Source organism: Sphingobium aromaticiconvertens, from assembly GCF_037154075.1.
In the GTDB taxonomy this organism is placed as follows: Bacteria; Pseudomonadota; Alphaproteobacteria; order Sphingomonadales; family Sphingomonadaceae; genus Sphingobium; species Sphingobium aromaticiconvertens.
Map to the genome: position 1 here is coordinate 281,221 of NZ_JBANRJ010000001.1, position 110,748 is coordinate 391,968.

Sequence of the window (110,748 nt, forward strand, 5' to 3'; positions counted from 1 at the left end):
GTGACTGAATTGTTCGTCCTGCGCGAAGGGCGCGTGATGAGTTTCGTCATCATGCCCGATGGAAGCCGACAGATATTGCGCGTTTATTTTCCGGGCGATTTCATCGGGTCGGCCAGCACCGCGTACAACAAGGCCCCTGAATCGCTGGTTGCGCTGGAGGATTCGGTCGTCTGCCCGTTCGACAAGCACGCGCTGCGCCGCCTGCTGGAGGAACAGCCACGCGTCGCGGCCCTGTTGTTCATATTGTCCAACACCGAACGGGTGGCGCTGACCGATCGCCTGGCCTCGCTGGGGCGTACATCGGCAAAGGCGCGGGTTGCCTCGTTCCTGCTCGATATTTTCGACCGGTTGCGCGTCACCGACGACGATATCAGCGACAGTTTCGACCTGAAATTGACGCAGGAGGAGATTGGCGACGCGATCGGCCTTACTTCCGTCCACGTCAACCGGATGATCCGGCAGATGGAGCAGGACGGGCTTATCAGCCGCTCGAACGGTCGCGTCACGTTGCACGACATCGCGCGACTGGAAACGATCGGTCATTATACCAATCGGCACAAGAATCTGGACCTGGACTGGTTGCCCGCGATGCCGTGACGCGCGATGCGGAGAGTGGGACATAACCCGCTACGCCAGCAATTCGACGTCCCAATAGAGCCAGTCACGCCAGCTTTCGTGCAGATAGCCCGGCGGGAAAGCGCGGCCATGTTCCTGAAGCTGCCAGGTCGTCGGGCGGATCGGCTGAACATGCAGCCGCATCCCCGCTTCCTTTGGCGTGCGCCCCCCTTTTTTCAGGTTGCAGGGACTGCATGCGGTCGCGACATTTTCCCAGGTCGTGCGCCCGCCAGCGCGGCGTGGCACCACATGGTCAAAGGTCAGATCATGCGCCGTGCCGCAATATTGGCAGGAAAATTTATCGCGCAGGAACAGGTTGAACCGGGTGAAGGCGGGATGCTCGGACGGCTTCACATATTGTTTGAGCGCGATGACCGAGGGGATTTTCATCTGGAAGCTGGGACTGTGCACCTCCCGCTCATAGCTGGAGACGATGTCCACCCGTTCCAGGAACACCGCCTTGATGGCGGTCTGCCAGGGCCACAGGCTCAACGGATAATAGCTGAGCGGCGTATAGTCGGCGTTCAGTACAAGTGCCGGACAGTTTTCCGGGTGTCGTATCAGGTCGGGATGGTACATAGATTTGCTCTACCCCCTTTGCCGCCGCCGCTGATTGACCAGCAAGGTGACAAGAGCATGACAGCATTAACGAATATCACCCGTCAACCTCTATTCGACAGCTAGAGCCTGTATGACTCCTCACCCCCTGCCACAGCATATGGTGACGCGCTTTGCTCCCAGCCCCACCGGCCGGCTGCATGTCGGCCATGGCTGGTCCGCGCTGATGGCCATGGACATGGCACGTGCGGACAGTGGCGCCTTTCGTCTGCGGATCGAGGATATAGACGGCACCCGCAGCCGACCTGAGCATGTCGAAGCCATTATCGAGGATCTGCGCTGGCTGGGCATAGGCTGGGATGGAGATGTCGTCTTTCAGTCACAGCGTCTGGGCGACTATGAAGCGGCTCTCGACCGACTGAAGGCCATGGATCTTGCCTATCCCTGTTTCTGCACCCGCGCCGACATTGCCGCCAGCGCCACCGCGCCGCATGGGAGCGAGGGACCGGTCTATCCGGGGACGTGCAGGGGACTTCGCGCCGATGAGCGCGAGCGGCGGATGACGCGCGAACCCCATGCCTGGCGCATCGACATGGGCAGGGCGGTTTCGATGGCCGGGCCATTGTCATGGCAGGATGCCGATCACGGGACTGTCTCCGCCAACCCGCTGCTGGCGGGCGACGTGGTCCTCGCCCGCAAGGATGCGCCGACCAGCTACCACCTCGCCTGTACGCTGGACGACGCGGCGATGGGCGTCACCCATGTTCTGCGCGGCGAAGACCTGCGCGCCGCGACCCATATCCATCGGCTGCTTCAGGCACTGCTCGACCTGTCTTCGCCCCTCTACCGCCATCATCCGCTGCTGGTGGGGCCGGATGGGCGGCGGCTGGCGAAGCGGGACGGATCAATCGCGCTTGCTGATCTGCGCGCGCAGGGGATCGCGCCGACGCAGTTGGCCGATGACCTTCGGGCCAGGCGCTTTCCGGTTGGCATCAGGCTAGCGCAGGCCTAGAATGCAGCCATGAACACCTTCCTTGTCATAATCCTTGTCCTTGCCATGGCGGCAACCCTGTTCTCGCTGATCCGGGGTATCATCAGCTTTCTCCAGACGACAAAGGAGGAACTGAACTCCCCTGACAAGGGGCCGAGCGCGTCGAGCCTCAAGCAGAACAAGATGATGTTCAACCGCATCTTCTTTCAGGCGGCAGCCGTGTTGATCGTCGCGCTGATCCTGCTGATGAACGGTGGCAGTCAGTAAGTTGGTCAAGCTCAACAAGATTTACACCCGCACCGGCGACGACGGCACCACCGGGCTGGTTGATGGATCGCGCACGCCCAAACACGCCCCCCGGATGCAGGCCGTGGGTGACGTGGACGAAGCGAACAGCGCCATCGGCATGGCCATCGCCGCGATAGGGGAGACGACCGAGGCCGCATGGCTCCAGACCATTCAGAACGACCTGTTCGATCTTGGCGCGGACCTGGCGACGCCAATCCCCGATGGCGCGGACGAACCGTGGGCGCTGCGAATCGTCCCGCCGCAGGTAGCACGGCTGGAGCAGCAGATCGACACGGTGAACGAGGATCTCGCTCCGCTCGACAGCTTCATCCTGCCCGGCGGCTCGCCCGCTGCGGCGGCCCTGCACCTTGCCCGCGCGATCGTTCGCCGGGCAGAGCGCAGCGCGACCGCCGCCGCGACACAGGTGCCTCTCAACCCTCAGGCACTTGCCTATCTCAACCGCCTGTCCGACCTGTTGTTCGTCCTCACCCGCCGCTTGAACGGCAATGGCGCGAACGACATAAAATGGGTGCCCGGCGCGTCGCGCTGATCCGTATCAACACTATTTTGGTGACAGAGCGGGATAGATTCTCGCACTCATGCGCTTGATCCTTTCGAGAACGGCACAACCGTATCGGGAAAGAGCATGAATGCCAGCCAGACACCATCGCTGCACCAACAGCTTGTCCCGCAATATGAATCGATCCGCGGACTAAGCAAGGCGCTCGCCGCGCAGCTCAGCGACGCGGACGCGACGGTCCAATCCATGCCCGACGCCTCGCCCGCAAAATGGCACCTTGCTCATAGCAGTTGGTTTTTTGAAACCTTCGTCCTGCGCGATCATGTCGAATATTACACGTTGTTCGATCCGCGTTTCGCCTATCTGTTCAACAGCTATTATGAGGCGGAGGGCGCACGCCATGCCCGCCCGATGCGCGGGATGCTGACGCGCCCCTCGCTGGACGATGTGCTGGCCTATCGCGCCCATGTCGATACGGCGATGGTGCGGGCCATCCCCATGCTGGCAGACGAGGCACGAGCGCTGATGTCGCTGGGCCTGCACCATGAGCAGCAGCATCAGGAATTGATGCTGACCGACATGCTCCACCTCTTCGCCCAAAACCCGCTTTTCCCGGCGATGTTTGGCGCCCCCAACTCGATGCCCGCCCTCCAGCCGGGGCCGCTCCGCTGGATAGAGGGGCGCAATGGCATCGTGGAGATCGGCGCTGACGCCGGGCACGGTTTCGCCTTCGATTGCGAAGGGCCGCGCCACCGCACCCTGCTCCATCCCCATGCGCTCGCCAATCGCCCGATCACCAATGCCGAATGGATCAGCTTCATCGAGGATGGCGGCTACACCGATGCGCGTCACTGGCTGTCGGACGGCTGGGCCTGGGTGCGGGCGGAGGGGATAGAAGCACCGCTCTACTGGCAGAAAGGCGAGAACGGCTGGACCCGCTTTGGCCATGACGGCCGCCAGCCCGTCAATCCCGCCGCGCCCGTCACCCATATCAGCCTGTATGAAGCCGATGCCTATGCCAGTTGGGCAGGCGCGCGCCTTCCAACCGAAGCAGAATGGGAAAGCGGGGCGCTGAACATCTCGCCTACCAGCGGCAACCAACTCGACGATGCCACCTGCCCGCGGCCCCACGCCTGCGAACAGGGCGAAGGGCTGGTACAGATGTTCGGGGACGTGTGGGAATGGACCGGCAGCGCCTATCGCCCCTATCCCGGCTTTGTGGCAGCGCCGGGCGGAGTCGGCGAATATAATGGCAAGTTCATGTCTGGCCAGTTCGTGCTGAAGGGCGGCAGTTGCGCCACCCCGCGCGGCCATGTGCGTGCCAGCTATCGCAACTATTTCTACCCCCACCAGCGCTGGCAGTTCACTGGGCTGCGGCTGGCAAAGGATCTATAGGCCCATGCTATTGACGCAAGACCTCGCCCTCACCGTCAATCCCGCCTTCCGCCGGGACATGCTGGCGGGTTTCTCGCGCCATCCCAAAGCGACACCGCCCATCTGGTTTTACGACCATCGCGGATCGCAACTGTTCGAGGCGATCACCGACCTGCCCGAATATTATCCGACCCGCACCGAAACCGCGCTGCTTGCCAGTCATGGTGCCGATTTCGCCCGTGCCATCGGTCCAGGACGCGCGGTGGTCGAGTTCGGCGCGGGCAGCGCGCGCAAAACACCACATCTACTGCGCGCGATTCAGCCCGCCGCCTATGTGCCGATCGACATTAGCGGCGACTTTCTGCACGCGAGCAGCGCGGGGCTGGCCGCCGCTTTTCCCGGCATGCCGGTGCTGCCGGTCGTTGCAGATTTCACGCACCCGGTCGCCCTGCCCCCGGCGATCGCGGCCATGCCAAAGCTCGGCTTTTTTCCCGGATCGACCATCGGTAATCTGGAGCCGCACGCAGCCGTCGATCTGCTGCGCGCCATGCGCGGCTCACTCGGGACAGAAGCGATGCTGCTGATCGGCATGGACAGGGTCAAGGATGTCGACCGGCTGATCGCCGCCTATGACGATGCCGCCGGCGTGACAGCCGCCTTCAACCTCAACCTCCTCCACCGCATCAATCGCGAATTGGAGGGCGACCTGCCTGTCGAGGCCTTTGTCCATCGCGCCCGCTGGAATGACGCTGCGGCGCGGATCGAGATGCATCTGGAAGCGCAGGAGGCCATGCGCTTCCATGTCGCCGCCACACCCTTCGCCATGACGCGGGGGGAAACGATCCACACGGAATGCAGCCATAAATATGACGGCCGCGACAGCCGCCTGTTGCTGCGCGCGGCAGGTTGGGAGCCGGTGGAGGAATGGCGCGACGATGAAGACCTGTTCTCGCTGATCCTCGCGCGGGCCTGATAACGAACGCAACGCCCTTGACCGCCAGGCCCGATCGGATCGACATGGCGGTCATGTCCATGCCCCACACCACACCCCGACGTCCCATCGACCAGGTGGAGGCTGGGCGCTCCTTCTTCGCCGAGCTTGATCTGGACGTCAGCCATTTCGCGGCGATGTGGCACAGCCTGAAAGTCGGGCAGTTGCTGGAAACGGATCTCAACCGGATCAGCGGCGCGCATGGGTTAAGCATCGCAGACTTTCACCTGCTGGGCGCGCTGATGATCGACGCGCCCGCACCGCTGCGCGCGACCGACCTTGCGCTGGCGCTGACCGTTTCCAACGCCGTGCTGACCGGGCGGATCGCCAACCTTGAACGAAAGGGTCTGGTGACGCGCGCGCCCAGTGCCACCGACCGCCGCGCGATGATGGTGCATCTGACCGATGCCGGGGCGGACAAGGTGAAGGTCGTCGGCGCGGCACTGGAGCAGGAGGGGCGCTTCATCTGCCACTATCATCGCCTGCCGGAAGAAGATCAGCAGGCGCTCGCGCGCATCATGGGGGAATTACACACCCTGCTCGACCGCGACTTCCTGCCCGTGACGCGGCCCAAGCCTTAAGGGGGTTAAACACTCCTGCCTTTGGGTCGGCAGCACCGCACGATACCATCATGGTCGCATCAGAGGATCATGACATGCCCCAGAATATCAACGCCCTGTTCGAACCGCTCCGCATCAAGTCGATGTCCCTTGCGAACCGGATCGTCATGGCGCCCATGACCCGATCCTTCGCGCCTGGCGGCATGGTCGGCGAACCCCATGTCGATTATTACCGGCTCCGCGCTGAAGGCGGCGTTGGCCTGATCCTGTCGGAAGGCACAGTGATCGATCGCCCGGCCTCTCGCAATGAGCCGGACGTACCCTTTTTCCATGGCCCGGCACTGGCCGGGTGGAAACGGGTGGTCGATGCCGTTCATGCCGCAGGCGGAGCGATGGCCCCGCAACTGTGGCACACGGGATCGGTCGAAAGCAAAACCACCCGATGGTCGCCTGACGTCCCCGTCGAAAGCCCGTCCGGGCTGATCGGTCCGGGCGAGCCGCGCGGTGAAGCAATGAGCGAGGAGGCGATTGCCGACACCGTCGCCGCCTTTGCCCGCGCCGCTGCCGATGCCCAGTGGCTGGGTTTTGATTCGATCGAGGTGCATGGCGCGCATGGCTATCTGGTCGACCAGTTTTTCTGGTCCGGCACCAACCTGCGAACCGATCGCTATGGCGGCCCGACGCTGGAGGAACGCTCACGCTTTGCAGCCGAGGTGATCGCCGCCATCCGCGCGGCCGTCGGTCCCGACTATCCGCTCATCCTGCGGGTCAGCCAGTGGAAGCAGCAGGATTACCGCGCGCGCCTTGCCGAAACGCCCGACGCGATGGAGCGCTGGCTGGCACCACTGGTCGAAGCAGGCGTCGATATATTGCACTGTTCGCAGCGCCGCTTCTGGACGCCGGAATTTCCGGAACGGGATGGCGAGGACGGCCTCAACTTCGCTGGCTGGGCCAAGAAGCTGACTGGCGCCACCACGATCAGCGTCGGATCGGTCGGCCTCTCGGGCGATTTCATCAATGTCTTTGCAGGCGAACGCTCGGAGCCGACCGGCATTGAGGGGCTGATCGATCGCATGGAGCGGGACGAATTCGACCTGATCGCGGTGGGCCGCGCCCTCATCGTCGATCCCGACTGGGCGATGAAGGTCCGGTCAGGCCGGATCGACGCGCTGACGCCGTTCGAAACGCAGGCGCTCGCCGACTTCCGCTAAAGCGCTAACGGCCCAGCCCCCGCACCAGCGCGCGGGTGCGGAGCGCGCTGAAACCGCGATCCCATCTCAGTCCACCACCTGCGCCGACCAGGTGGTGATCCAGTGCCAGGAGCCACGGCACTCCCCCATGGCCCGCGCCTCCACCAGACGAAAGCGCGTGCCGTCCCAGACATAGGCCTCACTGCCGCCGCAATCGCCCAGCCCCCGGCCCTTGGCATAGCTTTCCAGCCGCGAGGCTTCGGGCGCGAATCTGGCGTTGACGAGCATGGGTTTCGCCGAATCTTCGCTCCAGCCCGGCTGGAAATCGAAGACGGCGTTGCGAAAAATGCGACGGCCCGGAACGCCCGTGGCGATCAGCGGGACCGACGTGACATTATAGGCACCCGCGCCACATGACACCACCACCAGCGTTTGGGTTCGGCTCAGGGAATAGAGTTCAGGCACCGGCCCGTCGCGCATCTCATCGGCGCATCCGGTCTGGACACCAACGGCAGTCAGTTCCTCACGCCACAACGCCGCCGGTGCAGGACCGACAGGAATGAGCATACGCTTGATCGCGGGTGCGACGGGCGCGGGCCGGACGGCGGTGGGATCTAGTTTCCCCTTCGCGACCAGCGCAGTGGTCGTGCCCGCACGCCCCTGCCGCGCATCCATATAGCGCAGCGCCGCCGCCGATCCGGCCAGCGAGGGGCGGCCGATCACCCGCTTGCCCGCGCGCACTTCCATCACCCCGCCGCGCGCCATAGCCATCGCCAGCGCCGCCACCTGCGGCCCGCGCAACTCAGCCGTCGCCCCGTCACTGGTGGCGCCAGCCAGCTTTCGACCATCGATCAGGATGCTGATGGCGGCGCGGCCATGACGTTCATCATGGTCGATCCACATCTCCGCCTCAGCGTCCGGCCCAGCGTTACGGGCTATGCCCAGCGATACCGGACTATCCGGCCAGTCCGCGCCTTCCGGCAGCAGCGCCACCGCCTCGCACCGGTTGCGATTGTCGCAGCCGATGGTCCAGTCCTTGTAGCTTTCCAGACTGCCCGGTTTCGGCGCTGTGGGAGCACTCGTCGCGCCACCATATCCCGCCATGCTGCCCAGAAAAAGCGCCGCAATCCATAGATATTTCATGTCGATACCCCGCCCTTAACTATAACGGGAAGGAGGATGGAACGGTAGAGTCTATCAGCTTCCACTCGTCACGATTGTCACAGGCTGAGCATCATCCCCGCCAGCGCCGCGCTCATCAGGTTCGCCAGACTCCCTGCCACCAGCGCCTTAAGGCCCAGCCGGGCGATCATGGGTCGCTGGTTGGGCGCCAGACTGCCCGTGACCGCCATCTGGATCGCGATCGAGCTGAAATTGGCGAAGCCGCACAATGCGAACGTGACGACGGCAATCGTCGCGGGCGACAATTGCCCCTGTACCTGACCCAGCGCGATATAGGCGACGAACTCGTTGAGCACGACCTTGGTCCCGAACAGTCCGCCCGCAATCTGCGCCTCTCCCCATGGGATATTGAGCAGGTACATGACGGGCGAAAAGACATAGCCCAGCAATTGCTGGAAACTGAGCGTCGGGTAGCCGAACCAGCCGCCAATCCCGGCAAGGATGCCGTTGGCCAGCGCGACCAGCGCGACAAAGGCCAGCACCATGGCGCCAACCGCCACTGCCAGCTTCACGCCGGTCTGCGCGCCCTGTGCGGCGGCCATGATGATATTGGCGGGCCGTTCCTCATCATGGATGGCGGGCGGCATCGGTTCGCCCGGCGTCCCTTCGGGCAACAGCGCGGCTGGTCCCTGACCGCTGATCCGCGTCTCAGCCAGCCGGACCTCCCGGCCTGACTCATCCCCCAGCGGCAATTCGCCCTGCGGCGTCACTTCGTCCGGCATCATGATCTTCGCCATCAGCAAGCCGCCGGGCGCGGCCATGAAGCTGGCGGCCAGCAGATAGTCGATCTTGATCCCCATCGACGCATAGGCCGCCAATATGGTGCCCGCCACGCCCGCCATGCCCGACGTCATCACCGTGAACAGTTGCGGCGGCGTAAGGCCCGCCAGATAGGGACGAATGACCAGCGGGCTTTCGCTCTGCCCCACGAAGATATTGGCGGCGGCGCATAGCGATTCCACCTTCGACACGCCCGTCACCTTGCCGATCGCCCCGCCGACCCAGCGCACCACCAACTGCATGATCCCCAGATAATAGAGGATCGACACCAGGCTGGCGAAGAAGATGATCACCGGCAGCGCCGCGATGGCGAAGCTCGCGCCGCCAATTTCAGGCTTTGCCAGCGGGCCGAAGATGAAGTCGGTGCCCGCCTGGGCATAGCTGAGCAGGTTCGCCACCCCGTGCGACATGCCCGCGATCACGGCCCGCCCCGCAGGAACATAGAGAACCAGCAACGCGATCCCCGCCTGCAACGCAAAGGCCGCCCCCACCACACGCGGTCGAATGGCGCGACGGTTGGACGAGAGGGCGAAAGCGATGGCGAGAATGAGCAATATGCCAGCAAGGCCGATAACAAAGGGCATGAAGGGCTTTCGAGAAGGGAGGCAAACCGGGCAACTATACAGTCCTGACGCGCCTTCGCCAGCGTCTTTGCGCGCGTAGCCGGCCGCTGAAAGGTAGCCGTCATCGCGCTGCGAATCACGCGCAGCGCAGCGTTACCGCGACTGTGATCATCCCAATCACTGGAGAGAATAGTATAGATAATGGTGGGCGATGACGGGCTCGAACCGCCGACATTCTCGGTGTAAACGAGACGCTCTACCAACTGAGCTAATCGCCCTTCAGAGCCGTTGCCTGTGCTGAATCGCGCAGGCGGCCCATCCGTGCCCGCCTATCTAGGGCAATCGCCGGTCTCGTCAAGCATCTACGCGTCCGGCATTCGCACGTCAGGCACCGGCCACACCATTTAGCAGCCTGCGTCCCGCAACAAACCAACGGTTCAGGGCATCGGCCGTCTCGTCCGCCAGCGCGATGAACACGCGGCGACCATCATGCGGGTCCGCGCGCCGGTCCACCAGCCCCTGATCAGTCAGCGTCTTGATCCACCGTAGCGCCGTGGTCGGCGGTACAGCAGCGGCGATGCACAGGCTGGACACCGACACCCGCGCCCCGTCGAGTCGCGCCGCCAACAGGTCGAGCAACATATCCCAGGCGGGGTCGGCGAACAGGTCGGCAGGCAGGAAGTCGGCCCGCATTCGCCGCGCGCGCAGCAAATCGCGAACCTGCGCCGCCGTCACAGCCTCTTTGTCATGGCCGGAAGATTGTGCCGAACCCGCCCCCAGCGGACTTAGTGCAGGCATGCCGATATAGTCGCTGGGATGATCCGATACATGCCCGCCAGACAAGGACGCGAACGGCGCAGCGGGCGCGGGCATGGCAAGCCTGTGCCCCGCCGTCAGCGCGTCCAGCGTCCGGGCCAGCCGGCCGACCTCTTCGCTCAGGCGCTGGAGCCGTGTTCCTTCACTCTCGCGGCTGATGTCGTTCAGCGTCGGCTCGACCCGCTCACCCGACCGTACCGTCACCAGCGCGGCTGACAGATCGGTGGCATCGGGCTGACACAAGAGTTGCACATGCCCACTACGGGTCAGCGCATAGGCCATGTCCAGACTGTCCAGCGCCGACACGACCACCAGATGCATCTCACCCATCGCCGCAATGGTGTCGAGCTGGACCAACAGCCGTTCCAGCGATGGGTCGGGCGCCACGCAAACCAGCAGGGCCACGTCGCAACCGATCTGCATTTCGAGCCGCGCTGCTCCCTCCGCCAGCGGCACCACCGCCTGGAGGCGCAGTCCGGCCGCGTCAGCCAGCGCTGCAAACCCGTCCCAGCCACCCGCGTCGGCGATCACCAGCAGGCCGGGTCGGATGTCCTTCGTGGCATAGGGAATATCATGGGGATTGGCTGCGCCGTGCTGGTCCATGGGTCGATGCTCCTGTGCCGTATTTGTTCTTTGTTGCCCTAACCCCGCAGGGGGTGAGCGTCGCCGCTTCTTTCCTCCGCAACGGATGCAGAGTGGATCAATATCGTTTCCTATACGTCACGACTGGATCTTTCCCGCCATTGTCGCTCCGCAATGGTGGTCGATATGGACAGAAATCGCTGGCGGTGACCGCTGCGATTCAATTTTCTCCAAAACGGATGTTATTCCCCGACCATTCAAACAGCCGTCCGGCGCGCGAAATCGATGTAAAGCTGCCGCACACGCATCGCGACCGGTCCCGGCGCGCCCGCACCGATCGGCTGACCGTCGATCCGCACCACCGACTGACACAGGGTCGACGCGCTGGTGATGAACGCCTCCTGCGCCGCCAGCGCTTCCGATACGGTGAAGGGGCGGCGAACCAGCGTCATCCCGCTCTCCTCTGCCAAGGCGCCCAGCGCCGCCCCGGTACAACCCGCCAGCACGGCTTGTGAATAGGGTCGCGTCACAATGCCCTGGTCCGTGACGATGAAGGCCGTGGACGACGCGCCCTCCGTGACGAAGCCATCCTCGACCATCCATGCCTCCTGCGCGCCAGCCTCTTTCGCGACGCGCTTCGCCATCGCCTGCGCCAGCAGGCCCACGCTTTTGATGTCCCGTCGCGCCCAGCGCAGATCGGGCATGGTAGCGACGGCGATCCCCTCACGCACCGCTGGCGTATCCAGAAAGGCCCTGGGCTGGACGAACATCACCAATGTCGGCGCCAGGTCGGCAGGCGCCAGGAAATCGCGCGTCTCGGCGGCCCCACGCGTCAACTGGAGATATACCAACCCTTCCACCATCGCATTGCGATGCACCAATTCCTTCTGCGCCGCCTCGACCTCCGCCAGCGACAGGGGCAATGGGATGTCGAGGGCACTCGCCGATCGCTCCAGCCGGGCGAGGTGCGACGCGCTGTCGATCAACCGCCCCTCAATCACGGCGGCGACTTCATAGATGCCGTCCGCGAACAGAAAACCCCGATCGAGCACCGAAACGCGGGCCTCCGCCAGCGGCAGATAGCTGCCGTTGAGATAAGCAATCGACATATGGTCTGAACGTCCCCCAATGATGCGCGTGACTATAGTGGCCCGCCTTAGGCAGCCTTGCCCTTCAGCGCCTTTTGCCGCCGCCGCTGGACCGAAGAGCCGATCCCCAGCGCCTCGCGATATTTGGCGACGGTGCGCCGCGCAATATCGAAACCGCGCCCGCGCAACATATCGACCAGCGTGTCGTCGGACAGGATCGCCTGCGCGTCCTCCGCCCCGATCAGCGCCTTGATGTGACTCTTGACCGCCTCGGCCGACACAGCCTCACCCCCGTCCGACGACTGAATGCCGCTGGTGAAGAAATATTTGAGTTCATACAGACCGCGGGGGCAGGACAGATATTTATTCGACGTCACGCGGCTGACCGTCGATTCATGCATCTCGATTGCGTCGGCGACTGCGCGCAACGTAAGCGGCCTGAGGTACGCGACGCCCTTGCGGAAAAAATCCTCCTGTTGCCGCACAATCTCGGTCGCGACCTTGATGATGGTGCGCTGTCGCTGATCCAGCGCCTTGACCAGCCAGTTGGCGTTGGTCAGGCAGTCCGCCAACCAGGCTTTCGACGCCTTGTCCTGCGCGCCGCCCGCCAGTTCGACATAATAGTTCCGGTTCACCAGCACCCGTGGCAGCGTCGCACTGTTGAGTTCGATCGACCAGCCCGCACCGGCCGGTGCAACGAACAGGTCCGGGACTACCGATGCCGTGCGCTCACTCGAAAAGCGCAGACCGGGCTTGGGATCATAGGCCCGCAGTTCGCGGATCATCTCAGCCAGATCCTCTTCATCCACGCCGCAGATACGGCGTAGCTGGGGCAGTGCGCCCTTGGCCAATATGTCGAGATTCTTGAGCAACGCCTGCATACAGGGATCGTATCGGTCAGCCTCTTTCGCCTGAAGCGCCAGGCATTCGGCCAGTGTCCGCGCACCCACACCGACCGGATCGAAGCCATGGATGACGTCCAGCACCCGCTCCACCTGCGCCAGCGCTATGGACAGTTGATAGGCGGTCTGGAGCAGGTCTGCCTCCAGATAGCCCGCCGCGTCGATCTGGCCGATCAACTGCGTGGCGATCAACAGGTCTGTCCCGGAGAGCGCGGCGCGGGCCTGATCCATCAGATGTTCGTAAAGACCGGGTTCCGGATTGGCGAAACTGTCGAAGTCCGGCGCCTCGCCCGATCCTCCGCCGATCTCGCCCAGTCCGCCGCCACTGCCGCCGGCCATGCGATCAGCCGGACCATCGTCGATGAACGTTTCCGCACCATGATCGACGTCCAGCGGCGAATCGGCCGCGCCCAACCCCTGCGCGATCAGGCTGTCCGCTTCCCCCACATCGCCCGACAGCGTCGGCGTCTCAACCACGCGATCAATGCCATCACCTTCACCGGACCCGTCACTTCCCGGAGGCGGTGTGTCGAGCAGGGGGTTTTTCTCCAGTTCCCCGGCGATGAATGTCTCAATCTCCAGATTGGACAGCGCCAGCAGCTTGATCGCCTGCTGCAATTGCGGCGTCATCACCAGCGACTGACTTTGCCGCAGGTCCAGGCGCGGTCCCATCGCCATCAGCCTGTCCTTCCGTCAACGGCGAGAGAAAGGGGCGACCGCATCATGTCACAGCTGAAAATTCTCGCCCAGATACAGCCGCCGGACGTCGGCATTGGCGACGAGTTCCGTCGGGCTGCCCGCGAACAGCACCTGACCACTATAAATGATGCAGGCGCGATCGACGATTTCCAGCGTCTCGCGGACATTATGGTCGGTAATGAGAACGCCGATGCCCCGTGTCTTCAACTGCTTCACCAGATCGCGAATGTCGGCAATGGATAACGGGTCGATGCCCGCGAAAGGTTCGTCCAGCAATACGATCGACGGGTTGGCCGCCAACGCACGGGCAATCTCGCACCGCCGCCGCTCGCCACCCGACAAGGCCATGGCCGATGAATCGCGCAGCTTCACGAGGCCAAATTCGCCCAGTAATTCCTCCAGCCGCGCTTCCCGCGCCGCCTTGTTCGGTTCCGCCAGTTCCAGCACGGCACTGATATTTTGCGCCACCGTCATACCACGAAAGATCGACGTTTCCTGCGGCAGATAGCCCAGACCCAGAATTGCGCGGCGATACATGGGCAGGCCCGTAATATCCTTCCCGTCCAGGATGATGCGGCCCTGATCCGGGCGCACCAGACCCATGACCGAGTAAAAGCAGGTCGTCTTGCCCGCACCATTGGGGCCAAGCAGGCCGACAACCTCGCCCTTCCCCACGGTCAGCGAAACATCGACCAGCACCGCGCGCTTGTCATAGCTTTTAGCGATCGACACGACCGACAGGCCGTCGCTCAATTCCTGCGGCACCTGTGGCATGGCGCCGGGCGCGGGGCGGTCCTGGACCAGACTGTCGTTCATGGTCTATCCTTCAAATCTGCCTTGCGGTGACGGCAAGGGGGCTAACCATCCGTAAATAGGCACGGGAAGCCCGACTTGGCAGGCTTTGTGCATGGGCGAACGCGCGGAGCCAAGCGAAAATCGCCCGGCCCATCGCAAAAATGCGGTAAATGCACTTGTTTGAAAGCGTCAGTTCTTGCGCTGCGGGACGCTGAACGTCCCCGATACACGGCCACCACCACCCGACACCCCCGGCGTACCCGCAGCCGAGGCGCGGCCATCGACCGTGGTCCGTCCGCTGTTAAGGTCCATCACCAGCCGCCCGCCAGTCAGACGATTGCTGCCCTGATTCAGCGCCACATTGCCCAACATGGTGATGATGCGGCTGTTGAGATCGTAAATGGCAACATTGCCGCGCGCCGTCTCCGTACCCTTGGTCACCACGACATTGCCCGATGCGTCGATCCGGTCGATCTCCACGCCACTGGTGCCGGTTCCACCGCCCGGTTGCTGACGATAGGCCACGGTCATGCGCGCCGCATTCAGCGTCATACCCGCCTGAGTCACTTCGACATTGCCCGATACCACGACCCGGTCGGCGCGGTCCTGCACCTCGATCCGGTCGGCGGTGAAGTTGACCGGCGCGTTGCTGTCGTGATTCTTCATCACCTGCGCCAGGACTGGCACATGCGCGCCCAGTGTCAACAGGGCAGCACCGAGCGTCAGGCCAACAGGAACAAGGGCAAGTTTGCAGCGCGTCATTTCGTCCCTTTGAGACCATTTTGTTCGATACGCAAGCTGGCGCGACCGTTCAGCGTCACCGTCCGCGCGCCCATGTCCGCCTCCAGATGATCGGCGCTGAAGGTGCCGATCGGGATGCGGCCATCGACATGCCCCTCGCTGCGCATCTGGCGCGTCTTCAGATCAATGCCGACATCGCGCGTGGTCAGCCGGTATCCGCCCGCCGCCTGGAACTGCACAGGCCCCTCGATCGCGACCTTCTCGCTTTCCATATTATACCGGCCGCGCCGCGCGTCGAGTACAGCCGGGCCATCGGACAGCAATATGCGCGCCGACATGTCGTTGAGGTCGACCACCGGTTCGCGCGAGCTTTTCTGCACGGCGGACCCGGCGCGCAGCGAAAAGGGCTGACCCTTGCTGTCTTCGCCACGATAGAGCGCCTCGCTCACGCGCATCCGCTCCGTGGCGACATCGACCTTGTTCTTGTCGAGAACGAAGCTGACCTTGTCACCACCCAGGAAAGGCGCCGTCGCCAGCAACGCGGCAAGCACGCCCACCGCCATCGGCAGCCAGCCTTTGAGCGCACCAACCACCCTGTCGTGGCCGCCACCTGGCCGCGCCCAATGGCGGCGGACATCGCGTTGCTGTTCGGCCTGGATCGACATGGGTCAGCCGTTCCTTACATATGCGCGAAAATGTCGGTTTCCGGCCAGCCCGCCAGATCCAGCATGGCGCGGTGCGGCAGAAAATCGAAACAGGCCTGCGCCAGTTCCATTCGCCCTTCGCGAATCAAGCGCTTGTCCAGTTCTTCCTTCAGCAAGTGCAGGTAGCGCACGTCCGATGCGGCATAATCCTTCTGCGCGTCCGATAATATGGGCGAACCCCAATCGGAACTCTGCTGCTGCTTGCTGATATCCTGCCCCAGCAATTCCCGCACCAGTTCCTTCAGGCCATGGCGATCGGTGTAGGTGCGGATCAGCCGCGACGCGATCTTGGTGCAGTAAACGGGTGCAGCCACCACGCCCATATAATGTTGAAGCGCGGCGATATCAAAACGTCCGAAATGATAGAGTTTCAGCCGTTCCGGGTCCGCCAGTACCGCGCGCAGATTGGGCGCGGCATAGTCGCTGCCGGGATTGAAGCGAATCAGATGCTCGTCACCCTTGCCGTCGCTGATCTGCACCACACACAGTCGATCGCGTGGGGTGATGAGGCCCATCGTTTCGGTATCGACAGCGACGGGGCCGGGGGCCAGGACGCCTGCGGGCAGGTCTTCTTCATGGAAATATACGGTCATGGCTTCCCTCTATGGCCAAAGCGCCCACACCGCAATCAGGCGTTTTCCGGCGCGCGCACCGGCATTCCCGCGAGCACGCCCCTGGGCGCTCCCCTGTGCGGGCGTACTCGCGTTCATGCCTGCGTGGCGCACGATCCATCGTCCGCTCGCTAAAATCTGTCGCATGGGCCGGAAAACTTGTTATAGTGATTCCCAAACTGCACCTTTGCGGTGGATTCTTCATGTCATTCGCCCGACATGTTTGTCCGGTTTTCCATCTTGGGGCGAAGCGAAAGTGACTAACAGGGCATGAGTTTTGACAAAGGTCGCCGCGGCGGGCGCGGCAGGGACAAGCGTGACGGTTTCGGCGACGAGGGTTTCTACGAGCCGAGCGGTGGTGGCAGCCGCTTTGGCGGTGGCGGTTTCGGCGGTGATCGCGGCGGCTTCGGCGGCGGCCCTGGCGGCGGCGGTGGCTTCGGCGGCGACCGTGGTGGTTTCGGCGGCGGTGATCGCGGCGGCTTCGGTGGCGGCGCTGGCGGCGGCGGCGGTGGTTTCCGTGGCGCTGGCGGTGGCGGCGGTGGTTTTGGCGGCGGTGGTCGCGGCATGCCTGCACAGGTCGTCGGCGAAGGTACTGGCGTAGTCAAATTCTTCAACGGCCAGAAGGGCTTCGGCTTCGTCGTCCGTGACGATGGCGGCGAAGATGTGTTCGTTCACATCAGCGCAGTCGAGCAGGCCGGCCTCACCGGCCTTGCCGAGGGTCAACCGCTGGGCTTCACCCTGGTCGATCGTGGTGGCAAGATTTCGGCTACCGACCTCAAGATCGAGGGCGAACCTCTGCCCGTGACCGATCGCGCTCCGCCGCGCGAACCCCGCGCACCGGGTGGCTTCGGCGCCGCACCGGGCGGCGATCGCGGCCCACAGCGTCAGTTGACGGGTGAGCGCTCCAGCGGCACGGTCAAGTTCTTCAACGCGATGAAGGGCTTCGGCTTCATTCAGCGCGATGACGGCCAGCCCGACGCCTTCGTGCACATCAGCGCCGTCGAACGCGCTGGCATGACCGCTCTCAACGAAGGCGACCGTCTGGACTTCGAGCTTGAGGTTGATCGTCGCGGCAAGTACGCCGCCGTCAATCTTCAGTCGAAGGCGGACTAAACTATAGCATCATACCCTGCGGGCATCGAATGGTGGCCGTAGGGCGCCAAACAAAAAGGGCCGCTCCTGGGGAGCGGCCCTTTTTGTTTATGCCTAATCGTCGGATGCCCAGGGCGATTTCCAATCGGATCGATTCTTGCTCTTGCCCGGAAACATGCCCCTGCCTCAGCGAAGCACTTCGGTCGCGACATCGCGGATGTCACACGCTTTACCCCTGATCTGGAAACCGATTGGAGACATGGAAATGGAATCATCGCTGCGCGCGCTACCCAGAAACTCCGCCAACCCATAGCTGGCGATATTCCTTGTTATAACGGCGCACTATTTCTGCACGCGATGCCCGATCTTCCTTCAAGCGAACCTCAAAATCTCGGATTTTTCCTGATGAAAAGGCAGCCATCACCACGGCCGCCATTGCCGCACGAGTATGGGATACCAACATTATCAAGATCATCATGAAATGCTCCGTTATTTCGCCTGCATCGCCTGCACGGCAGCCAGCGTACTCTTCACATGCCCGGCATAGCTCATTTCGCTATGGACAAAGACGACGCGACCGGTCGGGGCGATGACGTAGGAGGTGCGATTGGTCATCCCCTCGCGCATCGGTAGCGCGACGTCGAAACCCTTGACGATATCCGGCCCGGCCGACGCGACGGGAAATTTGCCCGCACATTCTTTGGTGGAGAAGGGAACAAGGTCCGCCACCGGATCACCCGACATGCCGATGACGGTCGCGCCAGCCTTCTGGAAATCGGCGATATGCTCGGCAAATTCGCGCGCCTCGGCCGAACATCCCGGCGTGAAGGCCTTGGGGAAGAAATAGAGCACGACCGGCCCCTTTTTCAACTGATGCGAAAGCGTCAGCGTGAAGGTCTTGCCCGCCAGCGCCCCGCGCGTGGTGAAATCGGGCGCCTTGGCGCCCACGGCCAGCGCGGCCGATGCGCCGGTGGAGGCCAGCATGGCGGCGCAAGCGGCGCTCAGCGCAAGGGCGGTCTTGATGGGCGTCATGTCACTATCCTTCTTCGGGTTAGCCTTCTTCGGGTTCGGCTATAGGGTTTTGGGCGCGGGGGGTTCCCACAACTCGATTGCATTGCCTTCGGGATCATGGATACGGGCAAAGCGACCAACATCGGGATCGTCCCATTCCGCCTTGGTGATGATCGCAATATCAGCCGCACGCAAGCCATCGAGAAGCGCATCGAGACCAGAGACGCGAAAATTGATCATGAAGGCCTTGTCGGTGGCGAAATAGTCCGTCTCCGCCTTGAACGGCGCAAAGACCATCGGCCCGCCCTGCGTCGCCCAAGACCATTCGTCCGGGGTCACGGCGGGGTCAGAGACGCAACCAGCACCAACGCCCAGATGCTGACGATACCAGTTGTTGAGCGCATCCGGGTCGCGCGCCCGGAAAAACAAGCCTCCCATTCCCAACACCGGCATGGCATCCTCCCGTAACCAGTTCTTCTGGAAGCTATCACGCAGCCCGGCCATGGTCACGCATCAAGGTCATAATAGGAACCGCACCCCTTGCTCATGCTTTCCCCCTTCATGCGCGCGCTGCATCCCTCGCTGATCCTTTCACTTGCCCTGACGATGGGCTTGTCCGCCTGCGGACGGGACAGCGATCCCGCGGGCAACCGCATGGATCAGACCCAACTTTCGACCGAAATTGCCGAAACACCGGGTAATCAGGTGACGGCGATCGATCCAGGCGCGAATGAAAGCGTCGCGGCCGACCGCGCCGACACGGTGCCTGTCACATTCCAGGGCCGCTGGACCGGGGCGAAGGACAATTGCACCGATGCTGGGGCAGAATTGGAATTGCAGATAACGCCCAAAGAATTGATCTTCCACGAGAGCGTTGGCACCATCACCCGGATTACGCGCCAGGAAGGGGGCAAGGTCGCGATCGATGCCGCCTTCACTGGCGAAGGCCAGAGTTGGACCCGACGACTGGAGGTGCGCGCTTCCGCCGACGGACAAACGTTGACGATTGCCAATGATGGGCAAGCGGTCGTCCGCAAACGGTGCGATACCCCGGCCTGAGCGCCTTCTCCCCTCGCCACGCTTCCCCAACCGCTCCCCTGTCGCTAGAGCCACCGGATGATCGGCCGCCTCACGCTCAGCGACTTTCGCAATCATGAGGATGCCCTGATCCGTCCAGATCACGCCTTCATCGTCCTGACCGGCGAAAATGGCGCGGGAAAAACTAACATCCTCGAAGCCGTCTCGATGCTTGCCCCGGGTCGGGGCCTGCGCGGCGCGGCCTTGCGCGACATGGCGCGGCAGGGCGGCGGCGGCGGCTTTGGTATCGCTGCTGACGTGGGCGGAGTGATGCTGGGCACCGGTATCAGCGCGGAAACACCCGACCGACGACAGGTACGGATCGGCGGTGTAAACGGGTCAGCCAATGCGCTGGCGGACCACCTCTCCATCGTGTGGCTGACCCCGGCGATGGACCGGCTGTTCATGGACAGCCCCGGTGGCCGCCGCCGCTTTCTCGACCGACTGACGCTGGCGCTGCACCCAACCCATGCCGCGCACAGCGCCCGCTACGAGGCGGCGATGCGCGCGCGCAACCGCCTGCTGGGCGATCTGCGCGCCGCTGACCCACTCTGGATCGCCGCGCTGGAGGGGCAGATGGGCGAGCATGGCATGGCGATCGCCGCCGCGCGCACCGACATGGTCGACCGCCTCAACGCCACGCTGGAGGGGCAGCCCGATGCGCCCTTCGCCCGTCCCCTTATAGCGCTGGAAGGGGAGGATGCGGGCGAACAACTGGCCGCGCGTTTGGCATCCGAACGTCGTCGCGATGCCGCCGCCGGGCGCACCCTCACCGGCCCGCACCGCACGGACCTGTCGGTCAGGCACATTGCCAAGGATCAGGCGGCGGCGCTCTGTTCGACGGGCGAGCAGAAGGCTCTGCTCCTCTCAATCCTGCTGGCCCATGCGGCACTGGTGGCCGAAAGGACGGGCCAGCCGCCCGTGCTGCTACTCGACGAAGTAGCGGCTCATCTCGACCCGTCGCGACGAGCCGCACTGTTCGACCGGCTCGCCGCAACCGGCAGCCAGACGTGGATGACCGGTACAGAATATAGTCTTTTCAATAATTTATACGAGAACACGCATTTGGAGGTTACGTCTGGTCAGGTTTTTCGTTCCGCGATATGACGCGTTGCAGCAACGGTTCATCGCTTGGTCATTTTCAACTCCGTCGCGCTCTGCCCTAAGGCGGTCACTGGGTTAAAAACCAAGAATATCGGGGGTCGCTCACACATGGTCGGACGTTTACGCGCGATTATCGCGACCATGATCGTTGCGCTCTGTGCTCTGACCATCACCCCCGCCGCCGCTGGTGGTGTCCTGCAATGTGCGCCCTACGCCCGTCAGGTTTCCGGTATCCAGTTGTTCGGCAATGCCAACACCTGGTGGAAGCAGGCCGAGGGTCATTATGACCGGGGCCATGAGCCACGCATTGGCGCCGTCCTTGCCTTCTCGTCCAGTCGCGCCATGCCGGTGGGCCATGTCGCCATGGTCAGCAAGGTCGTCGGCGACCGCGAAGTGCTGCTGACCCACGCCAACTGGTCCTATCGCGGCGGTATCGAGCGCAATGTTCGCGCGATCGACGTTTCACCCAACAATGACTGGAGCGACGTTCGCGTCTGGTACGGTCCGATCGGCAATCTGGGCCTGCGCTCCAACCCCGCCAGCGGCTTCATCTACCCAGAGCAGGTTAAAGACTTTGCCCAACCGGTGCGGATCGCGATGGCCGACACCACCAGCGCCGCCTACTGATCTGAGTGCCCTGGCGGTTGCAGCCTTCTGTGGTTTAACCTCTTCCTAAATTCTCCGGCCTAAGACTCGCTCCCGGTGGGGTGATTCTCTCGGGGTCGCATTAGATGAAGAAGTTGGTGCGCCCGGCGGCGCTTGTGCTGCTGCTCGGCCTTGGAGGCCTGCCGCTGCCGGCACTGGCTGCTGCGGCCCTGAAATGCGTTCCCTATGCGCGGGCGGTGTCCGGCGTCGCCATCTATGGCGACGCGCTGACCTGGTGGGACCAGGCGCAGAATCGCTACAAGCGGGGCCACAAGCCCATAAAAGGTGCGGTCCTCGCCTTCCGTCCCAATGGACCGATGGCACTCGGCCATGTCGCTGTGGTCAGCAAGATCGTCGATGACCGGCAAGTGCTGGTCCGCCACGCCAACTGGTCGGCGCCCGGCGCGATCGAGGAGGATGTCCTTGCAATCGACGTTTCGGATGAGGGAGACTGGAGCGAAGTGCGTGTATGGCACAGCCCAACCCGGCAGATGGGCGCGCGGATCAACCCGACCTTCGGCTTCATCTATCCTGACACGCCGCATCTCACGCCCTTCACACCGGACAACAGGCTGGGCAGCAGCATCCGCATGGCCAGCGCATCCGAGGCAACACAGTCAATGAAGGCCGTGTCCGTGCGACGGGAGCGGACACAGATCGCCCGCAACAGTGCCCGTCTGGCGACAACGGGCAAGAAGGGCATACGGATCGACTATGATCCCGCCATCGTCGGCTATGCTGACGCCAGGCTCGCGGATCGCAGTCTGGACGACATCATAGAAGAAGTGAAACGCAGTTCAACGGCAGGCTGAATCCACCGAAGAAAGCGTTCAGTACCGACGATTAATCCTGGGGCTTCGCCTCGTCACCTTCCGCATCGGCGGGCGGATTTTCGTACCAGGCCTCAACCGGGCCGGACAGCTTGATGGTCAGCGGATTGCCGTGACGGTCGCGAGTCTTGCCAGCAGCGACGCGGACCCAGCCTTCGGAAATGCTATATTCCTCGACATCGTTCCGTACCCGGTCCTTGAACCGGATGCCGATGCCGCGTTGTAGCACTTCCATGTCGAAATGGGGGCTGCGCGGGTTGGTCGAAAGGCGGTCGGGGGGTGTGTCGCTCATGGCAAATTATCCTGCTGATCTTAGCCCGCGACCTAGACGCCACCCCAACCACCCGTCAACCTTTCACGCGATGCGTCGCCGGACATGGCCCGGCGACGCACACGAACATCAGCGACAGACACGAACGCGCACGCGCCGATGAGAATAGGGGCTATAGGTCCATTCATTCCAGCAGCGCTGGCGATAGGCCGGGCGGCGATAGCCGTCGCGATCACCACGCCAGTGCCGCTTGTTGTTCCAGTGCCGCCTGTTGTCCCAGCGCCTGTCATCACGCCGCCACTCACCGCGGCGATCATCACCGCGCCAGCCATCCCGGTCGCCACTATAATATTGGGCCTGAGCCGGGGCGACGGCTACGCCAAGGCTGGCCAGCGCCACACTCAGCGCCACCACGCCTTTCCACATAATATTCATGTCCAGTCTCCTCAAACAGGTCACGCGCCACCGCCTCTGCTTCAGGGGTGGGACTGTCAGGAGAATGCCGATGAGTCGCTGAACGATCCGGGAATGCGGATGTCAGCTAGCGTTAAGCATAGGAAGGCAGTTTCAGCGTCCCGCGAGCGCCTGTTCCGCCTCCACCATATAATCGCGGGTGATGGGCAGGGTGCGGCGGTTGCGCGCATATTGCACCTGGAAATTGACCATGCCGCCATGTTCGAACACAGTGGCCGCGCCCGCAAGATAGAAGGTCCACAGCCGGAAAAAGCGCGCGTCATATAGCGCCTCTATCTCTGCCTGCTTCGCCATGGTGCGGCGATACCAGTCGCGGATTGTCAGCGCATAATGCAGCCGCAGCACCTCCACATCCGTCACCATCAACCGCGTGCCCTCGCTCCCGGCGATCATCTCGGACAGGGCAGGAATATAGCCGCCGGGAAAGATATATTTCTGGGTGAAGGCGTCGGTCATACCCGGTCCGCCGATCCGGCCGATCGTATGCACCAGCATCACCCCCTGCGGTGTCAGCAGATCGTTGCATTTGGTAAAAAAGGTCCGGTAGTCGGCGGTGCCGACATGTTCGAACATGCCGACCGACACGATCCGGTCGAACGTCCCGGTCACGTCGCGATAGTCGATCAGTTCGAAGCGAACATGATCGGCGACGCCCGCCTCCTCCGCCCGCGCCCGCGCGACCTTCAACTGTTCTTCGGACAAAGTGATGCCCGTCACATCGACGCCGCAGGTGCGATGGAGATACAGCGCCATGCCGCCCCAGCCGCAACCGATGTCCAGCACCCGCATCCCCGGTTCCAGCGCCAGCTTGGCGGCGATATGCGCCTTCTTGTCCTCCTGCGCCTGATCCAGACTGATCCCCGTTTGATTGTCGGCGTCGGGGAAATAGGCGCAGCTATATTGCCGATCCCGGTCGAGGAAGAGCGCATAGAGCGCGCCCGACAGGTCATAATGATGAGCGACATTCGCCTTTGACCGCCCCCGATGGTTGGCGCGCCACAGCCGCTGGCGCATGGTCTTGAAGCCGCGTTTCAGTGCCCCCTTGGCGCTGATCGACTTGCCGCTTTCCCAGGCGTTGTTGGCGCGGATCAGCGAGACGAAATCGATGATCCCGCCCCCCTCGATCGCCACCCGCCCGTCGATCCAGGCCTCCGCCATGCCCAGTCGCGGGTCCCGCAATATGTCGAAAGGAACACGCGCATCCAGAAAGCGCATCGCCAATGCGGGAAGCGCCGGATCAGGCGTTCCAACGGTAATATGCCTGCCATCCGCATAATGAACGGTCAGTTGCCCCTGGGTCACAAGGCGCTTCAATACCCGATCAAAGACTCGCATGCCGTAACGATGTCAGGCGCGCGCCGACCCGTCAAACCCCCAAAGCATCAACGCACCGCATTTCAAATCCCGGCATACCAGTCATAGTCGGCATGATCCTCCCAGAAACCGCCCTTGCCCTTGCCGATTCCGTCCAGGCTCGCAACCGCTTGTATCTCCATCAAATATTTCGCATGTTTATAGCCAAGCTGCCGCTCGACCCGCAGGCGCAGCGGCGCGCCATTGGCGACCGACAGCGACTGGTCGTTAAGCGCGAAGGCCAGGATCGTCTGCGGATGAAAGGCGTCGATCAGGTCGATGCTTTCATAATAGGCGTTGCCACCACCCATGTCGTCGGCACAGCGGAAGACAAGGTAGCGCGCGCGATCGCTCAACTGCGCGCCCTCCAGCACCGTCCGGAGCGGCACACCCCGCCATTTGCCAATCGCACTCCACCCCTCGACACAGTCATGCCGGGTAATCTGTTCACGATGCGGCAGATTGCGGAGCTGGGGCAACGACAGGGCCAGTGGCCGCGCGACAAGCCCCGACACTTTCAGCCGCCAGTCAGCAAAACCCTTCCGCCACAACGCCTTATAGGCGGGCGTGTTGGGATTGGCGGTGCCATTCGCGCGGAAAATCGGCGAAATCTGGTCAGGCCGAAACTCGCGAGCCAGCGCCTGCCGGTCGGACAGTCCGCGCTGCGCCCATTTGTGGAAATTCTCCGCCGAGAACAGCGCCTCGCGAAACGATTCATTTCGGGCCAGCCGGTCACACCCGGCCAGCGTCGCACCCATGCCAAGCACCAGTGCGCGACGAGTCAGCATCACCCTCATGCTCCCCGCTCCCTTGGCAGGCGATAGCGCCCCGTTATCATCGAGCGCACCTCGTTATACGGTCCCGCCAGCAGCACCATCAGCAGATGCACGAGGACAAAAACGACCAGGCCCCAAGCCGCGATGAAGTGGATCGACCGCGCCGATTGTCGCCCGCCAAACAGGTCGACCAGCCAAGGCCAAGCCGCGTTCATGCCCGGCGACATGGTTAGGCCCGTCAGGATCAGCACCGGCAGCAATAGGAACAGGACGCCATTATAGCTGGCCTTTTGCAGTACATTATAACGCAGCGCCGCAGCGCCCGTCGGGAAGCGCAACCGCGCATGGTCCTTGATATCCTGCCACACAGGACCGGGCCGCACTTCAGCCGCGCGAAAGGCCAGATCGCGAGGGAAATGCCGGTTGGCGAGACTCCAGACCATATAAGCAAGCAACCCGAAGGCGAAGAGCGGCGCCGCCGCCAGATGCCAGTGCCGCGACATCGCCAGGCTGTAGGATGTAGGCAGGGTCAGCCAGCCGGGAAAGCGTTCCAGTTCCAGCCAGGCAGTATCGAAATTGGCGCCATAGTGCCCCCAATAGAGGCGGGGATGGGCGTTAAAGATACCAAGTCCGCTGGTGAAGAGGGTATAGAGCAGCAGGGCGTTGCTCCAGTGCCACAGCCGTGTCGACAGGCGATGGCGCTTCACCAGGGCGCCCGGCACGGGGTCATCAACGGGACGATCATCCATTTTCGACATCTCCATGTCTGTCTGGTTCCAGTTCGATGCCGACCGCCCGGTGGTTACATCGCCGGGACCAACTGTAACATGAACGCATCACCTCCCGCCCATTCTGAATATCGTTCATGTGACGTTTATGTGACCATTCCATAAGCGCGACGCCACGTCGGCTGATGTGGGAATGCAGGGGGTTACTGGTCGTTCCAACGATCAATCCAAGAGGTTTGAAATAAAAATAATCTTAAACCCAACCCTTTTAAATAGCATATCGAAACCTACATGAACCTGTACCCGGTTCAGGGTATCGAATATTCAATGAGGACTATAATGAAGACTGTGATTTTCGCAGCGATTGCTGCTGCCACCATTTCGGCTCCTGCCTTTGCTCAGGATGCTGCGCCCTTTACTGGTCCGCGCGCCGAAGTGCTTGCTGGCTATGACTCGCTCAAGACCAACAGCAATGGCCTGGGCTCGCCCGACGGCTTCCTGTATGGCTTCGGCCTCGGCTATGACGTCCAGGCAGGCGGCGCAGTTGCTGGCGTGGAAGCGGAAATCTCCGACTCGACCACCAAGCGCAACTTTGTCAGCACCGCGATCAATACCGACCGCGATCTCTATGTCGGCGCGCGTGCTGGCTTCGTGATCGGCGATCGTGCGCTCGGTTACGTCAAGGCAGGCTACACCAACGCTCGCTTCGAAACCCAGGGCATTGGCGGCGAAAACCTCGATGGCTACCGCCTGGGTGCGGGCCTTGAGTATAAGCTGGGCGGCAATCTCTATGCCAAGGGCGAGTATCGCTACTCCAACTATGAAGCCGATATCGAGCGCCATCAGGTGATGGGCGGCGTCGGCCTGCGCTTCTGATCCTCATACGATCAGCTAAAATGGAAAGGGCGGCCCGCAAGGATCGCCCTTTTTCTAACGAAAACCCCGATCAACCCGCCGCCAGCGTATCCATGATCTGCCGCACCGGTGCCAGGTCATAGCCTGCCGCAGCCGCTTTCTCAGCCAGCGCGTCCGGACTGTCCCCCGCCCGCGCGCGCGTCAGCGCCCACAGCAAAGTGCTGCGCGTACCGGACCGGCAATAGGCCAGCACCCCGCCCTCACCCGCCTGTTCCAGCGCCGCCGCCATGCCGTCCAGTTGCCACGGGGCGAAACCACCATGCCCCACCGGCACGGCGGCATAGCCGATCCCCGCCGCCTGCGCCGCTGCCTCGATCGACTCACCGGTCGGCTGGCCCGCTTCTTCGCCCTCTGGCCGGTTGTTGATGATCATGGTGACGCCCAATGCCTTGGCGCGCGCCACGTCCTCGACGCTGATCTGGGGCGAAACATGCAGGCGGTCGGTCACTTGGCGAAACATGGGGCATCACTCCTTATTGGAGCGTTTTCGAAGCAGATGGAATCATCTGCTGGCTTGGAAAACGCGGCAAAACAAAGACCTGGGACATTCGATCTGATGCAATCAGAACGGAATATGCTCTAGCCCTTGCCATGCCCGATTGCGGGCCAGCGATTCAAGCGGAAAGGGGGTGAGTCAGGCGAACGGCGCGATCGCCTCCAGAAAGGCATCGCCCCACGCATCCAGCTTCTTCTGGCCGACGCCGCTGACCATGCCCAGTTCGCGGATCGAGGTCGGCCGCTGCTCCGCCATTTCACGCAATGTCGAATCGTGGAAGATCACATAGGGCGGCACCCCCGCCTCCAGCGCCAGTTCGCGGCGACAGGCGCGCAACGCGTCGAACAGCGGATCGCCGACCGGATTGTCGCCGCTGCCGTTACGCGCATTACGCCGACTCTGGCGCTTGGGCGGGACGATCAGGCTGACCGCTTCCTCCCCGCGCAGGATCGGCCGGGCGTTCGGCCCCAGCATCAACCCGCCATGTTCGGTCGCCTCCAGCGCATCGCGCACCAGCAACGCGCGTGAGACGGGTCGCAGCAACGCTGCCTCCTCGCCCGACACGATGCCATAGACGGAAATGCGATCATGCCCGCGCTGCCGCACCTTGTCATTGGCCGCGCCGGTCAGCACCGCCTCGATATGTCCTGCGCCGAAACTCTGGCCGGTGCGATAGACGGCGGACAGATATTTGCGCGCCGTCTCGGTCGCGTCGACGCTGGGCGGCGGGGACAGGCAATTATCGCAATTGCCGCAGGTGGCGGGCGGCGACTCGCCGAAATGCCGCAACAGGATCGCACGGCGGCAGGTGCCCGTCTCCACCAGCGCACCCAGCGCCGCGATCCGCGTCCGCTCGCCCTGTTGACGCGCCGTTTCCAGTTCCATGATCCGCTGGCGCGCGCGGGCGAAATCCTCCGCACCCCAAAAGAGATGCGCGACCGCCGGTTCGCCATCGCGACCAGCGCGCCCCGATTCCTGATAATAGCCTTCGATCGACTTGGGCAGCCCCGCATGGGCGACGAAGCGCACATCGGGCTTGTCGATCCCCATGCCAAAGGCGACGGTCGCGACCATCACCATATCCTCGCTGGCGATGAACGCCGCCTGGTTCGCCGCACGGACCTTGGGGTCCAGCCCCGCATGATAGGCGCGCACGGCCCGCCCGCCGCGCCCGAGAGTCTCGGCCAGCTTCTCGGTCGCCGCGCGGGTCTGGGCATAGACGACGCCGGGACCGGGATTGGCCGCCACCAGATCGGCCAACTGCCGCGTCAGCCCATCGCGCGGATGCACGGCATAGCGGATATTGGGCCGGTCGAAGCCGGAGATGATGAGGCCATCTTCGGGGATGCCCAACTGAACGAGGATGTCCTTGCGCGTATGGGCGTCGGCGGTGGCGGTTAGCGCCAGCCGGGGCACATCGGGAAATTCGTCCAGCAGCGGGCGCAGCAGGCGATAGTCAGGCCGGAAGTCATGCCCCCATTCGGACACGCAATGCGCCTCGTCGATCGCGAACAGCGCGATTTTCGCCGAACGCAGCAACGACCGGAACCCCTCCCCGCTCGCCCGCTCCGGCGCGACATAAAGAAGGTCGAGTTCACCGTTGCGGAGTCGATCCTGTGTCTCGCGCCAGTCGGCATCCACGCTGGTCAGGCTCGCCGCGCTGATGCCCACCGCCTGCGCCGCGCGCAACTGGTCGTGCATCAACGCGATCAACGGTGAGATGACCACGCAACAGCCATCGAGCGCCACGGCAGGCAATTGGTAGCAGAGCGACTTGCCCGCACCGGTCGGCATGATCGCCAGCGTCGGCTGCGCCGCCATGACGCGCCCGACCACCTGCGCCTGCACCCCGCGAAAGCCGGTGAAGCCGAATATGTCGTGCAGCAGCGTGTCGATATCGCGGGGCATGGGGTCGCCTTAACGAAGGGCAGCCATTACGTCATCCTCGGGCGGTGCAATTTCTTCCCGCTCATTCGCCTGCCGCGTCCACATCGTCGCGTACAGCCCGTCGGCCCGCACCAGATCGGCATGGCGCCCGCGTTCCACGATCCGGCCCTGATCCAGCACGATGATCTCGTCCGCATCCACCACCGTCGACAGGCGATGTGCGACAACTATGGTTGTGCGCCGCCGCGAAATGCGACGCAGCACGTCCTGAATCTCCGTCTCGGTCCGGCTGTCGAGCGCACTGGTCGCCTCATCCAGCACCAGCACGGCGGGATCTTTCAGCAATGTGCGCGCGATCGCCACGCGCTGCTTCTCTCCGCCCGAGAGCTTGAGGCCGCGCTCGCCGACGCGCGTCTTATAGCCCAGCGGCAGCGACAGGATGAATTCATGGATCGACGCGTCCTTGGCCGCCGTCTCTATCTCCGCTTGTGACGCCCCTTCGCGGCCATAGCCGATATTATAGCCGACCGTGTCGTTGAACAGCACCATATCCTGCGGCACGATACCGATGGCGGCGCGCAACGATGCTTGCGTCACGCCCGCTATCGCCTGCCCGTCGATCAGGATGCGCCCGGCATTGATGTCATAGAAGCGGAACAGCAGCCGGGCGATGGTGGACTTGCCCGCGCCCGATGGCCCGACAATCGCCAGCGTCCTGCCTGCAGGCACGGCAAAGCTCACATCCTTCAATATCGGCCGCTCGGCATCATAGCCGAACAGGACATGATCGAAATGCACCGCGCCGCCCGTGACATGCAGTGCAGGCGCACTAGGCGCATCAACGATCTCCTGTGGCGTGTCGATCAGCACGAACATCGCCTCCATGTCGATCAATCCCTGCCGGATGGTGCGATAGACCATGCCCAGCAGGTCGAGCGGCCGGAAAAGCTGACTGAGCAGCGTATTCACCAGCACCACGTCGCCCGTGGTGAACAGCCCGCTGCTCCAGCCCCAGACGGTATAGGCCATCGCCCCCGCCATCATCAGGTTGGTGATCAGCGACTGGCCGACATTCAGCCAGGCGAGGCTGTTCTCGCTCTTGACCGCCGCCTCGGCATAGCGGCGCATGGCGGTCGCATAGCGGTCGCCCTCCCGCTTTTCCGCGCCGAAATATTTGACCGTCTCAAAATTCAGCAGGCTGTCGACCGCATGGGCGACGGCGTTGGTGTCCAGGTCCACCATGTCGCGGCGCAACTGGTTGCGCCACTCCGTCACGGTACGCGTGAACCAGATGTACAGCACCACCATCACGACGGTCGCCAGCACCATCCCCGCGCCGAACTTGACCTGAAAGATCACGCAGACCGCAGCCAGCTCCAGCACGGTGGGCGCGATGTTGAACAGCAGGAAATAGAGCATCGTGTCGATGCTCTTGGTGCCGCGCTCGATAATCTTGGTAACGGCCCCGGTCCGCCGGTCCAGGTGGAAGCGCAGCGACAGGCGATGGAGATGACCGAACACATGGTCGGCCAGATTCCGGGTCGCTTCCTGCCCCACTTTCTCGAACACGGTGTTGCGCAGGTTGTCGAACAGGACCGAGGCAAAACGCGCGCCCGCATAGGAAGCGACCAGCGCCATGGCTAGGCCGACCGCAGGCTCCAGCCCCGGCGCCATCCGGTCCACCGCCGCCTTATAGGCAAACGGCATGACTAGGCTCGCCGCCTTGGCCGCGACCACCAGCACCATCGCCAGCACGACCCGCCGTCGCAAGGCAGGCGCGTCCGCCGGCCACAGATAGGGCAGGAAGCGACGCAGCGTCGCCCAGATGGGCGGGACCGGCTTGTTGTCGGGAATGTCAGGCGGCATGATAGTCCTATCTAGGGAGTCGCGCCGCCAACTCCAACGTTAAGCGTTCAGTCGCGCAGCAGCTCGTTGATCCCCGTCTTCGAGCGCGTTTGTGCGTCCACCCGCTTGACGATCACCGCGCAATAGAGGCTGGGACCGGGCGTGCCGTCGGGCAGCGGCTTGCCGGGCAGCGATCCGGGCACGATCACCGAATAGGGCGGCACTTCGCCCATGAATATCTCGCCGGTGGCGCGATCAATGATCTTGGTCGACTGACCGATGAAGACACCCATCGACAGCACCGAACCCTTGCCGATACGGACCCCCTCGACCACTTCGGAGCGCGCGCCGATGAAGCAGTCATCCTCGATGATGACAGGATCGGCCTGCAACGGCTCCAACACGCCGCCGATGCCGACGCCGCCGGACAGGTGGACATTCTTGCCGATCTGGGCGCAGCTTCCCACCGTCACCCAGGCGTCGACCATCGTGCCTTCATCGACGAACGCACCGATATTGACGAAACTGGGCATCAGGATCGCATTCTTCGCGATATGCGCGCCGGCCCGCGCAAACGCGCCCGGCACCGCGCGGAAACCGGCGGCGCGGAACTCCGCCTCGCCCCAGCCGGAAAATTTGCTCGGCACCTTGTCCCACCAATGCCCCGCGCCGGGGCCGTTCTCGACCAGCACATTGTCGTTGAGACGGAAGGACAGGAGCACCGCTTTCTTCAGCCACTGATTGACCTGCCAGCCGTCAGCAGTCGGTTCGGCAACGCGCGCCTGACCGCTGTCCAGCAGGGCCAGCGCCTTGTTGACCGCCTGACGCACCGGCCCCTGGGTGGACAGGTTCACATTGGCCCGGTCTTCCCAGGCGGCGTCGATCGTGGTTTGCAGGTCGGTGGTCATGGATGCTCTCCAAGAATGTCGGCCAGGAAAGGCCGGAGATGGTCGGTTTCGAAATCGACGAAATCGGGATGATGCTCATGGCCGCCCGCCTCGGACCCGTTATTGACCCAGATGGTGGTCATGCCGATCGCCTTGGCGGGCCGAAGGTTGCGGGCCATATCCTCGAAAAAGGCGGCGCGCGTCGGATCGACATCATAGGCCGCGCACAGCGCCTTATAGCCCGCCGGATCGGGCTTGGGTACATATTGGCAGGCATGGATGTCGTGGATCTGCTCGAACATATCGGCCAGCCCCAGCCGCTCCAGCACCCGCCCCGCATAGGCCGCGTCACCATTGGTGAAGATCAGGCGGCGGCCCGGCAGCGCGGCGATATGCGCGTTGAGCGCCGGATCGACTTCCAGCCGGTCCATGGAAATATCGTGGACATAATCCAGGAAAGCACGCGGCTCGATGTCGTGATGGCGCATCAGGCCGGACAGGGTGGTGCCGTGCTCCATGAAATAGCGCTTCTGCACAACCCGCGCTTCCGTCGCGTCGCAGCCCAGCAGGCCCTGGATGAACTCGCCCATCTTCACATCGATCAGCGCGAACAGGTCCGCCTTCGCCGGATAGAGCGTATTATCCAGATCGAAGATCCAGCAATCAACATGGGCAAGGTCGCCAAACATGGGCGCGGCCTAGTCCCGCAGGAGAAAGAGGGCAAGCCGGTTCGTACCGGCCTGCCCCTGCGACCCCTTATCCCGCCAAAGGCGTGTCGCGATCATTGTAAAAAGCCCGCACCGCTTCCCAGCCCTCTTCCGCCGTTTCCACCCAGGTGAAGAGATTGAGGTCAGCGGGGGAGATCACGCCCTCCTCGGCCAGCGCCTCGAAATTCACCACCCGCGTCCAGAATGCCTTGCCGAACAGCAGGATGGGAATCGGCTTCATCTTGCCGGTCTGGATGAGGGTCAGCAGCTCGAAAAACTCGTCGAACGTGCCAAAGCCGCCGGGGAACACCGCCAGCGCGCGCGCGCGCAGCAGGAAATGCATCTTGCGCAGCGCGAAATAGTGGAACTGGAAGGACAGTTCAGGGGTCACATAAGTGTTGGGCGCCTGCTCATGCGGCAGGACGATGTTCATGCCGATGGATTCCGCCCCGACATCGTCCGCACCCCGATTGGCCGCCTCCATGATCGAGGGGCCACCGCCCGAACAGACCACAAAATTGCGCTTGCCATTCTCCCCCACCGGATAGGCGCCCGCGATCCGGCCCAATTCCCGTGCGACATCATAATAATGCGCCTTCTTCGCCAGATTCTGCGCGACCAGCCGCTGTTCGTCGGTGGTTGCCGCATCAATCCGTGCCTGCGCGGTTTCGGGACTAGGGATTCGGGCAGAACCGTACATGACGAAGGTCGATTCGATCTTCGCTTCATTCATAAGCAATTCGGGCTTCAGCAACTCCAGCTGGAAGCGCACCGGCCGCAAATCCTCGCGCAGCAGAAAGTCTGTGTCCTGGAAGGCCAGCTTATAGGCCGCGCTGCTGGTCTGGGGGGTGCTGACGGCCTGGCGCGCATCACGCGCTTCCTGCCGGGCGGGGCGGAACTTGCGTTCCTCGATTTCCTTGTTGGTCATTGATCCGGGCCTAACCCGGCTGGGTGTCAAATCCAAGGGGGCTTTATCGACAATAACCGCCCTTGCCCCCCATATCGAAATGTAGATGATCCTTGTGCGCAGCGTTATAGTCGGGGCTGAGTACCGTGTTGAACCGCTTGCAGGCGCTGGTGTGGACGATCCTCAAAAATTGCCGCGCCTGGCCGTCGCCCTCCCATCCCTCTTTCACGGTAATCCGCCGTCCGTCCGCCAGCACGAAGGCGGACACGTCCACAGCATTGCTGTGGGCATGTTCCGAAAGCTTTCCGCTGCCCGCGATCGGGCGACAATTATAGGTGCCGAACGTGTCGATCCGGGCAATTTCCGTCCCGAAGATCAACCGTGCGGCCGGCTGCACGGCATAGCGGGACCAGGCGGCGAAATTGGCCGCCAGTGAGCAGGTCATCGCCCCCAGATTGGTTGCGGGCACGCCGATGTCGATCAACTTGACGCTGTTCAGCGCGCTGCACCCGCCCCCATAGTTGCGGTCGGGCAAAAGATCGAACCGCACGTCATTCGACGACAGTTTTGCCATACATTGCCGCAGCGATGGCGAAGGCTGGGCCGGGCGGGCAGGCGGGCGCGATGCTTTGGACACGCGCCGACTTTCACCCACCGCGCCGCTACAGCCCGCCAGCGCCAACGAAAGCCCAAGCGCCACCATGGCGGGAACGCCCCGCCCAAGGGTAAAAGTCTCAAACACGATGCCGCCCATTGCTCCCCGGATTAACGCAAAGATGGAAGATACAGTTAATCCCAACCCTTAACAGCCGTCACCACCCGTCACGAAAGCGGCACGGCTCGCCCCGAACCGGCCCTATGATTAAGCGAAAATCATGCGCGCGCCGATGTGGAGCAAAATGTCCCGGCGGTGGCTCACCCTGCCTTCTCCCCGCGGCTTGACTTGTCCATCTGCATCTATAGAGGGGCCGGCGGGCCACGCGGTCCCAACGCCGCGCGTGCTCTCTGTGAGGAGAAGCATAACATGACTGAACTGACTACCGCCGACGCCACCATTGCGTCCGTTCCCCAAGGTGCCGGCAAGCCCGCCACCCTGCCGGCTCGCCCCTTTTTCTCTTCTGGTCCCTGTGCCAAGCCTCCGGGCTGGAGTGCCGCTGCGCTCGCCACCGACTCGCTTGGCCGCTCGCACCGGAGCAAGATCGGCAAGACGCGCCTCGCTTATTGCATCGACCTGATGCGCGAGCTGCTGAACCTGCCCGACACCCACCGTATCGGCATCGTCCCCGGCTCCGACACCGGCGCCTTTGAAATGGCGATGTGGACGATGCTGGGTGCCCGCCCCGTTACCACGCTCGCCTGGGAAAGCTTCGGCGAGGGCTGGGTCACGGACGCTGCCAAGCAGTTGAAGATCAACCCCACCATCGTCCGCGCCGACTATGGCCAGTTGCCCGACCTGTCGGCGGTGGATTTCTCGAATGACGTGCTGTTCACCTGGAATGGCACCACCAGCGGCGTGCGCGTGCCCAATGCGGACTGGATTCCCTCGACACGCGAAGGGCTGACCTTCGCCGACGCGACCAGCGCCGTTTTCGCCTATCCGATCGACTGGGCGAAAATCGACGTCGCCACCTTCTCCTGGCAGAAAGTGCTGGGTGGTGAGGGCGGCCACGGCGTCCTGATTCTTGGTCCCCGCGCGGTCGAGCGTCTCGAAACCTACACCCCCGCCTGGCCGCTGCCCAAAGTGTTCCGCCTGGTGTCGAAGGGCAAGCTCGCCGAAGGCGTGTTCAAGGGTGAGACGATCAACACCCCCTCCATGCTGGCTGTCGAAGACGCGATCTTTGCGCTGGAATGGGGCAAATCAATCGGTGGCGCGCAGGGCCTCATCGCTCGCTCCGACGCCAATGCCGCCGCGCTGGACACAATCGTGGCCGACCGCGACTGGCTCGGCCATCTCGCGGTTGAGGAAGCCTCGCGTTCGAAGACCAGCGTGTGCCTGACGGTCGCGGGTGCGGATGAAGCCTTTATCAAGGCGTTCGCTGGCCTTCTCGAAAAGGAAGGCGCCGCACTCGACATTGCGGGCTATCGCGATGCCCCGGCTGGCCTTCGCATCTGGTGCGGCGCAACCGTCGACACCGCCGATATCGAAGCGCTCGGCCCCTGGCTCGACTGGGCCTACGCCCAGACCAAGGCCGCTTAACTCATTTCCCCAAATATCCCGTCATCCCAGCGAAAGCTGGGATCTCGGGCCTCCAGCTACTTGCCTGGCCGCCTGAGATCCTGATCTTCGTCAGGATGACGAATTGCAGAAAGGCAATTCATCATGCCCAAAGTCCTTATTTCCGACAAGATGGACCCCCGCGCCGCCGCAATTTTCCGTGAGCGGGGCGTCGAGGTCGACGAAATCACCGGCAAGACGCCCGAAGAACTGATCGCCATCATCGGCGAGTATGACGGCCTCGCCATCCGCAGTTCGACCAAGGTGACGAAGGCGATTCTGGACGCCGCCACCAACCTGAAGGTGATCGGCCGCGCAGGGATCGGCGTCGACAATGTCGACATTCCCGCCGCATCGGCCAAGGGCGTGATCGTCATGAACACCCCGTTCGGTAACTCGATCACCACCGCCGAACATGCCATCGCGCTGATGTTCGCGCTCGCCCGCCAATTGCCGGAGGCCGACACCTCGACCCAGCAGGGCAAGTGGGAAAAGAACCGCTTCATGGGCGTCGAAGTCACCGGCAAGGTGCTTGGCCTGATCGGCGCGGGCAATATCGGCTCGATCGTCGCCGACCGCGCGCTGGGCCTCAAGATGAAGGTCGTCGCCTTCGACCCCTTCCTCACCCCTGAGCGCGCGATCGACATGGGCGTGGAAAAGGCGACGCTGGACGAATTGCTGGCCAAGGCCGACTTCATCACCCTGCACACGCCGCTGACCGACCAGACCCGCAACATATTGTCGAAGGAAAATCTGGCCAAGACCAAGAAGGGCGTGCGGATCATCAACTGCGCGCGCGGCGGCCTGATCGACGAAGCGGCGCTGAAGGAAGCGCTCGACAGTGGCCAGGTCGCAGGCGCGGCGCTCGACGTGTTCGTGACCGAACCGGCCAAGGAATCGCCCCTGTTCGGCACCCCCAACTTCATCTCCACCCCGCATCTGGGCGCGTCGACCGACGAAGCGCAGGTGAACGTGGCGTTGCAGGTTGCCGAGCAACTGTCCGACTATCTGCTGGACGGCGGCATCACCAACGCGCTGAACGTGCCGTCGCTATCGGCGGAGGAGGCGCCCAAGCTCAAGCCCTATATGGCGATTGCCGAACGCCTCGGCAGCCTGATCGGCCAGTTGGAAGGCGACAAGATTCAGGGTGTCGCGGTCGAGGTCGAGGGCCATGCCGCCGAACTCAACCAGAAGCCGATCACTGCCGCCGTTCTCGCTGGCCTGATGCGCGTCTATTCGGACACGGTGAACATGGTCAACGCGCCCTTCCTGGCGAAAGAACGTGGCCTTGACGTGCGCGAAGTGCGCCATGACCGCGAGGGCGACTATCAGACGCTGGTCCGCGTCACCGTCACAACCGAAAGCGGCGAGCGTTCGGTCGCGGGCACGTTGTTCGGCCATTCCAGCCCCCGCCTTGTCGAACTGTTCGGCATCAAGGTAGAGGCCGATCTGGCTGGCACGATGCTCTACATCGTCAATCAGGACGCCCCCGGCTTCATCGGCCGCCTCGGCTCGACGCTGGGTGAAGCGGACGTCAATATCGGCACCTTCCATCTGGGTCGCCGCAACCAGGGTGGCGAAGCCGTCCTGCTGCTGTCGGTCGACGGCACCGTCACCGAACCGCTGCTGTGGGACATCTGCAAGCTGGCGGGCGTCAACAAGGTGAAGCTGCTGCGCTTCGCTTAAGGTGCATATGGGCTGGCCTAAATCGCCAAATCCGCTAAAGGCCAGCCCATGACCACGATCCCGCCCGGCCTGCTTCCCGAAGGACTCTCCGACCGCCTGCCCCCGCAGGCCGAAGCCTCCGCGCGCCTTGCGCGCCGTGTGCTCGATACCGTCGCGACCCATGGCTATGAGCGAGTCATGCCCCCGCTCGCGGAGTTTGAGGATACGCTGACCCAGCGATTAAAGTCCGCCCGCGCGCAGGATTTGCTCCGCGTGGTCGATCCAGTGTCGCAGCGCAGCCTGGCCCTGCGCCCGGACATGACCGCGCAAGTCGGTCGCATCGCGGCCACCCGCCTTGCCGCCGCGCCCCGCCCCTTGCGCCTTTCCTATGCCGGTCCGGTCCTCAAACTGCGCGCCAACCAGTTGCGCCCCGAGCGCGAGCGGATGCAGGTCGGCGCCGAACTGATCGGCACAGACAGCGTCGCCGCCGCGGTCGAGATCGTGAATGTCGCGATAGAGGCGCTCCAGTCCGCGGGCGTCACCGGCATCACCATCGATTTCACCCTGCCTGACCTGATCGACGCACTCGCTGTCGGACCGCTGCCGCTGGACGCCGCCCAGACCGAAGCCGTCCGCGCCACGCTGGACGCCAAGGATGCGGGCGCCCTCGCCGCGCTGGGCGCCAGCGCTGCCGCCTATCAGCCGCTGATCGAGGCCACCGGCCCGTTCCACGCCGCCATCGAAAAGCTCGAAGCGTTGAGCGCCACCCATGGCGGCGCGCTCGACAGCCGTATCGCGGGCCTGCGTGCCATCGCCAAGCCGATCGGCTGGGACATCACCCTGACGCTCGATCCGACCGAACGCCACGGCTTTGAATATCAGAACTGGTTCGGCTTCTCGATCTTTGCCGAGGGGTTTACCGGGGAAATCGGTCGTGGCGGCAGCTACGCCATTTTGCGCAATGACGGCTCGGAGGAAGCGGCGATGGGCTTCTCCCTCTATCCCGATCCATTGATCGACGCGGGCTTTGGCGGGGAGGCCCCGCGCCGCCTGTTCCTGCCGATCGGCCACGACCCGGCCCGCGCTGCGCTGATGCGCGCCGATGGCTGGCACACGATCGCGGCGCTGGCGGATGCCGACGATGGGCAGGCGCTGCGCTGCACCCACTGGTTGAATGGCCCGAACGCCGAATCCTATTAGGGGCGCTTGACCCTTTTAGCCCAAGCGGCTAACCGGCCTCCCGCAACAGGGCGTGCGTCATAACGCCGCCCACCCGATTCAAGTCCGGTCGCCGAGTCCTGTCGAAGGGTGGCCTGGACTCGCTCTGGCAGGGCGGAGTCGTATAAGCATGGCAAATGTCACCGTTATTGGCGCCCAGTGGGGCGATGAAGGCAAGGGCAAGATCGTCGACTGGCTCGCCGAGCGCGCCGATGTCGTCGCGCGCTTTCAGGGCGGCCATAATGCCGGTCACACGCTGGTCGTGGGCGAGAAGGTCTACAAGCTCTCGCTGCTCCCCTCCGGCATCGTCCGGGGTACGCTCTCGGTCATCGGCAATGGCGTCGTCCTTGACCCCTGGCACTTCAAGGAAGAGGTCGCCAAGCTGGCGGGGCAGGGCGTGGCCATCACGCCCGACAATCTCCAGATCGCCGAAACCTGCCCGCTGATCCTGCCCTTCCACCGCGACCTCGACGGTCTGCGCGAGGACGCGTCGGGCGCGGGCAAGATCGGCACCACCCGTCGCGGCATCGGCCCGGCCTATGAAGACAAGGTCGGCCGTCGCGCGATCCGCGTGTGCGACCTTGCGCATCTGGATGATCTCGGCCCACAGCTTGATCGCCTGACCGCCCATCACGACGCGCTGCGCGCCGGTTTCGGTGAGCCGCCGATCGACCGCGACGCGCTGATGGACGAATTGCGTGCTATCGCCGACACCATCCTGCCTTTCGCCAAGCCCGTCTGGCTGACGCTCAACCGCGCCAAGGCGGACGGCAAGCGCATATTGTTCGAAGGCGCACAGGGCACGCTGCTCGACATCGACCACGGCACCTATCCTTTCGTCACCTCGTCCAACACCATCGCCGGGACAGCGGCGGCGGGCACGGGCCTTGGTCCCTCGGCGGCTGGCTTCGTGCTGGGCATCGTCAAGGCCTATACCACCCGCGTCGGCTCCGGTCCCTTCCCGACCGAACTGGACGATGCGACCGGCCAGCGGCTGGGCGAGCGTGGTCATGAATTCGGCACCGTCACCGGCCGCAAGCGCCGCTGCGGCTGGTTCGACGCGGTGCTGGTGCGTCAGTCGGTCGCCGTCTCCGGCCTCACCGGCATCGCGCTGACCAAGCTGGACGTGCTCGACGGCTTCGATGAACTGAAGATCTGCGTCGGCTACACCATTGGCGACCAGAGCTACGACTACCTCCCCGCCCACAGCCAGGATCAGGCCCGCGCGCAACCAGTCTATGAGACGATCGAGGGCTGGCACGACACCACGGCGGGCGCGCGTAGCTGGGCCGATCTGCCCGCACAGGCGATCAAATATATCCGCCGGATCGAGGAACTGATCGGCTGCCCGGTCACGCTCGTCTCCACCTCCCCAGAGCGCGACGACACGATTCTCGTCCGCGATCCCTTCGCGGATTGATTCAGGAAGGACTGATCGCGATGGGTGAGCAACGCTTCGAACGCCACAAACAGCCCTGGACTCAGGACGAAATCCAGAAGCTGCACACACTGGCAAAGAAGGGCATGGCCCTCAAGGCCATCGCCAAGGCGCTCACCCGCAGCGAGGAATCAGTGAAGGTGCGGGCGAAGCAGGACAGCTTGAACATCGCGAAATTGCGGTAAGGCTTCCTCCCTTCGGGGAGGGGGCAGGGAAGGGGCTGCCAGCCGCTCTCAATCTCCGTTCGTTTCCAGCGAAGTCGAGAAACCCATGCGCCGTGCCGACCGCTTCTCGACTATGCTCGAAGTGAATGGCCCTTGGGGCTATACCGTTACCGCCTCCACCACCGCCGCGCGCAGTTCGGGCAAGCCCATGCCCTTTTCGCTCGACGTGACGATGATGTCGGGGTGCGCGGCAGGGCGTTTGCGGATCGCATCCGCCGTCCGCTGCGTCACCTGCGCCAATTCGCTGGCCTTGATCTTGTCCGCTTTGGTCAGGACGATGCGATAACTGACGGCGGCGCCATCCAGCATGTCCATCATGTCATTGTCGACATCCTTGATGCCGTGACGGCTATCAATCAGCACCAGCGTGCGCTTCAGCGCCGCCCGTCCGCGCAGGAAGTCATTTACCAGGAACCGCCACTGGCGCACGATATCCTTGGGCGCCTTGGCATAGCCGTAGCCGGGCATGTCGACGAGCCGGAACTTAAGCGGATCGCCCACATCGAAGAAGTTCAATTCCTGCGTCCGCCCCGGCGTGTTCGATGTCCGCGCCAGGTTATTGCGATTCGTCAGGGCGTTGAGCAACGACGACTTGCCGACATTGGAACGTCCCGCAAATGCCACTTCGTTCACCGCCATGTCCGGCAGGAACTCCAGCTTGGGCGCGGATTTCAGGAAGGTGATCGGCCCTGCAAAAATCTTGCGGGCCTCCTCGATCCGGTCGCTCTCGTCTTGCTCGTTCACACTAAAATCCGTTCACTTCGAGCTTGTTGAGAAGCCTTGCGCCGTTCTCGACAAGCTCGAACCGAACGGACGTAGGATAGAACTCTTACTTCGCCTCAGCCACGCTCAACACGGGGTGACGCTTGTACAGCCACCACTGTTGCGCCATCGACAGGCAGTTGTTGGTGATCCAGTAAACCAGCAGGCCCGCTGCGAACGGCGCCATGATGAACATCATCATCCACGGCATGATCGAGAAGATCTGCTGCTGCATGGGGTCCATCTGCGCCGGGTTCAGCTTGAACTGGAAGAACATCGAGATACCCAGCAGCAGCGCCAGCACACCGATCGCCAGGAAGGCGGGCGGGGTGAAGGGCAGCAGGCCGAACAGGTTGAGGATATGCAGCGGATCGGGCGCGGACAGATCCTTGATCCACAGCACGAACGGCTGGTGCCGCATCTCGATCGTCAGCATCAGCACCTTGTACAGCGCGAAGAAGATCGGAATCTGGATGAAAATCGGCAGGCAGCCCGCCAGCGGATTGACCTTCTCGCGCTTGTACAGCGCCATCATCTCCTGCTGGAGCTTGGGCTTGTCGTCTTTATATTTCTCCTGCAGCGCCTTCATCTTGGGCTGCACCGCGCGCATCGCCGCCATGCTGGCGAACTGGCGCTGGGCGACCGGGAACATGATGGCCCGCACGATCAGCGTCAGGCAGATGATGGCCACGCCGAAATTGCCCAGCGTCTGGAACAGCCAGTGCAGGAGCGAGAAGATCGGCTTTTCGAACCAGTAGAACCAGCCCCAGTCGATCGCCCGGTCGAACAGCGGTACGCCGGCTTCCTGATAGGCCTCCAGCGTTTTCACTTCCTTGGCACCCACGAACAGGCGCGTAGTCTGGGTCGCGGCCTTGCCGGGTGCCAGCATCACATTGGGCAGGGCAACATCAGCCTGATATTGCCCTGCCCCTTTACGGAACTGCGCGGCAATCGCGGTCTTCTGGTCAGGGACCAGCGCGGACAGCCAATATTTGTCAGTAAAGCCAACCCAGCCGCCATTGGTCTGGAAGCTCTGGGTCGAAGGCCCCTTGTCCAGATCCTTATAGTTGACGTCATAATTGGCCGCGCCATTGAACACGCCCATTGGCCCCACATGGATGGTCCAGGTGTCAGGGTCCATGGGAATGCTGGACCGGCTGATATAGCTGTAGGGCTTGATCGCGACAGCGCCCGCGCCGGTGTTGGACACCTTTTGCGCGGCGGAAATCATGTAATTCTCATCCACCGACAGGCGAATCTCGAACAACTGGCCCGAGCCATTATTCCAGGTCAGCGTGACCGGCGTGGTTGGCGTCAGCGCCGCGCCCTGCGCGGTCCACACCGTATCCTTGTTCGGTGTTGCCATGCCCTCACCCTGCCAGCCAAAACCGGCGAAATAGGCATCCTTGGTGCCACTGGGCGAATAGAGGCGGATAGCGGGCGAATCCTTGGTGATCGTCTCGCGATAAGTCGGCAGGATGACATCGTCGATCCGCGCGCCCTTCAGGTTGATCGAGCCGGTCAGCTTGGGCGTGCGGATGGGAATGCGCGCCCCTTCCTTCAGCACCAGGGACAGGTCGCGGACCGCGGCGGGACCATCAGCGGCCGGACCAGCACCGGGCGCGGCCACAGGCGTCGTCTTGCCCCCCTCGATCTTCGTCACGGGCGGATTGGCGGCCGGGAAGAAATATTGGGAGACATAGGGCCAGCCAAACAGGATCAGCGCGGTCAGCACCACGGCCAGCACGATATTCTTCTTGTCGTCCACGCGTTCTGGCTCCTGGCCTTATTCTTCTATTCTGATCTTATGGAACCGGGTCATAACCCGACCCGCCCCATGGATGGCATCGCATTAGCCGCTTCACAGCCAGCCAGCTACCCTTGACCGCGCCATATTTTTTGAGCGCGTCGATCGCATATTGCGAGCAGGACGGTGCATAACGGCAGGAGGGTGGCAATATACGCGAAGGGCCAAGCTGCCAGGCCCGGGAAATCAGGATGAGCAGCCGAACAATCATCCCGACGGCGCTCCCTGATCGGGCCGATGATTCGGCGAAACTGGCGCCTTGGGCTTACCCCCGCCTTTGCCGGACCTCGGCCCCCGATTAGGCGCTGGCGACGAATCGCCGCGTGCTACCTTATGGAGCGCCTTTTCCAGTTCGGTACGAAGCTGCGCGAAATCGCGCTCGATCCCGCCAACGCGACCGATCAGTACATGGTCTGCGCCGGGCAATCCCAGATTCGGGAGCAGTTCGCGCGCCAAAACGCGAAAACGGCGCTTCATCCGATTTCGGACAACAGCGCCGCCAATCTTCTTGGTCACCGTGATACCAAAACGCTTGGCAGGACTGCCATCGCGCCGCTCACACACCAGCAGGACGAATCCGGGCATAGGCGCCCGCATCCCCCGGTTCGCCGCCAGAAAGTCGGCGCGCCGGGCCATCACGGCCAGGTTTGCCGACGGATCGGCGTCGATCAGGCGCTCAAGCTCTTGCGGCCGCGTGCACGACGCGCGCGAATGATGTTGCGACCGCCGGGGGTCGCCATGCGGGCGCGGTAACCGTGACGGCGCTTCCGAACCAGATTGCTCGGCTGAAAAGTGCGCTTCATCGTTCATTCCTCAAACACAAAAAAGAATCGGGCATGACAAAAAAGGGCCGCTACGCGAGCGGCCGCAAGTCAGGGGGCGTCGGATAGGGAAAAGGGGCGGCGAAGTCAATTCCCAAAGCCGCCCATCGAGGAATCAGGCGCTCGCCGCCGATGTTGCACACAACCCGGCGAGTTGGTCGGCAACCTTGCCCCATCCTTCCACAAAGCCCATCTCCTCGTGGGTCTTGACCGCCTCGGCATCCCAATGGCGTGCGACGGCGGTATAGCGCGTACCTGCCCCTTCTGGTTCGAAGGTGGTAATTGCGGTCATGAACGGCTTTTGCGGCACCCATCCGGCCGTATAGGCGTCGGTGCTGACGATCCGGCGATTCGGCACCACTTCCAGGAAGACCCCGTCATTGGGGAACGCTTCCCCGTCCGGCCCGTGCATCGTCATGGAGAAGGCACCGCCAGGGCGCATGTCCATTGCGGTGATCGTCACCGTCCAAGGTTTGGGGCAGAACCAGTCGGCGGTCAGTTCCGTCCACACCTTCCACACAATCTCCGGCGGTGCGTCGATATGACGCGTCACCGACAGCTCATTCTCCACATCGCTCATCACGCTTCTCCCTTGAACGCCGCTTCCAGCGCCGCGACATCCAGTTTCTGCATCGTCATCATCGCCTGCATCGCCCGGCCAATACCTGCGGCGTCGCCGCTCTTTTGCATCGCCGTCATGGCGTCAGGCACCAATTGCCAGGACAGACCATATTTATCTTTGAGCCAGCCACACGGCCCCGGCGATCCGCCATCAGCGGTCAATGCATCAAACCAACCGTCCAGCTCCGCCTGATCCCGGCACGCGACGGACAGCGAAATCGCCTCGCTGAAGGTGAAATCCGGCCCGCCATTCAGCGCCTGATAGCTTTGCCCGAACAGCGTGAACTCGACCACCAGCGCCGTCCCGCTCTTGAACGGCGAGGGGAAGGGATTGTCGTCGGGATAGCGGCTGACGAAATCGACCGATCCCTCGCCGAACACCGAAATATAGAAACTGGCCGCCTCTTCTGCCTGGCCATTAAACCAGAGGCAGGGTGAAATCTTACCCATCGCTTCTCTCCTTCAGCCAGCCTTCATGCCGACAATCGCGAACATCGCACCCTGCGGGTCGAGCGCCTGTACAATCCACGCGCCGCCCGGCACCTCCATGGGTCCTTCAATGACCGTGCCGCCGCCCGCCGTCACCTTCGCATACGCCACATCGATGTCGGCGACCGTGAAGTAGAACAGCCACATCGGCGCCGGCATTTCGGCGGGCTTGCGCATCATCGCGCCGGTCATGTTCTGGAAATCCGTACCGCCGGTCGCGGACAGAAGCTGGTAGGTTCCCATCGGTCCCATATCCATCGCCTCGCCCTTCGCCCAGCCGAACTGGCTGGTGTAGAAGGCTAGGTCCGCGTCGAAATCTCCGCTGTGCAGTTCATGCCAGCCGACATGGCCGATGGCCATCGGCGGCGGCGCGTCCATCCCATCCGGGCTGGAACCCTTCAGGAGCATGAAGGTCGCCCCGCCCGGATCGCCCATCACCGCAAAGCGGCCCACACCCGGAATATCATCCGCCGGGCGCCGCACGCTGCCACCCGCCGCGCTCAGGCGTGCCACATCGGCATCGACATCCGACGATCCGATATAGCCGCCCCACCAGGGACTCATCCCGCAATCCTTGGCCTCCGCGGGGATCGCCATGATCCCGCCCATGCCCCCGGCGCTACCGCTGACGACGGTATAGCCGCCATCCGGTCCGAAAGGCTCGCTCCTCCAGCCGATTACGTCGCTGTAAAAGGCGATCGCCGCCTGCGGGTCGCTGGTCATCAGCTCGACCCAGAAAAATGTGCCATCAAGCTTGCTCATCGTCCGTCTCCTGAAAAGGGTTGGGATTAGGCCCGTTCGTCCAGCAACACGGCAAAGCCGCCATAAATCAAACGCGCGCCGGAAAAGGGCATTTCCTGCCCTTCTTTTGGCTTCATCCGTTCGTCCGCCATCACCTTCGCGGACCCCGCGTCGCGCACCTCTTTTGAGGGCCATTCGATCCAGGAGAAGACGACCTCCTCCCCCTCTTCGGCAATCACGCTGGTACGGAAGTCGTTGACCTTCCCTTCCTTGATGTCGTCGCCCCAGCATTCGACCACGCGGGTCGCGCCATGTTCCAGGAAGACAGGCGCGGCCATCGCCGCCATGTCCTTATAGGCTTGCCGGTTCCCCTTCGGCACGGGGATCACGAAACCGTCCATATAGCTCATCGTCTCTCTCCTTATGCTTGGGTAATGTCATTACCGGCGAACGGGCATCAGCGCCCGCAGCGACGGCGCGCGCAACCACAGGCCCGCCCACATCAACAGCCCGACATAAACGCCGAACAGTGTGTGCGTAGCGAGCGGACTGCCGATCCGCGCATGCGTAGCCACTGCGCCGCCCAGATAGGCCGTGAGCAGCACCGCTCCAAAAAAGGCGGTGCGCGGCCAGCCATAGAGCAGAACGGGAATGACGAGCAGGACGCCCAGCATTCGTGCCGTGCCCGTATCCGTCGGCCAGCCCAGCGGCGCCAGCGTTTCCATCACCACCGGCAGCGCGACCAGCTTGATTGCGGCATCGAAGGTCAGAAACAGCAGAACCAGCGTCGTGAGCGCCCATCCAGCCCGGTTCATTGCGTTTGCGGCCCGCGATATGGTCGCTGCCGGATTATGTGCGGCGATCGTCGCCATGGAACCTCTCCTCGTTCGACGGGCATGGTTCAAGCGGCGGGCGCGTCCTCCGTCCGGGTCGCCATCGCCGCTTCCATGTCCATCCACAGCACCTCCCAGATATGGCCATCGGGGTCGGCAAAGCTGCGGCTGACCATGAAGCCATGGTCCTGCGCCGGGTTGGGTTCGGTCCCGCCTGCGGCCAGCGCCTTCTCCACCGTCACGCTCACATCCTCCCGGCTTGCCTCGCTCAACGCCAGCATCACCTGTGCGGTTGCATGGGCATCGGGAATTGTGCGGCTGGTGAAGCTGTTGAACCGCTCATGCGTCAGCAACATGGCGTGGATCGTGTCGGAAAAGCTGATCATCTGCGCGCTGTCATCCGCGAAATCATCATTCCGGGTCGCGCCCACCGCTTCATAGAAAGCTGTCGAAGCCTTCAGGTCGGTCACGGGCAGGTTGACGAAAATCATTTTTGAAAAGGGGGCTGCATTCGCCATCATCATTCTCCTCAAACCCATTTCTGGCGGCGGTCCTGATTGCCTTTCGAATCGCCTGCTTGAACCTTGTGCCAATCGTGATTATATATTGCAACTATTAAGTTATAAAAACTAACCATGAGTCGAAACAAGTGAAGAAAAGAGCCTATCTGGACGGATGCGCCACCGCGCACGCGCTGGACATTATCGGAGATCGCTGGGCGATGCCGATCATGCGCGAGCTTATACTGGGACCGAAGCGCTTCACTGACCTGCGCGCCGGATTGCCCGGAATCAGCGCCAATGTGCTGACGCAGCGGCTGGAGGAGCTGGAAGCGGCAGCGATTGTCGTCCGCCGCCGCCTGCCTCCGCCCGCCGCCAGCCAGATTTACGACCTCACTGACTGGGGCCGCGAGTCGGAAATCCTGTTCCAGGTCTTGGGCCGCTGGGCCTGCCGCTCTCCATTGATGGAAGCGGGGATGCCGATGAGCGCCTCTTCGGTCGTGCTGTCGATGCGGACCATGATCGACCGCGCCGCGCTGGGCGACCTGAACGCAACCATCGGTTTCCGCTTCGGCGACGAGACGTTCCGGGCAGAGATTGCCGATGGCGACTTTCACCTCGATCGCGGGACTATCGACGGTGCAGCAGTGATCTTCGATGGCGACCAGAATGCGCTGGCCGGCATTGTCTATGGCGGCCAGCCGTTCGAGGCGGTCGCCTCCGCCATGACCGTCACCGGCGACCGCGCACTCGCCGAACGCTTCGTCCGCCTCTTCCCGCTTCCCCCCAAGGCGCCTCCGGCGGAGGTGGTAACGGCCCCCGCCAAACCTTAGCCCAGTCCGTTCAGCGCAGCGAACACCCGGCCATACTCTCCCCGCCGATCGGCCCCGCGCAGGAACATCACCCGCTCGACGCAGATCTCGCTTGGCGCTGGCTGTTGCCGCAACAGGCCCATCGTCTCCTCAATGAACGCCTCCAGCGGCATCATCTGCGGATCGTCGGCATGGCCGGGCATCAGGTCGGTCTGCACGCCGGGCGGTACGATTTCGATCACCTCGACCCCGGTGCCGCGCAACTGCTCACGCAGCGCCATCGACCAGCCATGGATACCCGCCTTGGTCGCGTCATAGGTCGGCGTCGCCACCAGTGGCACGAACGCGAGTCCCGACGAAACGGTCAGGATCGCCGCCTTGGGTTGCGCCAGAAAATGGGGAAGCAGCGCATGCGTCAGCCGGATCGGCCCCAGTAAATTGGTCGCAACCGTCACTTCCGCGATGGGCAGGTCGATCTTATCCTCGGCCACCATGACGCCAGCATTGTGGATGACGACGTTCAGCGCCGGATGCTCGACCAGCAGTCGCGCAGCGAAGTCGGCGATCGACGCTGCGTCGCCCATATCGACCGCCATCGCCGCCATGCCGGGGAACTGTTCAACCACCGCGTCCAGCACGGCTTGCCGCCGTCCGGCGATGATGACCTTGTTCCCTGCCCCATGAAATTCGCGCGCGAGCGCCTTGCCGATGCCCGACCCGCCGCCGGTGATGAGAATGGTGTTGCCGCTGATGTCCATGATGCGCCTCCGTCAGATCAATTGCCTGAAACACAATCTAGACCTATGCTCTCTTTTGGAAAGCAGGCACCTTTTTGTGCCATACATACCATCAGGAAAGAAATGGCGATTTCAACGGAAACATGGGCCGAAAAATATGCAGCCTTTCCCCCTCCACCGCCGGAAACCGACCCGCGCGTCGATGCGCTGGTCAACGACCTGATCGGCCGGATCGCTGACAAATGGACCATGTTGATTCTGGAGGTGCTGGAGGAAAACGGCCCCGCCCGCTTTTCGGCCATAGGCAAAGCGGTAGACGGCATCAGCCAGAAGATGCTGACCCAGACCCTGCGCCACATGGAGCGCGACGGCCTGGTCACCCGCACCGTCTTCCCGGTCGTTCCTCCGCGCGTCGACTATGCCCTGACACCGATGGGCAATACACTGAGCGCCGCCTTTTGTGGTGTATGGATCTGGGCGGAAAAGCATCTGGGCGAAGTCGATGCCGCACGGCAGGCATTTGATGATAGGGCGGACTATCAGCCGACCGATGCAGCGTTGAAAACCGCCAGTTGATCGTCGAAAGCCCGTTGATAGGCAGGCCGTGCTTCACCACGGGCTATATAGGCCGGAAGATTCGGATATTCCTCCAACAGGCCCGATCCGTTCAAACTGCGCAGCACCGTCACCATCAACAGATCAGCGGCGCTGAACGCCCCGTCGAGCCACTCGGCATCGCCAAGGTGACTGGACAATGCGTTCAGCAGGCCACGGATTCGATCCTTGAGGAGCGCCAGGCGCTCCTCATACCAGACCTTGTCGCGTTCTACGAATATGGCGATTGAGCGATCGAAAATCGGCGGTTCCATCGTGTTGAGCGCGGCAAACATCCATGTGATCGCGCGCGCCCGGGCATTGGCATCGTCAGGCAGCAGGCCCGCATGGCGCCCGGCGATATGGAACACGATGGCTCCCGACTCGAACAAGGCGAGATCGCCTTCTTCATAGGTGGGAATCTGCCCGAAAGGATGCAACGCCCGATGCGCGGGCTCCTTCATCTCAGCAAATGAAAGAAGTCGAACGTCGTAAGGCTGGCCTACTTCTTCGAGCGCCCAGCGAACACGCATGTCGCGCGCCAGTCCTTGGCCGCGATCGGGAGATCGTTCAAAGGCGGTGATGGTGATGGTCATCGCTAGGCTCCGATGATTGCACGATACCCCCGCCAAATAGCCGTTTGACACCGGGAAGTCGAACAAGCGCTTTCCAGAGAGGAAGCGACGCGCCGCCATCTCCGCCATGGAGACGGCGGCGCACCGTAAGCCTACCGCCCTTCCAGCTTGAAATAGACGGTCAGTATCTTGGTCCCAGTCACTGGCACGCCGTCCCGGGTCGCCGGGCGGAAGCGCCAGGCTTTGCGCGCGTGCCGCTCGGTTGCGATCCAGAAGGCGTCATTGCTGGCGGACAGCCGCTCGATGTCCGTGATGCGCCCGTCCGCACCGATGGTCACGCGCACTGTCACCTTCCCCTCTTCGTTCAGGCGGATCATCGCGCCGGGATAATCGGGCTGGAAGGCGCGAAGGGCGCGCGCATCGATCTGCGCTTCCACAAGCACGGGGGCGGGGATCGGCGGCAACTCTGGTTGCGGGATTATCCCCGTGCCGCCGTCACCGGGCAGCGGTGTGAGCGGAATGTCGGGCACGCGCAAGGTGTCGTCGGTGGGAACATTGACGAGGGTGTCGGGCGTGGTCGTTTGCTCGATCCGGGCTTTGCTGTCCGCCTTGGGCGGCGTATCCGGCACGATTTCAGGGGGCGGTAGATCGATGGGAATATTGGTCCCCGTGAGACTGGCGGGCATATAGGTCTCATAGACCGTGCGCGGAACCAGCAGGAACACGCCAACCGCCAGCGCGTGCACGGCAATCGCGCCGCCAAGGCCGAAAGGCGACCCCTTACCCCCGCCATAGCGCGATCCCGAATCATCGACCGCGTCGGCAACCCGTCCGCGCCCAAAGCCTATGGTCGAGCCATGCCCACTCGCCAGCATCGCGCGGCCGTGCCGCCATCCGGTCATCACCTTATCGCCTTTGGTCATGCTCCATCTCCTTATGCTTCCGCCTATCTGCGCAGAAACTATGATAATGGTATAACATAACATTGCGAACGCAAGTGAAATCATCGACCGCCCAAAATGCTAAAAGGAGACGTCGATCACATGGATAAGGACGCCCACCAGTCCGCCCACAAGCGTCCCATTGATGCGAATATATTGCAGGTCGCGGCCGACGGCATTTTCCAATCGGCTCGTCACCGTTCCAGCATCCCAGCCGCGCACCGTCTCGCTCACCAGCGTCACGATCGCGTCGCCATAGCTCGCCGTCGCCCCCACCGCCGTCCGCCGGACGAAACGGTTGATAAGCGCACGCAACCGCGCATCGGATTGCAGCGTCCCGCCCAGTTGGCGCAGTGCCTCACCCAGCCGCCCGGCCATCGCCGCGCCAGGGTCCCGCGCGGCCCGCAGCAACCCGGCCCGGCCCTGTTCCCACAAGCCGTCGATCCAGCGCTGCATGGCGGGGTTGTCGACAATCTCGTCCCGGACCTTCGCTACCTTCGCTTGCATCACGATGTCGAACTGTAAGTCGGAGGCCAGTTTTTGCATCCCCTCCTCCGCCTTCAGGCGAAGGCTGTGGCCGGGGTCATCCGCCATATCGGCCAGCATCTTGCGCAACCCGTCAATGATCGCATTGGCCAGATTTTCGTCCAGCCCCGTCCAGCGCATGATCTTGCCCGCCCGGTCATGCACTATTTGCCGGATCAGATGGTCATTGGCCTCCAGCGTCTTGTCGGCCCAGTGGATGATGCCGTCCATCACCGGCCCATGCCGCCCGTCGCGCATCGCCGCCTCGATCGCCTGGCCGATCAGCGGGGCGAGGTTGATGGCGCGCAGCCGCTGGGCGATCGCGCCCTTTACCATCCCACCAAGCCGTTCCTGATCCAGCGCCTCCATCATGTCGGCAACCAGGCGCGATGCGCCCTGCCGCAACCGCCCGTCACTGGCCGATGGGCTGGCAAGGAAGCGCCCGGCCGCCGCCGCCACGTCCAGCCCGCCCATCCGCCGCGCGACGACGGCAGGCGTCAGGAAATTGTCGCGCAGGAAAATTGCCAGCGTGTCGCCGATCCGGTCCTTGTTGCGCGGGATGATCGCGGTATGCGGGATCGGCAGGCCCAGCGGATGGCGAAACAGCGCGGTGACGGCAAACCAGTCGGCGAGGCCACCGACCATCGCCGCTTCGGCAAAGGCCTGAATGAAACCAACCACCGGATGCACCGGGCCGATCATGCGTGCAGCGATGAACAGGAGCGCCATCGCCAGCAACATCGCCGTGGCGACCATCCGCATCCGCCGCGCGGGGTGAGCCAAAGTCAGGGACGATGGAAGGGCCGATGACAGGGGCAGCCCAATCGGCCGAAGGTCGCGCAGCAGCTTCATGGTCCCTAAACGGTTACGCGCCCGTTTCGTTCAGGGGAAGCCCCCCATCGATGCGGATTTTACTCCGCTGGCTGCACTTCACCCGGATGAGCGGCATCATCCCCCTTTTTGTAGGTGAGCAGGCGATCGCCCAGCCGTGGTCCGACCCAGCTTTCAATCGCGATCGCCAGACTGAAGGTCGCAGGCACGATCACCAGCGTCAGCACCGTCGACAGCAACAGGCCGCCGATCACGGTGATGCCCATGGGCGCGCGCCATGCTCCGTCACCCGACAGCGACAATGCCGTGGGCACCATGCCCGCGACCATCGCCACCGTGGTCATGACGATCGGTTGCGCGCGCTTGTGCCCGGCGTCCACGATCGCCTCGAACTTGGGCACGCCCTTCTCCATCTCCTCCAGCGCGAAGTCGATGACCAGAATGGAGTTTTTGGCTACGATCCCCAACAGCATGAGCAGCCCGATGAACACCGGCATCGACAGCGGCTGTCCGGTAAGGTGCAGCGCAATCGCGCCCCCCAGCGGCGCCAGCAACAGCGATCCCAGATTTACGAAGGGCGGCATGATCCGCTTGTACAACAGCACCAGCACCGCCAGCACCAACAGGATGCCCGATATGACGGCGACGACGAAGTTGCCGAGCATCTCCGCCTGCCATTTGGCGTCCCCGGCATTGATCTTCTGCACGTCCGCAATGCGGCCTTCATTCAGGGCCTTCATCAGCGGCAAGGCATTGATCTTCTGCATGGCCTGGCTGGTGACGATGCCCGGCGCCAGATCCGCACCCACGACGATACGGCGGATCTGGTTATAGCGCCGGATCTGCGTTGGTCCCGCGCCAAAACCAATATCGGCAACCACCTTCAGGGGCACGGAACCACCGTTGACCGTTGGCACGGGCATATTCTCGATCGTGGCGATATCCTTGCGGCTATCCTCGGCGATGGCGACACGGATCGGAATCTGGCGATCGGACAGCGAGAATTTGGCGCTGTTCTGGTCGATCTCCCCGATCGTCGCGATGCGGATCGTCTGGCTCAGCGCCGACGTAGTCACGCCCATGCTGGCGGCCAGATCCATGCGCGGCTTGATGATGATCTCCGGCCGTTGCATGTCGCCCGCAACCCGCGGTGCGCGCAATTCCTTGATTCCGGTCATCTGCGCGACCAGTTGATTGGCGACCGACTCCAGCTTTACCGGGTCATCAGACCCGAACATCATGATGATGTCGCGGCCAAAGCCGCCACCCGACTGCGACTGAAAATTGACCCGCGCGTCGGCCACGGTCTGGAACTTGGGCGCAACCTTGCGCTCCCAATCCACCGACGACATCGGCCGATCCTTTTTGAGCGTCAGGAAAATGTCGGCACTGCTCGTCTCGATATCGGCAAAGGCGGCGTCAACGACATCGGTGTCGGCAGCCAGCATGTCCGCCACCTTGCGAGTGATGGCCGTGGTTTGCGCCAACGTGCTGCCCGGCACCGTCTCGATCTTCACCTGGCTGAAATCGGTGTTGGTGATCGGCTGGAAGGTCATCGGCAGCGTGGCAAAGGCGATGATCGTGGCGATGAAGGCCAGGAAACCGAAGCCGACCGTCCACATACGATGGTCCAGGAAGATCGCGGTGAAGCGGTGCCAGCCGCCTCTGGCGCGATGGGCAATCGCCCGCCGCTCGTCCAGCGACCAGCGCAACACGCTCATATAACGGTCCATCAACCAGCCTTCGCCATGACTTTCCTCGCCATGGGCCTTGAGGAAATAGGCAGCGATCATCGGCGTGATCAGGCGCGCGACGGCAAGGCTCATCAGCACGGAAACGACCACGGTCATGCCGAACTGGATGAAGAATTGCCCCGAAATACCGGGCATCAACGCTACGGGCAGGAACACCGCGACGATCGCCATGGTGGTGGCCAACACGGCCAGGCCGATTTCATCCGCCGCGTCGATCGACGCCTGATAGGCGCTTTTGCCCATCCGCATATGACGCACGATATTCTCGATCTCCACGATCGCATCATCGACCAGCACGCCCGCGACAAGACTCAGCGCCAGCAGCGAGATGCCGTTCAGCGTAAAGCCCATCATATCCATGAACCAGAAGGACGGGATCGCCGACAGCGGAATCGCAAGCGCGGAAATCATCGTCGCGCGCCAGTCGCGCAGGAACAGGAAGACGATGACCACCGCCAGCACGGCGCCCTCGATCATCGCGGCCATTGCCGAATGATATTGCTCCTTGGTATAATCGACGCTGGTGTAAAGTTGCTTGAAGCGAACCTTTGGATTTTCCTTCTGCAACTTGTCGAGGACCTTCATCGACTCGTCATAGACGGTGACGTCCGACGACCCCTTGGCCTTCTCCATGCTGAAGCTAGTCACCTGTCGACCGTTCATCAGCGCGATCGAGCGTTGTTCGGCATACATGTCACGCACCGTGGCAAGGTCGGCCAGTTTTGCGACACGCCCGCCGGAAATCGCGATCTGCGTCTGGCCCAGGTCACGCGCATTACGGGCATTGCCCAGCACGCGGATCGACTGTTCGGCGCCAGCGATCTCGGTGCGGCCGCCCGCCGCATTCAGGTTCACCTGTTGCAGTTGCTGATTAACCTGCGCCGCGGTGATGCCATGCGACTGGAGCTTTGCAGGATCCAGGATGACGCGGATTTCGCGGCTGACACCGCCACCCCGCTTGACCGCAGCCATGCCGCTGATCGACAGCAGCCGCTTGGCGACCGTGTTATCGACATACCAGGACAGCTCCTCCAGCGTCATGTCGGTCGCTTCGGCGCTGAAATAGGCGATCGGCCCACCGTCGATATCCTCGCGCATGACCTGCGGTTCCAATATCCCTTCCGGCAGGTCGCTGCGGATCTGGTCGACTGCATTCTTGACGTCGCTGACCGCCCGGTCGATCGGGGTACCGATCTGGAACTGGACAAATGTGCGCGACTGGCCTTCCAGCGCGATGGACGTGATTTCGTCCACCCCGCTGATCGCCCGCACGGCGGCTTCGACCCGCTGCGTGACCTGGGTTTCCAGTTCGGTGGGCGCGGCGCCGGGCTGGCTGACAATGACGTTGACCAGCGGAAAGCTGATGTCGGGATTGTTATTGACGTCCATCCGGGAGAAGCTGATCAGCCCCGCCAGCACCAGCGCCGCGAAAATCACCAACGGCGTCACCGGGTTACGGATGGCCCATGCGGACATGTTGCGGAAACTCATGATCGGCTTTCCTTCGCCGGACGCACCGCGCCCTCTTCAAACATGGCGACGCATCTTATGCGCCTTGATCGTGTTCGACGACGCCCATCGGTCCGACGGGCGCCGTCCACCTTCATGTCGCCTTCAACAATTCCGGTTTCACCTTCTGTCCTGGGGTCAGGAAGGCGCCGGCGGAGGTCACGATCTTTTCGCTGCCCGTAATACCGCTCGTCACCGCGACACCCGCATCAGACACCTGGCCGACGGTCACATCGCGACGCTGCACCATGTTCTTGGCATCAACGATATAGACGAAACTGCCCTTGGGATCGCTTTGCACGGCCGATTCGGGCAACAGCGGAGCCGTACCCGACCCGCTGATCATCGACGCAGAGGCAAAGCCGCCGGGCCGGAGCGCAGGATTATAAGGGATGGCGATCCGGGCGATGCCCTGCCGGTTCTGTGGATCGATCACCGGCGACACCTGCCAGACCTGTCCGGCGAAGCTGTCCTTGCCGCCAACCGGCGTCACCATGGCGCGATTGCCGACGCGCAGCGTTTGAAGATCGCCCTCGCTCACCTGCGCGCGCATCTCCATCTCACCGCCCTTGGCCATGCGGAACAGAACGCCGCTGCCCGATCCGACAATCTGGCCCGGTTCAACCGTGCGGGTCAGGACCAGGCCTGCGGCGGGCGCGCGAATATCCAGACGGCCAGTGCGGGCGCGCTGCTCGCCCAACTGGGCGATGGCGACATTGACACGCGCGGCGGCGGCGTCACGGGTCGCGGTCCGCTGGTCGATATCGGCCTGGCTGATGAAGCCGCGGCCCACCAGCGACTTGGCGCGGTCGAGCTGTGCCTGCGCCAGCTTGGCATCGGCACGCGCCACCTCTACCTGCGCAGCGAGCGAGCGAACCTGTTCGGACTGGACAGACCGTTCGAGGACGGCCAGCACCTGCCCCTCCGTGACCCAATCGCCCGGCTGAACGAGTACGCGCGTCACCTGCCCGCCCTCACCGACCACACCGACGGGCATGTCAATCCGCGCGCCGAGCGATCCGGTCGTGGTCACGGTGCGATCGACGGTGGAGCGGCCGGGCGTGACAACCGTCACTACGGGCACTTGCACTCCGACTTCGACTGGCGCAGCCGCGCCCTGGCCACGTATCGCAACCCAGGAAGCGATCGCCACCAATGCCAATATGACAACGGCCGCGATGATGATGCGCCGACGCTTGATCGCGCGCGCATCATCCGCGTCCATCCCGCCGAGCGCATCGCTGGCGAAGTGCGTTTCGTAGTTCATCCCGATCCGATCTGTTCCGACGGGCATCCCGCCCCCTTTGTCGCGCTGTATTATCCGAATAGATCACCATGCTCAAGCCGGAAAATTAGCCCCTCTCAGCCGAACGGTTGCCCTGTGTCATCCATGCGCGCGATTCACGCCCCCCTTGCCAAACACCCCCTTTCGTGGCGCTATCGTAACATTCGAAAGACGTGAGGGGTGAGGGATGGAGATATTGGGCTGGATCGTGATCGGACTGCTGGCCGGTTCGATTGCAAAGCTGATCATGCCGGGCCGTGATCCGGGCGGCTGCGTCATCACCATGTTGCTGGGAATCGCGGGCGCGCTGCTGGCAGGCTATGTCGGCCGTCTGGCGGGATTGTATCGCGCGGACGAACAGGCAGGCTTCATCACCGCAACCCTGGGGGCGGTGGCGATATTGGTCGGCTATCGGTTCTTCATAAAAAAATAGCGATGGGAAAAGCCCCGCCGGTCCTGAAACCAACGAGGCTTTCCAGTCATATATTGCCGCATCGTGCGGGGGAAGGTCCAGTCAGGCGATTAGCGCACCGACCCGCGACGTACCAGATTGACGATTGCGAGCAGGATGATCGCACCAGCCAGCGAAACCAGGAAGCTGTAGAGCGTCAGGCCAGCATTATTGATCGAACCGCCGCTGAAAATCAGGCCGCCGATGAAGGCGCCAACGATGCCGACGACGATATTCAGCAGGATGCCCTGCTGCGCGTCCGTCCGCATGACCATGCTGGCAAGCCAGCCGATGACACCACCCACGATCAACCAAAGAATGATACCCATGACATAATCTCCTTGCCAACGCCCCCTGTCTGCGGGCTTCTGAAAGGTTCAACGGCGAACGAGGCTTCCCGTTCCCGCGCCCCCGCGATAATTCCGGCTGGGCAACCATTTGTGTAACGCAATGGCAACAAAAAAGCCGCCCGGTTGAAACCGGGCGGCCATTATCGTCACGCCTGGGAAGCGGTTATGCCTGGGAGACTGGACGCGCGATCAGAATTTCTGCTGCCGCTCGTAAAGCGACTTATAATATTGAATACGAGTGACACGCAGCCCGTGCATCCCCGATCGGTCGACCGCGCGCTGCCAGCTGGCGAACTCCTCCAGCGTCAGGGAATAGCGGGCGCACGCCTCATCGACGGTCAGCAGGCCGCCATTGACGGCCGCGACCACCTCCGCCTTGCGCCGCACGACCCAGCGGGTCGTATTGGAGGGCGGCAGGCTATCCAGCGTCAGCGGTTCTCCCAGTGGGCCGACGACCTGGGCAGGCCGGATTTTCTGGTTCTCGATCATTATCACCTCAAAAAGCGGCACTGGCATTGCCGAATTCAATTACGAAACCTGTTTGCGCTTTCAGCCCTGAAGAACGGCTAAAGCGCCACGGTAAACGTGACCTTCATCTTCTTTGCCCCACCCTTAAACGGCTCGCGACCAGCGGATTAAAGCTGCCCTCAAGCCCGTCGGCTTCGATCATCCCATGGTCACGTGGCGCGAAAATATCGGCCAGCGACTGAACCCAATCGTCCTTTTCGTCCGCCTCCTGCCCCCGCAGGATATCGGCCATGGCTTGCGCGGTCGGACTGGCCGCCTGCAGCGCCGCCGGGGCGGTCAGCAGGAACGGCCAGACCGCGACGCGCATGCGTTCTACCGGTGTGGCATCGGCAGGCGTCAGCTTGCCGTTACGAAGAAAACTCAAGTCCATGAACGCGTTGTACGCGCTAAAGCATAAGGGTCCGTAAACCCGGCGGTCAGATGCTGTTAGGAGCGATGAAGCAGCGGTTAATTGCGCTGGAACCTGTGGCCCGGCGCGCCTATATGGCCCCCATGCAGCCAGAATTTCAGCTTGTCGCGCCCTTGAGCGCCCGGCGGATCGTCGTCGCCATGTCGGGCGGTGTCGATTCCAGCGTCGTCGCGGCACTCGCCGCGCGTACCGGCGCGGAAGTGATCGGCGTGACGCTCCAGCTCTACGATCATGGCGCGGCGGTGGGCCGCACCGGCAGTTGCTGCGCGGGTCAGGATATTCGCGACGCGCGCGCGGTCGCCGACCGCATCGGCATCGCCCATTATGTCTTTGATTATGAAAGCCGTTTCCGCGATTCGGTGATCGCCGATTTCGCGGACGAATATATGGCCGGGCGCACCCCCATCCCCTGCGTGAAGTGCAATATGGGGGTGAAATTCACCGATCTGTTCTCGATCGCGCGCGATCTGGGCGCCGATTGCCTCGCCACCGGCCATTATGTTCGCCGGGTGGAGGGCGCGAACGGCGCGGAATTGCACCGCGCCGCCGACCCCGCCCGCGACCAAAGCTATTTCCTGTTCGCCACCACGCAGGAACAGCTCGATTATCTGCGCTTCCCGCTGGGCGCGATGCCCAAACCGCAGGTCCGCGAAATCGCGGCGGAACTGGGCCTTGCCGTCGCGCTCAAGCCCGACAGCCAGGATATCTGTTTCGTGCCCGATGGCGATTATGCCAAGATCGTCCGCACATTACGGCCCGACGCCGATACCGGCGGCGAATTCGTCCATATCGACGGGCGCGTGCTGGGGCAGCATCGCGGCCTCATCCATTACACCGTGGGTCAGCGCAAGGGCCTCGACATTGGCGGCCAGCCCGACCCGCTCTATGTCGTGCGGATCGAAGCAGACGAGCGCCGCGTGGTCGTTGGCCCGCGCGCGGCGCTGGCCGTTGCGGGCGCGCGCCTGTCCGGCATCAACTGGCTGGGCGGCGATTTTTCCGGCGCCCTTACGGCCAAGGTTCGTTCCATGGCCAAGCCCGTCCCCGCCCGACTGGAGGAGGACCGGCTGATCTTCGACGCACCCGAATATGGCGTATCGCCGGGTCAGGCAGCCGTGCTTTACGCTGGCGAACAGGTGCTGGGCGGCGGCTGGATCGAAGAAACACAGGCGGCGATCACGCAAGCCGCCTGAAGCGTCATTCCACAGGGTCGAGCAGACAACCCCAGCCCGGCTTGAACCGCGCGCTCCGCGATGCGAGCAGGGGAACACTGGCGGTCACGGCCCGCTCCTGCGGCACATCCGCCAGATGCACAACGCCCATCCCCGGCTCCTTGTCCGCCGCGCAGCTTTTCATGTCGCGCGCCTCGACATAGCGACAGGAACAGCCGATCCGCGCACCATAGGCTGCACCGACCGCCGCATGCGCCCGCAGCGCGCTCCAGTTCCAGACGAGCAGGCCCAGCAGCACAAAGCCAAACGCACCAGCCCCATAAATCCATTTGCGCCGACGCGACATGCTCAACTTTTCCGATCCCCATGCTATGGCCGTGGTTCTTAAAGGATGGGACATGAAGACGATTCACTGGGCGAGCGCAAGCCTTGGCCTCCTCGCGCTGGCGCTGGCCGGCGGTGGACTAGCGACTGCAACCGATCCCGCCCCGCTCTATAGTGTCGCGGCCGACGCGGCGCCGGGCGAAACCGCGCTGCGCAGCGCGATCGACGCGATCTTCGATGGTGAGTCCGACATGGGCAAAACGCGCGCTTTACTGGTGATGCAAGGCGGACGGATCGTGGCGGAACGCTATGCGCCGGGCTTTGGCCCCGACACCAAATTACTCTCCTGGTCGATGGCGAAGAGCGTGACCGCCGTATTGGTCGGCCTGATGGTATCGGACGGACGGCTGGCACTCGATTCGCCAGTGCCCATGCCCGCCTGGAGCCAGCCGGGCGATCCGCGCGGCAGGATCACCCTGCGCCAGCTTCTCACCATGTCCTCTGGCCTTGGCCATGTAGAAGAGGCCGATCCGGTGGCGAGCGCTGACACGACACGGATGCTGTTCACCGACGGCGCGCAGGATATGGCTCGTTTCGCCGAAGGAAAGCCGCTCGCGCACACGCCCGGCGCGACCTATTCCTACAGCAGCGGGACGACCATGATCCTGTCGGACCTGATGACCCGCCAACTCACCAACAGCGAAAATCCCGCCGTGCGTCAGCGGGCGATGCAGCAGTTCATCGACGGACGGCTGAAGATTCCGGCGAAACTCCCCAGCCTGACTCCCGAATATGATGCCGCAGGTACGATGATCGGCGGATCGATCCTGCACATGACCGCGCGCGACTATGGCCGGTTCGGCGAATTGCTCCGCAATCATGGGCGCGTCGGCGGACATCAGATGGTGGCGGAAAACTGGATCGACTTCATGACCCGCCCGTCAAAGCGCAATTCGGCCTATGGCGGCCACCTCTGGCTCAACCGCCAGAGCAATGAAAGTGCGCTGATGCCGGGGCAAGCGCCGGCAAGCCTGTTCGGCTGCGTCGGCCATAACGGCCAATATATCCTCGTCTCGCCCAGCCAGCGGCTGACGATCGTGCGGATCGGCATGTCCCCGCGCAAGGAAGAGCGCGTCGCGCTCAGGGCAAGTCTTGCCAAGCTGATCGGGCTGTTTCCGGCCTAAAGAAAGAACCGCCCCTCGATCACCGTCCGGCACGCCCCGCTCAATATCGCCCGGTCGCCTTGAAGCGAACATTCGAGCCGCCCGCCCCGCGCCGACGCCTGCACCGCACTCAACCGATCGCGCCCCAGCCGCGCTGCCCAGAAGGGGGTCAGGAGGCCATGGGCCGATCCCGTCACCGGGTCCTCATCCACCCCGCCGCCGGGTACGAATACCCGGCTCACCATGTCGCTGTCCTCGCCGGGCGCGGTAGCGATGAACATGATGTCCCCCGCCTTGCGGAGCGCCGCGAAGTCCGGGGTTAGCGCGCGGACCGCCGCTGCATCGGCATAGGTGAAGATCGTATAGCCACCGTCCCGCCAGAAGGATTCCTGCACCTCTCCGCCCATCGCCGCCGCCAGATCGGGCATGGCGCGCGGCGTCACATTCCAGGCCGGGAGCGACAGCGCATAGCGTTCTCCCGTCCGCTCGACGGTCAGCACCCCGGCATGGCGCGTGCGAAAGCGGATGGCATCTCCCTGAATCAGCACATGCCCGCTCGCCAGCGTCGCATGGCCGCACAGCTTCACTTCGACCGTGGGCGTGAACCAGCGCAGCGCAAAATCCGCCTCCGCATCATCGGGTGTCACCACGGCGAAGGCGGTTTCGGACAGGTTGTTCTCCGCCGCTATCGCTTGCAGCACATCATCCGCCAGCCATGTGTCGAGCGGCATGACGGCAGCGGGATTGCCGGTGAAGGGCGCATCGGCAAAGGCATCGACCTGAAAAAAGGGCAGGCTGGTCATGGGTAGTCCTCGCTTGGCTCTGCCCATCTTATGCAACCTCTCGTTGAACGATGGCAGGGCCGACCTCACCCCAATGGCTTTGAAGCGGCTATCCCAGCATAACCAGCGATGCGCAGACGGCCAGCCCCACCACCAGATTGAGCGGCACGCCGATCCGCACGAAATCGGCGAAGCGATAATCCCCGGCGGCATGGACCAGCGCGTTGGTCTGATAGCCGATCGGCGTCGCGAAACAGGCCGATGCGCCGATCATCAGCGCGATCACCAGCGGGCGCGGATCCACCCCCAATTGCTGAGCCAGCGCAATAGTGATCGGCGTCAACAGCGCCGCCACCGCATTATTGCTCAGCAATTCCGACAGGATCAGCGCAAAGAAATAGATGATGAAAACCAGCGACCATTCCGGCGCGACCTTCAGCAGCGGCGTGATCCATCCGACCATCAGCGCGACGCTGCCCGCCTGTTCCAGCGCTATCCCCACGGCCAGCATGGCAAAAATGAGGATCAGCACATTGCCGTCGATCGCTGCCCACGCCTCTTCCCCGTCGATACAGCGCGCGGCCAGGATAACGCCGATGGCGATGATCGCGGCCAGGCCGATGCTGATAATATTGAGCGCGGAGAACAGCACCACCGCTACCATAGAAAGGATCGCGATCCACGCCTTGTTCCGGCGAAAGGCGCGGGTGCGGCTGATGTCGACACCCATCAGGTTGGGATTGTCGCGCAATGATCGTATCGCGTCATCACTGCCTGCAATCAGCAGCCGATCAGCCCCGCGCACCCGCGTCTCGGACAGGTCCGGTCCCGGCAAATGGCGCGATCGGTTGATGCCGATAATCCGTACCCGCAACGCATGCAGGAAGGGAATGTCGGCAAGGCGCTCGCCGATCGAAGGATGGCTGGGCGCGACCATCGCCTCAATCACCGTCCCCTCGCTCGCGGGGGCCGCGGAGTCGGCGGCGATCCCCATCTCGAACCTGCCCGATTCGCGCAGCGTCATGATTGCGGTACCGTCGGCGCGGACGATCAGCCGATCACCGCCCCGCAGTTCTTCTGCATCCAGATCGCCGCGCTGAATCTGCCCGCCACGCTTCAACGCCAGCAGCGCCACCGAACGGCCAAAGACGCCCAGCGACCCGATCTCGCGCCCGATAAGGTCACTATCCTGCCGCACCACCAGTTCGGTGAGATAATCCTGTGCGTTGCCGCCATCCTCCGCGCTGATCGCGGGCGGGTCGGACGGCAGAAGAAAGGAGAGGCCGACCAATGTTGCCAGCCCGGCGATGACCCCTGCCAGGCCATAAGGCGTGATGTCGAAGATGCCGAACGGCGTCATGCCCTGTTCGCGGGCGATCCCCGCCACGATCAGGTTGGTGGATGTGCCGATCAGGGTCAGGCACCCACCCAGCACGGCGACGATGCTGACCGGCATCATCAGCTTCTTGACCGGCACACCCGTTACCTGCGCCAGCTTGAAGATGATCGGGATCATCACCACGACGACCGGCGTATTGTTCAGGAAAGCCGACGCGATCGTGCCGCCCAGCATGACCTCTGCAATGGCAAGGCGCGGATGTTTTTCAGCGCGCGCCATGATGATGTCGGCGACGCGGTTGATCGTTCCGGTGCGGATCAGCGCGCCCGTCAGCACGAACATCGCTCCGATGGTCAGCGGCGCGCTGTTTGAAAAGACCGAGAAAAGCCCCTCTTCGTCGATCAGCCCTAGCGCGGCATAGGCGCACGCGCCCAGCACCGCGACGACCGTTGCGGGATAGCGCTCCCGCACGAATTCCACGAACATGATGAGAAGGACAAAAAGGCCGATTTCCGCGCGATAGGCGCCCAGCAGCGCGGCAACAGCCTGCATTCCCTTAATCCCCCGATCGCGATGTCGCGTCTCTTGAACGGTCATAACGAAAAGGGCCAGTCATGTTTCCATGACTGGCCCAGATCGCGGCTTCAGGGGACATTTTGACCGTCACTTGCCCGGATAGGGTGTGACGCTCCCCATTGCATTCGCATTGCCGCTGACCGAAATACTCTACGCCCCGCCGGATGGCCCGTCGAGTCCGTAGCGCTTCCGGTCGCCGCATTGTTCCGGGGGTTCGCCGCAACAGCCCGGCGCATCCCGATCAACGAGCCAGATCACCACATTGGGCGCGATCCAGCAGCTTCTGATCCGCCAATACCAGCGCCATCATCGCTTCGACCACCGGCACGCCGCGGATGCCGACGCAGGGGTCATGGCGGCCCTTGGTGATGATCTCGGACGCCTCGCCCCCACGCGTGACAGTGTCGACCGGCACCAGGATCGAACTGGTCGGCTTGAACGCGACCCGTATCTTCACCGGCTGGCCCGTGGAAATACCCCCGGCAATCCCGCCCGCATGATTGGCGAGGAAAGTCGGGCCATCAACACCCGGCCGCATCGGATCGGCATTCTCTTCGCCGCGCAAACGAGCCGCGGCAAAGCCATCGCCGATCTCGACGCCCTTGACCGCGTTGATGCTCATCATCGCAGCCGCCAGTTCGCTGTCGAGCTTGGCATAGAGCGGCGCGCCCCAGCCTGCGGGCACACCGCTGGCGACGCATTCCACCACCGCACCAAGCGACGACCCGTCGAGCCGCGCGGCATCCACCAGCACTTCCCAGCGCTTCGCCGCTTCCGGGTCAGGGCAGAAAAAGGGATTGCGGCCAATCTCTTCGGGGTCGAAGCGCGCCGGGTCGATCGCGTCGCCGCCAATCTCACTGACCCAGGCGAAAATATCGACCTCAGCCAACACCGCGCGCGCGACCGCGCCCGCCGCCACCCGGCTCGCCGTTTCGCGCGCCGACGAACGCCCGCCGCCGCGATAATCACGAAAGCCATATTTGGCGTCATAGGCATAATCGGCATGGCCGGGGCGATAGGCCTTGGCGACGTCCGAATAATCTTTCGACCGCTGATCGACATTCTCGATCATCAGGCTGATCGGCGTGCCGGTAGTCTTCCCCTCGAACACGCCGGACAGGATGCGGACCTGATCCGGCTCGCGCCGCTGGGTCGTGAATTTCGATGTGCCAGGCTTGCGCTGGTCAAGGAAGGGCTGAATATCCTCCTCCGACAACGGCAGACCCGGCGGGCAACCATCGACCACGGTCCCAATCGCGGGACCATGGCTCTCCCCCCAGGTGGTGAAGCGAAAGACGCGCCCGAATGTGTTGAAGCTCATGTGTCGAGCGTGATGTCCGGTGCGTCCTCGGCCTTCATGCCGATGACGTTATAGCCCGCATCGACATGATGGATCTCGCCGGTCACGCCGCTGGCCAGATCAGACAGCAAGTACAAGGCCGAGCCGCCCACATCGTCGATCGTCACGTTGCGGCGCAGCGGCGAGTTCAGCTCGTTCCACTTAAGGATATAGCGGAAATCGCCAATGCCGCTCGCGGCCAGCGTCTTGATCGGCCCGGCGGAGATGGCGTTCACCCGGATATTCTCCGGTCCCAGGTCCATCGCCAGATATTTGACGCTGGTTTCCAGCGCCGCCTTCGCCACGCCCATCACATTATAGTGCGGGATTACCTTCTCCGCGCCATAATAGCTGAGCGTCAGGATGCTGCCGCCATTGGGCATCAGCGCGCGGGCGCGCTTGGCCACCGCCACAAAACTGTAAGCGGAGATGTTCATGGTCAGCAGGAAGTTTTCGAGGCTGGTGTCGACATAGAGGCCGCGCAGCTCATTCTTGTCCGAAAAGCCGATCGCATGCACAACGAAGTCCAGCCCGCCCCACTTTGCCTCTATCTCGGCAAAGGCAGCGTCCAGCTTGTCCATGTCGGACACGTCGCAATCGATCAGAAAGTCTGATCCGACCTCCGCCGCCAGTGGGCGCACCCGCTTCGCCAGCGCCTCGCCCTGATAGGCGAAGGCGAGTTCCGCGCCCTGCGCATGTAGCGCCTTGGAAATCCCCCAAGCCAGCGACTTGTCATTGGCCAGACCCATGATCAGACCGCGCTTGCCAGCCATCAAGCCGTTCATTTTCCCGTCTCATTCCCTTGTTTGTCGGCTGTCTCACGCGATTCCTCTGTCGGGAATTCGGCGAGCGCCGCGTTCAGTTCCGCGCCAATTACCACGCCAAGCCCGACGAGAAAGAAAAAAATGAGCGTGATCATCACACCGGCCAGGCTGCCATAGGTCCGATCATAGCCGCCCAGCAGCGATAATGTGGGCGGCAACAGCAGCGTCACGGCAAACCACCACAGCGCTGTGGCGATGGCGCCGGGCCATTTTGGAAACTCAGGCCCCTTATAAGCCGTAGGGGTCAGCGACACGTAAAGCGACCACAGGGCGACGCATAATATCGCCATCGGCACCAGTTTCAGCGACGATACCAGCGCGATCGCATCGTCCGCGAAAGGCAGGATCTGATGCAGAAACTGGTCGATGCCAGTAATCATGACCTGCATCGAAAAAGCGAACATCACCGCCAGCACGCTGACCAGCGTGATGCCCACCGCGCCCAGCCGGTAATGCCAGAAGGACTTGGTACTTTTCGTTCCATAGGCGCGGCGCATGATATCGCGGATCGTTTCGATGAGGCTGCCCACGGTCCACAAGCCGACCAGCCCGCCCAGCCAAAGCAGCGGCCCCGACCGCGCGGTCAGCACATCACTGATCGGCTGACGCACGACATCGGCGACACCGTGCGGCACGGTGGTAAGGAAGGCGTTGACTGCGGAAATCCCGTCCTGCGTCCGGCCAAAAATGCTGGCGACGGCCGCGGCGACGATGAAGAAGGGGAACAGCGTCATCAACGAGAGATAAGCGAGGTTCCCGGCATGGATGAACCCGTCACTATAGGTGCCTACGGCCACCCGCTTGAATATCTCGAATGCGGAAGAACCCGGTCGCACCCTGTCGATCTGGCGGTTGATATGATTGCGCGTGTGATTGGCCAGCCGGTGGCGGCGCGACTCGGGGCTATGCGGGGAAGGTTGCACCATGCCCGACCTAACGCATCACACGCCCAGATGGGCGCGAACGGCGCGATCGTCCTGCCAACTTTCCATCAGTTGGCGGATTGCCGGGTCATCGGCGGCCACGTCGATCATCAGCGTCACCAACTGGTCGCCCCGCTTCCCGCTTTTGGCCGTGAAGCCGCGTTCGCGCAGGCGAAGCGTCTTGCCCGATGTCGCCCCAGCGGGCACGCCCAGCATCACCGGGCCATCAGGGGTCGGCACCTTGACCTTCCCGCCCTTCACCGCTTCATCCAGGGTGATCGGCAGGTCGAGCAGGATGTTGTCGCCATCGCGCGTGAAGAAAGGATGGGATTTTACGTCGATCGTGACGATTGCATCGCCAGCGCCGCCCGCCCCCGGCTGTCCCTTGCCGGACAGGCGCATCTGCGTACCCGATTCAACCCCGGCGGGCAGCTTCAGATCGATGGTCTTGCCGTCCTGCAATGTGATGCGCTGCGGCGCCAGCGTCGCCGCGTCGATGAATTGTACCGCCAGCCGATAGGCGACATTCGCGCCCTTTGGCTGGGGTCCGCGCCCAAATCCGCCGAAACCACCGCCCGCGCGGGCGCGCCCGCCGCCGAACAGCCCCTCGAATATATCGCCGAAATCGCCGCCGTCCTGAAACTCCGCCCCGCCCGGCCCGGCACCCGGTCGCCCGCGAAAACCACCGCCCGCGCCATAGCCAAAGGGCGCGGCGGGATTGCCGTCCGCGTCGATCTCCCCCCGGTCGAACCGCGCCCGCTTGTCCTTGTCGGACAGAAGGTCATAGGCATTGGTCGCCTCGGCAAAGCGATCGGCGGCCTTGGGATTGTCCGTGTTGCGGTCGGGGTGCAATTCCTTCGCCAGCTTGCGATAGGCAGACTTGATCTCCGCCTCGCTCGCGCTGCGCGCGACGCCCAGAGTGGTGTAGGGATCGGCCATGACGGGAATGTGGTGTCCTTTTTGACGGGTAGGAATGAAAACGTGCCCTTATGTGGCGAAAAGGGCGGTTTCCTTCAAGCATGCTTGTCGCCCATATCGACAGCGCGCCGCCCCAGCCCTAAGCCATGCCCCATGACCAACCCCTTTGTCCTGTTCGATGAGTGGTATGCGCAAGCGCGCGAAACCGAGGTGAATGACAGCAATGCGATGGCGCTGGCCACCGCTGACGCCGCCGGCCGCCCGTCGGTGCGGATGGTGTTGCTGAAGGGCCACGGCGCGCAAGGTTTCATCTTCTATACGAATTTCGAGGGTCGCAAGGCGGGCGAACTGCTCGCCAATCCGCACGCCGCCCTGCTGTTCCACTGGAAGTCGCTGCGTCGCCAGATTCGGATCGAAGGACCGGTGGAGCCGGTCGATGACGCCATTGCCGACGCCTATTTCGCGACCCGCAGCCGCGATTCCCAGCTAGGCGCCTGGGCATCAGACCAGTCCCGCCCCCTCCCCTCACGCCAGCTCTTCCTTGATCGGTTCGAAGAAGCGCGCGCCCGCTTCGATGGCCAGCCTGTGCCCCGCCCACCCCACTGGTCGGGCCTGCGCGTCATCCCCCACACAATCGAATTCTGGCAGGATCGCGAATATCGGCTGCACGAACGCCGCCTCTTCACCCGCACCGACACGGGCTGGGACGAAGGGATGCTGTATCCCTGAAACCCGTTCCCCTCCGCCCCATTCATTTGGCCCCATTTCATCCATTCAGGACGAACCGAGGCGCGGAAACGGCCCTCCGCTTCGTTTAACCAGAGCAAGCCCGGTCGGCCGCATGCGACGCTCCCCTTGCATTGCGGGCGTGCCGGGCGCCTGTTAGGTGTGCTTGCCTGACAAGACGGATCATCAGCGTGGGCGGGGCCGCGCAGGTTAGAGGATATACATGCGGAACAGACTGACGGCCTATATCCTGACGGGCATGGTCCTGGGGGTGCTTACGGGCTACGCGGCCAACCTCTGGGTCGGCGGTGACGAAGCCCAGGCAAAGGATGTGGCGGGCTACTTCCACCTGCTGGCCGACATCTTCCTGCACCTCATAAAGATGATTATCGCGCCGCTGGTCTTCTCCACGCTGGTCGCGGGCATTGCCCATATGGGCGACAGCGCGGCATTGGGCCGGATTGGCGGACGGGCACTCGCATGGTTCATCATCGCCAGCCTGATTTCGCTGACGCTGGGCCTCATCTTCGTCAACTTCTTTGCGCCCGGCGAAGGCCTCAATCTGGTCCGCAGTGGCGCGGATTCAGGCGTGAACACCGAAGCGCTCAATTTCCGTGACTTCATCCTCCACGTCTTTCCCACCTCCATGATAGGGGCAATGGCGGAAAATTCGATCCTCCAGATCGTCGTCTTCTCGCTGTTCGTCGGGGTCGCGCTCACCGCGATCGGGGACAAGGGAAAGCCGATCATCGCCGTCGTGGAATCGCTGGTCGAACTGATGCTGCAAGTCACCGGCTATGTCATGCGCGTGGCCCCCTTTGCAGTGTTCGGTGCGCTGGCCTCCTCGGTTACATTGCAAGGCCTTGGAATACTTGTGACCTTCGGCCAGTTGATCGGCGAATTCTATCTTGCGCTGGGCGCATTATGGTTGCTGCTGTTCGCGGCGGGCGCGATCTTCCTTGGCAAGCGGATGTTCACGCTGATCCGCTATGTCCGCGAGCCGATCCTTATCGCCTTCTCCACCGCCTCGTCCGAGGCCGCCTACCCCAAGATGCTGGAACAGCTCGACCGGTTCGGCGTGCCGCGCCGCATCTACAGCTTCGTGCTACCGCTCGGCTACAGCTTCAACCTTGACGGATCGATGATGTACGCGACTTTCGCGACCATCTTCATCGCGCAGGCCTATGGCATCGACCTGCCGATCGCGACCCAGATCACCATATTGCTGGTGCTGATGGTGACGAGCAAGGGCATCGCCGCCGTCCCCCGCGCATCGCTGGTCGTGGTTGCCGCCACGCTGGGCCAATTCGACCTGCCGGTGGAGGGCGTCGCCTTCATCCTCGCCGTCGATCATTTCATGGACATGGGCCGCACCGCCACCAACGTGCTGGGCAACGCCATCGCCACATCGGTCATCACCAAATGGGAAGGCATGCTGGAGGTCGAAGAGCCGATCGACGTCCCCCACCCCAAGGCGCCGGCGCACGGACCCGCCCATGGCCGCGCCGGGCTGGAACTGGCGCCCGACATGATCAAGCCGGGCAACAAGCGGGGATGACGGTCGGGGTGGTGAGGACGCGCCCGGCTGATGGGCAGGCGAGGCGCCCGTGACGCGCTATGCTCCGCCCTCAACGACAGCGCGAATCGCTGCGCTGGCTGTGGCGGCGGTAGCCTGCACCGGTCTTGGCGTGCAGTTCATCGTCACCTTTCACGGCACGGCGAACGGCGATGTCGTGACGACGCTCTGGACGCTGCTACGCTTCTTCACCATCTGGGCCAACATTGTCGTCGCCATCGTGATGAGTGGCGTGGCCCTAGGGCAGCGATGGGCGCGAAGGCCCGTGCTGCTGGGTGGAGCAACCCTCTCGATCCTGCTGGTCGGCATCGTCTACGGCCTGCTGTTGCGCGGCATGATCGAACTCTCTGGCGGCGCACTGCTCACCGACACCCTGTTGCACAAGGTGACGCCGATCCTTCTCCCCCTGTGGTGGCTGGTTTTCGCGTCCAAGGGCCAACTGAACTGGGGCGCACCGTGGATCTGGATGCTCTTCCCGCTGACGTACCTGCCCTATGCGCTGCTGCGTGGGCTGGTGGAGGGGAAATATGCCTACCCCTTCATCAACGTCACAAAACTGGGTTGGGCCGGGGTCTCGGTGAACGCCGCGCTGATTGCGCTGGGGTTTATCGTGGCGGGCTATGGGGTGGTCTGGGTGGATCGGCGGCTGGGGCGAACACGAGTCAAGGCCTGAAACACGCCAACATCCGTCAGGCGTTCCAGATTTCAAGCTGCTTGGGAACAGGCGCGATTTGGTCGCGAGCCAGGCCCCATTTCCGCAATGGCCTATGCAGATGGCGGCCATGCAGGCTTTCGATCAGGATCATCTCCGTCGCGTGCCAGACTATGCGCGGCACAATGCTGATGCCTCGATAAGAAGCGTAGCTGAGCGACAAATGAGGATGGAAGCTTTTGTTCACTATTCCCAACCCCTTGGAATCCAGCACTCCCGACAGCTCTCCATGTAAATGATGCAGGCCAGACAGACGATCGCTCGACTCCAGCATGCCGCCCGACAGCCGATCCAGCACGATCTCGCATCCGGGGAAGTTGTGGCCTGTGAAGGCCTGTTCCACATGATCCACCATATCCGGCAAGGGAATCGGATGCTGCACGGCCAGCTTTCCGATCGTCATGTGTAACCGCTCACGTTCGACGATCTGACGATCAAGGCCATATTGCACACGCAGTCTATCCATCAGCCGCGCCGTTGCGGGTGGCGGAACCAATATCAGATAATAGCTATAGCTCGTCTCGATCACGTTCATTCACCGACTCATGTGAAGGTGATAATAAGAACATATCAAGAACAATTTTGCAATGAGGCTTTACATTCCGGCGGAGACCTATGGAGCCTCCGCCGGAACATCGCTATTCCGCCGCTGGCAGGTAAATTTCCCCACCCTTCTCCTTGAACACCTCGCTCATCGCATCCATGCCCTTCTGCGCATCCTCAGCGGCGATGAAAGCATCGGCCTCTTGATTCTGCTTCGCCCCAAAGTCGCGCACTTCCTGCGTGATCTTCATCGAGCAGAATTTTGGGCCGCACATGGAGCAGAAATGCGCCGTCTTCGCGCCTTCCGCGGGCAGCGTCTGGTCGTGATAGGCCTCCGCGGTGTCGGGATCGAGCGACAGGTTGAACTGGTCGCGCCAGCGGAACTCGAAGCGCGCGCGCGACAGGGCATCGTCGCGGACCTTGGCCGCCGGGTGGCCCTTGGCAAGGTCGGCGGCGTGGGCGGCCAGCTTGTACGTCACCACGCCCACCTTCACATCGTCGCGGTCGGGCAGGCCCAGATGCTCCTTGGGCGTGACATAGCAAAGCATCGCCGTGCCGTACCAGCCGATCATGGCCGCGCCGATGCCGCTGGTGATATGGTCATAGCCCGGCGCGATGTCGGTGGTTAGCGGCCCAAGCGTGTAGAAGGGCGCCTCGCCGCAGGCCTCCAACTGCTTTTCCATATTCTGCTTGATCTTGTGCATGGGCACATGGCCCGGCCCCTCGATCATCACCTGCACATCCTGTTCCCAGGCGCGCTTGGTCAGTTCGCCCAGCGTGTAGAGTTCGCTGAACTGCGCCTCGTCATTGGCGTCGGCGATGGAACCAGGACGCAGCCCATCGCCCAGCGAATAGGCGATGTCATAGGCCTTCATAATCTCCGTAATCTCGTCGAAATGCTCGTAAAGGAAGCTCTCCTTATGGTGCGACAGGCACCATTTCGCCATGATCGAACCGCCGCGCGACACGATGCCCGTGACGCGCTTGGCGGTCATCGGGATATAGGGCAGGCGCACGCCCGCATGGATGGTGAAATAATCGACGCCCTGCTCGGCCTGTTCGATCAGCGTGTCGCGGAAGATTTCCCAGGTCAGGTCTTCGGCGATGCCGCCGACCTTTTCCAGCGCCTGATAGATGGGAACGGTGCCGATCGGCACCGGCGAATTGCGGATGATCCATTCGCGCGTGTCGTGAATGTTGCGCCCCGTGGACAGATCCATGACCGTATCCGCGCCCCAGCGGATCGACCAGACCATCTTGTCGACCTCGGACGCCACATCCGACGCAACGGCGCTGTTGCCGATATTGGCGTTGATCTTCACCAGGAAATTGCGGCCGATCGCCATCGGCTCCGATTCCGGGTGGTTGATATTATTGGGGATGATCGCCCGGCCCCGCGCAATCTCATCGCGCACGAACTCCGGCGTCACATAATCGGGGATCTCCGCGCCCCAATCCTGCCCGTCACGGACATATTCGGCCAGCCGGGCGCGGCCCAGATTCTCACGCTCGGCGACATATTCCATTTCCGGCGTGATGATGCCCCGGCGCGCATAATGCATCTGGCTGACATTCATGCCGGCCTTCGCGCGGATCGGGCGCTTCACCACGTTGGGGAACTGCGCGACACCGGCGGAACGATCCGGCCCCTTCAGGCCGTTATCCTCCGGCTTCACGGCCCGCGCGCTATAGTCCTCCACATCGCCCCGGCCCATGATCCAATCCCGGCGCAACTGTGGCAGGCCCGACATGATGTCGATCCGGGCGTCCGGGTCGCTATAGGGACCGGACGTGTCATAGACCCGCACCGGCGGTTCGCCGCTGCCCGGCTCCAGATGAATTTCGCGCATCGCGACCTTCAACGGCCCGACATGGACCTTCTTCGATCCCCGAATGGGGCCAGTCGTAACGTTCATTGCGACCTGCCGGTCGGCGAAGCCTCCGGCTTCGGGCATCTCAGTATGGGCGGGGACATCAGCCATTTGCGATTCCTTTTCAGACAATGACGGTGGCGCGACCCGTCAGGCCCGCCAGAAAGAGGAGAAGACCAAGGACGAGCGAGATAATCGCCCAAATGCGCGTGAACCGGATGGCCCAGCGGCCAATATCAAGCAGGGCGCGCGGAACCACGATCAGCAGCGCCCCTTCGACCAGTGCGATATAGCCGGCAAGGGTGACGATGACGGCCAGTGGATCGCTCATCGCGCGGTGGGCCATGACCATCGCGGTGCCGACGGCAAAGACGCTAAAGCCCAATGCGATGGTCAGGCCCGGCGAGCGATCCAGATCCTCCATCACCCCGCGCCAACGCGCTGGCGCGACCAGACCGCTGACGCCAATGACAATCAGATAAAGGCCGATTGCTTCGGCCAGCCGCAATGTCAGAACGGAAATCGTGTCCATCAGGGCCTCCTTCGTCTCTTCATTGGGCGAAGGACGAGGGCGGTTTCCGCATGGGGGCCGCTCCCTCCCTACGCCGGTGTCAACCGGATCAGGTTCAGCGGGTCGGGCGGACTCAAACCGCCCCTCTCAGCCATCATGGCTCCCCGGGGATATGGACAGAATAGGGGCGGTTGGGCACAAGGTCCAGCATCTTATGCCGCATACACCCCACCCCTCATCGCCAGACCTCAGCACCAAAGCGGGGCGCAAGGCCTGGCGGCACGAAACGCGGATGGTCGCGGTACGGCCGCGGCGCTGGGGATTATGGTTACTGACGCTGGGGATATTGCTGATGCTGCTGCCCGGCGCGACTGGCCTGCACAGTATCTACGGCTGGTCGCCCCGCTTCCTGGGACTGATCGCCGGGGCGCTTTCCGTCCCCCTGCTGGTGATCAGCGTGATATTGAAGCGCCGCTATCACCGTCAGCGGCAGGGCGGCATCACCCCGCGCCGGCCCACTTAGCCTTCGGTTAAAAAGTGTAGCCGACGCCCACCGCGCCGACCCATTGGTTACGGCTCCCCGCAATCGCCACGATGGGTGAGTCGGCATAGTCACCCAGCAGCCGCGAATAGCCGCCGACCGCGAACAACGCCCACCCCTTGCGCAGGTCGCCCGACAGCGACTTGCCGCCCGACACGTTGAGCGAGAGTTTCTTGAAGCCCGAACCAGTGCCCGCATCGGCATAAGTCGGCAGGCCCGAGGCGACCGAACCGGCGGCATCGACATCATAATAATAGCGACCATATTTCTTGCCGACATATTCCGCCGACAGGCCCAGGCCGACAAAGCTCGTCGTCGACAATGGCGTGAAATATTCGATGGCAGGCGTGATGACATAGCTTTCATGCGCACCCGCCACATCCTTTGAAACGGCAATGCGAGCGGACAGATTATCATAGGCACTGGTGAACACGCCCGTTTTTCCGATGCCGACAAAGCCGCCCACCTCGACCGCCGTGTCCAGCTTGCCGAGCGCCCGGATCTGATTGTCCTTGATCTGCTTGCGGCTGGTCCGGTCGAACCGCACATTGACCATCGGACCAAGCTGGAAATCCAGTCCCGTTTCATCGCGATTGGGAATGGCATCAACATAAAGGGACGGACCGCGCATCCAGAAGGCGAAATCATGCACCTTGCCGCGCGCCTGTGCGATCGGCATCGCCCGATAGTCGTCCGACCCTTCATAGCTAGGAACATAGGCACCACCGACACCGATCGTCAGGGTGCTATGCTCCTGCTCCTCTTGCGCGAAGACAGGGGCGGCAAAGGCGAACATAGTCAGAGGGAGTACAGCGGGAAGAAGACGGCGACTGTCGATCATGAATGCTATGCCCTTTATATCAATGGGGGAAATGGTTCAGGGCGGCGACAGGTTCCGTCCAACCCCAACGCCTTACAGGAAATATTTGAGCCGGATGTCCTGTTCGACCGGCGCCCCCGCAATCGCGAAGCGGGCCGACTGGAAACTGGGCGCCCCGAAACGGATCGCCGGATTGCGCGAAAAGCCCACCCCTTCGCGCGGTATCCCGGCAAAGGTATCCAGCCGCCCATTGCCATTTTCATCGTGGATCAGGGCGATCGCATAATCGCCCGGCGCCATCGTTCCCAACGTCACGCGTCCCGGCGTTGCGGCGACCGTGAAATGACGACGATCGGGATCGTCGGTGCAGTCGGGAAAATGATCGGGCAGGCGCGTGACGCACACCAGTACGCGTCCCTTGGCCGATCGCAGCCCCTCCAGCGCCATCATCAGCGGCTGCGGCTCGCTGACCGGCGCAGCACCGACCAGCGTGGCGAGTGCAACCGTACAAAGGATCAATCTGCCAATCATGCCAGTGTCTTCATCGTTAATGTGCCTTCATCGTGAAATCGCCCAAGCCCCGGTCGGTGCCGCAAAGCCGGTCCCAATGGCGGAAATACAGGCCATAGTTGCAGGAATAGAGGTCATGGTGCCGTTGATGATGACTGGCGGTAATCAACAGGTCTCCCAGCGGACCGCGTACCAGCCAGCGCGGAAACATTTCCCATCCCATATGATTAGTCACCCCCATGACGGTCATGATCGTCAGCACCAGTCCCAGTGCGCCGACATGGATCGGAATCACAAAAACCAGCACCGGGATCACGATCGCGCCTGTCAGTGCTTCCCAGGGGTGAAAGCTCATCGCGGCCCAGGCCGTCGGCGGGCGGCTGGCATGGTGGACGGCATGGGCGGCACGGAACAGGCGCGGCCGGTGCATCCAGCGATGCGTCCAGTAGAACCAAGTGTCATGCACCAGCAGGTATAGAAGCACCGATAAGGGCAGATACCAGAGCGGAAAGGCCGCAATGTCGCTATAGATACGGGTCCATCCCCGCTGCTGCCAACCCCAGGCGACGATCCCCGCCGGAATGCCATAGATCAGCGCAGAGGCCAACGACCAGCCGATCTCCCGCCGCATCTGCGGCTCCAGCCCCCGGTACAGACCCGGATGCCGCAACCGCGTCGCCAGCGCGAAACCGCCGCTCGCCAACAGATATCGCAGGCCAATGATGGCGCTCATCGCGAAAGCGGAAAGCAGGAGGGCGGCGACCATTTGGCGCTGCCATAGCGCATCGGCCCAGGGGCGTCACCCCGCGCGAGGGTGGAGCGACGCCAAGGCGGATGTCAGACGATCGTCGGCAAAATTCCGCCCTCGACCCGGATCGCCGCGCCATTGGTGACGGCGGCCAACGGGCTGGCGAGGAAGGCGACCATTGACGCGACCTCCTCGGCCTCGATCAGCCGTCCGATCAGCGAAAGCGGGCGCAGCGACCGGAAGAACTCAGCCTCCTGTTCCTCGACCGGCGCATCCTTATTCTCGACCACCGAATTGATGAAGCCGGCAATCCCTTCCGATCGGGTCGGGCCGGGCAGGACCGAATTGACAGTTACGCCGGTGCCACGCGTTTGCTCCGCCAAACCGCGGGCGATAGAAAGCTGGGCCGTCTTGGTCATGCCATAGTGGATCATTTCGCCGGGGATCAGCAGTGCGCTTTCGCTGGCGATGAAGATGACTCGGCCCCAATTCTTCTCCAGCATACGCGGGAAATAATGCCGCGCCAGCCGCGCACCGCTCACCACATTGACCTCGAAAAAATGATGCCAGTCGGCGTCGCTAATCTCGGTAAAGGACTTGGCCTCGTAGATGCCCAGATTGTTGATCAGTATATCGGCGTCGGGGACGGCGGCGATTAGTGCCTGCGCGCCCTCAGCCGTGGCCGGGTCCGCCAGAATCGCGCGCACCTTGCCATGGCCAGCGATCTTGGCGGCGGCTTCATCCAGCTTCGTCTGGTTACGACCTGTGATGACGACCTCCGCCCCTTCGGCGACGAGCCGCTCGGCGATGGCAAGACCGATGCCGGCGGTCGATCCAGTGACGATGGCGGTCCTATTCTCTAATCCCAACTGCATGGCGAAAGCTCCTGATCCGATGACTATGTCACACAGATAAGCGTCACGACCATTGATGATTAGAGCGAAGCCCATCACTATAGAGGTGATTTCAATGCACGAATGAGGATCTGCCATGGATAATCGTGCGGGCGAGATGGAAACCTTCCTCGCCGTGGCCGACGGCGGCAGCTTCGCCAGCGCGGCGAAGGCGTTGCGCCAAACCCCCTCTGCCATCAGCCGTACGATCGGTCGGCTGGAGGCGCGACTGGGCGTCCTGCTGATCCGTCGCACCACCCGCGCGCTGGCGCTGACGGCGGAAGGTGAGCGCTATCGAGAGCGGGTAGCGGCCTTGCTCGCCGAGCTGGACGCGCTGGAGGGCGGACTGGCCCAGGAGGCAGAGGGTCCGCGCGGGCCGCTGCGCGTCAACGCCTCCGTCCCTTTCGGCACGCAATGCCTGTTGCCGATCCTGCCGCGCTTCCTGGATGCCTGTCCGGGCATCGAACTGACCCTGAGCCTGTCAGACACCCTGGTCGATCTGGTCGAGGAGCGCGCAGACATTGCGATCCGCATTGGTCCTTTGCGCGACACGCGACTCCGCGCGAAAAAGCTGGGCCGCAGCGCAATGGCGGTCGTCGCCAGTCCCACCTATCTCGACACCTATGGTACGCCCGCCAGTCCCGCAGACCTTGCCCATCATCGCTGCCTGCGCTTCAGCTTTCGCCGGACGGTGGATAGCTGGCCTTTTCGCACAGGAAAGACAGTCGTGCAGCGGCCCGTCGACGGACCGTTCATGGGCAATTCGGGCGAAGTCGTCCGGCTGATGGCGGTCGCGGGCGGCGGCATAGCGCGTCTGGGCCGCTTCCATATCGCCATGGATCTCGCCGCCGGGCGTCTGGTCGAGATATTGCCCGACCATAATCCCGGCGATGGCGAGGATATCCATGCGCTATATGCCGCGCATGAACGCACGGCCACGCGCATCCGCGCCTTCCTTGATTTTCTGGAGGCCGAACTGGTCCTGCCGGAATAACCCTTATCCGGCGGCCAGTAAGCGCCTGCCTATTGACCCCGCGCCTTCGCCACCGCTTCCTTCAGCGCGTCATAACCAATGGCGCCATTCAACACCTGCCCACCAATCACGAAAGTCGGCGTGCCGGTCGCTTGCAGCTTTTGCGCCAAAGCAATGTTGGACTGAATCTCGCCATCATACTTGCTCGCGACCATCGCTGCCTCTGCGGCTTTGCGGTCGATGCCGACCGTCGTGGCCGCCGCAAAGATCGTGTCGCGCGTCACCTTGCCCGCGTCATACAAGGCCTTGTGAAAGGCGGGATAACGCCCCTTTTCGGCGGCCAGCAGCGATACCTTGGCCGCATCCGAACTCTGTTCGGACAGGATCGGCAGTTCGCGATAAACGACCTTCACGCCCTTGTCCTCCGCCAGCAATTTCGTAAGGTCGGGCAGCGACGCGCGGCAGTAGCCGCAGGCATAATCGAAAAACTCCACGACCGTGACGTCCGCCTTGGCCGCGCCTTCCCAGGCTCCGGCATAGGGTGTCTCGATCGCGCTGCGATTGGCGTCGATCGTGCCGCTCATCCGCTTCGACTGCAACTTCTCGATCGCCTGCGGGATGATTTCGGGATGCTCCAATATATAGTCATGGACGATCTTCTCGATCGCAGCCTTGTCGTTAGGTGCCATGGCAGGCGACTGAACGACGGCGGCTGTCCCCGCAGCGGCAGCCGCGAAGGCGAAGAACCCTAAGAGCATCTGTATCTTTCCATTGGAGAGTGCGGCGCGAAAGCCGGGTGTCGTCTTGTCTGTCATCTTTTCTTCCGCTGCGATTCGACCGCGGCGCGGCTTACCATCGCTATATCCTGTGCGCGCAGATAGTCGACCGTCCCGGCCTTCAACCCTTGCATCGCCGCATCGGCGCTACGCAGCGCCATCTGGTCCTGCCCGATCATCGCATAGCGTTCCGCTGACGCCAGCGCGGCGCGCGGAATGTCGCCGCGCCGCTCATAGACGACACCCAACTGATACCAGGCAAAAGGATTTTCCCGGTCGCGTGCTACCGCATTGCGCAGCACGGTTTCGGCTTCGGCGAAATTGGCATCCTCCTCGGTCGCGATCAGGGCGTGGCCCAGCAGCACCGCGATGAGCGGTTGGTTCGTTTCGGCCACCGCCTCCCGCAATGGCGCGATAGCCTGTTGGGGCCGTCCGCTTTCCAGCAAGACCTGCCCCTTCAACTCCAGGAAATAAGGGTCATGCGGCGCGGCGGCGAGCAGCGCCTCAACCTCGTCCAGCGCCTTTTGCGGATAGGCGCTCTTATGCCAAGCATAAGCGCGGGCATAATGGGCCGGGATCGATTTGTCGCTTTCGGGATATTTAATCAGCGTTTGCTGCGGTTCCGACACAAAGCCAACCAGTTTCGCCTTGATCCGCTCGAACCGTGCCTCAAGCACCGGGTCGACCGGCTTTTCCCAAGCGGGATCGACCGTATAGACCTCGCGCAACACATTGATGCGCTCGCCCGACAACGGATGTGTGCGCCCGTAGCTGTCGTCCTGCGGGATGGCGAGGCGATATTCCTGGTTCTGGAGTTTCTTGAAAAACTCCATGCTGCCCTTGCCGCTTATCCCCGCAGCGCTCAGATAGCGCGCGCCCGCCAGATCCGCGCTGCTTTCCTGCGCACGGGAAAAGGCCAGATATTTACCCATGGCCGCCTGCTGGCCCAGCCCCATGATGCCCATGCCCGCTTCGGCGCCGCCCGCCGCAATCGCCGCCGCGCCAACCAGCAGGCTGAGCAAGGTGATGCCGGTCGCCGCCTTCATCCCCTCGCCGGAGCGGATGATGTGGCCGCCCTCGATATGGCCCAGTTCGTGCGCGACGACGCCCTGTATCTGGTTCACATTATCGGCCTGCGCGATCAGCCCGCTATGCACCCAGACATATTGGCCGCCCGCGACAAACGCGTTGATTTCAGGATCGTTGATGACCAGCACCTGGACGTTGCGCGGGTCCATGCCCGCCGCCTTGACCAGCGGGCCGGACATGTCGGCCATGAAGGCCTCCGTCTCCGCATCGCGCAATATCTGCTGCGCCAGCGCCGGACGCGCGGCCAGCGCGATCATGACGAATAGTATAGCGAACAGGCGCAACCAGCCACGCATTACGTTGCGGGCCTATGAGATAGGGAGCCAATCACGCGCGCGCTGATGGCAGCCCCACTCTGAACCCCGCATGAAAGCGCGGGAATCGCTTGCCGTCCAAAGGAAAAGGGTCGCCACAGCCTTCCGTGCTGCGACGACCCTTTTCCATGATCCATGGCGGCCAACTTACCGGCTGCCCTTGTCGTTATTGACCGAAGGTGCGCTGCCACCAGCCACGACGGGGCGAGCCATCGGCATTCTCCCCTTCATCGCCTTCGGGTGCAGAACCTTCGGCACCGGCTTCGGAGGCCTGCGCGTCAGCCAGCGCCGGCTGCGTCGCGGGTGCAGGCGCCTTAACCTCAACCACAGGTGCCTCTTCCGTCACCACATCCGCCTTCTTCTTGCGGGTGCGCTTGGGTTTGGGCGCGGGTTCCTCGACCGCTGCTTCCACAGGAGCAGCAACTCCAGGCGCGGCCTCGGCATCGACCTTCTTCTTGCGGGTGCGCTTGGGCTTGGGCGCAACTGCGGCAGCAGGCTCTTCAACCGGCGTGACGGCCTCGACCGGCGCGGGCGCCTCGACAGCAACAGGGGCCTCGGCTTCTACCGCGACGTCCTTCTTGCGCGCGCGCGGACGACGACGAGTCTTGGGCGCTTCCTCGGCGACCGGCTCGGCTGCTGCAACCGGCGCGTCCGCCTGCGCCACGGCTTCGGCAGTCTCGGCAGCAGCTTCGCCATCACCTTCCACCAGTTCGCCAGCGGGCGCTTCGCCCCCTTCACGACGGCGACGACCACCCCGGCGGCCACGACGGCCACGACGGCGACCTTCACCATCGCCACTCTCTACAGTCTCGGCGCGCTCGCCCTCGACGTTTGCCTCGGTTTCGGCATCGGTTTCGCCAGCCTCATCCTCGGCATCGCCATGGTCAGCGTCGGTCCGGGCTTCACCCAAACCGTCTTCACGCCCCTCTTCGCCACCATCCTCACGATTGCCGCGACGGCCGCGACGACGGCGGCGGCGGCGGCGGCCGCCCTCGCGGTCCTCTCCACGCTCACCGCGTTCGGGGTGATCCCCGCGCTCGGATGATTGCTGAGCCTCTTCCTCGGCTTCTTCTTCCAGCTCGTCCTCGTCCTCGGGGATGTCGAGATCGTCATCATCCTCGACCATCGGCGCATAGGTCACGACGCGCTCGGGACGGGGACCACTGGCCTCCACCGACATCCGCGCGCCCTCGATTTCGCCATCGGGCAGGATTTCGATCCGCACGCCATAGCGCTGCTCGATCTCGTCCAGTTCCATCCGCTTGTTGTTGAGGACATAGAAGGCCGCTTCCTGGCTCGCGCGCAGGGTGATGAGGTTGCCGCGACCACGCGCAGCCTCTTCCTCCAGCATCCGCAGTGCCGACAGGCCAGCGGAAGAGGCGGTACGGACCAGGCCCGTGCCTTCGCAATGCGGACATTCGCGGGTCGACGCTTCCAGCACGCCGGTACGCAGTCGCTGGCGGCTCATTTCCATCAGACCGAAGCCCGAAATCCGGCCGACCTGGATGCGGGCGCGATCGTCCTTCAGCGCCTCCTTCATCGCCTTCTCGACCTTACGGATGTTGGAGTTCATCTCCATATCGATAAAGTCGATGACGACCAGACCAGCCATGTCGCGCAGTCGCAACTGACGGGCGATCTCGCGCGCGGCCTCCAGATTCGTGGCGACAGCGGTCTGCTCGATGCCATGCTCGCGGGTCGATCGGCCCGAGTTGATGTCGATCGACACCAGCGCTTCGGTCGGGTTGATGACCAGATAGCCGCCGGACTTGAGCTGCACGACGGGATTGTACATCGCCGCCAGTTGATCTTCGGCTCCAGCCCGCTGGAACAGCGAGACCGGGTCGGCATATTGCTTCACGCGCCGCGCATGGCTGGGCATCAGCAGGCGCATGAAGTCCTTGGCCGCCCGATAGCCATTCTCACCCTCGACGATGACTTCCTCGATATCCTTATTATAGATATCGCGGATCGCCCGCTTGATGAGGTCGCTGTCATTGTGGATCAGCGCCGGGGCAGCCGCCTTCAGCGTATTCTCGCGAATCTCGTCCCACAGGCGGGCGAGATAGTCGAAGTCGCGCCGTATCTCGACCTTGGTGCGTTGCAGACCCGCTGTGCGAACGATGCAGCCCATCGAAGACGGCAGCGCCATTTCGGCGATGATCGACTTCAACCGCTTGCGGTCGGCGGTGTTGGAAATCTTGCGCGAAATGCCGCCGCCATGAGACGTATTGGGCATCAGCACGCAATAGCGACCGGCCAGCGACAGATAAGTGGTCAGCGCCGCGCCCTTGTTGCCGCGCTCTTCCTTGACGATCTGGACCAACAACACCTGACGGCGCTTGATGACATCCTGAATCTTGTAGCGACGGCGCAGCGCCATGCGCTTGCGGCGCAGTTCGTCGGCGGCTTCATCACCACCACGGCCACGACCGCGACCACCATGACGTTCACCGCCCTGCGGTTCGCCGCCCTCGGCCTGCTCGCCCGGCTCCGCGCCATCTTCATCATCATGATGATGGGGGGCATCGACATATTCGACCCCGCCGTCGGCGATGTCGCCACGCTCAGCGCGGTCGTCATCCTCGTCGTCATAATCAGCGCGCAGCGCGGCCTCTTCCTCGGCATGCTCACGCTCTTCGCGCAGCAACGCTTCACGGTCTTCGCGCGGAATCTGGTAATAGTCGGGATGGATCTCGCTGAAAGCGAGGAAACCATGGCGATTGCCGCCGTAATCGACGAACGCCGCCTGCAGCGACGGTTCGACCCGCGTAACCTTGGCTAGATATATATTGCCTTTGAGCTGCTTGTGCTCGGCGGATTCGAAATCAAATTCCTCAATCCGGTTTCCCTTGACGACCGCGACCCGGGTCTCTTCCCGGTGGCGCGCATCGATCAGCATACGCATTGTCATTTACTATTCTCCGGCGTGAGCAACCGACGGCGCTGAGCCGGGTTGCCACGCGACGATGATGGGACGGCAGGTTCGGGCGCGCCATAAAGCAAGGCGCGTGTCGCTGCGGCGTCCGGTTTTGAAGGGTTGGTAGCGTGTCTGCTGCATCGGCATGGTCGGCAACTGTGCCGGCCCGGTCCATCCTAGACTTTACCACCCACGCCGCATCGCCCGGAAATGGGGTCGGCCTGGAATGGAAAACATGCCTCATGCAGCGTCAACCTGGTCTATCCGCGGCTTTGAAAACTGTGCCGCGAAGTGCGTAAAACCCCGAAAAAGCGGCTCGCCTCACGGACGGGCTTTTTCGGGACTATGAAGGGGTAGCAGTCAAAATGGGAAGGGGCAACGGGCACACGAAATATAGTTGCCACATTCCTGCCCGTATTGGCGCATCCGAACCTACCCTTGGCAGATCATACTGAAAACATCGTTAACCATCCCGTTTTACACACCAACAAGAAGAGATGCTCAATCTCAGATTGAGCGCGGGAATGCGTTGATACGGGTTGAGTTCACTGTGATTTTTGGCTGGACGGCGTGCTGTTGGGCGATGCACAAGCAACCCATGTTTCATAGCCTTGCTCTGGCAGCTGCGTTTCTGGCGCCATCGCCCGGAATGGCGGGCGGCATTGCCGCGCTCGACATCCGTGGCGCTCAGGTCAGCAGCAACGGCTTTGCGCGCACCAGCGACGCTGTGGCGCGCGTGATGCAGGATCTTGCCGGACCTGCCGTCGACGGTAAATCGCTGACCTTCTTCGTGCAATCCGTGGCGGACAACCGGTTCCGTGCGACGCTGGGCAAGGGCCGGATCGGCATCGATTCGCCAGCCGCCATGGCCGCGCGTCCGCCCAAAAAGATCCACAGCATCACGGTGCCGATCCCACCCGCCGCCAGCGGCATCGCCCTGCCCCCGGTCGAGGGCGCGCGCGATGGCGCCCGACCGCTGGTGGTGATCGACGCCGGGCATGGCGGCCATGATCCCGGCGCGATCAACAAGGAAACCGGCCAGCGCGAAAAGGATGTGACACTCAACATAGCGCAGGCGATTCGCGACGAACTGGTCAAATCGGGCCGGGTGCGCGTGGCACTGACTCGTAGCGATGACCGGTTTCTCGTCCTCCAGGAACGTTATGGCATCGCGCGAAAAATGGGAGCGGACCTCTTCATCTCCATCCACGCCGATTCGGCGGAGAATGAGGAGGCGCACGGCGCCACCGTCTATACCCTGTCGGAAACCGCGTCCGACCGGGAGGCGGCCCGCCTCGCCGCGCGGGAAAACAAGGCTGACATCATCAATGGCGTCAACCTTGGCGGGCAGAGTGGCGACGTCTCCTCGATCCTGATCGACCTGACCCAGCGCGAATCGATGAACGTCTCGGCCAGCTTCGCCCGGCTGCTCCAGCGCGAGGCATCGCCCTATGTTCCATTCCGCACCGCCTATCACCGCTTCGCATCGTTGATTGTGTTGAAGGCCCCGGACACGCCGTCCGTGCTTTTCGAAACGGGCTATATCAGCAACACGGCCGACGCCGCCTTTCTCAGTTCCCGTGAAGGCCAGCGCAAGATCGCCACCGGCGCCGCCCGCGCGATCGAGGTCCATTTTGCGCGCAAGTTGGCTATGAATTGACCGTTCGCCGGCACGTCAGGCCGAGGGCACCTCTCTCCACAACGCCGGGAACATCGCCTTGAACGTCGCGACCTTGGGCGCATCCCAGCGGACGATATAGGGATGGCGCGGGTTACGGCGGGCGAAATCCTGGTGATAGCCATCTGCCGACTGAAAGCCGGTGAACCGCTCCACCTTCGTCACGATGGGGTCCGTCCATAGCCCCGACTCGCCCAATTGCTTCAAATAGGCGCTCGCCACCTTCGCCTGCTCCGCGTTCAGCGGAATGAGCGCGCTGCGATATTGGGTGCCACGGTCCGGTCCTTGCCGGTTGAGCGTGGTTGGATCGGCAATGACGGAGAAAAAGACGCGCAGCAGCGTGCCGTAACTGATCTGCGCCGGATCGTAGGTAACGCGCACCGCCTCGGCGAAGCCGGTGTCGCCCATGCTGACACGGTCATAATCGACCTGCTGCCCGCGTGGCCCGCCGGAAAAGCCCGAAACGACGAGCTTCACGCCCTTCACATGGGAAAAGACCGCCTCTACCCCCCAATAACAACCGCCCGCAAAGACGGCGGTTTCCAGCTTTCGAGTGGGGGTGGCGTCGATGGTGGCGACTGGGGCCGTGACGACACGTTCGGCGCGAACAGGGGAGACGACGGCTAGCGCCGCCAACAGGCTCAGGAGAAGGCCGTCAGAGCGTCGCATTCTGGCTGTAGGGCGACGCGGCGACCGCCGACTGCGTCTTGAGCGGACTTTCGGGCGATGCGAAGGCGAACATGCCCACTGCCCCCAGGGCAAAACCGCCCAGGAAACGCAGAAACAGGTCTGATTTCACAAATGCCAACATGGCCTTAGCCTTTCGCTTTCTATTCTATTCGACCGTCTTGGCCGTCGGGTTACGCGCCTTTGTCTTGCCCCTGCCTGAACCTTGCGATGTCCGGTATTCACCTTCGACCAAAGATACGGGCGGATCGACGAAAAAACCGCAAACCTCATTTCAGTTTCTTTACGCAACGGGTATATAGCGCGCGCCGCGCCGTTCGCAAGACGGCGGGCAACGAAAAGAACCGTTTCTATTTTGTGACAGATCGCGCCTTATTTCAGCGCGGCGCAGGCTTCTTGAATGCGGGTGCATGCCTTTTTCAGCACCTCTTCCGACGTCGCATAGCTGATGCGGAAAGCGGGTGAGAGGCCAAAGGCGCCGCCATGCACGGCCGCGACCTTCGCATCGTCCAGAAAGTAGCTGATCAGCGTTTCGTCGCTATCGATCTTCACGCCCTTTGGGCTGGTCTTGCCGATCAGGCCGCTGGCGTCGGGATAGACGTAAAAGGCGCCCTCTGGCACCGGACAGTCCAGACCCGGCGCGTCGTTCAGCATGGCAACCACCATGTCGCGACGCTTGCGAAATGCGGTATTGCGCTCCTCCAAAAAGCTCTGGTCGCCGGTCAGCGCCGCAACGGCGGCGGCCTGGCTGATCGAACAGGGGTTGCTGGTCGACTGCGACTGCAGTTTGGCCATCGCCTTGATGATCCACTCGGGACCACCGGCAAAACCGATGCGCCAGCCGGTCATGGAAAAGGCCTTGGAGCAGCCATTGACCGTCAGGATGCGCTCATAAAGGTCCGGGCAGGTCTGGGCGATGGTGGCGAAGGGCGTCGCCGCATACCAGACATGCTCATACATATCGTCGGTCATGATGAGAACATGAGGGTGGCGACGCAGCACCTCGCCCAGACCTTTAAGCTCCTCAGCCGAATAAGCCGCGCCGCTGGGGTTGGAGGGCGAATTCAGCATCACCCACTTGGTGCGCGGCGTGATCGCGGCGTCCAGTTGCGCGGGCGTGATCTTATAGCCCTGGCTCGCCGGTCCCTCGATGAACACCGGGGTACCGCCCGCAAAGTTCACAATGTCGGGATAGCTGACCCAATAAGGCGCCGGGATGATGACCTCGTCCCCCGCATCCACCGTCGTGACCAGCGCGTTGAACAGCGTATGCTTGCCACCGGAGTTCACGCTGACTTGGGCACGCGTGTAGGTCAGGCCGTTGTCGCGGCTGAACTTGTGGATCACCGCATCCTTGACCGCCACAGTGCCGTCGACATCGGTATATTTGGTCTGCCCGCCCTTGATCGCGGTGATCGCAGCCTCCTTGACGAAGTCGGGCGTGTCGAAGTCCGGCTCGCCCGCCGACAGGCCAATAACGTCCACACCCTGCGCTTTAAGCGCATTCACCCGTGCGCTCATCGCCAGCGTGGCGGAGGGCTGGATGCGGCCAAGGGCGGCGGACGTCGTGCTCATGGTAAGAATCTTTCTGAAAATACCCCAATGCCCGCAACGGCAGCGGACGGGGCGTCCCATAGAGCGCAACTTCGGGAACGGCAACTGCCAGTTAGGCGTATATGGTCTATCTGACCAGCGACGCCGCCACCATGCCGCGTGCAGCGTTGCCGATGAAGAAGCCATTCTCCAGATGATAGCGCTTCAGGTCGCCCTCGACCGCTTCCCCCATATCCAGCAAAGTGCGCCGCAATATGCCGGGCAACAGTCCCCGCGCCAGCGGCGGCGTTACCAGCTTGTCACCCTGTTCGACGAAGAGTGAGGAAAAACAGCCCTCGGTCAGATAGCCCTGTTCATCGGTCAACAGCACCTCATAAGTGCCTCCGCGCTTCAGGGCGTCGCGATAGATGGTGCGATCCGTGGTCTTGTGGCGCAGGCGCGGATCATCGGCAGGGGCGTTACGCGGCACGACCGCAACCTGCATGATCGCCTGTGGCCAGGTGCGATGCGGCCGCACCTCGATCGCGGTGGCGCCGCTGTGCGCCACCAGCAGGCGAACGCGGCTTGGCTCTCGCAGACGGAAAGTCGCAGCCTGCAATTCGTTCCGCACATCATGCCGGTCAAAGGCGAAGCCAAGCGCCTCTGCGCTCGCCTTCAGTCTTTCCATATGCAGGTCCAGCAGGCGAATGCCTTCGCGCGGGTCGAAGGCCATGGTTTCCAGAAGGTCGAACCGCCCATCGGCCAATGGCATTAAATCTAGCCCCAATTCCCGCACGTTACGCGGCCCAGTCATCCCTACCTGGCCAGGAAGCGCCCCTTGGCCAGGCATTCAGCCCATTCGTCCGGTCCCCGCGAGTCCGCGACCACGCCAGAGCCAAGGCCGATGCGACCGATACCGGCCCCTTCATCGACGCAAATGGTGCGGATGGCAACATTGAAGGCGGCATTTCCTTGCGCGTCTATCCACCCCATCGTGCCGGTATAAATGCCTCGGACGTGTGGCTCCATCATGTCGATCACCTCCATCGCCCGCACCTTCGGCGCGCCGGTGATCGAACCGCAGGGAAACAGGGTCCGCAGCACATCGACGGGACCAAGGCCGGGCAACAGGCGCGCACGCACGGTCGACACAAGCTGGTGGATGGTCGGGAAAGTCTCGACCTTGAACAATTCCGGCACGGTGACGCTGCCCGCCCGCGATACCCGCGACAGGTCGTTCCGCAGCAGATCGACGATCATCAGATTTTCGGCCCTCTGCTTGGGATCGCTCGCCAGCAGACTTGCGGCGGCGGCATCCGCGGCGGCATCCGCGCCACGCCGGGCGGTGCCCTTCATCGGCCGCGCGGTCAGTTGCCCCCTGACCAGCGTAAAAAACAATTCGGGTGAAAAGGACAGCAATGTCTGCGCGCCCGTGCGGATCACCCCGCCATAGCCCGCCGCCGCCCTGCTGCGCGCCCGCGCGTAAAGCGCCATCGGATCGCCCGTAAATGACACATCGCACGGGAAAGTCAGGTTGACCTGATAGATGTCGCCCGCCCGGATCATTTCCTGCACCTGATCGAAGGCCTTCATATAGACCGCCTCGTCGATCAGTGGCGTAACCGCGCCCACCGTGCATCCCGCCGGATCAGGCAATAGCGCGGGGATCATCGCGGGATCGATCATGCGGCACCCCTCGAACAGGCCGAACCACAATAATGGCGTGCGTGCCTGCTCATGCCTCCGCGTCAGCGGGAGCAGCCGGTCCTCCAGCGCCAGTCCCGCCTCATAGGCCATATGCCCCGCGACATGCAGCCCCGCCTCACGCGCATCGGCAATCCTATCGAGCGCGGGTTGCACCTCATGAATCGCATGGGCCGTGACGATCTCCACCGGATCGCGATAAAGCCGCGCGCGCGTCGCGCCCCGGACGCGCGCATCATCGAACAGGGCAAAGGCTTCGCTGGGACCGGGCAGGCGCATGGTCGCTGTCTTTAACAGGCTTTGGCAGCGGCGAAAGGGTTGGCGGATAGGCAGAGGAAACGCTTGATTGCGATTCCCACACCATGGCCTTATCCGAAGGCATGGCCGATCCGCTCCCACCCGATCCCCCAACGCCCGACAGCCCTGCCACCGACCTGCCCGAACGCCCGTTCGGTCCGGCGCTGGCGCGCGCACTGCGCGGTCGCTGCCCGGCCTGTGGTGAGGGAGCGATGTTTGCAAAGTTCCTGAAGCCTACGCCCGCCTGCACCCATTGCGGTCAGCGCTGGGACAAGCATCAGGCCGACGACTTCCCCTCCTACATCGTGATCCTGTTGCTGGGGCACATATTGGTCCCACTGATGATCGAGGTGAACAGCGCCCTCGCCATTCCACTGGGCATACAGGCGTTCCTTTGGCCAACGCTCGCCCTGCTGCTGGCCGCCGCCCTGATCCAGCCCGCCAAGGCCGCCGTCATCACCTTTCAATGGTCCCGCAGAATGCACGACTTCAGGTGAAGCGGGCCGACTGGCAAATGTCATGTTGGCCGATCGGGACATTGGGATCGCGCCATTCTATAGCAGCCTAGAGCAGCGCATCGCCCTACCCACCTGTCTCAATTGACGCCCAAAATGCTCACGGCGAGATATGCCTCCACCGAAGCAGTATATATTTATTTTCAAGGGTAATGGTGCCCGGGGACGGATTCGAACCGCCGACACTGCGATTTTCAGTCGCATGCTCTACCAACTGAGCTACCCGGGCAATGCACCGGGCAGGCAAGCCGCCGGGCGATTGGGAGCGCTGCCTATAAGCGTCAGTCGCGCCCGCTGTCCACCCCATAATCGCTGCTTTTTTCATCTCCCTCCTGCGCGGGCGGTCCTTCGACGCGATAGCCTTCGCCCAGCCATTGGAGGAGGTCGCGATCGCGGCAACGGTCGCCGCAGAAAGGGCGCGTTTCCGCTTTCGATGGCTGGCCACAGATCGGGCAGGCGGTGGAGGCTTTAGGCGACATATCCGGCCGATATGGCAAGGCTTGCATCCTCCTTCAAGGCGACAGCGCCGCCGCGCCGTCGTTCCAGCCGCGCGAGCCAGTCGCGGTTGCGGTGAAGCAGGCCCGTTACCGCAGGCGCGGCCGCCAGGGTTACGGCCCCTGCTCCACTCGCGGCCCCCTCATGCCGCTCGGCCCGGCGCAACAGCGCGAGCGCCGCCGTCAGTACCGGATTTGCACGCAGCACTTCCATGATGCTCGCCCGTTCGCGCCGCCGCACGATCTGGATGAAGCCGAAACCGTTGACGGCCGTGCGCTCAAAGAGAAGCGGCAGATTCTTGTCCACCTGCGTCGCCGCGATCAGCCGTTCGTCCTTGTTGTTCATGGTGGGCAGGTCGATGCCGATCGACCCCGAAAGCCCCATCCGCCGGATCGCCAGCGCCGCCAGTTTGGAACCCTTCGGACCAAGCTGCGCGGGCGGCAGGCTGCCGTCCACGTCGATCAGCACCATCGCGGGCGTCAGGAAGATACGCAGCGATGCGGCTTCGGTGCCAACCTCGCCCCGCATCGCCTCTTCCATCAATTCGCCCCAGCCATGCGCCTCCAGCCGGTCTTCCTCGTGCGCAGGACAAGGGATGACGACCTTGCCGGTGGCATGGAGACGCTGAAGCAGGCTGGGACCGGGATGCGCCTTGCTGCCGGGTGGGGCGATGCGGCCCTTGGCCAGCTTGGCGCGGCCCTCCTCCGGGATGGCCTCACGCACGATTTCGATCAGCACCTGCGCGCCTTCGGCCACTTTGGGCGGGATCGGCTCGATCAGTATCTCTTCGCCCGAATCGAGCCGGGCGATGCCGCGCTTGCGGGGGATGACGGTGTGGGTCAGGCGTCCGGAGGCCAGTGCGCCTGCGCGAACCTGTGGCCCCTCACGTTCGATCAACGCCTCAAGAATGCGGCCATGATCGACCAGCGCGGCGCGTGCCTCGCCAATCCCTTCCTCGTACAGCCACTCAGCCATGGGCTGGACCGGCATGAATGTAGCCAGCCGCGATCAAAAGCGCGCGGGTTTCGTATAGTGGCAGGCCCATAATGGCGGAATGACTCCCTTGAATGGCGCGGATGAGGCCAGCGGCCAACCCCTGGATGGCGTAGCCGCCCGCTTTGCCGTGCCACTCGCCGCTGGCGAGATAGGCCTCGATCTCAGCGCGATCCAATGGCTTGAAAATGACGATATTGGTTGAAAGTCGGTGGCGTGCCTGCCCTGTGGCATCGATCAGCGTGATCGCGCTGTAGACTCGGTGGCGCCGCCCCGACAACAGGGTCAGGCAGGCGCGAGCCTCCGCCTCGCTTTCGGCTTTGGGCAATATGCGCCGGCCCGCAGCGACAACGGTGTCCCCCGACAGGACCAATGCCTGATCGTGCCGCGCGGCGATCAGCGCCGCCTTCTCTGCCGCGACGCGCGCGGCATAGACGGGGGGCAGTTCGCTCTTGCGGGGGGTTTCGTCGATATCCGCCGGATCGACCGCGTCCGGCGTAACGCCAATCTGGCGCAGCAGGTCGAGGCGTCGCGGTGAAGCCGACGCCAGGATGAGACGGCTAGTGGTCGCCGTCACTTGAAGCGATAGGTGATCCGACCCTTGGTCAGGTCGTAGGGGGTCAGTTCAACCAGCACTTCGTCACCCACCAGCACGCGGATGCGGTTCTTGCGCATCTTGCCCGCCGTGTGACCAAGGATCTCGTGATCATTCTCAAGCCGTACACGGAACATCGCGTTGGGGAGCAACTCCACAACGGATCCGCGCATCTCAAGCAGTTCTTCTTTTGCCATATTATCCCGAAAATACCGAAAAAATCGCGCCGCCATAGCGCCAATTGCTGCAAATGGAAAGTCAAGCCTGCACGCCGAAGCGATCCCCCGCCGCGACGAGGGTCGTGAAGATGTAATCCAGCTGATCTTCATCCACGCAATAGGGCGGCATCAGGTAGATGGTGTTGCCCAAGGGCCGCAGCAATAGCCCATGTTCGAGGAAAAATGCGCGCAGTCGCGGGGCGAGATCGGAGAGGTAGCCAGCATCAGGCGTGATGAGGTCGATCGCAGCGATCGTGCCCAACTGGCGCGGGTTGGCGAAGGCGCAATGCGCGGCCAGTGCCGTCATACGCCGCGCGATGCCCGAAGACAGCGCCGCGATTCGCCCCAGCACGTCCTCCTCGCGCCAGATCGCCAGATTCGCCACCGCCGCCGCACACGCAATCGGGTTCGCGGTATAGCTGCTCGAATGGTAGAATTGCTTCGCCCGGTCCTGCGATCGGTGGGAATCGAAAATCGCGGCCGTGGCCAGCGTCGCCGCCAGCGGAATCGCACCGCCGGTAATCCCCTTCGCCACGCACAATATGTCAGGCACGACCCCAGCCTGTTCGCAGGCGAACAGCGTGCCCGTGCGGCCCCATCCGGTCATCACCTCGTCGGCGATGAACAGGACATCGTGCCGCGCGCAGATCGCCGCCATCTTCCGCAGCATCTCTGGCGCATAGACGAGCATCCCCCCTGCCCCCAGGATCAACGGCTCCACGATGAAGGCAGCGGGCGCAGGGCGGGCAGCACAGGCAGCCTCCAGCGCGTCGAGGCACAACCGTTCGTGTCCCACAGAAGGAAAGGGAATCGTCCCCACATCGAACAGCAGCGGCGACCAGGCGCGATTATAGACGCCCCGCTCGCCCACCGACATCGCGCCGATGGTATCGCCATGATAGCCATGCTGGAGGACGAGGATGCGGTGCCGATCGGGCGCGCCCAGATTATGCCAGTGCCCCAGCGCCATCTTCAGCGCCACCTCGACCGCCGTCGATCCACTGTCGGAAAAGAAGACATGGGCAAGGTCCGGGCGCCCGTGGCCACGCGGCGCGATCTCCACCAACTCGCGCGCGACCTTTTCGGCCGGATCATGGGTATAGCCCGCGAAGATCATCTGATCGAGCGTTCCCGCCTGCGCCGCAATGGCGGCGGCAATGCGCGGGTTACAGTGGCCGTGCGTCGTCACCCACCAACTGGAAATCCCGTCGATCAGCGTGCTGCCATCGTCCAGATGCAGCAGCGCGCCCTCCGCCCGCACGACATGAGGGATCGGTTCATTAAGGCCATGCTGGGTGAAAGGGTGCCAGACCGGAGATGTCATGATGCGATCGCTTAGACGCCCACACAGCCCCGGTCGAGCAAATCCCTGGAGCACGATGCTCTAGCGATAAGTAGGTTCAGGCCGACGCGCGAGATAGAGGCCCGAGCGCGCGACGGGACCGTCCACCAGCTTGTCCTTGCCCTTCATGCGGAACAGGGCGGCGCCATCCGGGTTCACTAGCACTACGCGCGTGCCGCCCGATGGCAGCGGCTCGATCACGGAAATAGCGATGCCATGCTTCTCGCAGAGAGCGCGGACCTTCTCGGGCGTTTCAGCAGTGTTGACGGCGCGGCTCATGCGCGCGCCTCGACAGCGATGAAAATGTGATGGATCATGGGGAACGCTCCGGGACAGGCAAGCGGGAGCGCGAAAACAGTCTCTCGGTCGCGGCGAACGCTTGCGGGCGGGTATCGCGCGATGGCGTACCCTAGCAGGACAGCGCGGAAATGTCGCCTTTATTCGGCTTCGATGACAAGTGCAGAGGCCGCGCGCGCGGCGCGATGATCTTCGGCCTGGGTCAGGCGATTGGCCATGACACGCCAGGCAGCTTCGGCACGCAGAAAGCGGTCGCGAACATTGTCGAGCGGCGTCTTGGCCGCGTCATTGGCGCATTCGTCCGCACGGGCAAGGTAGAAGTCACTGGTCGCCGACATCATGCAGTTCCTCGCACCGGGAAAATCGCGGCAGCGAGCCGAAGGCCCGCTGCACGCCTATCAGGGCCGGTCGCCATTCTATGACGACCGGCCCGTAGCATCAGGCCGACTGGAGGTTGACAGCCGAGGTCTTGCCACGACGGTCGGTTTCCAGCTCATAGCTGATCCGGTCGTCCTTGTTCAGCGTGCCCATTCCGGCGCGCTCAACGGCAGTGATGTGGACGAATGCGTCGCCCGAACCATCTTCATTCGAAATGAAGCCATAGCCCTTGTCGGAATTGAAAAATTTGACTGTGCCGATCGGCATGAGGTGTTTCCTTTCACGAAAACGAGGGGTTTCCACAAGACAACATGTCCGGTGGAGCCAAGTAGCGTGGATGAGGAAGGATCAGCCCATGCCGGGCATCAAGTTCCGTCGCAGGCGACGTTTAGCTCCCGCAAGATGCGCGCTTGCCCTTCAAAAGTCAAGGAAAGCCGGGGAAGGGGGGCGTTGACTGCCCTTTCCCCCGCTCCATTCCTCTTACCAGATCTTCACCCGGTCCTTGGGCGGCAGGCTGATCTTGCCGTTCGGCGCAGGCTTGAACGCATCATACCAGGCATCAAAATTGCGCACGATGTCGGCGCGATATTGCGACGGCGCATGCGGATCGGTGACAAGCCGCTGGCGCAGATTCGCTTCGCGATAGTTGCGCCGCCACACCTGCGCCCATCCCAGGAAGAATCGCTGGTCGCCGGTCGTGCCGTCGATCACCGGTGCGGGCTTGCCACCCAGCGACGCATGATAGGCGTCCAACGCCACCGACAGGCCCGCCAGATCGCCGATATTCTCGCCCAGCGTGAAGGCGCCCTTCACATGCGCGCCGGGAAAGGGTTCATAGGCGTCATATTGCTTGACCAATTTGTCGGTCAGCCCCTTGAACGCAGCGACATCCGCATCGGTCCACCATTGGTTGAGCTTGCCCGTCTCATCATATTTCGCGCCTTGATCGTCGAAATGATGGCTGAGTTCATGACCGATCACTGCGCCAATGCCCCCATAATTCACCGCCGGGTCGGCATGGGGATCGAAGAAGGGCGGTTGCAGGATGGCAGCGGGGAAGACGATCTCCACCATGCCGAAATTGGCGTAGGCGTTGATCTCCATCGGCGTCATGAACCATTCGCCACGATCGACCGGCTCGCCCAGCTTACCGATCATATAATCATAGTCGAACTGGTTGGAGCGCTCCGCATTGCCCAGCAGGTCATCGGCCCTGACCATCAGCCCCGCATAGTCGCGCCATTTGTCGGGATAGCCGATCTTCGGGTTAAAGGCGGCCAGCTTCTTATGGGCGCGTGCCCTGGCCGTGGCGCTCATCCATTCCAGACCGTCGATCCGGCGTCCCATCGCCGCGATGACATTCTTGACCAGCCCGTCCATCGCTGCCTTGGTCTCAGGCGGGAAATATTGGGCGACATACTGCTTGCCAACCTCTTCGCCCAGCGCGCCCTTCAGGAAATCGACGCCGCGCTTCCACCGTGCCTCGCGCTCGGGCGTGCCCGACAGCGTCGTGCCGAAAAAGGCGAAATCGGCGTCTGCGATCTTCGCGGGCAGATAATCGGCATAGGCATGCAGGCTGCGCTGGAACAACGCGTCCTTCAGCACCGGCAGCGGGGTCTTTGCGATCAGCGCGGCGATGCCGGTGACAGCACTGGGCTGGGACACGATCAGCGACGCAGGCTTTAGCCCGTTGGCGCCGAAATAGGCAGCAAAGTCAAAACCGGGCGCTGCCTTTTGCAAGTCCACCAGCGTCATTTTGTTATAGGTCTTGTCGGCATCGCGGCTGTCGATCTGGGTCCAGTGCAGCCTGGCGATCTCGGTTTCCAGCGCCATCAGCGCGGCGGCCCGCGCCTGGGCGTCCGGCTCGCCTGCCAGCGTAAACATTTTTTCCAGATGCGTGACATAAGCGGTGCGAATCGCCGCCATCTTGTCATCCTGCTCCAAATAATAATCGCGGTCTGGCAGGCCCAGGCCGCCCTGGCTCAGGGACAGGATATAGGTTTCGGGGTCCTTGTCGTCCTGCCCGACCATATGATTGAAGGGTCCAGCGACACCTGAACGCGCAGCCTTGGCCGTCAGCGTAACATAGGCCTTTTTGTCCTTCACAGCCTTGATCTCGTCCAGCCAGGGCTTGATCGGTGCCATGCCCTTCGCCTCGACCGCAGCTTCATCCATGTAGCTGGCATAGGCTGCGCCGATCTTGCTCGACGCGTCGCTCTTAGCCGCTTCCAATATGCCGCGCGTGCGGGTCCGCGACAGGTCGTCCAGCGTGTTGAACGCACCGTAGTTGGACTTGTCCGCCGGAATCGGCGTGTTCTTCGCCCAGACGCCGTTGGCGTGCAGATAGAAATCGTCACCCGGCTTGACCGCCGGGTCCATGCCCGCCGCGTCGAAGCCATAGCTGCCATAGGTCGGCTTGCCGGCGGCGGCGGCCGAGGAGGCGGCGTCAGATTTGGCTGCCTGATCGGCGCGCGCGACCGAAGCGCTCAAGACGAGCGCAGTTGCGGCGGCGCATAGGAAAGCTGTTTTCATCGATGTCCCTTGCTTGTCTGGGCGGACGATCAAGTCCCGCCTTTATGCAAACGACTTCAATCGGGCATCGGCACCCAAGTCCATGTCGTTTGTCGAAAAATATCGCCGATTACGCGAGCAGGGAAAGGTCGATATGCGTGGCAAAGGCCTGGGCCAGCGTCTCGCGCGTCAAGGGGTCAAGGCGCGGCAGGCGACCGAGCGAAGGCACCTTGCCCAGCAGCGGCACGATCCGCTCATTCTCCGCATGGGCATCACCGATGAAGGCGATGCCGGCAATCGGCACCCCGCGCGCGCGCAGCGCCTCGATGCTGAGCAGACTGTGGTTGATCGTGCCCAGCCCGGTCCGCGCGCACAAAATCACCGGCGCCCCCCAATGCGCGAACAGGTCCGCCATCAGCAATGTTTCGCTGAGCGGCACCAGCACCCCGCCCGCGCCCTCCACCACCAATGGTCCCTCGCCCACCGGCAACGTCAGCCGTTCCAACTCTATGCTGACGTCATCACACCGGGCGGCAAGGTGCGGCGACGCGGGCGTTTCCAATCGATAGGCTTCTGGACACATATGTCCTGCGGGCAAACCGGAAAGCTGAGCAACACTGTCCCGATCCGTCGTCGGCACCGTCCCCGCCTGCACCGGCTTCCAGTAGCGCGCGCCCAGTGCTCCGGCGAGGCCAGCGGCGAACACCGTCTTGCCCACATCGGTATCGGTGCCGGTAACGATCCATGTCCGGTTTGGCAGCGGCATCAGGCGAGCCGTGCCAGTTCACGCCCCAACGCCGCCACATCGGCCCGCCCGATATTGAGCGTCAGTGACACCCGCAGGCGACTTGTTCCTGCTGGCACCGTCGGCGGGCGAATGCCGCGTATGTCGAACCCGGCCTCTCGCAACTGTTCGGCCACCGCCATCGTCCGCTTCTCGTCCCCCAATAGGACCGGCACGATCTGGCTGCGCGGGTTTGGCAGGCCCAGCGGCGCGCAAATCGCCTGACCCGCATCGTCGCGCAATGTGGAAAGGCGCGCGCGCAGATCGTCCGCCTGCTCGATCCGGTCGATCGCCGCCGACACCGCGATCGCCATCAAGGGCGACGGCGCGGTCGAATAGATAAACGCCCGCGCCCGATTGATGAGATAGTCGATGAACAGGCGCGGCCCACAGATCAACGCCCCCTCCACCCCCAGCGCCTTGCCGCAGGTATGGAGCGTGACGACATTGTGCAGCCCGTCCAACCCCGCCGACAGGCCTCGACCATTGGGTCCGAAAACGCCGGTTCCATGCGCCTCGTCCAGCAGTAGCATCGCGTCATGCCGCGCCGCCAGCTTTGCCAGTTCGCCGAGCGGCGCCATGTCGCCATCCATGGAATAAAGCGTCTCGACGCCGATCCACACCCGGCCCTTGCCGCCCTCTGTCCGCCATCCGGTGATCAGGTCGTCGAAACTCTGCACGTCATTGTGCCGGGCAAAAAGCGCGCTCGCCTTCGACTGGCGGATGCCGTCATGCGCGCTCGCATGGATCAGCTCATCCGCGACGATCAGGTCGCCGCGCTGGGGCAAGGTACCGAAAAGCGCAAGGTTGGCGACAAAGCCGTTGGCAACGAACAGCGCCGCCTGCGTCCTGAAGAAATCTGCCGCTTTCGCCTCCAGCCCCTCATGCTCGGGCGCGTTACCGCGCAACAGCCGCGATCCGCCCGACCCCACGGGCACGCCGCGCCCCAGAGCATCGGCCACCGCCTGCCCGATGATCGGGTCGGACGACAGCCCCAGATAGTCGTTGGAAGCAAAGTCACGGCCCGCCCGCTGGACCAGATGTCGCAACCGCCCCCGTTGATCAAGGGCGGCCAATTGCGAGCGAAAGGGTTCGGCGTTCATGCGCCGCGATATAGGCCTTGGGTATCGGGCATCACAAGGGCGCGCGATGGGAGCGGTGGGCAGTTTGCCCGGAAAAATAATCAGCCCCGCTCGACTGCATGGAGCGGGGCTGACAGTCTGTCCTTCATTTTCTAGCGGCGATCAGGCCCCATGCGCCAATGCCGCCAGCAATAGCAGCGCGACGATATTGGTGATCTTGATCATCGGATTAACCGCAGGGCCAGCGGTATCCTTGTAGGGGTCGCCGACGGTATCGCCCGTCACCGCCGCCTTGTGCGCTTGCGACCCTTTGCCGCCATGATGCCCGTCCTCGATATATTTCTTGGCATTGTCCCACGCGCCGCCGCCCGACGTCATCGAAATGGCGACGAACAGACCGGAGACGATCACGCCGAGCAACAGCGCACCCAGCGCGGCAAAGCCGTTGGAGACACCCGCCACCGCGCGAATGACGAAATAGACGATGATGGGCGTCAGCACGGGCAGCAGGCTGGGTATGATCATTTCCTTGATCGCCGCCTTGGTCACCAGATCGACGGTACGGGCATAGTCGGGCTTGCTGGTGCCATCCATGATGCCCTTGTTCGTGGCGAACTGTTCCCGCACGTCCTTGACCACGTCACCTGCGGCCCGGCCGACAGCCGTCATGCCCATCGCCCCGAACAGATAGGGCAACAACGCCCCTAGCAGCAGACCCACGATAACATAGGGGTTCTGGAGAGAGAAATCGACGGGCGCCGTCAGTCCCAGGGCCGCGCCATAATAATCGAGATCCTGCGTATAGGCGCCAAACAGCACCAACGCGGCAAGGCCCGCCGAACCGATGGCATAGCCTTTCGTCACCGCCTTGGTCGTGTTGCCTACCGCGTCCAGCGCATCGGTCTTGACCCGCACGCTATCGTCCATCCCCGCCATTTCGGCGATGCCACCGGCATTGTCGGTAACGGGGCCATAGGCGTCAAGCGCCACAACCATGCCCGCCAGCGCCAGCATTGCCGTCGCGGCGAAGGCGATGCCCATCAGGCCCGCCAGTTGATGCGACACGATAATACCCGCAACGATCACCAGCGTCGGCAGCGCGGTCGATTCCAGACTGACGGCCAGTCCCTGAATGACGTTGGTGCCATGGCCGGTTTCCGACGCACGCGCGATGGAGCGGACGGGCCGATAATTGGTGCCGGTATAATATTCGGTGATGACCACCAGCAACCCGGTAACGGCAAGGCCCACGAGCATCGACCAGAACAGGGCCATGCCGGTATAACCGCCCGCCCCGTCAAGATCGGTGCCGAAGGGTGTGTTTAGATCACCCAGCGTATAAAGCGTTGCGGCATAGATGGCACCGATCGACAGGATCGCCGTCACCCAAAAGCCCTTGTAAAGCGCGCCCATGATCGACTGGCTTTTGCCCAGCCGCACGAAATAGGTGCCGATGATCGAGGTGATGATGCACACGCCGCCGACGATCAGCGGCAGCGACATCAGTTGCATCTTGAATACATTATCGACACCGGTCACCAGCAGCGCGATCAGCACCATGGTCGCGCCGACCGTGACGACATAGGTTTCGAACAAATCCGCGGCCATGCCCGCGCAATCACCCACATTATCACCCACATTGTCGGCGATCACGGCGGGGTTGCGTGGGTCATCCTCCGGGATGCCCGCCTCTACCTTGCCCACCAGATCGGCGCCGACATCGGCGGCCTTGGTGAAGATGCCGCCGCCCAGTCGCGCGAAGATGGAAATAAGCGACGCGCCAAAGGCCAGCGCCACCAGGCTGTCGATCACCAGCCGGTCATCGGGCGCATGACCCGCAGGGCCAGTCAGATACCAGAAAAACAGGCTGATCGCGAGCAGCGCCAGACCCGCCACCAACATGCCGGTAATCGCGCCCGCCCGAAACGCGACCGTCAGGCCGCTCTGGAGCGTGCCGCGCGCGGCCTCCGCCGTGCGGACATTGGCGCGCACCGAAATGTTCATGCCGATAAAGCCCGCCGCACCCGACAGGATCGCTCCGATCAGAAAACCGATGGCGGAGGTAAGACCAAGAAAATACGCGACGATCACGGCAACCACGACGCCGACGAGGGCGATGGTCGTATACTGGCGGCCCAGATAGGCGCGGGCGCCCTCCTGAATCGCGCCAGCGATCTGTTGCATGGTTTCGTTGCCTGCTGGCGCGGCTAGTACCTGCCGACTGGTCAGCAGGCCGTAAAGCACGGCCAGCAGGCCGCACCCTATGGCGATATAAACGATTTGCATGAGTGTTCCTCTCCCCCTTTTATGACTTTCATCGGCCGCTCCGCAGGGAATGTCGGGCGGGCGAAAGGCATAAGACGGCACGGCCGGGGAGGAAGGCTCCGGCACTACGCACTCCATCAATCAGCGTCACCAAGGTCGAGCGCATAGGCAATCCAACCGGCTGAGAAACTGTCAGCCGGTGAAGCTACAGCGCTGAAAGGTCGCGTCAACCTTGTTTACCCTTGGTCGGCTGACGCCTGATCGTCAGACGCACTCCACCGTCACATGCTCCATGCCCGGCAGTGCGCTGACGCTGCGACGGATGGCCGCCGGGTCCGCGCCGGGTGACAGGCTGACGATGGCAGCATGGGCATGGGGACCGATGCGCCAGACATGCAGGTCACGAATCTCTGCCCCCTGCCCTTCCACTACCTCCCGCACCCGCGCCATCCGCGCCGGTTCAGCCGTATCAAGCAGGATCGCGGCGGTATCCTTCATCAAGCCCCAGGCCCAGCGCGCAATCACCGCCGCCCCCAGCAATCCGACCGCAGGATCAAGCCACAGCCAGCCGAGATAACGCCCCGCCAACAACGCCGCGATCGCCAGCACTGATGTCAGCGCATCGGTCAGCACATGAATATAGGCAGCGCGCAGATTATTGTCGGCATGGCCATGCGCCTGCCCATGATCGTGCCCGCCATGATCGTGACTATGGTCATGGCCCAGCAACAGCGCACTGACCAGATTGATGATAAGGCCAATGACAGCCACCAATGTCGCTTCGCCAAAGGCGACGTTGACCGGCTGGAACAAGCGCATTCCTGATTCGACGGCGATGAACAGCGCGGTAACCGCCAGCAAAAGCGCCGAAGCAAAACCCGACAGATCGCCGACCTTGCCGGTACCGAACGTATAGCGTGGATTGCGGGCATGGCGGCGGGCATAGCCATAAGCGGCGGCGGCAACCGCCAGCGCGCCCGCATGGGTCGCCATATGGAAACCGTCGGCCAGCAGCGCCATCGACCCCGTCGTCCAGCCAACGACGATCTCCACCACCATCGTCGCGGCGGTCAACCAGACGACCCACAACGTCTTGCGTGCATTCCGGTCATGTCCAGCCGTCAGATAGATATGGTCGAAATAGTGGCGATCCTCGACATCCTCCCGCTCGTCAGCAGGTGTCGGAACCGCAGGATGATCATGGTCGTGCCCGTGGCTGTGCCCATGATGGCGATGATCATCGTGCATTGTCATTTGCCGTACCGCCGGATGAGCGCCAGCATCTCTTCGGACGCCTCTGTCCGCTCTTCATCGGTCAGGCCCGGCCGGGCGACATGCTCGCGCATATGCTGCTCGATCAGTTCTTCCATCAGGCTCCCCACCGCCCCGCGCACCGAAGCGACGAGTTGCAGCGTTTCCGAGCAACCCGCGTTCCCCTGCAATTGTTTTTCCACAGCCCCCACCTGTCCGGCGATGCGGCGGACCCGGTCGAGCAATTTCTGGCGATCAACAACGATATGCATAGGATACCCCCCTACCCTATATTCAGGATACACGCAATGCCTCGCCCTTTGACGCTTCAAGCCAGACTTGCCAAAGCCCCTATTAGTCCGACAAATAATAGCTGCAGACCAATAGAGGAATTCCATGGCCAACCTGTCACGCCGCCTGTTCATCGCCGGGACGGCCGCCACCGTTGCTCTCCCGGCATTGGCGCAGAAGCAGCGCGGACCGCGACGCCCGCTGGTCAATCCGCTGATCCGCCAGCGCGCCGATCCGCTGATCCTTCGGCATGAGGACGGCCACTATTATTTCACCGCCTCGGTCCCGGAATATGACCGGGTGATCCTGCGACGCGCATCGACGCTCGCTGGCCTTGCCACCGCGCCGGAGGTGGTGGTGTGGCGTCGACCGGCCAGCGGTCGGATGGCTGGCTATATCTGGGCGCCGGAACTGCACAGGATCGACGAACGCTGGTATATCTATGTCGCGGCGGGCGATGGTGACCAGAAATTCCGCATCCGCACCTATGTCCTGTCCTGCGATGGCGACGATGTGCTCAACGGCACATGGTCGGTGCTGGGCCAGTTGCAGACGCCCTGGGATACGTTCACGCTCGATACGACCAGTTTCGTGCATCGCGGCACCCGCTATCTTTGCTGGGCGCAGACCGAGCCGGGGATAGCGACCAATTCGAACCTCTATCTTGCTCCATTGGCGACGCCCACGACGCTGGGCGCCAAACCGACCCGGCTCACCGTGCCGACCCTCCCATGGGAAATTCAGGGCTATAAAGTGGCCGAAGGGCCAGCCCTGCTGCCCCGCAACGGCCGCCTGTTCCTCACCTATTCGGCCAGCGCGACCGATGCCCGTTATTGCATGGGGATGCTGACGGCGCGCGACGATGCCGACATCATGGACCCGACCGTCTGGGTGAAATCCCCCACGCCGGTGATGACGACATCGCCTGAGCAGGGCGTGTTCGGCCCCGGCCACAACAGTTTCACAGTGGACGAAAAAGGCCGCGACATGCTCGTTTATCATGCGCGCGATTATGAAAAGATCGACGGCAACCCACTGTTCGATCCCAATCGCCATACCCGCGTCCAGCCGATCCGCTACGATGTGGAGGGCGTGCCACTGTTCATGCCTCCGCTTGGCAACGGTCCGGTCGGACGCGCAAGGCGGTAAGGCCATGCTTTCCGTGCGTGTCCCGCTGGGCTAGACCCGCGACCGTGAACAAACCCCTCTCCTGCGACCTGGCGATCATCGGCGGCGGCCTCGCGGGTGGCCTGATCGCGCTCGCCTTTGCCGAGCGCTGCCCGGATGTATCGCTGCTACTGGTCGAGCGGGACGCTGTGTTTGGCGGCAATCATCTCTGGTCCTTCTTCGACGGCGATGTACCGGATGCCGATCGCTGGTTGGTCGATCCGCTGGTCGGCCATCGTTGGGCCGAGGGGCATGATGTCCGCTTTCCCACGCACCGTCGCACACTGGTGACGCCCTATAACAGCGTACCGTCCGCCCGACTGGATGCGCGACTGCGCGCGGTGCTGGGCGACCGCGCCATCACCGGCGCGGAAGCGGCGGCGATCTCCCCGACCCACGTTCAACTGGCCGATGGACGTGCGATCAACGCGCGAGCCGTCATCGACGCGCGAGGCGGGGGCGACCTGTCGGCGCTACGCTGCGGCTGGCAAAAATTCGTGGGCAGCGCGCTGCGACTGGAACACCCGCACGGCCTGACCCGGCCTGTCATCATGGATGCGACGGTCGATCAGATCGACGGCTATCGCTTCGTCTATCTGCTGCCATTCGATGAACGGACGGTCTTCATCGAGGACACCTATTATAGCGATTCGCCCGCGCTGGACGAAGCCGCCATCGACGCGCGGATCGCCGGTTACGCCGCCGCGCAAGACTGGCGGATCGAGGCGCATGTCCATCGCGAAACCGGCGTGCTGCCAGTCGTCTATGGCGGCGACTTCGACCGTTTCTGGCCGAAAGATGATCCCGTCGCGCGGGCAGGGGTGCGGGGCGGGCTATTCCATCCCATGACCGGCTATTCGCTGCCGGACGCCGTCGCTTTCGCCCTGTGGATGACACAGCAGCCGCTCGACAACCTCCCGGCCGCGACCCGCGGCCGCGCTGCCGTCCATTGGCGCAAGGGCCGTTATTACCGGCTGCTCGGCAAGATGCTGTTCGGCGCGGCGGAGCCGGACCAGCGCTACCGCATCTTTCAACGTTTCTATCGCCTTCACGCGCCTCTCATCGACCGTTTCTATGGTGGCCAATCAACGGCGATCGATCGGCTCTCCATCTTGTGCGGTCGCCCCCCGGTGCCCATAAGGGGCGCCATGCGCGCAATCATGAATCACTCCGCCTGATGGCTCGGACTGCCATCGTCATCGGCGCGGGCTTTGGTGGCCTTGCGCTCGCCATCCGCCTGCAATCCGCTGGCGTCGCGACCACGCTGGTCGAAGCCCGCGACCGCCCCGGTGGTCGCGCTTATATGTGGGAGAAGGACGGCTTTACCTTCGATGCGGGGCCGACCGTCATTACCGACCCGGATTGCCTCGCCGAATTGTGGCGCCTGTCGGGCCACGACATGGCCGAGGATGTGACGCTGATGCCGGTGTCGCCCTTCTATCGCCTCAACTGGCCCGACGGCACCAATTTCGACTATTCCAACGACGAAACCGGCCTGCGGACCGAAATCGCCAAGCTCGATCCCGGCGATATCGCGGGCTATGACCGTTTCCTCGACTATGCCGCTGGCGTGTTCGAAGAGGGCTATCGCAAGCTGGGCGCGGTCGCCTTCCTCGACTTCGCCTCGATGATAAAGGCCGCACCTGCGCTGGCCCGCTATCAGGCCTGGCGTTCGGTCTATTCGATGGTGTCATCCTTCGTGAAGAACGAGAAACTGCGCGAGGCACTCTCCTTCCACACGCTGCTGGTCGGCGGCAATCCGATGAACACCAGCGCCATCTATGCCCTGATTCACAAGCTGGAGAAGGACGGCGGCGTCTGGTTCGCGCGAGGAGGAACCAACCGGCTGGTGCAGGGCATGGCCACCCATTTCGAGCGGTTGGGCGGCGTTCTGCGGCTGGGCGATCCGGTCGTGGAGATCGAGACGCATGGCGACCGCGCGACCGGCGTGCGGACGCAAAGCGGCTGGCATGGGGAGGCGGACGCCATCGCCAGCAATGCCGATCTGATGCATAGCTACAAGGATTTGCTGGGCCAGCATCCCCGCGGCCAGAAGCAGACCGAAAAACTAAAGGCCAAGAAATGGTCGCCCAGCCTGTTCCTCGTCCATTTCGGCATCAAGGGCAGTTGGCCGGGCATCCCGCACCATATGATCCTGTTCGGGCCGCGCTATGAGGGGCTGCTGACCGACATCTATGATTATGGCGTGCTGCCGCAGGATTTCTCGCTCTATCTGCATCATCCGACCGTCACCGATCCGTCGATGGCGCCGGAGGGGCATTCAACCTTCTATGCGCTCGCGCCGGTACCGCACATGGGCAAGCTGCCGATCGACTGGGACACAATCGGCCCGCTCTATGCCGAGCGGATATTGGACGAGATCCAGCATCGCCTGATCCCAGATATTCGCTCGCGCATCGTCACCCAGTTCCATTATGCGCCCTCGGACTTCAGCCGTGACCTTGCCGCGCACATGGGCAGCGCCTTCAGCCTGGAGCCGCTGCTGACGCAAAGCGCATGGTTCCGCGCGCATAATCGCGATGATGTGATTCCCAATCTCTATCTGGTTGGGGCCGGCACTCATCCGGGCGCGGGGATTCCCGGCGTGGTGGGCAGCGCCAAGGCGACCGCCGCGCTGATGCTGGAGGATTTGAAATGACCATGCGCCGTCTGGCGATCTATTGCGGGTCGGCCAGCCCCGCCGACACGACCTATGTAGAAGCCGCGCGCCATGTCGGGCGCACGCTGGCGGAGCGCGGCATCGGCGTCGTCTATGGTGGCGGGCGCCTTGGCCTGATGGGCGCGGTCGCCGACGCTGCGCTGGAGGCGGGCGGCGAGGTAATCGGCGTGATCCCCGAAAAGCTGGTCGCGGCGGAAGTCGCGCATCGCGGTTGCACCGAACTGCACGTCGTCCAGACCATGCACCAGCGCAAGCAGATGTTCACCGATCTGTCGGACGGCTTCATCACCCTGCCCGGCGGCGTCGGTACGATGGACGAATTGTGGGAAGCGATAAGCTGGTCGCAGATCGGCTATCACCAGTTGCCGGTCGGCCTGCTCAACGTGGCGGGCTTCTATGACCCGCTGATCGCCTTCAACAGCCAAATGATCAACGTCGGCTTCATCCGCCCGCAGCATAAGGATATACTGATCGCGGACGCTGATCTGGATCGGCTACTGGAGCGCATGGCCGCCTATGAACCGCATGAAACGATCGAGCGCATGAAGGCGTCGAACCTCTGACTCTCGACCGCGCGGCCCTCGTCCAGCACGCCCGTACAAGCATCGCGCGGGGGTCCAAATCCTTCGCGATGGCGTCGAAGCTGTTCGACCGGAAGACGCGCGAACGGGCGTGGCTGCTCTATGCCTGGTGCCGCAAATGCGACGACATTGCCGACGGGCAGGATCATGGCGGCACGATGACATGGGTCGCGGACGGGCAGGCGCGCCTGTCCACCATGCGCGTCCTGACCGACGCAGCGTTGCGGGGCGAGGAGACAGGCGACTCGGCCTTTGACGGCTTTGGCCTCGTCATGCGCGAATGCGCGATCCCGGAACGCTTTGCCCATGATCTGCTTGAGGGCTTCGCACTGGACGCGCGCGAATGGCGACCCCGCAGCCAGGACGACATGTTGCGCTATTGCTACCATGTCGCGGGCGCGGTCGGCTGCATGATGGCGGTGCTGATGGGCGTCGCCCCCGACGACGGCGCCACGCTGGATCGAGCCTGCGACCTTGGGCTGGCCTTCCAGCTTGCCAATATCGCCCGCGACATTGGCGAGGATGAGGCCGCCGACCGCTGCTACCTGCCCGAAGAATGGCTGGTCGAGATGGATATTCCGCCCGGCGAACATATGAAGCCCTGGGTCCGGCCACGCCTTGCGGTGCTGGGCAAGCGCCTCGCAAAGATGGCCGCCGCCTATGAGGCCAGTGCGCGCCACGGCACCGGCGCCCTGCCACCGCGTGCGGCCTGGGCTGTGCTGGCGGCGGCGGGCATTTATGGCGACATCGCCCGCGAAGTCGCACGCCGGGGCGAAAAGGCCTGGGATCACCGCGTCGTCACGCCCAGGGCGGAAAAGCTGGGCTGGGTCGTCCGTTCGGGCACGCAGATCATTGGTCGCGCCCGTCGCTGGCCTGCGACTACGCCCCGGCCAGCTAATTTGTGGACGCGTCCTTAAATCTCGCCATGCTCCCAGCCGAGGCTATCGGGCAGGGGCATCACCGCCCCGTCGATCATCAGTGTCAGCCCAGATCCAGCCACGAAACGCCCCACCGGGATCGCCATCACCGGCGCAGCCACCCCGGCAGGCAGGGCGAACAGCAGTTCATAATCATCCCCCGCCCGCGCCGCAGCAAGCATCGTCGCGCTGCTCGCGCCCCGCACCCGCATCAGCGCGTCGGACAAGGGAATATGGTCGATGGTCACAGCCAGCCCGCTGGCCGCCGCCATCCGCGTCGCGTCGATCAGCAGGCCATCGGAAATATCCATCATCGCATGCACCTGCGGCGCCAACAGCGCCCCTTCGGCCATGCGCGGTCGCGGGCGGCGATAAGCCTCGACCAGCGGCCCCGATACTTCGGGATCAGCCCGCGCCAGTTCCAGCCCAATCCCGGCATCACCGACCGGCCCGCTGACATAGAGCCTGTCTCCGGCCTGTGCGCCCGCGCGTGCCGGGACGTTGCCGGACGCTTCGCCAATCGCGGTCAGGCTGTAGCTGCGCGGCGCGCCCTTCGGCATCGCCACGGTGTCTCCGCCCAGCAGCGGCATCGCGTACCGCCCCAGCGCCTCGCTCAGCCCCTTCAAAAAAGCGGCATCCCACGCCGCGTCGCCCGACAGGGCATAGTTCATGATGCAGCCCACCGGCCGCACGCCCTTGGCCGCAAGGTCCGACAGATTCACCGCCGCCAGTTTCCAGCCGATATCCGCGGGCGGATCGGTGGGAAGGTAATGAACTCCCTCGACCAGCGTGTCGCTGGTAATCACCAGTCGCACACCGCCGATTTCCAGTAGCGCCGCGTCATCGGACAAGCCGCGCGCGGCAGGGTCGGTGGCCATGCCGCGCAGCAGCGTCAGGAACGCCGCCTCTCCACTCACGCGCTCATATCCATCAGAGGATCAGACCCGCGCGCCCTTGGCCACGGCATCCAGCAGACCGTTGACAAAGCCGGCCTCGCGCTTGTCGTAAAAGGCATGGGCCACATCGACATATTCGCTGATGACGGTCGCGACCGCCACATCCTTGCGTGCCAGCAACTCATACGTGCCCGCGCGCAATATCTGGCGCATGGGCCGGTCGAGCCGGTCGAGGCTCCAGCCGGTCGACAATTTTTCGGCGATCAGGCCGTCAATCTCTTCCCGTCGCGCATCCACGCCTGCAACGACATCGTCGAAAAACCCTTCCTCCGCCTGCGTGTAGGTTACATCCTCGATCGTCGCCCCCAGCCGATGCTGATGGAACTCGTGGAGGAGGGTGGGCAACGGTGTGCCTTCCATCTCCATCTGGTACAGGGCCTGCACCGCGCCAAGGCGCGCGGCGGAGCGGGATCGTGAGCGTTGGTTCATAGGTCTTTCCATAGACGGTCTGGCGCCGCTTGTCGAAAGCGCGCCACAACTGCGTTATTTGAGTCGAAGCGCCACCGAAGCGGCATGGGCAGGCAGCCCCTCGGCCTGTGCCAGCGCCACCGCCGCCGGGCCGATCGCGCCGATGGCGGCGCGGTCGAGGCTGAGAAAGCTGGTACGCTTCATGAAATCGAGCACCGACAGGCCCGAGGAAAAGCGCGCACGGCGCCCAGTCGGCAGCACATGGTTCGGCCCGGCCACATAATCGCCAACGGCTTCAGGGGTCATCCGGCCCAGAAACACCGACCCGGCATGGCGCACCTGTGCGAACAGCGCATCAGGATCGTCCACCGCCAGTTCGAGATGCTCGGGCGCAAGACGGTCGCACAGCGGAATGGCTTCGTTCAGATCGGGGACCAATATGATAGCCCCATTGGCATCCCAACTGGTCCGCGCAACCGCTGCGGTATGTAGGTGCGGGATCGCCCGCTCGACCGCCGTCGCGACGGCATCGGCAAAGGCCGCGTCATCGGTGAACAGGATAGACTGGCTGGTCGGATCATGTTCCGACTGGCTGAGCAGATCGGCGGCAATCCAGTCCGGATCATTTTTCGCGTCGGCCACGACAACGATTTCCGACGGTCCCGCCACCATGTCGATGCCCACGACGCCGTAAAGCTGGCGCTTGGCCTCCGCGACCCAGGCATTGCCGGGGCCTGTGATGACATCGACAGGCTTGATCCGGTCAGTACCGTAAGCAAGCGCTGCGATCGCCTGCGCGCCGCCCACTCGCCAGATTTCCTCGATCCCAGCGATAGCCGCAGCCGCCAACACCAGCGGATTAATCTCGCCATTGGGGGTCGGCGTGACCATCGTTATCCGTTCGACGCCCGCGACCTTGGCAGGAATGACATTCATCAGCAGCGAGCTGGGATAGGCGGCCCGCCCGCCGGGGACATAGAGGCCCGCCGCATCGACAGCGCTCCAGCGCGCGCCCAGCCGCGCGCCCGCCGCATCGACAGAGTCGCTGTCCACAGGTTTCTGCTTGCGGTGATAGGTCGCGATCCGGTCCGCCGCGAGTTCCAGCGCATCGCGCAACTCGGTCGAAATACCGTCCAGCGCCGCGCGGCACTCGGCGGGCGTCACCGCCCAGCCGCTCACGTCAAGATCATGCCGGTCGAACCGCTGCGTATAGTCGGCCAGCGCCGTATCGCCCTCGGCCCGAACGCGCTTGAGAATCGCCGTCACGTCCCGCGACACATCCTTGTCCGCCTCTCGCCGGGCATCGACCAGCGCGGCGAAGGCAGTAGCAAAGCCCGCCTCCCGGCTGTCGAGCCTAAGCGGCATCGCGCACCCCGACGGCCCGGCGAAACGCCTCGACCAGTGGCACCAGTTCAGCCGAGCGCATCTTATAGGCGGCGCGATTGACGATCAGCCGCGCGGAAATCTGCATGATGACGCTGGTTTCGACCAGGCCATTGGCCTTCAGCGTCGCACCCGACGAGACGAGATCGACGATCCGCCGCGACAGGCCCAGCGAGGGCGCCAGCTCCATCGCGCCGTTCAGCTTCACGCATTCAGCCTGAAGCCCCTGCGCCTCGAAATGCTTGCGGGTGAGGTGGGGATATTTGGTGGCGACGCGCACATGGCTCAACGCCGCCTCATTTTCCCCGTCCAGCCCCTCCGGCTCGGCGACCGACAGGCGGCAATGCCCGATATCGAGATCGACGGGCGCGTAGAGTTCAGAATAATCGAACTCCTCGACCACGTCCGATCCAACAATGCCGATCTGCGCCGCACCATGCGCGACGAAGGTCGCCACGTCGAACGCGCGCACCCGGATGATCGACACATCCGGCCGATTGGTGGCGAAACGCAGCGCGCGCGACTTGCTGTTGTGGAAATCCGCTTCCGGCTCGATCCCGACGCGCGCCAGCATGGGCAGCGCTTCTTCCAGGATACGGCCTTTGGGAATGGCGAGGGTGAGGGGGCGGGTCATGACCGGCGGCCTTTACTGCGCGCGGGGGGAAAGGGC

Annotated in this window: 121 protein-coding genes, 2 tRNA genes and 1 riboswitch (1 of these 124 only partly in view); of the genes, 36 read left to right on the plus strand and 87 right to left on the minus strand. The window is 63.2% G+C overall.

What is annotated here, in order from left to right:
* Positions 1-597, plus strand: the 3' portion of a protein-coding gene (locus WFR25_RS01440; RefSeq protein WP_336967841.1) for a Crp/Fnr family transcriptional regulator. Its footprint begins 138 nt before the window's first position; the window shows 597 of its 735 coding nt (coding positions 139-735); the start codon falls outside the window, past its left edge; it ends in the stop codon at positions 595-597.
* Positions 598-627: 30 nt separating this feature from the next.
* Here WFR25_RS01440 and WFR25_RS01445 read toward each other — a convergent pair whose 3' ends face one another.
* Entirely contained in the window at positions 628-1,194 is a 567-nt protein-coding gene (locus tag WFR25_RS01445) for an HNH endonuclease (protein WP_336967842.1), read from the minus strand.
* Positions 1,195-1,306: 112 nt separating this feature from the next.
* Between WFR25_RS01445 and gluQRS the strand changes: the two genes are divergently transcribed.
* The 7 genes from gluQRS (at position 1,307) to WFR25_RS01480 (ending at position 7,108) form a co-directional block, all read left to right on the plus strand.
* The gene (gene gluQRS, locus WFR25_RS01450; protein ID WP_419723129.1) at positions 1,307-2,185 is read left to right on the plus strand and encodes a tRNA glutamyl-Q(34) synthetase GluQRS; all 879 of its coding nucleotides are present in this window, start codon (positions 1,307-1,309) and stop codon (positions 2,183-2,185) included.
* Positions 2,186-2,194: 9 nt separating this feature from the next.
* The gene (locus tag WFR25_RS01455) at positions 2,195-2,431 is read left to right on the plus strand and encodes a twin transmembrane helix small protein (RefSeq protein ID WP_336967844.1); all 237 of its coding nucleotides are present in this window, start codon (positions 2,195-2,197) and stop codon (positions 2,429-2,431) included.
* A gap of 1 nt (position 2,432) precedes the next feature.
* Positions 2,433-3,002, plus strand: a complete 570-nt coding sequence (locus WFR25_RS01460) for a cob(I)yrinic acid a,c-diamide adenosyltransferase (RefSeq protein WP_336974576.1) — start codon at positions 2,433-2,435, stop codon at positions 3,000-3,002.
* Positions 3,003-3,098: 96 nt separating this feature from the next.
* Entirely contained in the window at positions 3,099-4,367 is a 1,269-nt protein-coding gene (egtB, locus tag WFR25_RS01465) for an ergothioneine biosynthesis protein EgtB (RefSeq protein WP_336967846.1), read from the plus strand.
* A gap of 4 nt (positions 4,368-4,371) precedes the next feature.
* Positions 4,372-5,319 (plus strand): L-histidine N(alpha)-methyltransferase, encoded by a 948-nt coding sequence (gene egtD / locus WFR25_RS01470; RefSeq protein WP_336967848.1) that lies wholly within the window; start codon positions 4,372-4,374, stop codon positions 5,317-5,319.
* A 17-nt stretch (positions 5,320-5,336) separates the two neighbouring features.
* A complete protein-coding gene (locus WFR25_RS01475; RefSeq protein ID WP_336967849.1) occupies positions 5,337-5,918 on the plus strand; it encodes a MarR family winged helix-turn-helix transcriptional regulator in 582 nt (193 codons plus the stop codon).
* A gap of 74 nt (positions 5,919-5,992) precedes the next feature.
* Positions 5,993-7,108, plus strand: coding sequence for an NADH:flavin oxidoreductase (locus tag WFR25_RS01480; protein WP_336967850.1), 1,116 nt, complete (start codon positions 5,993-5,995; stop codon positions 7,106-7,108).
* Positions 7,109-7,174: 66 nt separating this feature from the next.
* Here the strand turns inward: WFR25_RS01480 and WFR25_RS01485 are convergent, their stop codons facing one another.
* From WFR25_RS01485 to WFR25_RS01530, 10 genes are all read right to left on the minus strand, one after another.
* Positions 7,175-8,191: a DUF1176 domain-containing protein gene (locus WFR25_RS01485; RefSeq protein WP_336974579.1), complete on the minus strand. Its 1,017-nt coding sequence runs from the start codon at positions 8,189-8,191 to the stop codon at positions 7,175-7,177.
* Between the two features lie 116 nt (positions 8,192-8,307).
* On the minus strand, positions 8,308-9,633 hold the full coding sequence (locus WFR25_RS01490; RefSeq protein WP_336967851.1) for a NupC/NupG family nucleoside CNT transporter: 1,326 nt from the start codon (positions 9,631-9,633) through the stop codon (positions 8,308-8,310).
* A gap of 181 nt (positions 9,634-9,814) precedes the next feature.
* A tRNA-Val gene (locus WFR25_RS01495) sits at positions 9,815-9,890 on the minus strand.
* A 106-nt stretch (positions 9,891-9,996) separates the two neighbouring features.
* A complete protein-coding gene (locus WFR25_RS01500; RefSeq protein WP_336967852.1) occupies positions 9,997-11,031 on the minus strand; it encodes a MarR family transcriptional regulator in 1,035 nt (344 codons plus the stop codon).
* 236 nt (positions 11,032-11,267) lie between these two features.
* Positions 11,268-12,119 carry a D-amino-acid transaminase gene (locus WFR25_RS01505; protein ID WP_336967853.1) on the minus strand — a complete coding sequence of 284 codons (852 nt, stop codon included), beginning with the start codon at positions 12,117-12,119 and terminating at the stop codon, positions 11,268-11,270.
* A 47-nt stretch (positions 12,120-12,166) separates the two neighbouring features.
* Entirely contained in the window at positions 12,167-13,678 is a 1,512-nt protein-coding gene (rpoN, locus tag WFR25_RS01510; protein WP_336967855.1) for an RNA polymerase factor sigma-54, read from the minus strand.
* Between the two features lie 48 nt (positions 13,679-13,726).
* Entirely contained in the window at positions 13,727-14,515 is a 789-nt protein-coding gene (lptB, locus tag WFR25_RS01515; RefSeq protein ID WP_336967856.1) for an LPS export ABC transporter ATP-binding protein, read from the minus strand.
* Between the two features lie 168 nt (positions 14,516-14,683).
* Entirely contained in the window at positions 14,684-15,256 is a 573-nt protein-coding gene (locus tag WFR25_RS01520; RefSeq protein ID WP_336967857.1) for an LptA/OstA family protein, read from the minus strand.
* Positions 15,253-15,900 carry an LPS export ABC transporter periplasmic protein LptC gene (locus tag WFR25_RS01525; protein WP_336967858.1) on the minus strand — a complete coding sequence of 216 codons (648 nt, stop codon included), beginning with the start codon at positions 15,898-15,900 and terminating at the stop codon, positions 15,253-15,255. Before WFR25_RS01525 ends, WFR25_RS01520 begins: the two co-directional genes overlap by 4 nt.
* A gap of 14 nt (positions 15,901-15,914) precedes the next feature.
* Positions 15,915-16,532 carry a ribonuclease D gene (locus tag WFR25_RS01530; protein ID WP_336967860.1) on the minus strand — a complete coding sequence of 206 codons (618 nt, stop codon included), beginning with the start codon at positions 16,530-16,532 and terminating at the stop codon, positions 15,915-15,917.
* A 288-nt stretch (positions 16,533-16,820) separates the two neighbouring features.
* Here WFR25_RS01530 and WFR25_RS01535 point away from each other — a divergent pair, with 288 nt between their 5' ends.
* Positions 16,821-17,663 carry a cold-shock protein gene (locus WFR25_RS01535; protein WP_336967862.1) on the plus strand — a complete coding sequence of 281 codons (843 nt, stop codon included), beginning with the start codon at positions 16,821-16,823 and terminating at the stop codon, positions 17,661-17,663.
* A 265-nt stretch (positions 17,664-17,928) separates the two neighbouring features.
* On the opposite strand, the gene WFR25_RS01540 is transcribed toward WFR25_RS01535, so the two are convergent.
* Genes WFR25_RS01540 through WFR25_RS01550 form a run of 3 tightly spaced genes read right to left on the minus strand, consistent with a single transcriptional unit; the run spans position 17,929 to position 19,106 of the window.
* The gene (locus tag WFR25_RS01540) at positions 17,929-18,120 is read right to left on the minus strand and encodes a hypothetical protein (protein WP_336967864.1); all 192 of its coding nucleotides are present in this window, start codon (positions 18,118-18,120) and stop codon (positions 17,929-17,931) included.
* 11 nt (positions 18,121-18,131) lie between these two features.
* A complete protein-coding gene (locus WFR25_RS01545; protein ID WP_336967866.1) occupies positions 18,132-18,674 on the minus strand; it encodes a peroxiredoxin in 543 nt (180 codons plus the stop codon).
* Positions 18,675-18,713: 39 nt separating this feature from the next.
* Positions 18,714-19,106 (minus strand): VOC family protein, encoded by a 393-nt coding sequence (locus WFR25_RS01550; protein WP_336974582.1) that lies wholly within the window; start codon positions 19,104-19,106, stop codon positions 18,714-18,716.
* Between the two features lie 93 nt (positions 19,107-19,199).
* On the opposite strand from WFR25_RS01550, the gene WFR25_RS01555 reads away from it, so the two are divergent.
* The 4 genes from WFR25_RS01555 to WFR25_RS01570 all read left to right on the plus strand — a co-directional run bounded on the left by WFR25_RS01555 (position 19,200) and on the right by WFR25_RS01570 (position 22,291).
* Positions 19,200-19,712 carry a hypothetical protein gene (locus tag WFR25_RS01555; protein ID WP_336974584.1) on the plus strand — a complete coding sequence of 171 codons (513 nt, stop codon included), beginning with the start codon at positions 19,200-19,202 and terminating at the stop codon, positions 19,710-19,712.
* 57 nt (positions 19,713-19,769) lie between these two features.
* On the plus strand, positions 19,770-20,837 hold the full coding sequence (recF, locus tag WFR25_RS01560; RefSeq protein ID WP_336967868.1) for a DNA replication/repair protein RecF: 1,068 nt from the start codon (positions 19,770-19,772) through the stop codon (positions 20,835-20,837).
* Between the two features lie 105 nt (positions 20,838-20,942).
* Positions 20,943-21,461, plus strand: a complete 519-nt coding sequence (locus WFR25_RS01565) for a CHAP domain-containing protein (protein ID WP_336967870.1) — start codon at positions 20,943-20,945, stop codon at positions 21,459-21,461.
* A gap of 104 nt (positions 21,462-21,565) precedes the next feature.
* Entirely contained in the window at positions 21,566-22,291 is a 726-nt protein-coding gene (locus WFR25_RS01570) for a CHAP domain-containing protein (protein WP_336967872.1), read from the plus strand.
* Between the two features lie 31 nt (positions 22,292-22,322).
* Here the strand turns inward: WFR25_RS01570 and WFR25_RS01575 are convergent, their stop codons facing one another.
* From WFR25_RS01575 to WFR25_RS01595, 5 genes are all read right to left on the minus strand, one after another.
* The gene (locus WFR25_RS01575) at positions 22,323-22,601 is read right to left on the minus strand and encodes a DUF3297 family protein (RefSeq protein WP_336967875.1); all 279 of its coding nucleotides are present in this window, start codon (positions 22,599-22,601) and stop codon (positions 22,323-22,325) included.
* 108 nt (positions 22,602-22,709) lie between these two features.
* Positions 22,710-23,015, minus strand: coding sequence for a hypothetical protein (locus WFR25_RS01580; RefSeq protein ID WP_336967876.1), 306 nt, complete (start codon positions 23,013-23,015; stop codon positions 22,710-22,712).
* 132 nt (positions 23,016-23,147) lie between these two features.
* The gene (locus tag WFR25_RS01585) at positions 23,148-24,389 is read right to left on the minus strand and encodes a cyclopropane-fatty-acyl-phospholipid synthase family protein (RefSeq protein ID WP_336967878.1); all 1,242 of its coding nucleotides are present in this window, start codon (positions 24,387-24,389) and stop codon (positions 23,148-23,150) included.
* A 62-nt stretch (positions 24,390-24,451) separates the two neighbouring features.
* On the minus strand, positions 24,452-25,204 hold the full coding sequence (locus tag WFR25_RS01590; protein ID WP_336967880.1) for a molybdopterin-binding protein: 753 nt from the start codon (positions 25,202-25,204) through the stop codon (positions 24,452-24,454).
* Positions 25,201-25,932: a cytochrome b/b6 domain-containing protein gene (locus WFR25_RS01595; RefSeq protein ID WP_336967881.1), complete on the minus strand. Its 732-nt coding sequence runs from the start codon at positions 25,930-25,932 to the stop codon at positions 25,201-25,203. The genes WFR25_RS01590 and WFR25_RS01595 overlap by 4 nt, the downstream gene beginning before the upstream one ends.
* A gap of 318 nt (positions 25,933-26,250) precedes the next feature.
* Between WFR25_RS01595 and WFR25_RS01600 the strand changes: the two genes are divergently transcribed.
* The gene (locus tag WFR25_RS01600; protein WP_336967883.1) at positions 26,251-26,787 is read left to right on the plus strand and encodes an outer membrane protein; all 537 of its coding nucleotides are present in this window, start codon (positions 26,251-26,253) and stop codon (positions 26,785-26,787) included.
* Positions 26,788-26,857: 70 nt separating this feature from the next.
* Here the strand turns inward: WFR25_RS01600 and WFR25_RS01605 are convergent, their stop codons facing one another.
* The 7 genes from WFR25_RS01605 to WFR25_RS01635 all read right to left on the minus strand — a co-directional run bounded on the left by WFR25_RS01605 (position 26,858) and on the right by WFR25_RS01635 (position 34,258).
* A complete protein-coding gene (locus WFR25_RS01605) occupies positions 26,858-27,286 on the minus strand; it encodes a protein tyrosine phosphatase family protein (protein WP_336967884.1) in 429 nt (142 codons plus the stop codon).
* A 174-nt stretch (positions 27,287-27,460) separates the two neighbouring features.
* On the minus strand, positions 27,461-29,230 hold the full coding sequence (recQ, locus tag WFR25_RS01610; RefSeq protein ID WP_336967886.1) for a DNA helicase RecQ: 1,770 nt from the start codon (positions 29,228-29,230) through the stop codon (positions 27,461-27,463).
* 9 nt (positions 29,231-29,239) lie between these two features.
* Positions 29,240-31,075: an ABCB family ABC transporter ATP-binding protein/permease gene (locus tag WFR25_RS01615; protein ID WP_336967887.1), complete on the minus strand. Its 1,836-nt coding sequence runs from the start codon at positions 31,073-31,075 to the stop codon at positions 29,240-29,242.
* Positions 31,076-31,122: 47 nt separating this feature from the next.
* Positions 31,123-31,962, minus strand: coding sequence for a 2,3,4,5-tetrahydropyridine-2,6-dicarboxylate N-succinyltransferase (dapD, locus tag WFR25_RS01620; RefSeq protein ID WP_336967889.1), 840 nt, complete (start codon positions 31,960-31,962; stop codon positions 31,123-31,125).
* Positions 31,959-32,630 (minus strand): pyrimidine 5'-nucleotidase, encoded by a 672-nt coding sequence (locus WFR25_RS01625; RefSeq protein ID WP_336967890.1) that lies wholly within the window; start codon positions 32,628-32,630, stop codon positions 31,959-31,961. The genes dapD and WFR25_RS01625 overlap by 4 nt, the downstream gene beginning before the upstream one ends.
* Positions 32,631-32,697: 67 nt before the next feature.
* The gene (locus tag WFR25_RS01630) at positions 32,698-33,576 is read right to left on the minus strand and encodes an LOG family protein (protein ID WP_336967891.1); all 879 of its coding nucleotides are present in this window, start codon (positions 33,574-33,576) and stop codon (positions 32,698-32,700) included.
* Between the two features lie 43 nt (positions 33,577-33,619).
* The gene (locus WFR25_RS01635; RefSeq protein ID WP_336974587.1) at positions 33,620-34,258 is read right to left on the minus strand and encodes an extensin family protein; all 639 of its coding nucleotides are present in this window, start codon (positions 34,256-34,258) and stop codon (positions 33,620-33,622) included.
* Positions 34,259-34,579: 321 nt separating this feature from the next.
* Between WFR25_RS01635 and WFR25_RS01640 the strand changes: the two genes are divergently transcribed.
* From WFR25_RS01640 to WFR25_RS01660, 5 genes are all read left to right on the plus strand, one after another.
* Positions 34,580-35,752, plus strand: a complete 1,173-nt coding sequence (locus WFR25_RS01640) for a phosphoserine transaminase (RefSeq protein WP_336967894.1) — start codon at positions 34,580-34,582, stop codon at positions 35,750-35,752.
* Between the two features lie 123 nt (positions 35,753-35,875).
* On the plus strand, positions 35,876-37,456 hold the full coding sequence (serA, locus tag WFR25_RS01645; protein WP_336967895.1) for a phosphoglycerate dehydrogenase: 1,581 nt from the start codon (positions 35,876-35,878) through the stop codon (positions 37,454-37,456).
* Between the two features lie 48 nt (positions 37,457-37,504).
* Positions 37,505-38,635, plus strand: a complete 1,131-nt coding sequence (locus WFR25_RS01650; protein ID WP_336967897.1) for an ATP phosphoribosyltransferase regulatory subunit — start codon at positions 37,505-37,507, stop codon at positions 38,633-38,635.
* 148 nt (positions 38,636-38,783) lie between these two features.
* Entirely contained in the window at positions 38,784-40,073 is a 1,290-nt protein-coding gene (locus tag WFR25_RS01655) for an adenylosuccinate synthase (protein ID WP_336967899.1), read from the plus strand.
* 20 nt (positions 40,074-40,093) lie between these two features.
* Complete coding sequence (locus tag WFR25_RS01660) at positions 40,094-40,276, plus strand: hypothetical protein (RefSeq protein ID WP_336967901.1); 183 nt, start codon at positions 40,094-40,096, stop codon at positions 40,274-40,276.
* 138 nt (positions 40,277-40,414) lie between these two features.
* Here the strand turns inward: WFR25_RS01660 and yihA are convergent, their stop codons facing one another.
* From yihA to WFR25_RS01715, 11 genes are all read right to left on the minus strand, one after another.
* A complete protein-coding gene (yihA, locus tag WFR25_RS01665; RefSeq protein ID WP_336967904.1) occupies positions 40,415-41,059 on the minus strand; it encodes a ribosome biogenesis GTP-binding protein YihA/YsxC in 645 nt (214 codons plus the stop codon).
* An 85-nt stretch (positions 41,060-41,144) separates the two neighbouring features.
* Complete coding sequence (gene yidC / locus WFR25_RS01670; RefSeq protein WP_336967907.1) at positions 41,145-42,845, minus strand: membrane protein insertase YidC; 1,701 nt, start codon at positions 42,843-42,845, stop codon at positions 41,145-41,147.
* A gap of 37 nt (positions 42,846-42,882) precedes the next feature.
* The gene (gene yidD / locus WFR25_RS01675; protein WP_336967909.1) at positions 42,883-43,095 is read right to left on the minus strand and encodes a membrane protein insertion efficiency factor YidD; all 213 of its coding nucleotides are present in this window, start codon (positions 43,093-43,095) and stop codon (positions 42,883-42,885) included.
* Positions 43,092-43,520: a ribonuclease P protein component gene (gene rnpA, locus WFR25_RS01680; protein ID WP_336974590.1), complete on the minus strand. Its 429-nt coding sequence runs from the start codon at positions 43,518-43,520 to the stop codon at positions 43,092-43,094. The genes yidD and rnpA overlap by 4 nt, the downstream gene beginning before the upstream one ends.
* Before the next feature lie 32 nt (positions 43,521-43,552).
* Entirely contained in the window at positions 43,553-43,687 is a 135-nt protein-coding gene (rpmH, locus tag WFR25_RS01685; protein ID WP_006959075.1) for a 50S ribosomal protein L34, read from the minus strand.
* A gap of 133 nt (positions 43,688-43,820) precedes the next feature.
* Positions 43,821-44,285: an SRPBCC family protein gene (locus tag WFR25_RS01690; RefSeq protein ID WP_336967916.1), complete on the minus strand. Its 465-nt coding sequence runs from the start codon at positions 44,283-44,285 to the stop codon at positions 43,821-43,823.
* Positions 44,285-44,776: a VOC family protein gene (locus tag WFR25_RS01695; RefSeq protein WP_336967919.1), complete on the minus strand. Its 492-nt coding sequence runs from the start codon at positions 44,774-44,776 to the stop codon at positions 44,285-44,287. Before WFR25_RS01695 ends, WFR25_RS01690 begins: the two co-directional genes overlap by 1 nt.
* 12 nt (positions 44,777-44,788) lie before the next feature.
* Positions 44,789-45,577, minus strand: a complete 789-nt coding sequence (locus WFR25_RS01700; protein WP_336967921.1) for a VOC family protein — start codon at positions 45,575-45,577, stop codon at positions 44,789-44,791.
* 26 nt (positions 45,578-45,603) lie between these two features.
* A complete protein-coding gene (locus tag WFR25_RS01705) occupies positions 45,604-45,966 on the minus strand; it encodes a DUF1428 domain-containing protein (protein ID WP_336967923.1) in 363 nt (120 codons plus the stop codon).
* 30 nt (positions 45,967-45,996) lie between these two features.
* Complete coding sequence (locus WFR25_RS01710) at positions 45,997-46,428, minus strand: DoxX family protein (RefSeq protein WP_336967924.1); 432 nt, start codon at positions 46,426-46,428, stop codon at positions 45,997-45,999.
* A gap of 29 nt (positions 46,429-46,457) precedes the next feature.
* The gene (locus WFR25_RS01715; protein ID WP_419723130.1) at positions 46,458-46,913 is read right to left on the minus strand and encodes a VOC family protein; all 456 of its coding nucleotides are present in this window, start codon (positions 46,911-46,913) and stop codon (positions 46,458-46,460) included.
* A gap of 125 nt (positions 46,914-47,038) precedes the next feature.
* Here WFR25_RS01715 and WFR25_RS01720 point away from each other — a divergent pair, with 125 nt between their 5' ends.
* The gene (locus WFR25_RS01720; protein ID WP_336967926.1) at positions 47,039-47,722 is read left to right on the plus strand and encodes a winged helix-turn-helix transcriptional regulator; all 684 of its coding nucleotides are present in this window, start codon (positions 47,039-47,041) and stop codon (positions 47,720-47,722) included.
* Here the strand turns inward: WFR25_RS01720 and WFR25_RS01725 are convergent.
* Positions 47,719-48,459 carry an SDR family oxidoreductase gene (locus WFR25_RS01725; protein ID WP_336967928.1) on the minus strand — a complete coding sequence of 247 codons (741 nt, stop codon included), beginning with the start codon at positions 48,457-48,459 and terminating at the stop codon, positions 47,719-47,721. The two genes, WFR25_RS01720 and WFR25_RS01725, sit on opposite strands and share 4 nt — an antisense overlap.
* Positions 48,460-48,561: 102 nt before the next feature.
* Here WFR25_RS01725 and WFR25_RS01730 point away from each other — a divergent pair, with 102 nt between their 5' ends.
* Positions 48,562-49,014: a winged helix-turn-helix transcriptional regulator gene (locus WFR25_RS01730; protein ID WP_336967929.1), complete on the plus strand. Its 453-nt coding sequence runs from the start codon at positions 48,562-48,564 to the stop codon at positions 49,012-49,014.
* Here the strand turns inward: WFR25_RS01730 and WFR25_RS01735 are convergent.
* The 5 genes from WFR25_RS01735 to WFR25_RS01755 all read right to left on the minus strand — a co-directional run bounded on the left by WFR25_RS01735 (position 48,978) and on the right by WFR25_RS01755 (position 56,434).
* Positions 48,978-49,628, minus strand: coding sequence for a glutathione S-transferase family protein (locus tag WFR25_RS01735; protein ID WP_336967931.1), 651 nt, complete (start codon positions 49,626-49,628; stop codon positions 48,978-48,980). The two genes, WFR25_RS01730 and WFR25_RS01735, sit on opposite strands and share 37 nt — an antisense overlap.
* 131 nt (positions 49,629-49,759) lie before the next feature.
* Complete coding sequence (locus tag WFR25_RS01740) at positions 49,760-50,530, minus strand: energy transducer TonB (RefSeq protein ID WP_336967932.1); 771 nt, start codon at positions 50,528-50,530, stop codon at positions 49,760-49,762.
* 99 nt (positions 50,531-50,629) lie between these two features.
* Positions 50,630-51,925 (minus strand): DUF445 domain-containing protein, encoded by a 1,296-nt coding sequence (locus tag WFR25_RS01745; RefSeq protein WP_419723131.1) that lies wholly within the window; start codon positions 51,923-51,925, stop codon positions 50,630-50,632.
* Between the two features lie 59 nt (positions 51,926-51,984).
* Positions 51,985-55,149, minus strand: coding sequence for an efflux RND transporter permease subunit (locus tag WFR25_RS01750; protein WP_336967934.1), 3,165 nt, complete (start codon positions 55,147-55,149; stop codon positions 51,985-51,987).
* Between the two features lie 112 nt (positions 55,150-55,261).
* Positions 55,262-56,434, minus strand: coding sequence for an efflux RND transporter periplasmic adaptor subunit (locus WFR25_RS01755; RefSeq protein WP_336974597.1), 1,173 nt, complete (start codon positions 56,432-56,434; stop codon positions 55,262-55,264).
* A 205-nt stretch (positions 56,435-56,639) separates the two neighbouring features.
* Between WFR25_RS01755 and WFR25_RS01760 the strand changes: the two genes are divergently transcribed.
* Entirely contained in the window at positions 56,640-56,885 is a 246-nt protein-coding gene (locus WFR25_RS01760; RefSeq protein WP_336967936.1) for a GlsB/YeaQ/YmgE family stress response membrane protein, read from the plus strand.
* Between the two features lie 89 nt (positions 56,886-56,974).
* On the opposite strand, the gene WFR25_RS01765 is transcribed toward WFR25_RS01760, so the two are convergent.
* The 3 genes from WFR25_RS01765 to WFR25_RS01775 all read right to left on the minus strand — a co-directional run bounded on the left by WFR25_RS01765 (position 56,975) and on the right by WFR25_RS01775 (position 58,151).
* A complete protein-coding gene (locus tag WFR25_RS01765; RefSeq protein ID WP_336967937.1) occupies positions 56,975-57,232 on the minus strand; it encodes a GlsB/YeaQ/YmgE family stress response membrane protein in 258 nt (85 codons plus the stop codon).
* Positions 57,233-57,442: 210 nt separating this feature from the next.
* Complete coding sequence (sciP, locus tag WFR25_RS01770; protein ID WP_336967938.1) at positions 57,443-57,742, minus strand: CtrA inhibitor SciP; 300 nt, start codon at positions 57,740-57,742, stop codon at positions 57,443-57,445.
* Between the two features lie 103 nt (positions 57,743-57,845).
* On the minus strand, positions 57,846-58,151 hold the full coding sequence (locus WFR25_RS01775) for a hypothetical protein (protein WP_336967940.1): 306 nt from the start codon (positions 58,149-58,151) through the stop codon (positions 57,846-57,848).
* Positions 58,152-58,273: 122 nt separating this feature from the next.
* Between WFR25_RS01775 and mnmA the strand changes: the two genes are divergently transcribed.
* Positions 58,274-59,380 (plus strand): tRNA 2-thiouridine(34) synthase MnmA, encoded by a 1,107-nt coding sequence (gene mnmA, locus WFR25_RS01780; protein WP_336974599.1) that lies wholly within the window; start codon positions 58,274-58,276, stop codon positions 59,378-59,380.
* A 4-nt stretch (positions 59,381-59,384) separates the two neighbouring features.
* Here mnmA and WFR25_RS01785 read toward each other — a convergent pair whose 3' ends face one another.
* Positions 59,385-59,705, minus strand: coding sequence for a hypothetical protein (locus WFR25_RS01785; RefSeq protein WP_336967942.1), 321 nt, complete (start codon positions 59,703-59,705; stop codon positions 59,385-59,387).
* Between the two features lie 52 nt (positions 59,706-59,757).
* Between WFR25_RS01785 and WFR25_RS01790 the strand changes: the two genes are divergently transcribed.
* Positions 59,758-60,867, plus strand: a complete 1,110-nt coding sequence (locus WFR25_RS01790; protein ID WP_336967944.1) for a serine hydrolase domain-containing protein — start codon at positions 59,758-59,760, stop codon at positions 60,865-60,867.
* On the opposite strand, the gene WFR25_RS01795 is transcribed toward WFR25_RS01790, so the two are convergent.
* The 6 genes from WFR25_RS01795 to WFR25_RS01820 all read right to left on the minus strand — a co-directional run bounded on the left by WFR25_RS01795 (position 60,864) and on the right by WFR25_RS01820 (position 67,568).
* Positions 60,864-61,649 carry a PhzF family phenazine biosynthesis protein gene (locus WFR25_RS01795; protein ID WP_336967945.1) on the minus strand — a complete coding sequence of 262 codons (786 nt, stop codon included), beginning with the start codon at positions 61,647-61,649 and terminating at the stop codon, positions 60,864-60,866. The genes WFR25_RS01790 and WFR25_RS01795 overlap by 4 nt on opposite strands.
* Positions 61,650-61,737: 88 nt before the next feature.
* Complete coding sequence (locus WFR25_RS01800) at positions 61,738-63,519, minus strand: SLC13 family permease (RefSeq protein ID WP_336967947.1); 1,782 nt, start codon at positions 63,517-63,519, stop codon at positions 61,738-61,740.
* Between the two features lie 265 nt (positions 63,520-63,784).
* On the minus strand, positions 63,785-64,864 hold the full coding sequence (aroC, locus tag WFR25_RS01805) for a chorismate synthase (RefSeq protein ID WP_336967949.1): 1,080 nt from the start codon (positions 64,862-64,864) through the stop codon (positions 63,785-63,787).
* Positions 64,861-65,667, minus strand: a complete 807-nt coding sequence (fabI, locus tag WFR25_RS01810) for an enoyl-ACP reductase FabI (protein ID WP_336967951.1) — start codon at positions 65,665-65,667, stop codon at positions 64,861-64,863. The genes aroC and fabI overlap by 4 nt, the downstream gene beginning before the upstream one ends.
* Complete coding sequence (locus WFR25_RS01815; RefSeq protein WP_336967953.1) at positions 65,664-66,632, minus strand: YihY/virulence factor BrkB family protein; 969 nt, start codon at positions 66,630-66,632, stop codon at positions 65,664-65,666. The genes fabI and WFR25_RS01815 overlap by 4 nt, the downstream gene beginning before the upstream one ends.
* A 15-nt stretch (positions 66,633-66,647) precedes the next feature.
* A complete protein-coding gene (locus tag WFR25_RS01820; RefSeq protein ID WP_336967956.1) occupies positions 66,648-67,568 on the minus strand; it encodes a DnaJ C-terminal domain-containing protein in 921 nt (306 codons plus the stop codon).
* Positions 67,569-67,700: 132 nt separating this feature from the next.
* Between WFR25_RS01820 and pdxH the strand changes: the two genes are divergently transcribed.
* From pdxH to WFR25_RS01835, 3 genes are all read left to right on the plus strand, one after another.
* A complete protein-coding gene (pdxH, locus tag WFR25_RS01825; protein ID WP_336967959.1) occupies positions 67,701-68,276 on the plus strand; it encodes a pyridoxamine 5'-phosphate oxidase in 576 nt (191 codons plus the stop codon).
* A 220-nt stretch (positions 68,277-68,496) separates the two neighbouring features.
* On the plus strand, positions 68,497-69,831 hold the full coding sequence (locus WFR25_RS01830) for a dicarboxylate/amino acid:cation symporter (RefSeq protein ID WP_336967960.1): 1,335 nt from the start codon (positions 68,497-68,499) through the stop codon (positions 69,829-69,831).
* Positions 69,832-69,880: 49 nt separating this feature from the next.
* Positions 69,881-70,522, plus strand: a complete 642-nt coding sequence (locus WFR25_RS01835; protein WP_336967962.1) for a Pr6Pr family membrane protein — start codon at positions 69,881-69,883, stop codon at positions 70,520-70,522.
* A 16-nt stretch (positions 70,523-70,538) separates the two neighbouring features.
* Here the strand turns inward: WFR25_RS01835 and WFR25_RS01840 are convergent, their stop codons facing one another.
* The 3 genes from WFR25_RS01840 to WFR25_RS01850 all read right to left on the minus strand — a co-directional run bounded on the left by WFR25_RS01840 (position 70,539) and on the right by WFR25_RS01850 (position 73,507).
* Positions 70,539-71,012, minus strand: a complete 474-nt coding sequence (locus tag WFR25_RS01840; RefSeq protein ID WP_336967963.1) for a hypothetical protein — start codon at positions 71,010-71,012, stop codon at positions 70,539-70,541.
* 187 nt (positions 71,013-71,199) lie between these two features.
* Entirely contained in the window at positions 71,200-73,086 is a 1,887-nt protein-coding gene (gene thiC / locus WFR25_RS01845; protein ID WP_419723132.1) for a phosphomethylpyrimidine synthase ThiC, read from the minus strand.
* 13 nt (positions 73,087-73,099) lie between these two features.
* On the minus strand, positions 73,100-73,507 hold the full coding sequence (locus WFR25_RS01850; RefSeq protein ID WP_336967965.1) for a DUF2065 domain-containing protein: 408 nt from the start codon (positions 73,505-73,507) through the stop codon (positions 73,100-73,102).
* A 48-nt stretch (positions 73,508-73,555) separates the two neighbouring features.
* Positions 73,556-73,663, minus strand: a riboswitch (TPP riboswitch).
* Between the two features lie 37 nt (positions 73,664-73,700).
* Between WFR25_RS01850 and WFR25_RS01855 the strand changes: the two genes are divergently transcribed.
* Positions 73,701-74,009, plus strand: a complete 309-nt coding sequence (locus tag WFR25_RS01855) for a hypothetical protein (protein ID WP_336967967.1) — start codon at positions 73,701-73,703, stop codon at positions 74,007-74,009.
* Between the two features lie 7 nt (positions 74,010-74,016).
* Here the strand turns inward: WFR25_RS01855 and WFR25_RS01860 are convergent, their stop codons facing one another.
* The 4 genes from WFR25_RS01860 to WFR25_RS01875 all read right to left on the minus strand — a co-directional run bounded on the left by WFR25_RS01860 (position 74,017) and on the right by WFR25_RS01875 (position 76,980).
* Entirely contained in the window at positions 74,017-74,868 is an 852-nt protein-coding gene (locus WFR25_RS01860; RefSeq protein ID WP_336967968.1) for a MipA/OmpV family protein, read from the minus strand.
* Between the two features lie 72 nt (positions 74,869-74,940).
* A complete protein-coding gene (locus tag WFR25_RS01865) occupies positions 74,941-75,378 on the minus strand; it encodes a DUF2141 domain-containing protein (RefSeq protein ID WP_336967970.1) in 438 nt (145 codons plus the stop codon).
* Between the two features lie 16 nt (positions 75,379-75,394).
* Positions 75,395-76,123 carry a sterol desaturase family protein gene (locus tag WFR25_RS01870; RefSeq protein ID WP_336967972.1) on the minus strand — a complete coding sequence of 243 codons (729 nt, stop codon included), beginning with the start codon at positions 76,121-76,123 and terminating at the stop codon, positions 75,395-75,397.
* 71 nt (positions 76,124-76,194) lie between these two features.
* Positions 76,195-76,980 carry an SDR family NAD(P)-dependent oxidoreductase gene (locus WFR25_RS01875; RefSeq protein WP_336967974.1) on the minus strand — a complete coding sequence of 262 codons (786 nt, stop codon included), beginning with the start codon at positions 76,978-76,980 and terminating at the stop codon, positions 76,195-76,197.
* A 115-nt stretch (positions 76,981-77,095) separates the two neighbouring features.
* Here WFR25_RS01875 and WFR25_RS01880 point away from each other — a divergent pair, with 115 nt between their 5' ends.
* Positions 77,096-77,992, plus strand: a complete 897-nt coding sequence (locus tag WFR25_RS01880) for a LysR family transcriptional regulator (RefSeq protein WP_336967976.1) — start codon at positions 77,096-77,098, stop codon at positions 77,990-77,992.
* A gap of 29 nt (positions 77,993-78,021) precedes the next feature.
* Here WFR25_RS01880 and WFR25_RS01885 read toward each other — a convergent pair whose 3' ends face one another.
* The 3 genes from WFR25_RS01885 to WFR25_RS01895 all read right to left on the minus strand — a co-directional run bounded on the left by WFR25_RS01885 (position 78,022) and on the right by WFR25_RS01895 (position 83,064).
* Positions 78,022-78,786 carry a DsbA family protein gene (locus tag WFR25_RS01885; protein WP_336967978.1) on the minus strand — a complete coding sequence of 255 codons (765 nt, stop codon included), beginning with the start codon at positions 78,784-78,786 and terminating at the stop codon, positions 78,022-78,024.
* A complete protein-coding gene (locus WFR25_RS01890; protein WP_336967980.1) occupies positions 78,783-80,132 on the minus strand; it encodes a M48 family metalloprotease in 1,350 nt (449 codons plus the stop codon). The genes WFR25_RS01885 and WFR25_RS01890 overlap by 4 nt, the downstream gene beginning before the upstream one ends.
* Positions 80,133-80,316: 184 nt before the next feature.
* The gene (locus WFR25_RS01895) at positions 80,317-83,064 is read right to left on the minus strand and encodes an Rne/Rng family ribonuclease (RefSeq protein ID WP_336967982.1); all 2,748 of its coding nucleotides are present in this window, start codon (positions 83,062-83,064) and stop codon (positions 80,317-80,319) included.
* A 604-nt stretch (positions 83,065-83,668) separates the two neighbouring features.
* On the opposite strand from WFR25_RS01895, the gene WFR25_RS01900 reads away from it, so the two are divergent.
* Positions 83,669-84,730, plus strand: a complete 1,062-nt coding sequence (locus WFR25_RS01900; protein ID WP_419723133.1) for an N-acetylmuramoyl-L-alanine amidase family protein — start codon at positions 83,669-83,671, stop codon at positions 84,728-84,730.
* Positions 84,731-84,745: 15 nt separating this feature from the next.
* Here the strand turns inward: WFR25_RS01900 and msrA are convergent, their stop codons facing one another.
* From msrA to pabB, 5 genes are all read right to left on the minus strand, one after another.
* On the minus strand, positions 84,746-85,417 hold the full coding sequence (msrA, locus tag WFR25_RS01905) for a peptide-methionine (S)-S-oxide reductase MsrA (protein WP_336967984.1): 672 nt from the start codon (positions 85,415-85,417) through the stop codon (positions 84,746-84,748).
* Positions 85,404-85,559: a hypothetical protein gene (locus WFR25_RS01910; RefSeq protein ID WP_336967986.1), complete on the minus strand. Its 156-nt coding sequence runs from the start codon at positions 85,557-85,559 to the stop codon at positions 85,404-85,406. The genes msrA and WFR25_RS01910 overlap by 14 nt, the downstream gene beginning before the upstream one ends.
* Positions 85,560-85,807: 248 nt before the next feature.
* Positions 85,808-87,010, minus strand: a complete 1,203-nt coding sequence (locus WFR25_RS01915) for a pyridoxal phosphate-dependent aminotransferase (RefSeq protein ID WP_336967989.1) — start codon at positions 87,008-87,010, stop codon at positions 85,808-85,810.
* A gap of 106 nt (positions 87,011-87,116) precedes the next feature.
* Positions 87,117-87,740, minus strand: coding sequence for an aminotransferase class IV (locus tag WFR25_RS01920; RefSeq protein WP_336967992.1), 624 nt, complete (start codon positions 87,738-87,740; stop codon positions 87,117-87,119).
* 44 nt (positions 87,741-87,784) lie between these two features.
* A complete protein-coding gene (gene pabB / locus WFR25_RS01925; protein WP_336967993.1) occupies positions 87,785-88,951 on the minus strand; it encodes an aminodeoxychorismate synthase component I in 1,167 nt (388 codons plus the stop codon).
* Between the two features lie 83 nt (positions 88,952-89,034).
* Here pabB and WFR25_RS01930 point away from each other — a divergent pair, with 83 nt between their 5' ends.
* The gene (locus tag WFR25_RS01930; RefSeq protein ID WP_419723134.1) at positions 89,035-89,466 is read left to right on the plus strand and encodes a DUF983 domain-containing protein; all 432 of its coding nucleotides are present in this window, start codon (positions 89,035-89,037) and stop codon (positions 89,464-89,466) included.
* A 171-nt stretch (positions 89,467-89,637) separates the two neighbouring features.
* Here the strand turns inward: WFR25_RS01930 and WFR25_RS01935 are convergent.
* The 15 genes from WFR25_RS01935 to WFR25_RS02005 form a co-directional block, all read right to left on the minus strand.
* Positions 89,638-89,713: transfer RNA gene (locus tag WFR25_RS01935), tRNA-Phe, on the minus strand.
* 52 nt (positions 89,714-89,765) lie between these two features.
* Complete coding sequence (locus tag WFR25_RS01940) at positions 89,766-89,963, minus strand: DNA gyrase inhibitor YacG (protein WP_336967996.1); 198 nt, start codon at positions 89,961-89,963, stop codon at positions 89,766-89,768.
* Complete coding sequence (locus WFR25_RS01945; RefSeq protein ID WP_336974605.1) at positions 89,953-90,954, minus strand: ribonuclease; 1,002 nt, start codon at positions 90,952-90,954, stop codon at positions 89,953-89,955. The genes WFR25_RS01940 and WFR25_RS01945 overlap by 11 nt, the downstream gene beginning before the upstream one ends.
* Positions 90,947-91,549 (minus strand): Maf family protein, encoded by a 603-nt coding sequence (locus WFR25_RS01950; protein ID WP_336967998.1) that lies wholly within the window; start codon positions 91,547-91,549, stop codon positions 90,947-90,949. The genes WFR25_RS01945 and WFR25_RS01950 overlap by 8 nt, the downstream gene beginning before the upstream one ends.
* Positions 91,546-91,764, minus strand: a complete 219-nt coding sequence (gene infA, locus WFR25_RS01955; protein ID WP_107967729.1) for a translation initiation factor IF-1 — start codon at positions 91,762-91,764, stop codon at positions 91,546-91,548. The genes WFR25_RS01950 and infA overlap by 4 nt, the downstream gene beginning before the upstream one ends.
* Positions 91,765-91,825: 61 nt before the next feature.
* Positions 91,826-93,109 carry an adenosylmethionine--8-amino-7-oxononanoate transaminase gene (locus WFR25_RS01960; protein ID WP_336968005.1) on the minus strand — a complete coding sequence of 428 codons (1,284 nt, stop codon included), beginning with the start codon at positions 93,107-93,109 and terminating at the stop codon, positions 91,826-91,828.
* Between the two features lie 60 nt (positions 93,110-93,169).
* A complete protein-coding gene (locus WFR25_RS01965) occupies positions 93,170-93,406 on the minus strand; it encodes a hypothetical protein (RefSeq protein ID WP_336968008.1) in 237 nt (78 codons plus the stop codon).
* 158 nt (positions 93,407-93,564) lie between these two features.
* Positions 93,565-93,765 carry a hypothetical protein gene (locus WFR25_RS01970; protein WP_336968010.1) on the minus strand — a complete coding sequence of 67 codons (201 nt, stop codon included), beginning with the start codon at positions 93,763-93,765 and terminating at the stop codon, positions 93,565-93,567.
* 97 nt (positions 93,766-93,862) lie between these two features.
* Positions 93,863-94,069: a cold-shock protein gene (locus WFR25_RS01975; RefSeq protein WP_336968012.1), complete on the minus strand. Its 207-nt coding sequence runs from the start codon at positions 94,067-94,069 to the stop codon at positions 93,863-93,865.
* Positions 94,070-94,282: 213 nt separating this feature from the next.
* On the minus strand, positions 94,283-96,334 hold the full coding sequence (locus WFR25_RS01980; RefSeq protein ID WP_336968015.1) for a M13 family metallopeptidase: 2,052 nt from the start codon (positions 96,332-96,334) through the stop codon (positions 94,283-94,285).
* Between the two features lie 109 nt (positions 96,335-96,443).
* Positions 96,444-97,079, minus strand: coding sequence for a dethiobiotin synthase (gene bioD, locus WFR25_RS01985; RefSeq protein WP_336968018.1), 636 nt, complete (start codon positions 97,077-97,079; stop codon positions 96,444-96,446).
* On the minus strand, positions 97,079-98,200 hold the full coding sequence (locus WFR25_RS01990) for an 8-amino-7-oxononanoate synthase (RefSeq protein WP_336968020.1): 1,122 nt from the start codon (positions 98,198-98,200) through the stop codon (positions 97,079-97,081). The genes bioD and WFR25_RS01990 overlap by 1 nt, the downstream gene beginning before the upstream one ends.
* A 141-nt stretch (positions 98,201-98,341) precedes the next feature.
* On the minus strand, positions 98,342-100,465 hold the full coding sequence (locus WFR25_RS01995) for a sodium-translocating pyrophosphatase (RefSeq protein ID WP_336968021.1): 2,124 nt from the start codon (positions 100,463-100,465) through the stop codon (positions 98,342-98,344).
* 243 nt (positions 100,466-100,708) lie between these two features.
* A complete protein-coding gene (gene dmeF / locus WFR25_RS02000; RefSeq protein ID WP_336968023.1) occupies positions 100,709-101,698 on the minus strand; it encodes a CDF family Co(II)/Ni(II) efflux transporter DmeF in 990 nt (329 codons plus the stop codon).
* Positions 101,695-101,967: a metal/formaldehyde-sensitive transcriptional repressor gene (locus WFR25_RS02005; protein ID WP_336968025.1), complete on the minus strand. Its 273-nt coding sequence runs from the start codon at positions 101,965-101,967 to the stop codon at positions 101,695-101,697. The genes dmeF and WFR25_RS02005 overlap by 4 nt, the downstream gene beginning before the upstream one ends.
* Before the next feature lie 124 nt (positions 101,968-102,091).
* Between WFR25_RS02005 and WFR25_RS02010 the strand changes: the two genes are divergently transcribed.
* The 5 genes from WFR25_RS02010 to WFR25_RS02030 are packed head-to-tail and all read left to right on the plus strand — an operon-like array spanning position 102,092 to position 107,331.
* Complete coding sequence (locus tag WFR25_RS02010; protein ID WP_336968026.1) at positions 102,092-103,135, plus strand: glycoside hydrolase family 43 protein; 1,044 nt, start codon at positions 102,092-102,094, stop codon at positions 103,133-103,135.
* 44 nt (positions 103,136-103,179) lie between these two features.
* The gene (gene crtY, locus WFR25_RS02015) at positions 103,180-104,331 is read left to right on the plus strand and encodes a lycopene beta-cyclase CrtY (RefSeq protein ID WP_336968027.1); all 1,152 of its coding nucleotides are present in this window, start codon (positions 103,180-103,182) and stop codon (positions 104,329-104,331) included.
* A complete protein-coding gene (locus tag WFR25_RS02020; RefSeq protein ID WP_336968030.1) occupies positions 104,331-105,812 on the plus strand; it encodes a phytoene desaturase in 1,482 nt (493 codons plus the stop codon). The genes crtY and WFR25_RS02020 overlap by 1 nt, the downstream gene beginning before the upstream one ends.
* Before the next feature lie 2 nt (positions 105,813-105,814).
* Positions 105,815-106,396 (plus strand): LOG family protein, encoded by a 582-nt coding sequence (locus WFR25_RS02025; protein ID WP_336974607.1) that lies wholly within the window; start codon positions 105,815-105,817, stop codon positions 106,394-106,396.
* Between the two features lie 41 nt (positions 106,397-106,437).
* The gene (locus WFR25_RS02030; RefSeq protein WP_336974609.1) at positions 106,438-107,331 is read left to right on the plus strand and encodes a phytoene/squalene synthase family protein; all 894 of its coding nucleotides are present in this window, start codon (positions 106,438-106,440) and stop codon (positions 107,329-107,331) included.
* Here the strand turns inward: WFR25_RS02030 and thiL are convergent.
* From thiL to hisG, 4 genes are read right to left on the minus strand one after another with little or no spacing between them, the layout of a single operon-like run.
* The gene (thiL, locus tag WFR25_RS02035; protein WP_336968031.1) at positions 107,328-108,248 is read right to left on the minus strand and encodes a thiamine-phosphate kinase; all 921 of its coding nucleotides are present in this window, start codon (positions 108,246-108,248) and stop codon (positions 107,328-107,330) included. The two genes, WFR25_RS02030 and thiL, sit on opposite strands and share 4 nt — an antisense overlap.
* 21 nt (positions 108,249-108,269) lie before the next feature.
* Positions 108,270-108,716: a transcription antitermination factor NusB gene (gene nusB, locus WFR25_RS02040; RefSeq protein WP_336968033.1), complete on the minus strand. Its 447-nt coding sequence runs from the start codon at positions 108,714-108,716 to the stop codon at positions 108,270-108,272.
* Between the two features lie 54 nt (positions 108,717-108,770).
* Positions 108,771-110,060: a histidinol dehydrogenase gene (gene hisD / locus WFR25_RS02045; RefSeq protein ID WP_336968035.1), complete on the minus strand. Its 1,290-nt coding sequence runs from the start codon at positions 110,058-110,060 to the stop codon at positions 108,771-108,773.
* Complete coding sequence (gene hisG / locus WFR25_RS02050; RefSeq protein ID WP_336968037.1) at positions 110,050-110,712, minus strand: ATP phosphoribosyltransferase; 663 nt, start codon at positions 110,710-110,712, stop codon at positions 110,050-110,052. Before hisG ends, hisD begins: the two co-directional genes overlap by 11 nt.
* Between the last annotated feature and the right edge of the window lie 36 nt (positions 110,713-110,748).

Excerpts from the sequence above, each read along its gene's own strand:
- WFR25_RS01445 (WP_336967842.1), bottom strand. The coding sequence starts at position 1,194 with ATGTACCATCCCGACCTGATACGACACCCGGAAAACTGTCCGGCACTT.
- gluQRS (WP_419723129.1), top strand. The coding sequence starts at position 1,307 with ATGACTCCTCACCCCCTGCCACAGCATATGGTGACGCGCTTTGCTCCC.
- WFR25_RS01455 (WP_336967844.1), top strand. The coding sequence starts at position 2,195 with ATGAACACCTTCCTTGTCATAATCCTTGTCCTTGCCATGGCGGCAACC.
- egtB (WP_336967846.1), top strand. The coding sequence starts at position 3,099 with ATGAATGCCAGCCAGACACCATCGCTGCACCAACAGCTTGTCCCGCAA.
- egtD (WP_336967848.1), top strand. The coding sequence starts at position 4,372 with ATGCTATTGACGCAAGACCTCGCCCTCACCGTCAATCCCGCCTTCCGC.
- WFR25_RS01480 (WP_336967850.1), top strand. The coding sequence starts at position 5,993 with ATGCCCCAGAATATCAACGCCCTGTTCGAACCGCTCCGCATCAAGTCG.
- WFR25_RS01485 (WP_336974579.1), bottom strand. The coding sequence starts at position 8,191 with ATGGCGGGATATGGTGGCGCGACGAGTGCTCCCACAGCGCCGAAACCG.
- WFR25_RS01490 (WP_336967851.1), bottom strand. The coding sequence starts at position 9,633 with ATGCCCTTTGTTATCGGCCTTGCTGGCATATTGCTCATTCTCGCCATC.
- WFR25_RS01500 (WP_336967852.1), bottom strand. The coding sequence starts at position 11,031 with ATGGACCAGCACGGCGCAGCCAATCCCCATGATATTCCCTATGCCACG.
- WFR25_RS01505 (WP_336967853.1), bottom strand. The coding sequence starts at position 12,119 with ATGTCGATTGCTTATCTCAACGGCAGCTATCTGCCGCTGGCGGAGGCC.
- rpoN (WP_336967855.1), bottom strand. The coding sequence starts at position 13,678 with ATGGCGATGGGACCGCGCCTGGACCTGCGGCAAAGTCAGTCGCTGGTG.
- lptB (WP_336967856.1), bottom strand. The coding sequence starts at position 14,515 with ATGAACGACAGTCTGGTCCAGGACCGCCCCGCGCCCGGCGCCATGCCA.
- WFR25_RS01520 (WP_336967857.1), bottom strand. The coding sequence starts at position 15,256 with ATGACGCGCTGCAAACTTGCCCTTGTTCCTGTTGGCCTGACGCTCGGT.
- WFR25_RS01525 (WP_336967858.1), bottom strand. The coding sequence starts at position 15,900 with ATGTCGATCCAGGCCGAACAGCAACGCGATGTCCGCCGCCATTGGGCG.
- WFR25_RS01530 (WP_336967860.1), bottom strand. The coding sequence starts at position 16,532 with ATGACCGTATATTTCCATGAAGAAGACCTGCCCGCAGGCGTCCTGGCC.
- WFR25_RS01535 (WP_336967862.1), top strand. The coding sequence starts at position 16,821 with ATGAGTTTTGACAAAGGTCGCCGCGGCGGGCGCGGCAGGGACAAGCGT.
- WFR25_RS01540 (WP_336967864.1), bottom strand. The coding sequence starts at position 18,120 with ATGATGATCTTGATAATGTTGGTATCCCATACTCGTGCGGCAATGGCG.
- WFR25_RS01545 (WP_336967866.1), bottom strand. The coding sequence starts at position 18,674 with ATGACGCCCATCAAGACCGCCCTTGCGCTGAGCGCCGCTTGCGCCGCC.
- WFR25_RS01550 (WP_336974582.1), bottom strand. The coding sequence starts at position 19,106 with ATGCCGGTGTTGGGAATGGGAGGCTTGTTTTTCCGGGCGCGCGACCCG.
- WFR25_RS01555 (WP_336974584.1), top strand. The coding sequence starts at position 19,200 with ATGCTTTCCCCCTTCATGCGCGCGCTGCATCCCTCGCTGATCCTTTCA.
- recF (WP_336967868.1), top strand. The coding sequence starts at position 19,770 with ATGATCGGCCGCCTCACGCTCAGCGACTTTCGCAATCATGAGGATGCC.
- WFR25_RS01565 (WP_336967870.1), top strand. The coding sequence starts at position 20,943 with ATGGTCGGACGTTTACGCGCGATTATCGCGACCATGATCGTTGCGCTC.
- WFR25_RS01570 (WP_336967872.1), top strand. The coding sequence starts at position 21,566 with ATGAAGAAGTTGGTGCGCCCGGCGGCGCTTGTGCTGCTGCTCGGCCTT.
- WFR25_RS01575 (WP_336967875.1), bottom strand. The coding sequence starts at position 22,601 with ATGAGCGACACACCCCCCGACCGCCTTTCGACCAACCCGCGCAGCCCC.
- WFR25_RS01580 (WP_336967876.1), bottom strand. The coding sequence starts at position 23,015 with ATGAATATTATGTGGAAAGGCGTGGTGGCGCTGAGTGTGGCGCTGGCC.
- WFR25_RS01585 (WP_336967878.1), bottom strand. The coding sequence starts at position 24,389 with ATGCGAGTCTTTGATCGGGTATTGAAGCGCCTTGTGACCCAGGGGCAA.
- WFR25_RS01590 (WP_336967880.1), bottom strand. The coding sequence starts at position 25,204 with ATGAGGGTGATGCTGACTCGTCGCGCACTGGTGCTTGGCATGGGTGCG.
- WFR25_RS01595 (WP_336967881.1), bottom strand. The coding sequence starts at position 25,932 with ATGGATGATCGTCCCGTTGATGACCCCGTGCCGGGCGCCCTGGTGAAG.
- WFR25_RS01600 (WP_336967883.1), top strand. The coding sequence starts at position 26,251 with ATGAAGACTGTGATTTTCGCAGCGATTGCTGCTGCCACCATTTCGGCT.
- WFR25_RS01605 (WP_336967884.1), bottom strand. The coding sequence starts at position 27,286 with ATGTTTCGCCAAGTGACCGACCGCCTGCATGTTTCGCCCCAGATCAGC.
- recQ (WP_336967886.1), bottom strand. The coding sequence starts at position 29,230 with ATGCCCCGCGATATCGACACGCTGCTGCACGACATATTCGGCTTCACC.
- WFR25_RS01615 (WP_336967887.1), bottom strand. The coding sequence starts at position 31,075 with ATGCCGCCTGACATTCCCGACAACAAGCCGGTCCCGCCCATCTGGGCG.
- dapD (WP_336967889.1), bottom strand. The coding sequence starts at position 31,962 with ATGACCACCGACCTGCAAACCACGATCGACGCCGCCTGGGAAGACCGG.
- WFR25_RS01625 (WP_336967890.1), bottom strand. The coding sequence starts at position 32,630 with ATGTTTGGCGACCTTGCCCATGTTGATTGCTGGATCTTCGATCTGGAT.
- WFR25_RS01630 (WP_336967891.1), bottom strand. The coding sequence starts at position 33,576 with ATGACCAACAAGGAAATCGAGGAACGCAAGTTCCGCCCCGCCCGGCAG.
- WFR25_RS01635 (WP_336974587.1), bottom strand. The coding sequence starts at position 34,258 with ATGGTGGCGCTTGGGCTTTCGTTGGCGCTGGCGGGCTGTAGCGGCGCG.
- WFR25_RS01640 (WP_336967894.1), top strand. The coding sequence starts at position 34,580 with ATGACTGAACTGACTACCGCCGACGCCACCATTGCGTCCGTTCCCCAA.
- serA (WP_336967895.1), top strand. The coding sequence starts at position 35,876 with ATGCCCAAAGTCCTTATTTCCGACAAGATGGACCCCCGCGCCGCCGCA.
- WFR25_RS01650 (WP_336967897.1), top strand. The coding sequence starts at position 37,505 with ATGACCACGATCCCGCCCGGCCTGCTTCCCGAAGGACTCTCCGACCGC.
- WFR25_RS01655 (WP_336967899.1), top strand. The coding sequence starts at position 38,784 with ATGGCAAATGTCACCGTTATTGGCGCCCAGTGGGGCGATGAAGGCAAG.
- WFR25_RS01660 (WP_336967901.1), top strand. The coding sequence starts at position 40,094 with ATGGGTGAGCAACGCTTCGAACGCCACAAACAGCCCTGGACTCAGGAC.
- yidD (WP_336967909.1), bottom strand. The coding sequence starts at position 43,095 with ATGATTGTTCGGCTGCTCATCCTGATTTCCCGGGCCTGGCAGCTTGGC.
- rnpA (WP_336974590.1), bottom strand. The coding sequence starts at position 43,520 with ATGGCCCGGCGCGCCGACTTTCTGGCGGCGAACCGGGGGATGCGGGCG.
- rpmH (WP_006959075.1), bottom strand. The coding sequence starts at position 43,687 with ATGAAGCGCACTTTTCAGCCGAGCAATCTGGTTCGGAAGCGCCGTCAC.
- WFR25_RS01690 (WP_336967916.1), bottom strand. The coding sequence starts at position 44,285 with ATGAGCGATGTGGAGAATGAGCTGTCGGTGACGCGTCATATCGACGCA.
- WFR25_RS01695 (WP_336967919.1), bottom strand. The coding sequence starts at position 44,776 with ATGGGTAAGATTTCACCCTGCCTCTGGTTTAATGGCCAGGCAGAAGAG.
- WFR25_RS01700 (WP_336967921.1), bottom strand. The coding sequence starts at position 45,577 with ATGAGCAAGCTTGATGGCACATTTTTCTGGGTCGAGCTGATGACCAGC.
- WFR25_RS01705 (WP_336967923.1), bottom strand. The coding sequence starts at position 45,966 with ATGAGCTATATGGACGGTTTCGTGATCCCCGTGCCGAAGGGGAACCGG.
- WFR25_RS01710 (WP_336967924.1), bottom strand. The coding sequence starts at position 46,428 with ATGGCGACGATCGCCGCACATAATCCGGCAGCGACCATATCGCGGGCC.
- WFR25_RS01715 (WP_419723130.1), bottom strand. The coding sequence starts at position 46,913 with ATGATGATGGCGAATGCAGCCCCCTTTTCAAAAATGATTTTCGTCAAC.
- WFR25_RS01725 (WP_336967928.1), bottom strand. The coding sequence starts at position 48,459 with ATGGACATCAGCGGCAACACCATTCTCATCACCGGCGGCGGGTCGGGC.
- WFR25_RS01730 (WP_336967929.1), top strand. The coding sequence starts at position 48,562 with ATGGCGATTTCAACGGAAACATGGGCCGAAAAATATGCAGCCTTTCCC.
- WFR25_RS01735 (WP_336967931.1), bottom strand. The coding sequence starts at position 49,628 with ATGACCATCACCATCACCGCCTTTGAACGATCTCCCGATCGCGGCCAA.
- WFR25_RS01740 (WP_336967932.1), bottom strand. The coding sequence starts at position 50,530 with ATGACCAAAGGCGATAAGGTGATGACCGGATGGCGGCACGGCCGCGCG.
- WFR25_RS01745 (WP_419723131.1), bottom strand. The coding sequence starts at position 51,925 with ATGAAGCTGCTGCGCGACCTTCGGCCGATTGGGCTGCCCCTGTCATCG.
- WFR25_RS01750 (WP_336967934.1), bottom strand. The coding sequence starts at position 55,149 with ATGAGTTTCCGCAACATGTCCGCATGGGCCATCCGTAACCCGGTGACG.
- WFR25_RS01755 (WP_336974597.1), bottom strand. The coding sequence starts at position 56,434 with ATGAACTACGAAACGCACTTCGCCAGCGATGCGCTCGGCGGGATGGAC.
- WFR25_RS01760 (WP_336967936.1), top strand. The coding sequence starts at position 56,640 with ATGGAGATATTGGGCTGGATCGTGATCGGACTGCTGGCCGGTTCGATT.
- WFR25_RS01765 (WP_336967937.1), bottom strand. The coding sequence starts at position 57,232 with ATGGGTATCATTCTTTGGTTGATCGTGGGTGGTGTCATCGGCTGGCTT.
- sciP (WP_336967938.1), bottom strand. The coding sequence starts at position 57,742 with ATGATCGAGAACCAGAAAATCCGGCCTGCCCAGGTCGTCGGCCCACTG.
- WFR25_RS01775 (WP_336967940.1), bottom strand. The coding sequence starts at position 58,151 with ATGGACTTGAGTTTTCTTCGTAACGGCAAGCTGACGCCTGCCGATGCC.
- mnmA (WP_336974599.1), top strand. The coding sequence starts at position 58,274 with ATGCAGCCAGAATTTCAGCTTGTCGCGCCCTTGAGCGCCCGGCGGATC.
- WFR25_RS01785 (WP_336967942.1), bottom strand. The coding sequence starts at position 59,705 with ATGTCGCGTCGGCGCAAATGGATTTATGGGGCTGGTGCGTTTGGCTTT.
- WFR25_RS01790 (WP_336967944.1), top strand. The coding sequence starts at position 59,758 with ATGAAGACGATTCACTGGGCGAGCGCAAGCCTTGGCCTCCTCGCGCTG.
- WFR25_RS01795 (WP_336967945.1), bottom strand. The coding sequence starts at position 61,649 with ATGACCAGCCTGCCCTTTTTTCAGGTCGATGCCTTTGCCGATGCGCCC.
- WFR25_RS01800 (WP_336967947.1), bottom strand. The coding sequence starts at position 63,519 with ATGCAGGCTGTTGCCGCGCTGCTGGGCGCCTATCGCGCGGAAATCGGC.
- aroC (WP_336967949.1), bottom strand. The coding sequence starts at position 64,864 with ATGAGCTTCAACACATTCGGGCGCGTCTTTCGCTTCACCACCTGGGGG.
- fabI (WP_336967951.1), bottom strand. The coding sequence starts at position 65,667 with ATGAACGGCTTGATGGCTGGCAAGCGCGGTCTGATCATGGGTCTGGCC.
- WFR25_RS01815 (WP_336967953.1), bottom strand. The coding sequence starts at position 66,632 with ATGGTGCAACCTTCCCCGCATAGCCCCGAGTCGCGCCGCCACCGGCTG.
- WFR25_RS01820 (WP_336967956.1), bottom strand. The coding sequence starts at position 67,568 with ATGGCCGATCCCTACACCACTCTGGGCGTCGCGCGCAGCGCGAGCGAG.
- pdxH (WP_336967959.1), top strand. The coding sequence starts at position 67,701 with ATGACCAACCCCTTTGTCCTGTTCGATGAGTGGTATGCGCAAGCGCGC.
- WFR25_RS01830 (WP_336967960.1), top strand. The coding sequence starts at position 68,497 with ATGCGGAACAGACTGACGGCCTATATCCTGACGGGCATGGTCCTGGGG.
- thiC (WP_419723132.1), bottom strand. The coding sequence starts at position 73,086 with ATGGCTGATGTCCCCGCCCATACTGAGATGCCCGAAGCCGGAGGCTTC.
- WFR25_RS01850 (WP_336967965.1), bottom strand. The coding sequence starts at position 73,507 with ATGGACACGATTTCCGTTCTGACATTGCGGCTGGCCGAAGCAATCGGC.
- WFR25_RS01855 (WP_336967967.1), top strand. The coding sequence starts at position 73,701 with ATGCCGCATACACCCCACCCCTCATCGCCAGACCTCAGCACCAAAGCG.
- WFR25_RS01860 (WP_336967968.1), bottom strand. The coding sequence starts at position 74,868 with ATGATCGACAGTCGCCGTCTTCTTCCCGCTGTACTCCCTCTGACTATG.
- WFR25_RS01865 (WP_336967970.1), bottom strand. The coding sequence starts at position 75,378 with ATGATTGGCAGATTGATCCTTTGTACGGTTGCACTCGCCACGCTGGTC.
- WFR25_RS01870 (WP_336967972.1), bottom strand. The coding sequence starts at position 76,123 with ATGGTCGCCGCCCTCCTGCTTTCCGCTTTCGCGATGAGCGCCATCATT.
- WFR25_RS01875 (WP_336967974.1), bottom strand. The coding sequence starts at position 76,980 with ATGCAGTTGGGATTAGAGAATAGGACCGCCATCGTCACTGGATCGACC.
- WFR25_RS01880 (WP_336967976.1), top strand. The coding sequence starts at position 77,096 with ATGGATAATCGTGCGGGCGAGATGGAAACCTTCCTCGCCGTGGCCGAC.
- WFR25_RS01885 (WP_336967978.1), bottom strand. The coding sequence starts at position 78,786 with ATGACAGACAAGACGACACCCGGCTTTCGCGCCGCACTCTCCAATGGA.
- WFR25_RS01890 (WP_336967980.1), bottom strand. The coding sequence starts at position 80,132 with ATGCGTGGCTGGTTGCGCCTGTTCGCTATACTATTCGTCATGATCGCG.
- WFR25_RS01895 (WP_336967982.1), bottom strand. The coding sequence starts at position 83,064 with ATGACAATGCGTATGCTGATCGATGCGCGCCACCGGGAAGAGACCCGG.
- WFR25_RS01900 (WP_419723133.1), top strand. The coding sequence starts at position 83,669 with ATGTTTCATAGCCTTGCTCTGGCAGCTGCGTTTCTGGCGCCATCGCCC.
- msrA (WP_336967984.1), bottom strand. The coding sequence starts at position 85,417 with ATGCGACGCTCTGACGGCCTTCTCCTGAGCCTGTTGGCGGCGCTAGCC.
- WFR25_RS01910 (WP_336967986.1), bottom strand. The coding sequence starts at position 85,559 with ATGTTGGCATTTGTGAAATCAGACCTGTTTCTGCGTTTCCTGGGCGGT.
- WFR25_RS01915 (WP_336967989.1), bottom strand. The coding sequence starts at position 87,010 with ATGAGCACGACGTCCGCCGCCCTTGGCCGCATCCAGCCCTCCGCCACG.
- WFR25_RS01920 (WP_336967992.1), bottom strand. The coding sequence starts at position 87,740 with ATGCCATTGGCCGATGGGCGGTTCGACCTTCTGGAAACCATGGCCTTC.
- pabB (WP_336967993.1), bottom strand. The coding sequence starts at position 88,951 with ATGCGCCTGCCCGGTCCCAGCGAAGCCTTTGCCCTGTTCGATGATGCG.
- WFR25_RS01930 (WP_419723134.1), top strand. The coding sequence starts at position 89,035 with ATGGCCTTATCCGAAGGCATGGCCGATCCGCTCCCACCCGATCCCCCA.
- WFR25_RS01940 (WP_336967996.1), bottom strand. The coding sequence starts at position 89,963 with ATGTCGCCTAAAGCCTCCACCGCCTGCCCGATCTGTGGCCAGCCATCG.
- WFR25_RS01945 (WP_336974605.1), bottom strand. The coding sequence starts at position 90,954 with ATGGCTGAGTGGCTGTACGAGGAAGGGATTGGCGAGGCACGCGCCGCG.
- infA (WP_107967729.1), bottom strand. The coding sequence starts at position 91,764 with ATGGCAAAAGAAGAACTGCTTGAGATGCGCGGATCCGTTGTGGAGTTG.
- WFR25_RS01960 (WP_336968005.1), bottom strand. The coding sequence starts at position 93,109 with ATGACATCTCCGGTCTGGCACCCTTTCACCCAGCATGGCCTTAATGAA.
- WFR25_RS01965 (WP_336968008.1), bottom strand. The coding sequence starts at position 93,406 with ATGAGCCGCGCCGTCAACACTGCTGAAACGCCCGAGAAGGTCCGCGCT.
- WFR25_RS01970 (WP_336968010.1), bottom strand. The coding sequence starts at position 93,765 with ATGATGTCGGCGACCAGTGACTTCTACCTTGCCCGTGCGGACGAATGC.
- WFR25_RS01975 (WP_336968012.1), bottom strand. The coding sequence starts at position 94,069 with ATGCCGATCGGCACAGTCAAATTTTTCAATTCCGACAAGGGCTATGGC.
- WFR25_RS01980 (WP_336968015.1), bottom strand. The coding sequence starts at position 96,334 with ATGAAAACAGCTTTCCTATGCGCCGCCGCAACTGCGCTCGTCTTGAGC.
- bioD (WP_336968018.1), bottom strand. The coding sequence starts at position 97,079 with ATGCCGCTGCCAAACCGGACATGGATCGTTACCGGCACCGATACCGAT.
- WFR25_RS01990 (WP_336968020.1), bottom strand. The coding sequence starts at position 98,200 with ATGAACGCCGAACCCTTTCGCTCGCAATTGGCCGCCCTTGATCAACGG.
- WFR25_RS01995 (WP_336968021.1), bottom strand. The coding sequence starts at position 100,465 with ATGCAAATCGTTTATATCGCCATAGGGTGCGGCCTGCTGGCCGTGCTT.
- dmeF (WP_336968023.1), bottom strand. The coding sequence starts at position 101,698 with ATGACAATGCACGATGATCATCGCCATCATGGGCACAGCCACGGGCAC.
- WFR25_RS02005 (WP_336968025.1), bottom strand. The coding sequence starts at position 101,967 with ATGCATATCGTTGTTGATCGCCAGAAATTGCTCGACCGGGTCCGCCGC.
- WFR25_RS02010 (WP_336968026.1), top strand. The coding sequence starts at position 102,092 with ATGGCCAACCTGTCACGCCGCCTGTTCATCGCCGGGACGGCCGCCACC.
- WFR25_RS02020 (WP_336968030.1), top strand. The coding sequence starts at position 104,331 with ATGGCTCGGACTGCCATCGTCATCGGCGCGGGCTTTGGTGGCCTTGCG.
- WFR25_RS02025 (WP_336974607.1), top strand. The coding sequence starts at position 105,815 with ATGCGCCGTCTGGCGATCTATTGCGGGTCGGCCAGCCCCGCCGACACG.
- nusB (WP_336968033.1), bottom strand. The coding sequence starts at position 108,716 with ATGAACCAACGCTCACGATCCCGCTCCGCCGCGCGCCTTGGCGCGGTG.
- hisD (WP_336968035.1), bottom strand. The coding sequence starts at position 110,060 with ATGCCGCTTAGGCTCGACAGCCGGGAGGCGGGCTTTGCTACTGCCTTC.
- hisG (WP_336968037.1), bottom strand. The coding sequence starts at position 110,712 with ATGACCCGCCCCCTCACCCTCGCCATTCCCAAAGGCCGTATCCTGGAA.